The following is a 112769-nucleotide window of genomic DNA, read 5'->3' on the forward strand; positions in this document are numbered from 1 at the left end:
CGCCACTGCGGCGGGGTCCGTCCGGCTGTTCACGGCACGGAATCCGGTGACGACGTGATCGGTCCCTCCGGGGCCGGCCTCGTGCACGGTGTACGAGTCGACCGCGTTGATCGCGTCGACCAGCGCGTCGGCGACGTCCGAGAAGACGACCTCGTACCCGCCCTCGCGCAGCAGCAGACCGACGAATCCGCGCCCGATGTTGCCCGCCCCGAAGTGGACCGCCTTCATCCCTCGTTCACCTCCGAGAGGAGGGCGTAGAGCTCCTCCGGGGTCTGCGCAGCGGAGAGCCGGGCCACGTCGTCCTCCTCGGAGAACAGGATCGCGATCCGGGAGAGGATCTCCAGATGCTCGTCACCCACGCCGGCGATGCCGATCACGAACGTGGCCGGGTCACCGGACCAGTCGACACCGCCGTCGTAGCGGACCACCGACAGGGCCGATGCGAGGATCGTGTCCTTCGCGTCGTTGGTGCCATGCGGAATCGCCAGCCCGTTCCCCATGAAGGTCGAGACGGTCTCCTCGCGCTGCCGCATCGCGTCGACGTAGGCCGGGGTGACGGCTCCGGCCGCGACCAGGATGTCGGTCGCCTCCTGGAGGGCCTCGTCGCGCGACGCCCCTCCGGGGTGGATGCGGACCTGTTCGGGGCTGAGAACACTCATTCGTTTTCCTTTCGCTGTTCACGCACCATCTCGACGACCTCTTCGTACTTGGGCGAGTTCATGAAGTTGTCGACCGACACATGGACCGAGTTCGGCGACTTCGCCTCTGCGCGCTCGGTGAGCTGCTGCTGCGTGATCACCACGTCGGCTGTTCCGTCGAGGTTCGCGATCGCCTGGTTGGTGACCGTGATGTCCTCGATGCCGGCCTTTTTGAGCTTGTTGCGCAGCACGCTGGCGCCCATGGCGGACGAGCCCATGCCGGCGTCGCAGGCGAACACGATGCGCTCGATCGGCGCGGCGGCGATCACTGTCGTGCTCGCGGCGGCAGCCGCCTCGGGGGACGAGGTCGCGGTCGACGTGCGCAGCGCGTCCATCGCGGCCGACGACTTGCCCTTGTTCGCCTCGGTCTGGGCGATCGCGTCACCGAAGGCGTCACCCTCGGCCTCCAGATCGCGCTTGCGGGAGGCCCGCAGGATCACGCCGGTGATGAGGAAGGTGACGGTGGCGGCGATGATCACCGACAGGTACACGACCAGCAGGTTGCCGACGCCCGGTCCGATGGCAGCCGCGGTCACGGCGATGATGCTTCCCGGTGCGGCCGGGAATGCCAGGCCGCCGCCGAGGACCATGTTCGTGGTGACGCCGGCCGCGCCACCCGCGATGAGGGCCAGGATCGTGGTCGGCTTGCTCAGCGCGTACGGGAAGTAGATCTCGTGGATGCCGCCGAAGAACTGGATGATCGCCGCACCCGGTGCGGAGGCCTTCGCCGCGCCGACGCCGAAGAACGTGAAGGCGAGCAGCAGGCCGAGGCCGGGGCCAGGGTTGGCCTCGATGAGGAAGAGGATCGACTTGCCGGTCTCCGCCGCCTGCTCGATCCCGAGCGGGGTGAAGACGCCGTGGTTGATGGCGTTGTTCAGGAACAGCACCTTCGCCGGCTCGACGATGATCGACACCAGCGGCAGCAGGTTCAGCGAGACGAGCCAGTCGACAGCGCCGCCGAGGACGGTGCTGATGCCGAGCATGACGGGACCGAACGCGAAGAAGCCGACGATCGCGAGGAGCATGCCGAGGATGCCGGCGGAGAAGTTGTTCACCAGCATCTCGAAACCGGGACGGATCTTGCCCTCCCACAGCCGGTCCATCTGCTTGGTGATCCACGCGGCGACCGGGCCCATGATCATGGCGCCCAGGAACATCGGGATGTTGGTGCCGACGATCACGCCGACGGTGGCGATGGTGGCCACCACGCCGCCGCGCTCGCCGTAGACCATGCGGCCGGCCGTGTTCGCGATGAGCAGTGGAAGCAGGTACGTGACCATCGGTCCGACGAGGCCGACGTAGGCGAGGATGTTCCCGTTGTCACCCTCGGCGACCGCGGTCATGGCACCCTGCCACCCGATGATGGCGGAGTCGCCGCCCCCGCCGATGATCTCGGACACGCCGACCCAGTGCCAGCCGAACGGGCTGTCCGCGCCGAAGAACCCGGCCGGGATGAAGAGCATCGTGATGAAGCCCCAGGCGATGAAGGCCGCGATGTTGGGCATGATCATGCCCGAGAGGAATGTGCCGAAGCGTTGCACTCCTACGCGGAGGCCGCCGGGTTTCGTGGCGGCAGGTGACGTCGTCGTCATGATGTCGTCTCTTTCTTGTGGAGGGGGAGTTCCGCGGCGAGCGTCGCCACGGCGGTTCGGGCGGAGGAGGCATCGTCGGCAGCCAGGGCGGCCTGGGCGAGGCTCCGCGCCTCGGACGGGGTGCGCTCGGACAGCGCGTGTCGTACGTCGGCGAGGGCCGACGGTGCCATCGAGAGGCTGGTCGCGCCGAGCCCGACCAGCACCACGGCGAGGAGAGGGTCGGCCGCGGCCTCGCCGCAGATCCCGACGGGCTTGCCGAGACGTGCGCCCGCATCGCCGACCTCGCGCACCAGGCGCAGGACGGCGGGGTGCCAGGGGTCCTGGAAGCCGGCGACCGAGCCGAGCATGCGGTCGGCAGCCATCGTGTACTGCGTGAGGTCGTTGGTACCGATCGACGCGAAGTCCGCATGGGCGAGCACGCGGTCGGCGAGCAGGGCGCTCGCCGGGATCTCGACCATGACGCCGGCGGTCTTCAGCCCGTATTCCCGAGCGAGGCCGGTGAAGTAGATCGTCTCCTCGACCGTCGCCACCATGGGGGCCATCACCCAGAGGTCCGCCTCCGTCTGGGCATCGGCTTCCGCAAGCGCGGTGAGCTGCTCGCGCAGGATGTCCTCGCTCGCGCGCAGCGCTCGCAGGCCCCGAAGACCGAGAGCCGGGTTCTCCTCGTGCGCGTCGTTGAGGAACGCCAGCGGCTTGTCGGCGCCCGCGTCCAGCATCCGGACCACGACCTTCTTGCCGGGGAACGCCGCCAGCAGTTCGCGATACGACTCGCGCTGCTGCGCGATGGTGGGTGCCTGCGCCGAGGACAGGAACAGGAACTCGGTGCGGAACAGCCCGACGCCCTCGGCCCCCCGAACGACCGCATCGGCCGCGTCTGCAGGCTTCCCCAGATTCGCGAGCAGCGCGACAGGCGTGCCGTCGGCGAGGGCGCCGGGAGTGGGTGGGGCCGCGTCAGCCGACTGGCGAGCGGCTGCGCGCTCCGTGGCTCGGGCCTTCTCGTCATCCGTCGGTTCGCGTGTGACGACGCCGCTGGCCGCGTCGACGATCACGGTCTCGCCGGTGGTGAGCATCTCGCCGTCGGCGACTCCGACGATCGCGACGATGCCCTTCTCCCGAGCGAGGATCGCGGTGTGGGAGGTCGGGCCGCCATCGGTGGTGATCAGCGCGAGCACCTGGTCCAGATCGAGGAGCGCCGTGTCGGCGGGGGCGAGGTCGCGTGCGACCAGGACGAACGGGTGTCCCGGGTTCGGAACGCCGGGGGCGTCGACGCCGCGGAGGCGTGCGAGCACGCGCTGCGCGATGTCGTCGAGGTCGGCTGCGCGCTCGCCGAGGTAGCCGCCGACGGCTTCGAGCGTGGCGCGGAATCCGGCGAAAGCATCGTGCACAGCCCATTCGGCCGTCGCGCCCGCGTCGATCCGGCTGTCGACCTCGTCCTGGAGGGTCGGGTCCTCGGCGATCATGGCCTGGGCCTCGAGCACCTCCTGCGCGGATCCGCCGGCGGCCTCGCCCCGTTCGTTCAGCTCGTTCGCAACGGTGGAGACGGCGTCGCGGACTCGGGCGCGTTCCGCATCAGCACCCGCGGTGCTGGGTGTGTTCTCCGGAGCGGGCATCGCCTCGGCCATGCGGACGATCGGCCCCTGGGCGACCCCGAGACCGATCCCCACTCCCCGGAGCTCGCTCATGCGGAGTCCTGATCGTGGTCGGTGGTGAGGAGTTCGGTGAGCGTGTCGAGTACGTTCTCGGCGCCCTCGCCGTCGGCCGTGAGCGTCACGTAGTCGCCGTGCTCGACGGCCAGGGCGATGACCCCGAGGATGCTCGCCGCGTTGACCGGCTTGCCCGAGTCCTTGGCGATCGTCACGGCGATGCCGGAATCCTTCGCGGCCTGCGCGAAGAGCTTCGCGGGGCGGGCGTGCAATCCGTGCGAGGAGCCGATCCGAACGGTGCGGGTGGCGGTCATGATGTTCCTTTCGGGGTTTCGCCGGCGGCGGCGAGGATCGATCGGGCGAGGTCGAGCGTGCGCGAGCCGTCGAGATCGGCGAAGACGTCGTCCGGAAGCACCGCGACGGGCGCGCTCGCACCTTCGCGGATGGCGTCGAGGCGGTCGCTCAGATGAGGGCCGACGAGGACGAGGTCATGGTCGGATCCGGCGACGGAGCTCTCCATGCCGGCCGCCGCGTCCCAATCGAGACCGGCCGCGGCTGCCGCACGGCGGAGCCGCTGCGCGACGAACGTGCTCGATGCTCCCGCACCGCACACCACGAGAATCCTCATCGATGCCCACCCTTCCTGAGAACAGTCTGGGAACGGTGGAGGGGTGCGCGCCAACACGTTCCTTTCCGCCCCTGCGGAACAGGCCCTTCCGCCCGAGGGCGCCGGGCACCTGACATCATGGAGAACACGTCGAGACAGTGCGGTCAGCACGCGGAAGGGGAGGATCATGTCGCGCCAGCGCCAGGACCAGCTCCTCGCGGCGTTGCTGCGCCAGGAGGGGTGGGCGACGGCGGCGAGCCTCGCCGACCTGATGGGCGTCACCCCGCGCAGCATCCGCTCCTATGTCGCGGCGCTGAACGCCCGCACGCCCGGGGCCGCGGTGATCGAGTCGGGTCCTGCGGGCTACCGTGCCGGATCCGGCGCCCGTGGCGCGCTGCGGATGCGCCAGACGGGGGATTCCGCACCCCGCGACCGTCTGCACACGCTTGTGCGGCTCCTGCTCGACGAGCACGGAGGCATCGACGTGTTCGACACCGCCGAGGATCTGCACGTCAGTGAAGCGACGCTCGAAGCGGACCTGGTGCGCGTGCGGGGTCTGCTCGACGGCACGGATCTGGTGCTCGAGCGCGAGCGCGAGACCGTGCGACTGCGCGGCAACGAGACGGCGCAGCGCCGCCTGCTCAGCAGACTCGCCCACGACGAGATGGACGACGCCTCGTTCCATCCGGAGACGTTCCGTCGGGCGCTCTCCGGATCGGCGGTGGCCGCCAGCGCGGTCGGGCCGTTCAAGTCCGCGCTCGTGCGCGAACTCGGCGAACTCGGCTACTACGTGAACGAACTCGCGATCTCCGATGTGCTGCTGCACATCGCGATCGCCGCCGAGCGGGTCGCCGCTGGACACACCCTCGAATCGACCCCGGCGGGCACCCGAGAGGAGATCCCGCGCGTCGGGACCGTCATCGCCCGCCTCGCCTTCGAGCATTTCTCCGTGGTCCTCGGCGAGGGGGACAGCGGTCATCTCGCATCCCTCGTGCTCACCCGCATCGTCGCGCCGGGCGAGGACGCGACGCGTGAGGTCGCACGCAGCGGCGTGGATCCGAAAGTCGAGGCCGCGGTACGCGCGGAGATCGCCCGAGCGGCGGAGGACTTCCAGGTCGACCTCGTCGACGAGACCTTCGTGCTGCGTCTCGCCCTGCACGTGCAGAATCTGCTGCGCCGCGCCGAAGAGAGCGCCCTCACCCGCAATCCGCTCACCCGGTCGCTGAAGACGACGTACCCGATGATCTTCGAGGTGGCCGTCTCGATCGCCAGCGGCCTGCACGACCGGGTCGGCACACCCATCCACGACGACGAGATCGCCTACATCGCCATGCACGTGGGTGGGCGTCTCGAACGCAGCCGCAAGGCCGAGTCGATCCTCACCGCCACCATCGTCTGCCCGGGCTATCACGAGTTGCATGAGCTGCTCCGCTCCAGCGTCGACCGCTCCCTGGGGTCGGCGATCGAGGTCACGACCGTCGTGACCAATGTCGATCCCGACTGGGCGTCCTTCGACACCGACCTCGTGCTCAGCACGATCGAACCGGGGTCGTCCGGCGACCGATTCGTGCGCATCCAGCCGTTCCTGACCGACGCCGACGTCGACCGGATCCAGCAGGCGGCCGCCCGGGTGCGCCGAGGGCGACGTCTCACGCGGCTCCGTGGCGAACTCGCCCGCTACTTCCTCGCCGACGCGTACGTGTTCCCGCTTCCCGATGAGGGGGAGGAGACGATCATCCGTCGTCTCGGCGGTCTCCTGGTGCAGGCCGGCCTGATCGGCGAGGACTACGTCGAGAACACCATCGTGCGGGAGCGGATGTCGTCGACGGCGTTCACCGATGCACTCGCCGTCCCCCACGCACTCCAGATGACCGCCACCCGCACCGCGATCGCCATCGGCGTCGCGGACGGCTCAGCGGCCTGGGGCGGCGGACGCGTGCAGGTCGTCGCGCTCGCCGCGTTCAGCGAGAGCGATCGTGCGGCGTTCCAGACCGTGTTCGAACAGCTCGTCGAAGTGTTCAGCGAACGCGAGAGCGTGCAGCGGATCGTCCGGAAGGGAACGACGTTCGAGGCGTTCCTCGATGAGCTCGTCGCTGTGATCGACGGCTGACGGCGCAGCGGTCACCCGCGGGGAGCGAGTACCTCCGCGAGCTGGTCGAGAACGGCCTCCGCCGTCGCGGAGGGCGCCGTCTCGATCACCACGGAGTCCCCGGAGGCGATCCCCAGGTCCATGACCGCCAGCACGCTCGTCAGATCGACGGTCGTGCCGTCGGCCGTGCGCAGGGTGACCGGAGCCTCGTGCGACTGCGCGAGTCGCACGAGCTCGGCCACCGGACGCGCGTGAACCCCGTTGTGCGCGCTGACGATGAGGCGTCGGACCGGCATGCTCAGGAGCGTTCGTCGAGGAGGGCGCGGACGCCCGCTTCGAGCTCCGCGACGGCGTCACGTGCGCTCTCGGCCGACTCCGCCCTCGCATCGATGTAGACCTTCAGCTTGGGCTCGGTCCCGCTGGGGCGCACGATCACACGGGAGCCGTCGCCGAGACGGTACCGCAGCACGTCTCCGGAGGGCTGACCCGGTGCGGCCTGCAGCAGGTCCTCGGCCGAGGCGATCGATCGGCCGCCGATGTGCGTCGGCGGGAGTGTGCGCAGCGCGAGCATCACGGAGCCGATGACGGCGAGGTCCTCGACCCGCACCGACACCTGACCGCTCGCGAAATGCCCGTACGTCTCACCCAGCTCGTCGAGCAGATCGACGAGCGTGGCTCCGCGATCGCGGGCCTCGGCGGCGAGGCCGAGGATGGCGACGGCCGCCGACACCCCGTCCTTGTCGCGCACGGTCTCCGGATTCACGAGGTAGCCGAGAGCCTCTTCGAAGCCGAAGACGATACCCGGTGCCCGGGAGATCCATTTGAAGCCGGTGAGGGTCTCGTGGAAGTCCAACCCGTGATGCGCGGCGACGGCGCCGAGGCCGGGGGAAGAGACGAGAGAGCACGCGAGCGAGGCGCCCGGTGTGCCGGCCGCCGCGCGTGCGGCTCTCGCGCCGAGCAGGAGACCGACCTCGTTGCCGGTGAGACGACGCCAGCCGTCGGGGGCGGAGTCGTCGGGGACCGCGACGGCCAGTCGATCCGCATCGGGGTCGTTCGCCAGGATGAAGTCGGCCTTCACTCGTCGGGCGCGCGCGAACGCGAGATCCATCGCCCCCGGTTCTTCCGGATTCGGGAACGACACGGTGCGGAACGTGGCGTCGGGGGTGAGCTGCTCGTCGACGACGAACGGCTGCGGGTATCCCGCTTCCTTGACGATGCGGGACAGCGTCTCCCAGCCGACCCCGTGCATCGCGGTGTACACCCACCGCATCCCGGTCGTCCCGGCGGGTGCTGGCGCCACGGCCACGGTTGCCGCGATGTAGGCTTCGACGACCTCTTCGCCGGCCGTCTCATACTCGGTGGAGCGCGGCAACGCGGTGATGGAGCCCTCGTCGGCGATGCGCTGGATGTGCGCGGCGATCTCGGCGTCCGCCGGGGCGACGATCTGGGATCCCTGGTCGGCGCCACCGAGGTACACCTTGTAACCGTTGTCGTTCGGCGGGTTGTGGCTCGCCGTCACCATCACGCCGGCATCGGCGCCGAAGTGGCGCACGGCGAAGGCGAGGACGGGCGTCGGGAGCAGGCGGGGAAGCAGGATGGCCCGCAGACCGGCTCCGGCGAACAGCTCGGCGGAGTCCGTCGCGAACACGCGGGAGTTCCGGCGCCCGTCGTAGCCGATCACGACCGTCGGGGTCGCGCCGTGCGACTTCTCGCGCAGGTAGGCGGCGAAGCCGGCTGCGGCCTGGCCGACGAGAACCCGGTTCATCCGGTTGCTGCCGGCGCCGAGTTCGCCGCGGAGACCCGCGGTTCCGAAGGCGAGGCGAGTGCGGAAGCGGTCGTCGAGGTCGGCGACGGCCTCTCGGTCGCCGGCGGCCGCACGTGTGATCACGCCGGCCAGCTCGTCGCGCGTCTGCGGATCCGGGTCCTGTCGCAACCAGGCGCGGGCCTGGGCGAGCCGCTCGTCGCTCACAGGGCCTCGACCACCCTGGCCAGAAGCGCGGAGATCACAGGTTCGGCCTCGCGCCCGGCCTCGATCACCTCGGCATGGCTGAGCGGTGTCTGCTGGATGCCGGCGGCGAGGTTGGTGATGAGCGAGAACCCGAGGATCTCCATGCCGGCCTCGCGGGCGGCGATCGCCTCGAGCGCGGTCGACATGCCCACGATGTGGCCACCGATGTGCTTCGCCATCTGCACCTCCGCCGGGGTCTCGTAGTGGGGGCCGCGGAACTGCGTGTAGACGCCCTCGTCGAGCATCGGGTCGATCGTCCGGGCGATCTCGCGCAGACGCTTCGAGTAGAGGTCGGTGAGGTCGACGAACGTGGCGCCCTCGAGCGGAGAGTCGGCGGTGAGGTTGATGTGGTCGCTGATGAGCACGGGCTGACCGGGCGTCCACGTCTCGCGGATGCCGCCAGCGCCGTTCGTGAGCACCATGATCTTGGCGCCTGTCGCGGCGGCGGTGCGCACGCTGTGCACGACACGGCGCACACCGTGGGCTTCGTAGTAGTGGGTGCGCGCGCCGATGACGAGGACGTTCTTGCCGTCGGGGGTGCGGATGCTGCGCAGCGTACCGACGTGTCCTTCGAGCGCGGGCTTGGAGAAGCCGGTGACCTCGGTCGCGGGGATCGTCGCCACGGTCTCGCCGATGATGTCCGCGGCCTTGCCCCAGCCGCTGCCGAGGGTGAGGGCGATGTCGTGCTTCTCGACGCCGGTCAGACGGGCGATGTCGGCGGCGGCCTGTGCGGCGACCTCGAAGGGGTTCGCGGTCGGGTCGTCGAGGGGGTTGCTGTGCGTTTCGGGCATGGATCCACTCTAGGAAGGTGCAGGCTCGGGTGCCAGGATTGCGCGAGAATGGATTCCATGTCTTCCACCACTTTCGAGCGCACTCAGCGCGTCGCCGTCCTCGGCGGCGGTCCCGGCGGCTACGAGGCGGCCCTCGCGGCAGCCCAGTTGGGGGCCGAGGTCACCCTGGTCGAGCGCGTGGGAGTCGGCGGATCCGCCGTCCTCACCGACGTCGTGCCCTCGAAGAGCCTGATCGCCACCGCCGATGCGGCCGTCGCCATCTCCGAGGCGAGCGACCTCGGGGTCAACTTCTACGCCAAGGGCGACCACTCGCGACCCCTCAAGCCCGAGATCGCGATCAACCTCGCCGCCGTGAACAAGCGGCTCCTCGCGCTGGCGGGTCAGCAGTCCGAGGACATGCGTGCGACGCTCCTCGAAGCGGGCGTACGCATCCTCTCCGGTCACGGTCGCCTCGAAGGGCCCACCGCGATCATCGTGTCGACGGGCCAGGGCGGGACCGACTTCGACCGGGTCGAGGCCGACACGATCATCGTGGCGGTCGGTGCCTCTCCGCGCGAGCTGGACTCGGCCAAGCCCGACGGCAAGCGCATCCTGACGTGGACGCAGCTGTACGACATGAAGGCGCTCCCCGAGCACCTCATCGTGGTCGGTTCCGGTGTCACCGGTGCGGAGTTCGCCTCCGCCTACATGAACCTCGGTGCCAAGGTGACCTTGATCTCCAGCCGCGAGCAGGTGCTCCCTGGCGAGGACAAGGATGCGGCGAGCGTTCTGGAGAAGGTCTTCAAGCGCGGGGGCATGCAGGTGCTCTCCAAGTCCCGTGCCGACCGCGTCGAGGTCACGGATGACGGGGTCACGGTCACCCTGTCGGACGGGCGCACGGTCGATGGCAGCCACTGCCTGATGGCGGTCGGTTCCATCCCGAACACCGCGGGCATCGGTCTGGAGGAGGCGGGTGTCGAGCTCGATGAGTCGGGACACGTGCGGGTGAACCGGGTCGCGCGCACCTCCGTCCCCAACGTGTACGCGGTCGGCGACTGCACGAACTTCTTCCCGCTGGCCTCGGTCGCCTCGATGCAGGGGCGCACGGCCGTCTTCCACGCCCTCGGCGACATCGTCATCCCGCTCGAACAGATCAAGATCACCTCGAACATCTTCACCGCGCCCGAGATCGCCACGGTCGGCTACGGCGAGAAGGACGTCGAGGACGGTGTGGCCGACGGCCTGGTCTACAAGCTCCCGCTCGCGGCGAACCCGCGCGCGAAGATGATGGGCATCAAGGACGGCTTCGTCAAGCTCATCGCCCGCAAGGGATCGGGCACCGTGATCGGCGGCGTGATCGTGGCGCCGAAGGCATCGGAGCTGATCTACCCGATCGCGGTCGCCGTCGAACGCCGTCTCACGGTCGACCAGGTCTCGCGGGTCTTCGCGGCATACCCCTCGCTCTCCAGCAGCATCACCGATGCGAGCAGGGCGATGCATCTCGTGAACATCTCCTGATCCCGGGAGAGATGCGGAAAGGGCGCCCCACCTCGGTGGGGCGCCCTTTCCGCTGATGCCGGGTGTCAGCTGATCGTGAGCAGCTGGTGTCCTGCGGAGACCGTGGCGCCGGTATCCGCGTTGATGTTGCCGACCACGCCGTCCTTGTGCGCCTGCAGCGGCTGCTCCATCTTCATGGCTTCGAGCACGACCACCAGGTCGCCCTTGACGACCTGCTGTCCGTCGGCGACGGCGATCTTGACGACGGTCGCCTGCATGGGCGACTTCACCGCGTCGCCGGAGGCCCCGGCGTTGGCGGTGGTGGCGTGGCTGCGGCGCGACGGCGGAACCGCTGCCGGGCGTCCGGCGGTACCGGCGGCGACGGCCACGCGGTCGGGGAGGCTCACCTCGAGGCGCTTGCCGGAGACCTCGACGACCACGGTGTGACGTGCTTCGGCGGAGGTCGGTGCTTCGAGCTCCCCGTCCCACGCGGGGATGTCGTTGACGAACTCGGTCTCGATCCAGCGGGTGAAGATCCCGAACTCGCCGTCCTCCGCCGTGAACGCGGGATCGCGCACGACCTTGCGGTGGAACGGGATGACGGTGGGGAGACCGGCGACCTCGAACTCATCGAGTGCGCGGCGCGAGCGCTCCAGCGCTTCCGCCCTGTCCTTGCCCGTCACGATGATCTTCGCGAGCAGGGAGTCGAAGGCGCCGGACACCGAGTCGCCGGCGGTGACGCCGGAGTCGAGACGGATGCCGGGGCCTCCGAAGGTCTTGAAGACGTGGATCGGGCCGGGCTGGGGCAGGAATCCGCGACCGGGGTCCTCGCCGTTGATGCGGAACTCGATCGAGTGCCCCTGGGGCTTCGGGTCGTCGTAGTCGATGGTGCCGCCGGCCGCGATGCGGAACTGCTCGCGCACCAGATCGATACCGGTGACCTCTTCGGAGACGGGGTGCTCGACCTGCAGGCGCGTGTTCACCTCGAGGAATGAGACCGTGCCGTCGGCGCCGATGAGGAACTCGCAGGTGCCGGCACCGACGTATCCGACCTCCTTCAGGATGGCCTTCGATGCCGAGTAGAGCAGCTCGTTCTGCTCCTCCGTGAGGAACGGGGCCGGTGCCTCTTCGACGAGCTTCTGGTGGCGGCGCTGCAGCGAGCAGTCGCGCGTCGAGATGACGACGACGTTTCCTGCGGCATCGGCCAGACACTGGGTCTCGACGTGACGCGGCTTGTCGAGGTACTTCTCGACGAAGCACTCGCCGCGTCCGAAGGCGGCGACGGCCTCGCGGGTGGCGGATTCGAAGAGCTCGGCGACCTCGTCGAGCTCGCGGGCGACCTTGAGGCCGCGTCCGCCGCCGCCGTACGCGGCCTTGATGGCGATCGGGAGGCCGAACTCCTTCGCGAAGGCGATGACCTCATCGGCGCCTTCGACGGGGCCGGGGGTGCCGGGAGCGAGAGGCGCGCCGACCTTCTCAGCGACGTGACGCGCGGTCACCTTGTCGCCGAGAGCCTCGATGGCCTCCGGAGACGGGCCGATCCAGGTCATCCCCGCCTCGATGATGGCGCGTGCGAACTCGGCGTTCTCGGCGAGGAACCCGTAGCCGGGGTGCACGGCGTCGGCACCGGCGCGGCGGGCGATGGAGAGGATCTTCTCGATCTGGAGGTAGGTCTCCGCGCTGGTCGAGCCGCCGAGAGCGTAGGCCTCGTCGGCGAGGCGGGTGTGCAGGGCATCCCGGTCCTGGTCGGCGTAGACGGCGACCGAGGCGATCCCGGAGTCGCGGGCGGCGCGGATGATGCGGACGGCGATCTCGCTGCGGTTGGCGATGAGCACCTTGGCGATAGCAGGCATGCTTGCCAGCCTAGCGAGAACGACCCCGATCCCTTTGACGACTCCCCACAAGAAAGTCGGGAAAACGTGGAGGGGAGTCTACGACCAGAGGTCGGTCCAACGGACACCGAGCTCGGTGGCGAGACGGCGGACGGTCGACAGGGACATGCCGACGACCGTCGAAGGATCGCCGTCCACCCGGGTGATGAACGCCCCGCCCAGGCTGTCGACGGTGAAGGCTCCCGCCACGAGGAGCGGCTCTCCGGAGGCGACGTACGCGGCGATCTCGGCGTCGCTCACGTCGTCGGCGAACGTCACGGCGGCCGCGGCGACCGCGGTGGCCTCTTTGGGCTCGGCGTCGGGGGAGACCCGGAACACCGAGTGCCCGGAATGCAGGATGCCGGTCTCGCCGCGCATCTCCTGCCAGCGCCTGGTCGCCTCCTCGGCGGTGTACGGCTTGCCGTAGACCCGCCCGCCGAGCGCGAACATCGAATCCCCGCCGATCACCAGGCCGTCGAAGGTCCCGTCCGCAGCGAGGCTCCGTGCGACGGCGGCCGCCTTCGCGCGGGCGAGCAGAAGCACCAGTTCCTCCGGCGCGAGGGGGGCGCCCCTCTTCTCCTCCTCGGCGGCGGCGACCGCATCCTCATCGACGTCGGGCGACAGCGTGAGCGGTTCGATTCCCGCCTGCCGGAGCAGCATGAGGCGGGCGGGCGAGGTGGAGGCGAGGCAGACGCGCATGTCCACCACCGTATCCTCGAAGAATGACTTCCTCCCCAGCCGACGTGCTCGAACTCGACATCACCGGCATCGCGCACGGGGGCACGTTCATCGCCCGCCACGAGGGACGCGTGGTCTTCGTCTCCGACGCGATCCCCGGAGAGCGGGTCCGGGCCCGGGTGATCGCCCCGCAGGAGGGGGCGGACGCCTCGACCCGCAGCTTCTGGCGGGCCGAGACCATCGAGGTGCTGGAGGCGTCGGAGCACCGCCGCCCGCACGTGTGGGCGGAAGCCGACGTGTCGCGGGACCCGGCCGACCGCCCCGGTGGCGCCGACCTCGGCCACATCGACATCGACCACCAGCGTGAGCTCAAGCAGCGTGTGCTGACCGAGGCGCTGGAGCGTTTCGCAGGCAGCGGTCTGGTCGCCCCCGAGATCGAGTCGGTGGAATCGGGCGACGGTCTCGGATGGCGCACACGCGTCACCCTGCACGTCGACGACACGGGAGTCGCCGGTCCGTTCGCCGCGCGCAGCCACCGCGTCGTCCCCGTGACCTCGCATCCGCTGGCCCGGCCCGCGATCGCCGAAGCGGCGCTCGCGCTGCGGGGCGAGGCCCCCGGCCGCATCGAACTCGTCGAGCCCGCCGACGGCACGGTGCGCGTCATCCGACGTGAGGAGACCGAGCGCGCCCCCGCGTGCAGCGTGGGTTCCGCAAGCGTCCCACTCCCGAGGTGATCCACGAGATGGTCAACGACCGTCGATTCGAGGTCGACGCCACGGGCTTCTGGCAGGTGCACCCGCGCGCGGCCTCCGTGCTCGACGCCGCGGTCTACGGAATCCTCGACGGACATGTCGACGACCAGAAGACGCACTACGACCTGTATGGAGGGGTCGGCCTGTTCGCCGCGACGCTCGCCGATCTCGGCGGGACCGACATCGTGACGGTCGAGTCCAGTGCACGCGCCACTGCGCACGCCGCCGTGAATCTCGCGCCGCTCGACGTGAACGCCGTGACGGCGCGCGTCGATCGCTTCCTGGCGACGCAGAAGAGCGGGCGCACCGGCGCCGTCGTGCTCGACCCGCCCCGCGCCGGTGCCGGTCGGCAGGTCGTCGAAGCGCTGCACGCGCTCGCGCCGGAGGCCATCGCGTACGTCGCGTGCGACCCCGTGGCACTCGCCCGGGATCTCGGCACCTTCCGCACCCTCGGTTGGAACGTCGACCGACTTCGGGGCTTCGATCTGTTCCCGCACTCGCACCACTTCGAAGTCGTCGCGCTGCTCACACGATGAGCGATCCGCGGCTTCTCGGGGGACTCAGTAGGCTGAGGGGATGAGCACGGTCGCACTCATCGACGATCACGAGTCCGTTCGCCTCGGCCTCGAGGCCGCGTGCGCGCGTGATTCGCAGACCGTGGTCTTCTCCGGGAGCACGGTGGTCTCCTACCTCGAATGGCGCAAAGCCACCGCGGCCGCACCTGCCGAGGTGGTCGTCCTCGACCTCACCCTCGGCGACGGCACGACCGTGACCGAGAACGTGACCTCACTGGTCAACGACGGCGCGAGCGTCGTGATCCACAGCGTCGCCGATCGGCCGGCAGCCGTGCGCGAGGCGCTCGCCGCCGGGGCCGCCGGCGTGGTGAGCAAGTCCTCCGCCCTCGACGACGTGCTCGACGCGATCCGCACGGTGGCGCAGGGCGAGGCTCTCAACAATGTCGAATGGGCGAGCGCGGTCGAGGGAGACCGGGCGTTCGCCGATGCGCAGCTCGCCACGCGCGAACGCGAGGTGCTCCGTCTGTATGCGACGGGGCTGCCGTTGAAGGCCGTCGCCGAGAAGCTGGGTGTCGCCTACTCCACGGCCAAGGAGAACATCACCCGCATCCGCGTGAAGTACGTCGAGGTCGGGCGTCCGGCGCCGACGAAGGTCGATCTGCTGCGCCGGGCGATGGAAGACGGGATCGTCACGGCTGACGAGGCACCCGGTGGCCGCTGAGCCGCTCAGCATCCGCGACGCGTGGAGCAAGATCCCCTCTCCGGGGAGCACGGAGACGGCGTACGAGCGCTTCACCGGCACCCGCATGGAGCGGATCCTCGCGATCGTCGTCGCGATCGGCTCGGCGGTTCTCGGCGCGCAGGCGCTGATCTCTGCGATGGCGTCGCTCTCGCACGCGGATCCTGCGCACGTCGTCACCCTGATCGTGGTGTTCGTGCCGTTGGCTGCGATGCTGGTCGCTTGTCTGGTGGGCCGGGGGGTGCGCACCTTCTCCGGTATCTTCGCCGTGGTCTACGTCCTCGCGCTCGCCGCCTGGCCGACGATCGTCGACCCGTCGGACAAGGGCGCCGGCGAGCAGCCCTGGATCTTCTTCCTGGTCAATGTCGGCGTGGTCGCGGCGATGCTCGCGTTCCCGTTGCCGCTCCAGTTCGCCTGGGCGGCGGGGATGCCGTTCGTCTACGGCTACGTGCGGCTCGTCCAGGGGGAGTTCTCGCGCGAGTTCTGGGTGACGACGGCGTTCGACGTGTCGTTCACCCTCATCCTCGGGGTCGTCATCATCTCCCTGGGCTGGATGTTCCGTTCCGTCGCCGCCGGCGTGGACGAGGCCAGGGGACAGGCGGTGGCGTCGTACTCGACAGCGGCTGCGGCGGCCGCCGCGGAGGAGGAGCGGGCGACGATGTCCGCACTGATGCATGACAGCGTCCTCGCCGCGCTGATCGCCGCGGAGCGGGCTGAGGGGGAGCGTGCCGAAGAGCTCGCCGTCGCCATGGCCCGGGAGGCACTCACTCGCCTCGCCAATACCGAAGCGGCCGTCGCGCAGGAGGGCAGTGACGAGCCGGTCGGCACGGCGCAGATCGTCGTGGAGCTGCGTAGAGCCCTGTCCGAGCTCGGCGCTGATGCGATCGTCGAGGAGCGCGGCGGCATCGGCCTCATACCCGGGCGGGCCGCTCGCGCACTCGTGCTCGCCGCGCGGCAGGCGATCGGCAACGCCGTGTCCCACGCCAACGGTCGTGGACTCCACATCATCGTCGAGGGGCACGGCGACGAGGGGATCGGCGTGACGGTTTCGGACACCGGCGGCGGCTTCGACGTGGCGTCGATCGGTGCCGACCGTCTCGGGATCCGGGCGTCGATCTTCGCACGTATGGCGGGCGTCGCCGGCACGGCCGACATCGTCTCCGACGCGCACGGCACGACCGTGACGCTGGGATGGGAGCGCGCGTGAACCGCACCGTGCGCAGCGTCGCCACCTCTCTCGCCGTCGGCTTCGCCCTGTACTTCGTCGCACGGGGGATCTGGTGGATCGAGCAGCCGACCGCTCCGCTGCTCATGGTCCTCGCCATCGGCCTGTATCTCGTGGTCGTGAACATCGCCATCCTCGGCGACGGCTCCTCGGTGCGGATGCCGACGTGGTCGGCGGTCCTCGCGCTGCTCGCGAGCATGGCGATTCCCGTGCTCGTGACCTTCTCGCTCGAGCCGGCGGATCGTACCGCCCCGTTCGCGACCTGGTACATCGGGGCGCTCGGACTGCTCGCGGTCGTGTGTGTGGTGCGTCGGCGGTCTCTGATCGGCTGGCTCGTGTTGGCGGTGCTCGTCCTGGCCGCGTCGGTGGCTCTGGGGTTCGTCGTGGCCCTCAACCTGGGGCTGGTCGGCTCGATCATGTGGGTGGCCGTCGCTCGACTCCTCGTGATGTTCTGGGATCGTGCGGTGCGCGACACCGAGCGCCTCGCCGAGATCCAGCAGGCGGTGTCCGCGTGGCATGCCACGCAGCGGGTGCGTCAGCGCGAGAGGCGTCTGCGCACGCAGTTCGCTCTGGCTGTCGCCGGTCCGGTGCTCAGCAGAGTGGTCGCGGCGCGAGGTGTGTTGAACGATCAGGAACGTCTGGACGCGCGGCTCGCCGAGGGCAGGCTGCGCGACGAACTGCGCGGCGCCGACCTCCTCAACGACGCGGTACGCAACGCGATCGAAGCTGCCCGACGGCGTGGAGTGGTCGTGACCGTCTTCGATGAGGGCGGGTTCGACGGCATAGACGAGTCCCGTCGCAAGGCGATCAGGGACGAACTGGCGGTCGTGCTGAGTCATGCACAGACATCTCGGCTCATCATCCGCTCGGGGCGGGACCCGCGTGTCGCCGTGACGGTGGTGGGCCGCGCGGGCACCCGCTCCTCGGGTGATGACGACGCGGTCGACCTCTGGCACGAGATTCCGCGCTGACGGAAGAACTTTCGGCAGGACCGGTGAGCGACCTCGGCTCCGTCCTCGGCCCCGGCCTGGGGAGGTGACCGGAGTCGAGGATGTGAGAGTGGGAGAGGGGCGGCGAATCCGCCTGCCCCTCTCCGTGCGGACAGTTACCCGAAAACCATCCGCTGGTGGCCGATCAGCGTCTGTCTACCCTGGGACAGAGAGACCAGCCGAACGCGAAGCGTCCTCTTCAGTCTGAGGGGTTCCGCAAACATTGTCTGTAGGTATTTTGGGGGACAAGATTCGGCATTTCGGGGGACACGATTTTCCCGTCGATGGGGGATCATTGGACGATGGCAACGCGTCGTGGCACCAATCTTCCGCGTATGGGCGACTTCAACCAGTCCGTGATCCTGGAGGCGATCCGCCAATCAGGCGAGGGGTTGAGCAGGATCGAGCTGTCGACCGCGACCCGGCTGTCGGCGCAGACCGTCACCAACATCACTCGGCGACTGCTCGATGACGGCTTCATCCGAGAGGCCGGCCGCACGATCAATGGACCGGGCAAGCCGCGCGTGACCCTGCGGCTCGTCGCCGACAGCCGCTTCGCGGTCGGCGTGCACCTCGATCCCGCCCTGATGACGTTCGTGCTGCTCGACCTGTCCGGCGCCATCGTCAGACGCCGGAGTGTGCGCACGCCGGCCGATGATCCGCTCCGGATCGTGGAGGCCATGGCGGAGACGATCGATGCCCTGATCGCGGAGTCCGGTGTGGATCGTTCGCGGATCGCAGGGGTGGGAGTCGCGGCTCCCGGTCCGCTCGACGCCGAGAAGGGCACGGTCATCGACCCGCCGAAGCTCGCCGGGTGGCATCGTGTGCCGCTGCGCGCGGTGCTGGCGGAGATGACGGGGATGCCGGTGGTGCTGGAGAAGGACACGACGTCGGCCGCGGTCGGAGAGCTGTGGACACGACGCGAGTCGGCCGACGACTCCTTCGTGTTCGTCTACCTGGGGATCGGCATCGGCGCCGCCCTGGCGAGAGACGGCGAGGCGGTCCGCGGGAGCACACGCAACATCGGCGAGGTCGGGCACATCATCGTCGACCCCGACGGGCCCTCATGCTGGTGCGGGTCCCGAGGGTGCGTGGAGGTCGTCTGCACCCCGCAGGCGATCGTCGAACGGGCTGAGCGCGCGGGAGTGTTCGACGACGCCCACCAGGCGTCCGATGCTGCGGCAGTCGATGCGAGATTCAGCCGACTGTGCGAGTACGCAGCGGACGGGAATGCCGCGGCGGTCGAGGTTCTGCGACAGGCAGCGGCACACATCGCGGTGCTGACGGCGGCTCTGACGAACATGCTCGATGTGGATCGGGTCGTGTTCGGAGGCCCTTTCTGGTCACGGCTCGCCGATGTGTACCTCCGAGAGGTTCCCGGCAGGCTCGATCACGCGAGTGCGACCCGCGCGGTGCGCACTCTCCCCGTCGATGGCACCGTCGTCGGGGACGACGTCGGTGCCGTGGGGGCCGCGTGCGTCGTGCTCGATTCCGTTCTCAGCCCTCGCGCCTCCGACCTGTTGCTCGAGAGCTGATCTCCGGACCCTACGCCGTCCGGCAGCGGTCGAGGTCGCGGGTTTGCGACTATAAGTCTATTCGATGTAGTATTTGGCGTTCCCCCAACGATCAGACCAGGGGAATCCACCGTCTCCCCGTGCGCTCGGCACCGTCGCACGTCGAGAAAGCGATTCCGGTCTGAGCCGGGGTGGACGCCCGACCCTTCACGGGAAGGGCGAGGCGGCAACGGGGAACGTCGCCGAGCGGGGCTCTGGGGGTCCTGCGACGATCGTCTGCGTGATTCGTGAAGCGGAGGGTTCGCGGATCACGCAGACGCACTCCTGCGCCACCGGAGCCGGCGCATGCTCCGCAGTGGCTGTCAGCCCGCGAAACGTCCCCACGGGATGTCACGCCGCAGCGGACGGCGGAGCGGACGCTGTGTCCGCGTCCACGCCGAGACAGACGGCTCCTCGGCGACGGCGTCCGCCGCCTCCGTCGCGTAGGCCTCGCTGATCACGGCGATGAGGGCGGCGAGTTCTTCTTCCGTAGCCGTCCCGCGCGTGATGTCGAGCATCGGCGTCTCCGAACCCGAAGCGCCGTGGTCCTGCGTGTCATTCCCGGTCACAGCGGGATGTTCCCGTGCTTCTTCGGGGGCAGCTCGGCACGCTTGCCACGCAGTGCGCGCAGCGCCTTCGCGATCGAGACGCGGGTGTTGGCCGGCTCGATGATCCCGTCGAGCTCGCCCCGCTCTGCCGCGAGGAACGGGGAGGCCACGTTGTACGTGTACTCGTTCGCGAGTCGGGTGCGGACGGCCGCGACGTCCTCACCGGCCTCCTCCGCCTTCTTGATCTCGCCCCGATACAGGATGTTGACCGCGCCCTGGCCGCCCATCACCGCGATCTCGGCCGTCGGCCATGCGAGGTTCACGTCGGCACCGAGCTGCTTCGAGCCCATCACGATGTAGGCGCCGCCGTAAGCCTTGCGCAGGATGACGGTGACCAGCGGCACGGTCGCCTCGGCGTAGGCGTAGAGCAGCTTCGCGCCGCGGCGGATGACGCCGGTCCACTCCTGATCGGTGCCGGGGAGGTAGCCGGGGACATCGACGAGCGTGACGATCGGGATCGAGAAGGCGTCGCAGAAGCGTACGAAGCGGCTCGCCTTCTCGCCGGCTTCGATGTTCAGCGTGCCGGCCATCTGCGAAGGCTGGTTGGCGATGATGCCGACCGACCGGCCCTCGATGCGTCCGAAGCCGATCACGATGTTGGGCGCGAAGAGCGGCTGGACCTCGAGGAAGTCGCCTTCGTCGACCACGTGCTCGATGACGGTGTGGATGTCGTACGGCTGGTTGGTCGAGTCGGGGACGAGCGTGTTCAGCGCGCGGTCGGCGTCGGTCGTCTCGAACTCGAAGGTGCTCTCGTATGTGGGAAGCTCCGCCATGTTGTTGTCCGGCAGGAAGCTGAGGAGCGTGCGGGCGTAGTCGATCGCGTCGTCCTCGTCTTCGGCGAGGTAGTGCGCCACGCCCGATCGGGTGTTGTGCGTGTAGGCGCCGCCGAGCTCTTCCATTCCGACGTCCTCGCCGGTGACCGTCTTGATCACGTCGGGGCCGGTCACGAACATCTGGCTGGTCTTGTCGACCATGATCACGAAGTCGGTGAGGGCGGGGGAGTACACCGCGCCGCCCGCAGCCGGCCCCATGATGATGGAGATCTGCGGGATCACACCGGACGCGCGGGTGTTCAGGCGGAAGATCTCACCGTACTTGCCGAGGGCGACGACGCCCTCCTGGATGCGCGCGCCCCCCGAGTCGAGGATCCCGATGCAGGGCATCCCGCCGGCGAGGGCGAACTCCATGATCTTGATGATCTTCTCGCCGGCGACTTCGCCGAGCGAACCGCCGAAGGTGGAGAAATCCTGCGAGTACACTGCGACCGTGCGGCCGTTGATCGTGCCCACGCCGGTGACGACCGAGTCGCCGTACGGTCGCGAACGATCCATGCCGAAGGCCGTGGTGCGGTGGCGCACATACTCGTCGAACTCGACGAAGCTCCCGGGGTCGACGAGCAGCTCGATGCGCTCGCGGGCGGTCATCTTGCCCTTCGCGTGCTGCTTCTCCTTCGCCTTCGCTTCCGCGTCGACGACGGCTTCTGTATAGCGAGCGCGCAGATCCGCGATCTTGCCGGCGGTGGTAAAGAGGTCGGGCTTGTCCGTCACGGATTCCACCCTATCGTCGGCTCGCCTCCGGCTGTTGGATGCTCGCCACAACGGGGCGGCCGATCCTTTGGCGAAGTGCGCTCAGCCCTCGGGTTCACCGGACTCGAGTTCCGGGTCGGTCTTGGGGCGGCGGCCGATCGAGCGGGCCTTGCGTCCCGCCCACTCCACCCCGCGGACGGTCGTGCCGGCCGCTCCCGCGACCGCGTTGCCCGCGTAGCGGGCACCTCGCAGCATCCGCAGCTCCAGCTTCTCGGCGCCGGGCACGGGTTCCAACTCGAGGGGAAGGTCCATCGGGGCGGCACCGAAGGCCTTGTGGGACGTCGTCAGCACGCGACGGCCGAGGATGTTGTTCCCCGCGCCTCCGATCGCAGCGCCGATGCCGAACGGGAGTGCCTTGCCGATGACCGAAGCGCTGCCCTTCGCCGCGAACTGCTTCACGAACATGCTCTTGAGCTGATCGACGAGGGGGCCGACCGCGGCGCGGGGGAGCGACTTCGTGACGAGCTCGCCCCAGTACGACGATCTGCTTCCTCCACGCCCGGCCACCTGACCGGCGAGCTGTCCGACGAGGTCGACGCCCTCTTTGCCGAGCATCAGCGTCATCACCAGCGCTCTGGCGCGATCCGGGTTCGCGACCGCGATCCCGTGCACCTCGGCGACCGACTGCGCGAACAGAGCGGTGGACTCCACGAAGCCGACCGTCTCCACGCCGGAGAGCGCAAGCGTGATGCCGGTGCCGATCCCGGGGACGACCGCCGTCGCGCCGACCGCCGCTCCGCCCGTCGTCACGGCTGCGAGGTAGCGACGCTCCAGGATGCGGATGATCTCCGCAGGCGATGCCTGCGGATTGCGCAGGCGGATGCTCCGGATGTGCGCCAGGACGAGCGGGCGCTGGATCGACAGCACGCGGTCGAGGCCCCGCACCATCATCGGGTGCTCCGCCGATCCGGCAGGGGGCACGCCCTTGTCCCAGGGAGCGTCGTCCGGGAGCGAATGGATCTTGTGCACCTTGGGGGCCATGGTGCGATCCTATGGAGCCAGCCCGCGAATACGCCGAAAGCCCGGCCCCTATGCGAGGCCGGGCTTTCGAGTCGAGCGATCAGACGAAGAGGTTCGCACGCTCCAGGTCTTCCGCGAAATCGACCTCGACCGCGTACAGGTCGGACACGTCCATCGGCTCGAGCAGCAGGCCGTCCTCGGCGATCGCGAGTTCGAGCCCGCGCTCGAAGTAGTCCTGGTCCTCGACGCGCTGCAGCTGACGCATGAACGCCTTCTTGTGCGCGGAGGAGATGTAGTTGATTCCCACGGCCTCGCCGAGTCCGCCCTTGACGGTCTTGGACAGCTCGTTGATGAAGCCCTCAGCCGTGACCGTGTACTTCACCTCTTCGTCGCTGACCTTGGAGGTGTTCACCGTGACGAACGACTGGTCGCGCTCGATGTACTCGAGTGCGCGGCCGAGGATCATCGGGTCGAAGACGACATCGCCGTTCATCCAGAGAACTCCGCCGCGACCGGTCGCGCCCAGGGCGCGCAGGAGGCTCTTCGAGGTGTTGGTCTCGTCATAACGCTCGTTGTGGACGTAGTTGACCTGCGGGAACGCGTCGATGATGGTCTCGGCGCGGTAGCCGACGACGGTGGTGATGCGGGCGTCCGAACCGAATGCGGCGCGGATGTTGTCGTGCTGCTGGCCCATGATCGTGCGGCCGTCGCTCAGTTCGGTGAGCGGCTTCGGCAGCGCGCGGCCGAGGCGCGAGCCCATTCCGGCGGCGAGGATGACGGTCTGAAGAGTCACGAGTGCTCCTAAAGGAAGTTGTGTTCACGGTCGATTAACCGACCAGACACTTCGTCGTGCCGCGTTCATGGTATCGATTCCGCCTGGGAAGCTCAGGGCCGGGAGGCCCCTGTTGTCATTTCGTGACCGACTACACACCGGATGCACAGGGTTCCGTCTCCCGTGCGATCGCGGCGGAAATGCGCGATCCGAGGGCAGTTTATTGCGCGGCGGCCTTGGCGTACAGGCACCCGTTGATACCGTAGGACGGTGACTGCCTCCCCTGACGACCGCACCGCCCAGGTGGACCAAACCGAGACCGCGCAAGAGAAGACGTCGGCGAAGCGCGCGCCGGCGAAGAAGCAGAGTCCGGAAGCGGCATCCGCCGCCGAGAAGTCGGCGCGACCGCCCGCGGTGAAGAAGCCCGCCGCGAAGACGCCCGCCGCGAAGAAACCCGCGGTGAAGAAGCCTGCGAGCGCGAGCACCTCCGCGGGTTCGAAGGCCGGCAGTGCCGCGGTGTCGAAGTCGTCGGCTGGGAAGTCGTCGGCTGGGAAGTCGTCGGCAGCGACGTCCGGGACGCAGGCTGCTGCCGAGAAAGCGGCTCCCAGTGCGGATGTCGTGGTCGAGCCGCTCGTCAAGGCCGTCAACGGCTCGACGGCGAACCTCTCGTCGACCGCGAGCTCCGCCCGGAGCACCGCCGCGGCGCGCAATGCCGACGCGAAGGCCACGGCTGCGAAGACCACCGCGGCCAAGACGACGGCTGCGAGGACGACGGCGGCGAGGACGACGGCGGCGAAGACGACGGCGGCGAAGACGACGGCTGCGAAGACGACGGCTGCGAAGACAGCGGCTGCGAAGACGACGGCTGCGAAGACAGCGGCTGCGAAGACGACGGCAGCCAAGACGACGGCGGCGAAGGCCGCTGCATCCAAAGCGGCTGCGGCGAAGACCACGGCGCGCTCGGCTGCCGCGAAGACCACGGCCGCGAAGGCCACGGCCGCCAAGATGGCGGCCGCGAAGAAGGCGGCGGCGAAGAAGGCCGCAGAGGAGGCGAAGGCGGCCACGGAGACGGCGGTGACCGCACCCGAAGCTCCGTCCGTCGCGGCCGCTCCTCTTGCGGCCTCTCCCGTGCTCGAGACCGAACCGGTCGTCGAGACCGTTCCTCCGGCCGCCTCCGCTGCGGCGCCGACCGGGTCTGTCGCGGAGCCTGCGCCCGCTGCCGAGCCTGCGCCCGTGCCCGCCTCGGAGTCGCCTCTCGCCGCGGAGCCTGTCGAGGAATCTGTCAGTGCGGAACTTCTCGAGACCGAAACGGCCGTCGGCGATCCGTCCGAGGCGGAGTCGATCGAGGTCATCCAGGCGATCGGGGACTCCGACGACGCAGCCTCCGACGCCGTGAAGCCCGATGAGGTCCTCTCCGCCGGCGAGGCGATCAGCATCCGCGGGCTCGTGAAGCAGTTCGGCGACAACCGTGCAGTCGACGGCATCGACCTGACCGTGCCCGCGGGGTCGTTCTACGGAATCGTCGGGCCCAACGGTGCCGGCAAGACCACGACGCTCTCGATCGTCGCCGGGCTTCTCCGCGCCGACGCGGGCAGCGTCGTCATCTGCGGTGTCGACCAGGCCAAGAAGCCGCTCGCGGCGAAGAGGCTGATGGGTGTGCTCCCCGATCGGTTGCGCACGTTCGACCGCCTCACCGGTCGGCAACTGCTCTACTACTACGGGTTGCTGCGCGGCCTGGCCGCGGATGTGATCGAGAAGCGCGCGGCCGACCTCGCTCGTGCCTTCGATCTGGGCGATGCCCTCGGCCGCGTGGTCTCGGACTACTCGGCCGGCATGACGAAGAAGATCATGCTCGCAGGGGCCATGATCCATTCGCCGCGCGTGCTGGTCCTCGATGAGCCGTTCGAGTCGGTGGACCCCGTCTCGTCGGCGGTCATCCTGGACATCCTCCGCGCCTATGTGTCGCACGGCGGCACGGTGATCCTCTCCAGCCACGGCATGGATCTCGTCGAACGCGTGTGTTCGCGCGTCGCGATCATCGTCGGCGGAGAAGTGCTGGCCGAGGGGACGATCGACGAGGTGCGCGCGGGTCAGACGCTCGAAGCGCGCTTCGTGGAACTCGCCGGCACCAGCGGAGAGGTGGAGGGGCTCGAGTGGCTGCACACGTTCTCCGACTGAGACTCGCGCTTCTTCTCGGTTCCCTGCGCGGCGACCGTCGGGTTCGATCGATCGTCTCGTTCGTCGCGGTGGTCGCGGTCACCGCCGCGGTGTGCGTCGCCGTGTTCAGCCTTGCCGCAGCCTCTGTGCCGGTGGCCCGCGCGGTCACGGTGCTCGGTGGCGCGGCCCTTCTCATCGGATTCCTCGTCGGCCCGATCCTCGTCGGGGCCGTCGATCAGCTCGACCCGAGACGCTTCGCGGTCTTCGGCGTCGATGATCGCCAGATGCCCTGGGTGCTGGCACTGGCCGCCTTCGTCAGCGTGCCGAGCATGGCGCTTCTCGCCGTCTACATCAGTGTCTGCATCGTCGCGATCGGAGCAGGCACGCCCTGGCCTCTGGCTGTGCTGGTGACGATCGCCGGTGTCCTGACCACGATGCTGGTCTCGCGGATCGGTATGGCCCTCAACGCACTGCTCCTTCCCGAGCGCCGCTCCCGCGAGCTCACGGCGCTGTTCGCACTCGCGCTGATCGTGGTCGCCTTCCCTGTCGCGGTCTTCTTCGGATCGCTTCGTTGGGACGGTCTCGTGCCCCCGTCTCTGGCGACCCTGTCGAGCGTGTTCGGCTACAGCCCGTTCGCTGCCGCCCCCGCCTTCCTCTTCGATTCCGCGGCCGGTGCGACCGCTTCCGCGTGGATCAGCGGTGTCATCGTGGTGCTCACCGTCGCTCTCCTCTGGATGGTGTGGACGTGGCTCGTCCGGCGTCTGCTGACCACGACCGAGCGTCCGGTCGCCTTGCGCGAGCGCACCGGACTCGGGTGGTTCGGGCTGCTGCCGTCGAACGCCTTCGGTGCGATCGCGGCGCGAAGCCTCGTGTATTGGCTTCGTGACCGTCGCTACATCATGAACATCATCGTCGTCCCCGTGGCCGGCGTGCTCTCGATGCTCCCGCTCGTCGTGGCCGGAGTCCCGTTGGAGATCGCCGCGCTCGTGCCCGTGCCGGTGATGGCGCTGTTCTTCGGGTGGCTGCCGCACAACGACGTCGCCTACGACTCGACGGCATTGTGGACCCACGTCGCGAGTGGCGTCCGGGGTCTTCCTGATCGCCTCGGGCGTCTCGTTCCTGTGCTGCTCGTCGCCATCCCCGTTCTCGCCATCGCGGTTCCGCTCTCACTCGCGCTGATCGGGGACTGGAGTCTGCTGCTGCCGTTGGGCGGCTTGGCGGCCAGTCTGCTGTTCTGCGCGCTCGGCGTCTCGAGCATCGTCTCGGTCGTGGCTCCGTATGCGGTCTCGCGGCCTGGTGACAGTCCGTTCCAGCAGCCGCAGCGACCGACCTCTCGCGGGGCGTACGGTCCTGCAGCGGCGTTGCTCGGCGCCATCGTGCTGAGCGTGCCGACCATCTGGTTGTTCGCAGCGACGATTCTCGACGGTTCGGCGTACGCTCCGGCGACCTTCTGGGTCGGGCTTCTCGTCGGTCTCGTGACCGCGGCAGCCGGAGCCGTCGTCGGCGGTCGCATCTTCGAGCGCAGTGGAGAGCGCCTGATGGAGTTCGTCGAGACCGCGTGAGGACCGCCCGCTGGGCGTTCGACGCCGCTAGACTCACGGGATGAGTACTCCGCTGGACAGCCCCGATCAGGGCGGCGTGGCAACGCTTGATCGCGAACTGGAAGAGCTCCTCCGCGAGGAGAATCTCGAACCGGGTGACCATGAGCGCTTCTCGCATTACGTGAAGAAGGACAAGATCCTCGAGTCCGCGATCACCGGCAAGCCGGTGCGCGCGCTGTGCGGCAAGAAGTGGACCCCGGGCCGTGACCCGGAGAAGTTCCCGATCTGCCCCACATGCAAGGAGATCTACGAGTCGATGATCGGCTGACCTCAGTCGGCTTCGAGATACACGGTGGGAATCGCCGGGTCGGACTTGCTGAGCGCGAGCGCACGTACCGGGAGCTCTTCGCGCACACGCAGATGATGAGCGCGTGCCGCTGCCGTGCCGTCGACTCCCTCGTACGAGGAGTCGATCTCGCCTGCCTCGACGAACGTCACCTGCAGCGGGCGGCCCTCGGGGTGCTCGGCCGCAGTGTCGAGATCTTCGAAGCCGTCCGACACGACGACCGTCTCTGCGGTGGCGACGCCGTCGACCAGTGTGCGGAACGCTGCTTTGCGTCCGCCATGCGATGCCTTGTCGGCGGACGCCTTCGCGACGCCGATCCAGGACCCCTCGGCATCCTGGCGCGCCACCAGCTTGTAGACCATGCTGGCGGTCGGATACCCGGACCCGGTGACGACCGACGTTCCGACCCCGTAGGCGTCGACGGGCGAGGCGGCGAGGGCGGCGATCGCGTACTCGTCGAGGTCGCTAGTCACGGTGATGCGTGTCGACGTCGCACCGAGTTCGTCGAGCTGCGCGCGGACATCGCCCGCGACGATCGGGAGGTCACCGGAATCGATCCGGACGCCGCCGAGCTCCGTGCCGGCGACGCGGATCGCCGTCTCGACACCCGTGCGGATGTCGTACGTGTCGACGAGCAGCGTCGTTCCGGTGCCCATGCTCGCGACCTGGGAGCGGAAGGCTTCCTCCTCTGTGTCGTGCAGCAGCGTCCAGGAGTGCGCGGCGGTGCCCATCGTGGGGATTCCCCAGCGTCGTCCGGCCTCGAGATTGCTCGTCGCCCCGAAACCGGCGATGTATGCGGCCCGGGCTGCGGCGACGGCCGAGCGCTCGGCGGCCCGGCGGGAGCCCATCTCGGCCAGCGGACGTTCGCCGGCGGCGATGCTCATGCGCGATGCGGCGGTGGCGACGGCGGAGTCGTGGTTGAGCACGCTCAGCGCGAGAGTCTCGAGCACCACGGCATCGGCGAACGTGCCCTCGACCGTGAGGATCGGAGAGCCCGGGAAGTACAGCTCGCCTTCGCGGTAGCCGCGGATGGATCCGGTGAACCGATAGTTCTCGAGGTGAGCGATGGACGCGGCATCCACGACGTTCTCGTCCCTGAGGAACCGCAGTTCGTCCTCGCCGAAGCGGAAGTCGCGCAAGAGGCCCAGGAGGCGGCCGGTGCCCGCGACGACGCCGAAACGGCGGCCGCCGGACAACCGTCGGGAGAACAACTCGAAGACGCTGGGGCGGAACGCCGTCCCATCACGCAGGGAAGCGGCGAGCATGGTCAGCTCATAGCGGTCGGTGAGCAGCGCCGTCGACGTGGTCATGCGCTCAGTTTAGTGAGAGCACCGATGCGCGCGGCGGGTTCCGCGCGGGTAGGCTGGGGAGTCATGAACGACGCGCCGATCGGGATCTTCGACTCCGGTGTCGGCGGGCTCACGGTGGCGCGAGCCATCCGCGCCCAGCTGCCCCGGGAGTCGTTCGTCTACATCGGCGACACCGCGCACTCGCCGTATGGTCCGAAGCCCATCGCGGACGTGCGCCGCTACTCCCTCGAAGTGCTCGACACCTTGGTCGAGCAGGGCGTCAAGATGCTGGTGATCGCGTGCAACACCGCTTCCGCCGCCATGCTCCGCGACGCTCGCGAGCGCTACGACGTTCCGGTGGTCGAGGTGATCGGCCCCGCGGTGCGCCGCGCGGTCTCCACCACGCGCAACGGACGAGTCGGTGTGATCGGCACTGTCGGCACCATCGGTTCGCGCGCCTACCAGGACATGCTCGAGGTCAACGAGAGGCTGCAGGTGTTCACCGCCGCCTGCCCGCGCTTCGTCGAATTCGTCGAGGCCGGGATCACGGGTACCCCGGAGGTGCTCACGGTCGCCGAGGAGTATCTCGCGCCCCTTCGAGACGCCGAGGTCGACACGCTCGTGCTCGGCTGCACGCACTATCCGTTCCTTCGGGGCGCGATCAGCTACGTCATGGGAGAGGGCGTCACCCTCGTCTCCAGCGACGATGAGACGGCAGGCGACGTCTACCGCCAGCTCGTCCGGGGTGATCTGCTCGCGTCGCCGGATGCCACCGCCAGCTACGTGTACGAGGCCACCGGCGCCTCGACCGACGACTTCACCGCGCTGGCCAACCGCCTGATGGGCCGCGAGGTCCGGGACGTGCAACTGGTCCAGACCGGCGTGATCACCCTCCCCGAGATCGCTTTCGAGTAACCCGGATCGAGTCGCTCCGATTCGTTCCGCCATCCCGACCTGAAAGAAGCACATGTCCGAAATCGTCCGCGTCGACGGCCGCTCCACCGATCAGCTTCGTGAGATCACGATCGAGCGCGGTTGGAGCGCGCACGCCGAGGGATCGGCATTGATCAGCTTCGGCGGCACCAAGGTGCTGTGCACCGCCTCCTTCACCAACGGCGTCCCGCGCTGGCTGACCGGCAAGGGCAAGGGCTGGGTCACGGCCGAGTACTCCATGCTCCCGCGCGCCACGAACAGCCGGAACGACCGAGAGAGTGTCAAGGGCCGCATCGGCGGTCGCACCCACGAGATCTCGCGACTGATCGGGCGCGCGCTGCGGGCCGTCGTCGACACGAAGGCGCTCGGCGAGAACACGATCGTCATCGACTGCGACGTGCTGCAGGCCGATGGCGGCACGCGCACGGCGGCCATCACCGGCGCGTACGTGGCGCTCGCCGACGCGATCGAATGGGGCCGGGAGAAGAAGTTCATCGGCAAGAACTCCACGCCGCTGCTCGACTCGGTCGCGGCGGTGTCGGTCGGGATCATCGACGGCGAGCCCATGCTCGACCTGGCATATGTCGAGGACGTGCGCGCCGAGACCGACATGAACGTCGTGGTCACCGGCCGTGGGCTCTTCGTCGAGGTGCAGGGGACAGCCGAGGGCGCACCGTTCGACAAGCGGGAGCTGGATGCGCTGCTCGAGCTCGGTCTGGCCGGATGCGCCGACCTGAAGGGCACGCAGCTCGCCGCGTTGAAGGGGGAATGACGATGCGAGTCGTTCTCGCGACGCACAATCCGCACAAGGTCGCGGAGTTCCAACAGATCGTGGAGCAGACACGCCCCGACCTCGAGATCGTCGGCTACGACGGTCCGGAGCCGGTGGAAGACGGCGTGACGTTCGCCGAGAATGCGCTCATCAAGGCGCGAGCCGCCGCCGCTCACACGGGACTCGCTGCGCTCGCCGACGACTCCGGCATCTGCGTCGACGTGCTCGGTGGGTCACCGGGGGTGTTCTCCGCCTACTGGGCGGGGCAGAAGAAGGACGCGGCGGCGAACCTCGAGCTGCTGCTCGACCAGCTGCACGACATCGCCGATCCGCACCGCTCCGCGCACTTCACCTCGACGATCGCCCTCGTACTGCCGGACGGCCGGGAGCAGGTCGTGGAGGGACGCTGGCCGGGCCGCCTGGCGCATACGGCGTCGGGCGCCGGCGGCTTCGGGTACGATCCGATCTTCATCCCTGACGGCCAGCCGGCAGGGGAGGAGCGGTCGGTGGGTGAGTTCTCCTCCGACGAGAAGCAGGCGCAGTCGCACCGAGCGCGCGCCTTCGCGGAACTGGTTCCGCTGCTTGCCGCGCTCTGAGCACGGCGGGCGCGAGAAACCGCTGCTGAAGCTGAGAATCGTTACCCTTCCCGACTAGCCGGAACTCGCCTTCCGGCCCTCCATCCCGGTCTAGCCTGGGGGCATGCACGATCACGCACCCGCCCCCGGTGGCATCCGTTCCGCGAGCAGCAGACGCCTGCTCGCGATCTCGCTGTCCCTCACTGCGACGGTGATGCTCGTGCAGGTCGTCGGCGCACTGCTCTCGGGCTCTCTGGCGCTGCTCGCCGATGCCGCGCATATGTTCACAGATGCGTCCGGTCTCGTGATCGCCCTCATCGCCGCCACCGTCGCCGCACGTCCGGCCGACGACCGGCGCACTTTCGGGTACCAGCGCGCCGAGGTGTTCGGCGCGCTGATCAACGCGGTGATCCTGATCGCCCTCGCGACCTGGGTCGCGATCGAGGGGATCGGGCGACTCATTAATCCGGGAGAGGTCGAGGTCGCCGGCGGGCTGATGCTGGTCGTCGCCGTGGTCGGGCTCCTCGCGAACGCGGTGTCGATGTGGCTGCTGAGTCGTGCGCAGCGCACCAGCATCAACGTGCGCGGTGCGTACCTCGAGGTGATGGGGGATCTGATCGGTTCGGTGGCGGTCATCGTGGCAGCCGCGGTCATCCTCATCACCGGATGGATGCCGGCCGACGCCATCGCCTCGCTGTTCATCGCGGCGATGATCATCCCCCGGGCCATCGCGCTGCTGCGGGAGGTGTTCTCGGTTCTCGCCGAGTCTGCGCCGAAGGGCACGGCGGTGAGCGAGATCCGTACCCACCTGCTCGGTTACGACGGTGTCGTCGGGGTGCACGACGTCCATGTCTGGCAGCTGACCCGCGGGGCCCCGGTGTTCACCGCCCACGTCAGCATCGAGCCGGAGCTGTTCGCCGACGGACGCTCGTCGCAGCTGTTGACCGAGATGCAGGCATGCCTCGCCGACCATTTCGACGTGGCGCACTCGACCTTCCAGATCGAGCCTGCGGAACAGGCGGACTGCGAACCGCGACACGCCTGAGCGATCCGGTCCTGACCTCAGCTTTCGACGGCGATCTCGTGCGGGCTCTTGTCCGGGCGGAGCCCGCGCCAACGAGCATGGCGGAGCACTCCGTCGGGTGTCCAGTTCGCGAACTCGACCTCGCCCACGACTTCCGGACGCACCCACAGGGCGTCGGAGGCATCGGGCGCGGGGACGCCGTCGAGCGGGGCAGCATCCACGCGCAACGGATCGAGTCGTGCAAACAGGTCGTGCAGGATGCGGTCGGTGAATCCGGTCCCCACACGTCCGACGTAGCGTAGACCGCCCGTTCCTCGGTCTGGGTCGGGGACGGCGAGCAGCAGAGATCCGAGCGTGCTCTCCCTGTCGCCCTTCCCAGGCCGGATACCGACGATGACCGCCTCCTGCATCCGCGTGTGCTTCAGCTTCAGCCACGAGGGGGAGCGCTGCCCTGGCCGGTATCGCGACTGAGGATCCTTGACGACGACCCCCTCGAGTCCGAACTCCCTGCTCGCGGCGAGTGCCGCGTCCACGTCGTCGAACACCGGAGGGATCTGCACGGGGGCGTCGAGATCGTCGATCAGCTCCTCGAGCAGGGTCCTGCGTTCGCGCAGAGTCATACCGGTGAGGTCGTGTCCGTCGAGACGCAGCAGGTCGAACAGCATGTAGACGACGGGGGTGCGGATCACTTCGCGTTCGATCTCGCGTGGCCGGGTGAGGTGCATCCGGTTCTGGAGGAGGGAGAAGCTCGGCCGGCCGTGGGAGTCGAACGCGACGATCTCGCCGTCGACGACGGCATCCGTCACGGGGAGGAAGGGGGCGCCGTCAGCGGTGAGTTCGGGATACCGGGCCGTGATGTCCGTGCCGCGGCGCGCGTGCAGCAGCATGCGCCCGTCTACCCAGGTGCCCATCGCACGGATGCCGTCCCACTTCACCTCGACCCACGAGGGGTCGCTCAGTGCACGTGCCACGCCGGGGGTGCCGTTCTCGGCGAGCATCGGCGCCATCGACGCCGTGGCCGGAGGGCCGACAGGGGCGGGAGAGCTTCGGGGATATCGATGGGGGTGATGGGCCTTCGCGGGTTGTGGCAGCGGAGCCGTCGCCGGCGGGCGGAGCATCGCGAGTGGATCGATTCCCGCGGCGGCTCGCGCGAGCACCTCGTCGAGATCGAGCTGCGCGAGATCCGGCGCATCGAGTTCCTCCCACGTGCGAGGGGCCGCCACCCACGGCTGTGCACGTCCGCGGAGGGAGTAGGGCGAGATGGTGGTCTTCTTGCCGTTGTTCTGGCTCCAGTCGAGGAACACCTTTCCCCCTCGGACCGCCTTCGCCATGACGCTGGTGGCGAGATCCGGGTGATCGCTCTCGATCATCCGTGCGAGCTCCTTGACGACGGCGGAGACCTCGTCGCTCGTCTGCTCGCCGGGCAATGACGCGTAGAGGTGGATGCCCTTGCTTCCGCTGGTCACCGGCAGAGGGTCGAGCCCCATGCCGGACAGGATGACGCGCGCGATGCGGGCGACCTCGGCACACTGCGCCAGCCCCACCCCGGGGCCGGGATCGAGATCGAGGACGAGTCGATCGGGGTTGCCGGGAAGGCCCGCGGAGGAGAAGCGCCACTGCGGCACATGCAGCTCGATGGCGGCGACCTGGGCGAGCCACACGAGAGTCGGGATGTCCTGGACGAGGGGGTATTCCTTCGGACCGTCGGAGTGCTGGATCGCCTGTCGCGGAATCCACGAGGGTGCGCCCGGTTCGAGCTGTTTCGTGAAGAACGCATCGGCCGGGGCATCCGCGGTCCCGACGCCCTCGACCCAGCGTTTGCGCGTGACGGGGCGCCCGGCGAGGAGGGGGAGCAGGAGTGGAGCAATGGCCGTGTAGTAGGCGATGACCTCGCCTTTGGTGGTGCCGCTGGAGGGGTAGACGACCTTGTCGAGGTTCGTCACACGCAGACGGCGACCGTCGACCTGCACGATCTGCGCGTCTGCGACCATGGGGCCAGCGTAGTCAAGGCGCAGCGTCGCCAGGCGTAGCGCCGTCAAGGGGCTGGTCGTGACGGCTGTGACTGGTGTCTACTGGTGTGATGAGGACGATCTGGAAGGGCGCACTGACGTTCGGGCTCGTGAACGTACCGGTCAAGGTGTACTCCGCGACCGAGGACCACGACGTGCCGTTGCATCAGGTGCACGAGAAGGACGGCGGACGCATCCGTTACCAGCGCACCTGCGAAGTCTGCGGGGAGACCGTGGCGTACGCCGACATCGATCGCGCCTACGTCGACGAAGGCCAGACCGTCGTGCTGACGAAGGACGACCTCGCCGCCCTCCCCGCGGAGAAGAGCCGGGAGATCGACGTCGTCGAGTTCGTGCCCTCCGAACAGGTCGACCTGCTCACGCTCGACAAGCCGTACTACCTCGAACCCGATTCGAAGTCGCCCAAGGCGTATGTGCTGCTGCGGAAGACGCTCGAACAGACCGACCGTACGGCGATCGTGCGCTTCACCCTGCGGCAGAAGACGCGCCTCGCCGCGCTCCGGGTGCGCGGGAAAGTGCTGGTGCTCCAGACCCTTCTCTGGGCCGATGAGGTGCGGGAAGCCGCGTTCCCTGCGCTGGATGAAGACGTGCGGATCTCGAAGAAGGAGCTGGAGCTCTCGGCTTCGCTCGTCGACAGCTATTCGGCGGACTTCGACCCCGAAGCGTTCGTCGACGAGTACCAGAAGGAGCTCCGTACCCTCATCGACGCGAAGATCGAGGCGGGCGACACGTTCGACGTCGCCGAGACCTTCGGGGAAGCCGAGAAGGCAGCCGAGGGCGGCGAGGTCATCGACCTCATGGAGGCGCTGCGTGCGAGCGTGGCGCGCTCGAAGGAAGAGCGCGCGAAGAACGCGGGGTGATCATCGGGTGCCGAGGAATCGGCACCCGATGATCGATCAGTGCTTGCCGTCGCCGTCCAGGTCGGGGGCGCGGTCGAACACGTCGGCGTCGAGCACGAGCTCCTGCGCTTCCTCGGCATCGGTGACCACGTCTTCGCCGGCCGCCTCGGCCTTCTTCGCCTTGTGGCGCTCGGACAGGTAGTGCCACAGCGTGACGAGTGCGGTGCCGCCGACGGCCGCGAGCAGGATGAGGTCGATGTAGCTCTCCACGAACTCGGCGACCGGCGGGATGAACCCGATGAGGTAGCCGAACATCGTGAGCCCGAAGCCCCAGAGGACCGCACCGATCAGGTTGTAGAGCGTGTACTTGCGCCACGGCATGTGGCCGACGCCGGCGGCGACCGGGGCGAAGGTCCGCACGATCGGCACGAAGCGCGCGAGGATCACGGTGATGCCGCCGAAGCGCTCGAAGAACGCGTTCGTGCGTTCGACGTTCTTCTTGCTGAAGAGGCCCGATTCCTTGCGCTCGAAGACCGCCGGTCCGCCCTTGTGGCCGATGACGTATCCGACTTCACCGCCCACGAACGCCGCGAGGCCGATCAGGAGGGCGACCCACCAGACGCTGATGCCGAAGACGCCGTGCTCGGAGCCCGCGATCGGGTGCGAGAGCAGGCCGGCGATCACCAGGAGGGTGTCACCGGGAAGCAGGAATCCGACGAGCAGACCGGTCTCGGCGAAGATGATGAAGCACACCACGAGCAGTGCCCACGGCCCGGCGGTCCCGATGATCGTCGCAGGATCGAGCCAGGGGATGAGAGCGGTCGGTGCGTGCAGCATGGTTTCGAGCACTGGGGGAGTCCCGTCGGTCGTGAATGGTCGGCGGTAGAACAGAGCGATGTCGTGACGACCGGAGAAAGGTCGTCGTCGTCTCTCGTGCGGAAGGTGGGACTTGAACCCACACGCCCTGGGGCACAGGAACCTAAATCCTGCGTGTCTGCCAATTCCACCACTCCCGCGCGGTGGAATCAGTCTACTGATCACCGAATCCGCGTGTCTGGGGATCAGCCCGTAGTCCGCGCCGGCCGACGGTCGGGCGCGGGGAAGGCCTGTGGATAACTTCCGAGGCAGGCCTCGGATTGTTGCGAGGATGCCGGGGTGAGTCATCCGTCCGCCCTTGTCGCCGAGCGCGTGCGGTCGCGTCTGCGTGCCGAGGGCATCGATCCGTCCGTCGATCCGGACGCGGCATGGCGGATCACCCATGCCGAGGTCCGGCGTCACGACGATCTCGCCCTCGCTCGCGGCGAGTCCCTGATCGACGATGAAGCGGCGTGTGTGAGAGAGGTCATGGCGTCGCTCAGCGGATTCGGTGCGCTGCAACCGCTGCTCGACGATCCGGAGATCGAGGAGATCTGGCTCAACGGAACGGGACACGTGCACGTCGCGCGAGAGGGAACGGCCGAGCGGACGTCCCTTCGTCTCGACGAAGGGACCGTGCGCGACGTCGTCGAGCGCATGCTGCAGTCGACCGGTCGGCGGGTCGACATCAGCCAGCCGTTCGTGGATGCTTCGCTGCCGGACGGGTCCCGTCTGCATGTGGCGATCGCTGATGTGGTGAGGGGCTCGTGGGCGGTCAACATCCGCAAGTTCCTGCCGAAGTACCGATCTCTCGGAGCGCTCGCCGCGCAGGGGATGATGCCCGCCGATGTCGCCGAGCTGCTGCGGGTGGCTATGAACGACGGCAAGAGCGTGATCGTCTCCGGCGCCACGCACGCGGGAAAGACCACGATGCTCGGCGCGCTGCTGGCCTCGTGCGCCGACGTTCAACGCATCGTCACGGTGGAGGAGACGTTCGAACTGGCCGTGGAGGGGCTCGATCTCGTCGCGCTGCAGGGGCGACAGGCGAGCCTCGAGGGGACCGGGGAGATCACGTTGCGCAGGCTGGTGAAGGAGGCGTTGCGTATGCGACCGGACCGTCTCGTGATCGGCGAGGTCCGCGACGCGGAAGCTCTCGATCTGGTCCTCGCGCTCAACACCGGGGTGCCGGGCGCATGCACCGTGCATGCGAATTCTGCGGCCGAGGCCATCGAGAAGCTCACGATCCTTCCACTCTTGGCCGGGCGGAACATCGATCGTGAGTTCATCGCCCCTGCACTCGCCGCGTCTGTCGACCTGGTCGTGCACTGCGCAAGGGACCGCGCGGGGCAGCGACACGTGCAGGAGATCATCGCCCCGACCGGCGACCTCGCCGAAGGACGGCTCCAGACCAGGAACGTCTACCGGGCAGGAGCGCCAACGAGCGACGGCATCGGCACCGGCCGCAGCGAGCCACGCCTGATCGGGATCGTGTCGTGACAGTTTTCGTCGGCGCCCTCCTCGCGGCCGGGGTGCTTCTGTGCCTGTCGCCCTGGATGTGGCCGCGATCGGACGCGGCCGAGGCGGCCACCCGGCGAGGGCGACTCGTCCGCCTGATCGAGGAGGCCGGCTTCGACCGGCTCTCCCGGCGCGCGCTCCTCGTCATCGTCACCGCGGCCGGACTGATAGCCGCATCGGTCGCCTGGCTCCTGACCGGGATCGCCGTACTCGCGCTGCTGGCGGGCGTCGCGGGAGCCGTCGCACCCATCGTGTTGTTGCGGGGGCGCCGAGCGCGGTTGCGACGGTTGCGGCGACAGCTCTGGCCGGACGTGTGCGATCTCCTGATCGCGGCGATTCGCGTGGGCCTATCGCTCCCCGACGCAGTGGCGAGCCTGGCGGAGTCCGCGCCGAAGACGCTGAGACCGGCATTCGTCGTGTTCGCGAGGGATCTGCGTGCGAGCGGCAGATTCGAGACCAGCCTCGACCGACTCAAATCCACGCTGGCCGACCCCATCGGCGATCGCATCGCCGAGACATTGCGGATGGCGCGTCAGGTCGGTGGCACGGAACTGATCAGTGTGCTGCGCGCGCTGTCGAGTTCGGTGCGGGCGGATGCCGCCCTGCGGGGCGAAGTCGAGGCTCGCCAGTCATGGATCCGGGGCGCGGCCGTCCTCGGCGCGATCGCCCCCTGGGTGATCATGGGGCTGCTCGTTCTCCGGCCTGAGGGAGCAGCAGCGTACGGCACTCCCGAAGGGATGCTCGTGATCTGCCTGGGAGCAGCGGTGTCGGTGGTCGCGTTTCACATCATGGTCCGCATCGGCAGGCTTCCTGAGCCGCGGCGGTGGTTCGGGTGAACGGGGTCTCGGCGCTCGCGATCGCGGTTCTGATCGGGTGCGGCTTCGCTGCGGGGATGCTGAGCATCCTCTCCGTGCTTCCGCGCTGGAGAGCGGCATCTCTCGTCGTGCGGATCGGGCCGTATGTGCGCGATGTCGTCGCTGACGACTACCTGCCCCGAGGTGTCCTCCCCGCGGTGGGATCACTTCCCACGAGCGGGCGGACGCTGTGGGAGCGTGCGCGGGGCGCTTTCGAGAGGCTGGTCGGCGGGGGCGAGGCTCTCCGCCAGCGCCTCGCGCAGGCGGGTGTGCGCACGAGCCCCGCATCGTTCCGTGGTCGGCAACTGGGCTGGGGCCTCGCCGGGATCGGTGTGGGCGCAGTCGTGCTGACCGTGCTCGCGCTGGCCGGACGGCTGACGGTGCCGACGAGTGTGATGCCGCTGCTCTGCGGGGCGGCTGCCGCCGCTGCGTACGACCTTCAGCTCTCTGTGAGGGCCAAGGCTCGCCGGGTGCGACTCACCGACGAGCTCCCGACGACTCTCGAGTTCCTGGCTCTGTGCCTCTCCGCAGGTGAGGGGTTCCTCGATTCTCTGCGTCGGGTGGCCGACGTGGGCTCCGGCGAACTCACTGCTGAACTGCGCCAGGTGGTGCTCGCGGTCGGCACGGGCTCGCCGCTGGCCGACGCACTGCACGAGATGGCGCGACGCCTCCAGCTTCCCGAACTGTCGCGCGTCGTCGACCAGGTGATCGCGGCGCTCGAGCATGGTGCGCCCCTCGCCGCGGTACTGCACGCTCAGGCGGGTGATGCGCGCGAAGACGCGAAACGTGTGCTGATCGAGCAGGCGGGACGCAAAGAGATCCTGATGCTTCTCCCGCTCGTCTTCCTGATCCTTCCGCTCTCGGTGCTCTTCGCCGTGTATCCAGGGCTGTTCATCCTCCGGCTCGGCATCGGCTGACCGCACGACGAAAGGACCACCATGACCGCACGAACGCAGGAGCGGCGGCGACGCCCCTGGCATGACGCCGCACCCCGGTTCCGCGCCTTCATCTACGACGAAACGGGTGACGTTCCCGGATGGGTGCTCGTCACGTTGATGACCGCGGGATTGGTGGTGCTCATCTGGGCCGTCGCCGGTCCTGCTCTGACCTCGCTGTTCGAGCAGGCGATCCAGAGGGTCTCGGGGCTCTGACATGGAGGACCGGAGTGGTTGCGCGGATGATCGCGGCTCCAGCCCGGTGGAGTTCGTGCTGGTCGGAACGCTCCTCACCGCCCTCACACTCGCTGTGCTTCAGCTCGCCTTCGCGGTGTACGTGCGCAACGTGGTGCACGACGCTGCCGTCGAAGGCGCCTACCACGCGGCTCTCGCCGATACGACCCCGGAGGAGGGCATCGCACGCACCAGAGACGTGATCTCGCGAGCGGTGGGGGCGGACTACGCCGAGGACATCCGCATCGGCGTCTCCGGCGCCCCGCCGTACGAGACGGTCGACGTCCGGGTCCGCACGACGTTTCCGCTGCTCGGACTGATCGGCCTCCCCCTCGCGATGGAGGTGGAGGCTCGTGCACCTGCCGAGACTTTCGGAGAAGAATGACGAGGGATCGGCCGCGCTCGAGTTCATCGCGGTGGGGGTGATCCTTCTCGTGCCGCTCATCTATCTCGTGATCGCGCTCGGTGCGATCCAGGAACAGACGCTCGGAGCCGAGGCAGCAGCACGGCACGTCGCCCGTGTCGTCGCGCGCGCACCCGATGCGACGACGGCGGCGGAGAGGAGCGATGCGGTGCTGGCGGGGATCGTGGACGAGTACGGTCTGGATGAGGAAGCGGTGAATCTGACGATCGCCTGCACCCCACGCGCGGTCGAGTGCCCGTCAGCCGGGGCGACCATCGTCGTCACCGTCACCACGTCGGTGCGACTTCCATTGGTGCCGGAGATGCTCGGACTCGATCGCTCGACCGCTGTCCCCGTGCAAGCCGAAGCGGTGCAGAAGGTGTCGCGACTGTGGGGCGCAGAATGAGAGACCTGTCCCGGACAGGGACGGGCGCCGTCGGCGACCACGAAGAGGGGAGTGTGCTGCTCCTCACCCTCGGCTACGTGCTTCTGGCTCTGGCCGTGATCTTCGTGTGCGTCTGCGCGACCGATCTCTACATCGCCCAGAAGCGGTTGGATGCGCTCGCCGATTCCGCCGCGCTCGCCGGAGCGGACGGCTTCACCCTGGCGGTGCGCGACGGCAGCGTGCGTGCCGAACTCACGGATGACGGCGTCGAGCAGCAAGCCGAGGCGATGGTGTCCGCGTTGCCGGGGGAGGCGTCGATCACCGCCGCAGGCACGCCTGACGGCGTCACCGCACGAGTCACCGTCACGGCGGAGTGGCGTCCGCCCTTGGTGTCCGTGTTCGTGCCCGACGGCGTCCCGCTGGAGTCGACCGCCACGAGTCGCACCGCCCTGCGGTGACCGGCCCCTGTGGTGACCGGCCCCTGCGGTGACCGGCCCCTGCGGTGACAGGACCCTGGGGATCAGCGTGGGGCGCGCAGCTGCGCGAGCAGTCCGTCGAGTCGAGGAACGAGCTGCGGCGGCACCTCGGCCGGCAGCGCGTCGACCGGCCACCAGCGCAGGTCTTCCGATTCCTCGCTCACCGTGAGCGCAGCGTCGCGGTCGACGACCACGGCGATCCCGACGTCGAGGTGCGAGGCGCAGGAGCCGAAGCGGGACGAAAGTCCGTGATGGTCGAGATCGTAGGCGAGAGGTGCGGCCGCCGGGTCCACCGCGATACCCGTCTCCTCGCGCAGTTCGCGCAATGCACCGCTCAGGACCGAATCGTCTCCGTCCTCGACGTGACCTCCCGGCTGCACCCAGAACTGCCCCTTGCGATGGAAGACGAGCAGCGTGTGCTCGAGCGACACATCGAACACGACACATGACGCGGTGAGGTGATCCGGGCCCGACTCACGATGCACCGGGCCTCCGTCGGCCCCGAAGAACGAGGCGAAGTCGGCCTGCGCGGCGCGGTCGCGCTCCGATCGGGGCGCGAAGGCCGAGATCAGGCGGTGGGCGTCCGCTTCCAGAGTCGAGATCATTCCTGTTCTCCTTCGGAGGAGTCGTCGTCGGCTTCCGGTCGTTCGCGAGGGACGAACTGCGGGATCCAGCGCAGGAAGCCGAGGGCGCCGACCAGACCGACCACACCCATCGCGGCCGCCGCGAACGGCAGGGCGGCGACAGCGGTGATGGCCGAGACCAGTAGCGGAGCGATCGCCCCGCCCGCGTCGGTGAGCGTGCGCCAGGAACCGAGGAAGGCCGCGGGTTCGCGCTTCGGCGCGACGTCGGCGCCCAGGGTCAACAGGATCCCGCTCGACAGGCCGTTGCCGACACCGAGGACCGCGGCGAACATGCCGAACCACAGCACCGCCGCATCGACGTCGTGCGTGAAGGACAGCGCGAGGAAGCCGGCTCCCATCAGCACCATCGCGGGCATCGCCGCCCACAGTCGACCGAAGCGATCCATCACCTGCCCGCTCGCGTAGAACAGGGCGAAGTCGATGGCCCCGGAGACACCGACGACGAGGGCGATGGTCGAGGCGTCCAATCCCAGCGACAGTCCCCAGAGCGGCAGCACGACCTGACGAGCCGAGCGCACGGCGGAGAGCGACGCGGCGGCGAGTCCGAGGCGTCCGAGCACCGCCCGCTGGCGCCACATCGTCTGGAAGATGCCCAGGCGTTCGACTGTCGGGATCGACCCGCTCACCGCCTCGCCGGAGTCTTCCAGATAGCGCTCGTGGGCGCTCGCCGGAACGGGAGGGATCATCTTCTCCGGGTCGGGCCCGAAGAGCACCAGCACCACCATGACCACGAGACAGGCGAGGAAGAACCAGATCGCCGCGCTCTCACTCCCGAACAGCTGCAGGAGTCCTGCGGCCACGAACGGTCCGATGAAGATGCCGAGGCGGAAGCTGCCGCCGAGAAGGGAGAGGGAGCGCGCGCGGAAGGCGACCGGCACCCGAGTCGTCATGAAGGCGTGCCGGGCGAGACCGAAGGCCGCCGCGCAGATCCCGAGGAGGAACACGGATGCCGCCAGCACGCCCAGCGACGGCGCGAACACCATCCCGATCCCGGCGACGATCGCGATCACGCCGGCGATCACCATCGTGTATCTCTCGCCGACCTTGCCCACTGCCCATCCGGCGGGGAGATTCCCGCACAGCTGCCCGATGACGAGCGCGGAGGCCACGAGTGCCGCGAACGCCACGTCTGCGCCCATGGACGCGGCGAGCACCGGGATCAGCGGGATCACGGCTCCCTCGCCGAGTGCGAAGAGGATCGTCGGCAGGTACACCATGGGTCCGAATTGCCGAACGACCGTCGATGCACTGCTCACAGCTTCACGCTACTCCGCTCGACCAGGGATCTCGGACGACGGGGTCCCCGCGCGGGCAGGCGGCACGTTAGGCTGAGGTGTCATGCTCGAACTAGATCTCTCCGCCGAAATCCAGGCGCTCAGGCACACCTTCGGCGACATCAGCGAGGTCGTCGATGTCTCCCGTCTCCGCGACGACATCGCGCGTCTCAGCGAGGAGGCCGGCGCCCCCGACCTCTGGGACGACACCGAGAACGCGCAGAAGGTGACCAGCGCACTCAGCCACCGTCAGTCCGAGCTCGCCCGCATCACCGGCATCGCTCAGCGTCTCGACGACCTCGAGGTGCTCGTCGGGCTCGCGAACGAGATGGGCGATGAGGACTCCGCACAGGAGGCTCGTGCCGAACTCGCCGCCCTCACCGACCTGATCAACCAGCTCGAGGTGCAGACGCTGCTCGACGGCGAATACGACGAGCGATCCGCGATCATCACGATCCGCTCCGGCGCGGGCGGCGACGACGCCACCGATTTCGCCGAGATGCTGATGCGCATGTACCTGCGCTGGGCGGAACGGCACAAGTACCCGGTCAAGGTCATGGACACGTCCTACGCAGAGGGCGCGGGCATCAAGTCGGCGACCTTCGAGATCGACGCGCCCTACGCCTTCGGCACCATCTCGGTCGAGGCCGGAACGCATCGCCTCGCGCGCATCAGCCCGTTCGGCTCGGCCGACAAGCGCCAGACGTCGTTCGCCGCCGTCGAGGTCATCCCGCTGATGGAGGAGGCCACCGAGGTCGACATCCCGGAGAGCGATATCCGCGTCGACGTCTTCCGCTCCTCCGGTCCCGGTGGGCAGTCGGTCAACACGACCGACTCGGCCGTGCGCCTCACCCACCTCCCGACCGGCATCGTCGTCTCCATGCAGAACGAGAAGTCGCAGATCCAGAACCGCGCCGCAGCGATGCGCGTGCTGCAGACCCGATTGCTGCTGTTGCAGAAGGAGCAGGAGGCGGCGAAGAAGAAGGAGCTCGCGGGCAACATCACCGCGAGCTGGGGCGACCAGATGCGCTCCTACTTCCTCTACGGCCAGCAGCTGGTGAAAGATCTCCGCACGGGTCAGGAGTCCGGCAACCCTGCGGCCGTCTTCGACGGCGATCTCGACGACTTCATCTCCGCGGGCATCCGTTGGCGTAAGCGCAAGATCGAGGACTGAGTCCACGAAGAAGGCCCCGGAGCGATCCGGGGCCTTCTTGCTGCGCGCGCGCGTTCAGCGCCCGGAGTCGCGGAGGGTCCCGGTCACATCCTCGTAGCTGAAGAGGATGCACTGCACGGTGCGGTCGTTCTCCCGGATCCAGGTCGCCTTCGTCGGCTGGTAGTTGTAGAAGTCGAGTTCGGAAGCCTCGTAGGATCTGCCGACATACGCCTCGAACGCCTCATAACAGCCGTTCCACGCACTTTCGTTCAGCACGTCGTCGCCGGGGAATTCGCCGTCCTCGACGTCGTAGATGAAGAAGACCTCGTCGGTATGCGGTTGCTCACAGGGAACCACGGGCAGCTCGAACACCAATTCGTCTTCGCCGTACTCGACCAATGGCAGGCAGTCGCCCACTTCGAGGTCGGCGAAGGGCACCATCTCGGCACCCTCGATCGACGAGGGGTCCTGGCTCTCGGTGGCGGTGCCGCCATCCGTCGGCCGTTCGCTGGGAGTGCCGAACGACGTGCCGTCGGTATCCGGCGACGAGGTCGTCGCGGCCACCAGGAAGGACACAGCGGCAGCGAGGATCGCACCGACCACGGCGATGACGAGACCGGTGATCCCCGGCCACTTCCTTCCGCGGAGGAACAGGGAGATGAGCGACATCACGAACCCGACCGCGAGAAGGGCCCATCCGGCGATCGCGATCGCGGGAATGCAGGCACTGACGACGCCGACGATGACGGCGACCAGGCCGAAGATGCCCACCACCGGCACTCCGGCCGCAGGCTGCGGAGAAGGAGTCACCGGCCACGTGGCCGCCGGATACCCTCCATAGGGCGCGGAGGTCGTGCTGGTCTGGGGCGCTGCGGCAGCCGATGGAGAGAACGTCTGGCCGGCGAGCGTGTATGGCGGGACGAAGGGCGCCTGCTCGGCGTCGGCTGAGGGAACGACAGGTGCGGCCGGTTCCGGAGTCGACCCGGCGGGGGTCGACGCGGCTGCGGTCGTCTCGGCTGCGGTCGTCTCGGCTGCGGTCGTCTCGGTGGCGGGTGCGTGTTGCCCGGTGACGACGTGCTCCGTCCACTGCAGTCCGTCCCACCACCGTCGGTTTCCGGAGCCGTCGTCGTACCAGCCGGCAGGTGTTGTCATCAGGCGTTCCGTGCGTCTTTCTCGGTCGGCGGATGCGCGGTGAGGTCGTCTCGCCACGCTGGCCTCTCCACAGGGGCTCGGCCGTCAGTGACGACGGTAGCGGCGCTGCGGGGTCTGTGTCGAATGAGAAGACGATCACGTGAAGAAGGCCTCGGGAGCACGGTGCTCCCGAGGCCTTCTTGGCCCATTGGGGACGGGTCAGGGCACCAAGCACCCGGTGATCGCATCGGTGTCGCCGAGCACCTCGGCGACACCGTACAGGGCATCGGTGTCGGTGAGGGTGCCGTCGCTGTCGGCGATCGTGCGCAGCGTCGCATTGTCGAGGTCGGAGGCGACGAAGAGGTCGGCGAGGCAGGTGATCTGAGCCTCGGTGTACCCCTCTGCACCTGACGAGGCGAGAATGGCCGTCAGACCTTGCGCGACCTCAGGAGCGGTCGGACGAACTCCGACATCCGTTCCTTCGGAGCCGTCGGTATCGCTCGGCGCGGTGGCCTCGATCGACGGAGAAGAGGTGGGCAGCTTGTCGATCTCCTCGCTCACTCCCTGCGCGAAGGCGAAGAGGTAGACGAACGACATCACGATGCCGATGATCGTCCCGACGACCGCCAGGATGAGTCCGGCGATGCCCGGCCACTTCTTCCCCTTGAGGAACAGCGAGATGAGCGACACGATGAATCCCGCGCCGAGCAGGATGAAGCCGAAGAATCCGATCACCGGGATGAAGACCAGGATGGTGCCGAGCACCCCGAGCCCGAGCCCGACGAGTCCGAGAATCGAGAGCTTCTTCGGTTCCTCGACGGCAGGCTGCCCGTACGGGGCTGCAGCCGGATACCCCGTCGTGCTGCCGGAGTACGCCGGGGCGGTGCCGGGGTAGACGTCGGCCGACGGCGTCGGAACCTCCGCCGGGGCGGCTGGAGCGGCCGGAGCGGCTGGTGCGGAGTAGGCGCCGAGGTCGTCGCTCAGGGGAGTCGTCGGTGCGGTCGCGTCCGGCGACGGGGGTGTGGTCGCGGTGTCGTCGGATGCACGGATCACGGTGTCGTCGATCGACGATGCCGAGGACCCGGCCTGTTCCGAAGACCCGGCGTGCGCGTCGGGATCGACCGCGGCGTCCGCGGCCTCCGGGGCGAAGTGCTCGGTCCACTGCTGGCCGTCCCACCAGCGCTGTCGACCCGATCCGTCGTCGTACCATCCTGCGGGCGTTGTCATGGCTCCCCCTTGAAAGAACTCGGCAGCTGCTTCCTGCAGCCGACATCTTCATGTATAGCAGTGGGAGGCGACGCGCCACCGGGTCGCGGATGGGGAGCTCTCCCCATCCGGCCCTGAGGGCGGAAGCGCCGTGCGGGGTGTCGCTCGCGGCCAGGCGACAGCACGCACTTAGGCTCGTAGCGCCATGATTCGGTTCGAGAACGTCACGAAACGCTACCGCGGGACGTCGAAGCCCGCCCTTTCCGGAGTCGACTTCGAGGTCCAACGCGGGGAGTTCGTCTTCCTCGTCGGAGCCTCGGGTTCCGGCAAGTCCTCCTGTCTGCGCCTTATTCTGCGCGAAGACGTCCCGACGTCGGGGCGGGTCGCGGTGCTCGGCAGAGACCTGCGCGCGCTCGCGAACCGGAAGGTGCCGTACTTCCGCCGCCACATCGGGTCGGTCTTCCAGGACTTCCGGTTGCTGCCTTCGAAGACCGTCTACCAGAACGTCGCGTTCACGCTTCAGGTGACCGGTTCGTCGCGCGGCTTCATCCAGCAGGCGGTTCCGGAGGCTCTCGCCCTCGTGGGGCTCGACGGCAAACAGAAGCGGATGCCCCACGAGCTCTCGGGTGGAGAGCAGCAGCGGGTCGCCATCGCGCGAGCCCTCGTCAACCGTCCCCAGGTTCTGCTCGCCGACGAGCCGACCGGAAACCTCGACCCCGCGACGTCGGTCGACATCATGCAGCTGCTCGCTCGCATCAACGCCGGCGGCACCACTGTGTTGATGGCCACGCACGAAGCCGGATTCGTCGACCAGATGCAGCGCCGAGTGATCGAGCTGCGTGACGGGGAGATGGTGCGCGACGAGGTGCACGGCGGATACGGCGACACCTCCAACATCCCGCGCCTCGTCCCGGAGGAGGTGCGCGGAGCGGCGGCGGCGGCTGCTCTCACCGCGGTCCAGGAGGTGCAGCGTCAGACAGCCGATCTCTCGGTGGTGCGTGCCGCGCTGGCCGAGGAGCTCAGCACTCAGCGCAAGGCGGCCGCGTCCTCCGTCGACCGCGAGGGAGAGACCGTGGTTCCCCCGGCCCCGCGCACGGTCGAACCTCCGGAGCCGGTGCATTCCCCGGAGACCGGCGCCGCGGCCGGAGTCGTGGAGCCTCCTGCTGTCGCGGAGACCCCTGCTGTCGCGGAGCCTCGTGCTGTCGTGGAACCTCCGACGGTGATCCGGCCGCGTACCCATCCGATCGCTCTGCCGACGGTGGACGTCGCCGAGCTCGGCGTCGCCGATCGCCTCGGACTCTCCGATGAAGACGACGAGGAAGTGGGCCCGACCTCATGAGAATCGGACTCATCCTGACCGAAGCCCTGGGCGGCCTGCGGCGGAACATCTCGATGGTGATCTCCGTCGTGCTCGTCACCTTCGTCTCCTTGACGTTCGTGGGCGCCGCGATCCTCATGCAGGGGCAGATCGGGGTCATGCGCGGGTACTGGGCCGAACGTGCCCAGGTGGCGGTGTACATGTGTTCGGCGGTCTCGGAATCCGAGACGTGCCTCGACGGCGCGGCGAGCGAGGAGCAGGTCGCCTCCGTCCGGGCTCAGCTCGAGGGTGACGCGCTCAAGCCGCTCATCAGCTCCATGACCTTCGATACGAAGGAAGAGACGTACGCCAAGCTCGTCGACCAGCTCGGCGCGGACCAGGCGAGCGTGCTCTCGCCCGACCAGGCGTTCGAGGTGTTCTTCGTCACGATGAAGGATCCTGGTCAGTCGCAGGTGCTCGCCGAGGCCTTCAGCGGACAGGCCGGGGTCGAGCAGGTCAAGGACCAGCTGCAGTATCTCGAGCCGTTGTTCTCCGCGTTGACGGTCGCGACCTACATCGCGGTGGGAATCGCCGTGCTCATGCTCATCGCGGCGACCCTACTGATCGGCACGACCATCCGATTGTCCGCGTATGCGAGGCGCAAGGAGATCGGCATCATGCGCTTGGTCGGAGCTTCGAACCGCTTCATCCAGACGCCGTTCGTCCTCGAGGGCGTGTTCGCCGCCTTCCTCGGCTCGGCTCTGGCCAGCGCCGCCGTCGTCGCCGGTATGCACTTCGGGGTCAACGGCTACCTGCGGGGGAGGGTGCCGTTCATCACCACATGGGTCACGATGCAGGACGCGGCTCTCGTGGTTCCCGTGCTGATCGGGATCGGCGTGATCCTCGCCGCGCTCTCCGCCGGCTTCGCGATCCGACGCTGGCTGCGTACCTGATAGCCTGAAAGGCTGCCCGGTCGGAACGATCGATCGAGCTCATCACGGCAACAGGAGAGCATCATGCCCAGGGAACGCGGAGAGAAGGTCGTCGCGACCAATCGTCGCGCACGTCACGACTACACGATCGAGAAGTCGTACGAAGCGGGGATGGTGCTCACCGGCACCGAGGTCAAGTCGCTGCGTCAGGGTCGCGCCAACCTCAGTGACGGCTATGCGTTCGTGAAGGGGAACGAGGTCTTCCTCGATTCCGTGCACATCCCCGAGTACTCGCAGGGGCACTGGACGAACCACTCGGCCAAACGCATCCGCAAGCTGCTCCTCCATCGCGAGGAGATCGCCAAGATCGCGCACGCCGTCTCGGCCGGGGGATACACCCTCATCCCGCTGAAGCTGTACTTCTCCGACGGTCGTGCCAAGGTCGAGATCGCCCTGGCGAAGGGCAAGCGCGAATACGACAAGCGGCAGACCCTGCGCGAGCGTCAGGACACCCGTGAGGCCGACCGTGCCATGCGTCTGCGCAATCGCGTGGGAGAGTAGCCCCGGGCTCTCAGGCCCCGACCCTCACGGCACTGCCGTGACGAGTCGACAGCCCGTCACGGGCGCGGGTGGAAGCCGAAGACGCGGCCGAGGAACGCCAGCTCGCGGTCGAGGGAGTCGACGATGGTCTCCGCGCTCCGGAAACCATGTCCCTCGGTGGGATAGAGGACGTACTCGTGCTCGATGCCGCGCTCTGCCAGAGCATCGCGGATCGCCTCGGACTGGGATGGAGGGACGACGCGGTCCTCGCCGCCCTGCAGAAGCAGGACGGGGACAGTGATGCGATCTGTGTGCGTGAGCGGTGAACGCTCGACGTACAGATGCTCGTACTCGGGCAGCGGGCCCACCAGACCGTCGATGTACGATGCCTCGAAGTCATGAGTCTCCGCGGCCAGCATGCGCAGGTCGGCGACGCCGTAGCGGCTGATCCCCGCGGCGAAGGCTCCGCCTCGTACCAGTGCCGACAGCACGGTCCAGCCGCCTGCCGATCCGCCGCGGATGGCCAGGCGGTCGGGGTCGGCGAGCCCGGAGGCAGCCAGGCCCCGCGCCGCCGCGATCACGTCGTCGACGTCGACGACACCCCACTGGCCGTCCAAGCGTTCGCGATAGGCACGACCATAGCCGGTGGAGCCCCCGTAGTTCACGTCGAGCACGCCGATCCCGCGGCTCGTGTAGAAGGCGATCGCTGCCGAGGCTGCCCCGGTCACATGCGCCGTCGGTCCGCCGTGGACCAGCACGACGTAGGGCGGGAGCTCGTCGTCGGGGGCCTCCTCGTCGGGGTTCGCCGGCGGATAGGCGAATGCGTGCACGGCGCCGTGCGGACCGTCGATCTCGATCGACATCGACGCCGGCATCCAGCGCGGATCGACGGGCTCCCCGCCGCGCACGGCGACGACCTCCCCCGACTCGATATCGACGCACCAGAGCCCCGCCGCCACCCGGGAACCGTTGCCGGAGAGCAGCACCCGGGTGCCGTGGACCGCATCGACGCTCACATGACCGTCGCCGGGGAACTCGATGATGCTCTCGCCCCCTCCGGTGTCGATCACGACGACGTCGTCGCGCCCGTTCGTGCGGACGGCGACGATGCGGCCGTCCTCCAACGGCTGATACCAGCGGTTGCCGAGCACCCAGAGCCCGTAGCCCGTGTCGGCATCGGACGGGGCCAGCGGCCGCGGGGATCCGGAAGGCGTCACCCCGTCGATGGCGATGCGGTGGAGTGTCCAGCGGTCATCGGCGACGTCGGCGAAGACCAGTTCCGTGTCGCTGAGCCACTCGGGCTGCAGCGCCGCTCGCGAGGGGATCGTCCGCGGGAGGCCTCCGTCGACCTCGGCGATCTGCACGCGCGCGCTCTCCCACGGCATCTTCCCCCGTTCCCAGGCGATCCACGCGGCGCGGGTCCCGTCAGGGGAGAATGCGGGGTGGGCGAAGAACCCCTCGCCCTGCACGATCACGCTGACCGCGGACTCGTCTTCTGCGGCGGAGCCGTCGAGCGGGATCTCGACGATCGCGCGGAGGTGCGGGGTGGTCGAGAGGTCTTCGCGCACGGCGAGCAGACGTCCGTCCTGCACGCGCAGACCTCCGTGCGCGGGACCGGCAGCGGTGAGCGTGACGAGATCCCCGTCGGGGGTCAGGCGGCGCACCCGCTGGTCTGAGGCGTCGACGAAGTAGAGCGTCCCCCGATCGTCCGCCGTCCAGGCGCCACCACCGTATTCGTGCACGCGGGAGCGGGCGTTCCAGGGCGCGGGGAGGACCTCGGCGCCCGTGGAACTCCGTACCGTCACCCGTCCCTTCTCGGACGGCACCGACTCACCCCACCAGATCTCCGTGCCGACGAAGCGGGCGCCGTCGATGCGAGGAGAGGACGCCGCGACTGATGCCGCGGAGAAAGGCGAAGGCCAGGAACCGTAGGGGGACGACGTCATGCTTCGAGCCTATGGGGCGCTGGCACGAGCGTCACGCGGGGCGCACACGAAGGCCCTCCAGGGAACCGGGAGGGCCTTCGTCGTGCTCTCGTCTCAGACCGCGCGGAGCACCGCCACGATCTTGCCGAGGATCACGGCTTCATCGCCCAGGATGGGCTCGAACGCCGAGTTGCGCGGGAGCAGCCACGTGTGGCCGTCGCGACGGCGCAGCACCTTGACGGTGGCCTCGCCGTCGAGCATCGCCGCGACGATCTCGCCGTTCTCGGCGCTGTTCTGCGAACGGACGACGACCCAGTCGCCGTCGCAGATGGCGGCGTCGATCATCGACTCGCCGGAGACCTTGAGCATGAACAGGTCGCCCTTGCCCACCAGCTGGCGGGGGAGCGGGAAGATCTCCTCGACCTGCTGGTCGGCGGTGATCGGCACACCCGCGGCGATTCGTCCGACGAGGGGGACGAGTGCCGCATCGCCGACCGGGGTCGCCACGTCGGCGGGGTTCTCGGTGCTGGCCCCCGGCAGGTCGATGAGCACTTCCATGGCGCGGGTCTTCCCGGGGTCGCGACGCAGATAGCCGCTGAGCTCCAACTGCCCGAGCTGGTGGGTGACGCTGGAGAGGGACTTGAGACCGACGGCGTCGCCGATCTCGCGCATGCTCGGCGGGTAGCCGTGGTGCGCGATCGAGTTCTGGATGACCTCTAGGATCGCCATCTGCTTCGGGCTGAGGCTCTTCCGGCGGCGCGTGCGCGGTGCCTCCGACTCGGGGGCAGAGTTCTCGCTCATGGTGCTCCTTCAGTGCGTGATCCGACGTCCCTCTTCGAATGTCGGAGGCCCGTGGTGGGGTGTCCTTATCGAAACCGTATCCGAGAAACGGGCCGATCTGGAAGATCTGTTCGAGCGTGTCGGCTCATTTCCGGATTCGGTTTCGAAGAATACTTGACAGATGTTCGAACTCGAAGATATCTTCGGTACGTAGCTTCGCATTCACGGCTCCCGGCCGAGACGAGAATGCGAACGCTACGCCAACTTCCCCGGCGGCCTCACCGCTCCGGGACAGGCTAAGGAGCACCACATGAGCAGCATCAGCTTCAGCACCGCAGCAGTCATTCCGGCGTCGACCCGTCCCACGACGCGACTCCGACTGACGACGCGTGGCCGCGCCGTGCTGCTGGCCTTCGCCTCGGTCCCGCTCGCGATCGGTATCGCCTTCGCGGCGCTCAGCGGTGGCAGCGCGATCGCTTCGGGAGCAGATTCGGCCGCCGTCAGCGTCGAGACCGTGACCGTCATGCCGGGAGACACCCTCTGGTCGATCGCCACCAGCGTCGCTCCCGATGCCGACCCGCGCGACGTCATCGGTGAGATCAGCCGGATGAACCTGCTGCGCGGTGGAGAACTCCAGATCGGCCAGACGCTCGCCATCCCGGCCCAGTACGTGAACTGATCCGGCGGCGGCAGCACAGCAGCAACTTTGCGTCATCGAGGCAAGGCGCCGCTTAACATGGGAAGGGTGACCCTCTCCCTCAACGATCTCCCGCTACGTGACGATCTTCGCGGATTGACGCCATACGGCGCTCCGCAAGCGCCGCTCCCGATCGCGCTCAACGTGAACGAGAACACGCATCCGATCCCCGACGCGGTGGCGAGCGACATCCTCGACGACATCGCCGTCGCGATCCGCGACGTCAACCGCTATCCGGACCGGGAGTTCACGACGCTCCGCGAGTCGTTCGCGGAGTACCTGGGGCACGGGCTCACGCCGGAGCAGATCTGGGCCGGCAACGGCTCGAACGAGGTTCTCCAGCACATCCTCCAGGCTTTCGGAGGTCCCGGGCGCACGGCGTTCGGTTTCGCGCCGACGTATTCGATGTACCCGCTCATCGCCCAGGGGACGGGAGCACGCTGGATCGCCGGCACGCGTCAGCCCGACTACACGATCACCCCGGACGAGGCTGCCGAGCAGGTGCGGGCCGCCGATCCCGATGTGGTCATCCTCTGTTCTCCCAACAACCCCACCGGCACGCCGCTCGGGCTGGACGTGATCGAAGCCGTGTACGACGCGGCCCGTGGCATCGTGATCGTGGATGAGGCGTACCAGGAGTTCGCGCCGCGCGATGCGATCTCCGCCCTGACCCTGCTCGACGGGCGCCCGCGTCTCGCCGTCTCGCGCACCATGAGCAAGGCCTTCGCCTTCGCCGGGGCCCGGGTCGGGTACCTCGCTGCCGACCCCGCCTTCATCGACGCGTTGCGCCTGGTGCGTCTGCCTTATCACCTGAGCGCTCTCACCCAGGCGGCGGCGATAGCGGCCCTGCGCAACGCCGACGTGATGCTCGCGATGGTGGAGGAGATCGTCGAGCAGCGCGATCGGATCACGGCGACCCTCGAAGCGCTCGGATACCAGCCGCACGAATCGTGGTCGAACTTCGTCCTGTTCGGCGGCGTCGCCGACCCGCGGGCCACCTGGCAGCAGCTGTACGACCGCGGCGTGCTCGTGCGCGATGTCGGCATCCCCGGACACCTCAGGGTCAGCGCGGGCACGGAGGCCGAGACCACCGCGTTCCTCGAGGCGCTGGCCTCGATAGGATCGGCTTCATGAGCACCCCCGCACTGAACCCGCGCACCGCGAACCGTGTGCGCAGCACGTCGGAGTCCACCGTCGAGCTCGAGCTGAACCTCGACGGCACCGGGGCGAGCCGTATCGACACGTCTGTGCCGTTCTTCGACCACATGCTCACCGCCTTCGCGAAGCATTCGCTGACCGACCTCACGGTGCGAGCTTCCGGCGACACGCACATCGACGCGCACCACACGGTGGAAGACGTCTCGATCGTGCTCGGCCAAGCCATTCTCGAAGCTCTCGGGGACAAGTCCGGGATCTCCCGTTACGGCGACGCGCTCGTTCCCCTCGACGAGGCACTGGCGCAGGCGGTCGTCGACATCTCCGGTCGTCCGTATCTCGTGCACACGGGAGAGCCTGAAGGCTTCGAACACCACCTCATCGGCGGGCACTTCACCGGTTCGCTGGTGCGTCACTCATTCGAGGCCATCAGTTTCAATGCCGGTCTGACCGTGCACGTGCGTGTGCTCGGCGGGCGTGATCCGCACCACATCGCCGAGGCGGAGTACAAGGCGTTCGCCCGCGCGTTCCGCGAGGCCAAGGCTCTGGATCCGCTCGTCGACGGGATCCCGTCCACGAAGGGTGCGCTGTGAGCGCAGCGCCCCGGGTCGCGGTGTTCGACTACGAGTCGGGCAACGTCCACTCGGCGGTGAAGGCGCTCGTCGCCGCCGGCGCGGATGCCGTGCTGACGCGCGACCGCGCCACCGCTCTCGAGGCGGATGGACTCGTCGTTCCCGGTGTCGGGGCGTTCCAGGCCGTCCGCGATGCCCTGCGCGCCCACGGAGGGGACGAGATCATCGATCGCCGTCTCGCCGGCGGCCGTCCGGTCCTCGGGATCTGCGTCGGGATGCAGGTCCTCTTCGAGCACGGCGTCGAGCGCGGTCACGACACCGAAGGGCTCGGCGAGTGGCCCGGCGCGGTCACCGAGCTCAATGCCCCGGTGCTGCCGCACATGGGCTGGAACACGGTCGAGCCCGGTGCCGACAGCGTGCTCTTCCGAGGCATCGAGCAGGAGCGCTTCTACTTCGTGCACTCCTACGCCGCGCAGTCCTGGGAACTCGACGTCATCCCGCCGTTCCCCGAGCCCGTTTTGACCTGGACGACGTACGGCGACCCGTTCCTCGCCGCCGTCGAGAACGGGCCGCTCTCGGCGACGCAGTTCCACCCGGAGAAGTCCGGGGAAGCCGGCATCCAGCTGCTGCGCAACTGGGTCGGAAGCCTCTGACGTCTTCGGCAGGCGTCACCCGTTTTGTTCCCCGCCGTCCGGCGGACTACCCTCGGTTCTCGTGCCCGCACCGGGCCGTAGAGCTTCCCGATCCAAGGACCCCATGAACGACTTCGCGCAGTCCCCCTCGCTCACGCTCCTTCCCGCGGTCGATGTCGCCGGGGGCAAGGCCGTCCGTCTGACCCAGGGTGAGGCCGGAACCGAGACCAGCTACGGCGACCCGTTGGATGCCGCAGGGGAGTGGGTGGCGCAGGGAGCGAAGTGGATCCACCTCGTCGACCTCGACGCCGCATTCGGCCGTGGCAGCAACGCGCCGATCCTGCGCAAGGTCATCAAGCAGTTCAAGGGTGTGAGCATCGAGCTCTCCGGAGGCATCCGCGACGATGCGACGTTGGAGGCGGCTCTGGAGAGCGGCGCCACCCGGATCAACCTGGGCACGGCCGCGCTGGAGAACCCGGAGTGGGCGGCCGATGTGATCGGCCGTTACGGCGAGGCGATCGCGGTCGGCCTCGACGTCCGGGGGACGACGCTCGCCGCCCGCGGATGGACCAAGGAGGGCGGTGACCTCTGGGAGGTTCTCGACCGCCTCGAAGACGCCGGCTGCAGCCGTTATGTCGTCACCGACGTCACGAAGGACGGCACTCTTCGCGGCCCCAACATCGAACTGCTCCGCGAGGTCACCTCACGTACCCCGAAACCGGTCGTCGCATCCGGCGGGATCTCGAGCCTCGACGACATCGCCGCGCTCCGCGATCTCGTGCCGCTGGGCGTCGAAGGTGCGATCGTCGGCAAGGCACTCTACGCCGGCGCGTTCACGCTGGCTGAGGCTCTGGATGTCGCAGGAGACTGACGCGCACGCCTGTGGGCCGGAATCGCACAACCACGGCGATTCGGCGGGCGTCCCCTGGGAGGGGCGCAGCTTCGAGTCGAATCCGCACGCGGCGGACGACGGTTCCGCCGATCCCGCCCTGCTGGCCGCGCTGCTGCGGTTCCGTGCGGGTGAAGGCAGTCAGGTCGACGTGGTCGACGCCTTCCGTACCGCGCGCGTGCTGATTCCGCTTATCGCCGAGAAGGGTGAGGAGGGGGTCGCGCCGAGCGGTCTCACCGTCGACAAGACGCAGGAACTGTCCATCGTGACGGTCGCGGCGCCTGACGGCCGGCGCGTGCAGCCGGTCTTCTCGTCCGTGCAGGCGATGCAGGCATGGGATCCGACCGCGCGACCGATCCCCGTCGAGGCCGTTCGAGCCGCGTTGGCGGCGTCGGCGGAGGACACCGATCTCATCGTTCTCGACCCGACGTCAGAGACGGAGTTCGTGATCCGGCGTCCCGCGGTCTGGGCGATCGCTCAGGAGCAGCGCTGGGAGCCCAGCTTCCTGTCGACAGAGGTGTTCACGGCTCTCCAGGAGAGCGTGGCGCACGAACTGGCAGTGATCGACGTGGCGGTGGCTGCGGGCGATCCCGACGCGCGGCTCCGGGGCCCCGAGCTGATCGTGGTCCTCGAGCTCGTCGACGGTCTGGAGCGTGAGGTGCTCGATGCCGTGCTCTCGCGTCTCGCTCAGCGCTGGGCGTCCGATGATCGCATCGCTGTGCTCGCCGACTCGCTGACCGTGAAGCTCCGCCGCAGCGTCTGAGAGCGTTCGCTACGATCGGGGCATGTCCCGCGGTCTGATGCGAGTCCTCGTCGTGGTCGCGCTCCTGGGTGGTGCCGCGACCGGCACCACGGGTTGCTATACCGCGTGCCCGGCGATCGGCTACGTCAACGGGGTGGTCGTCGACGTGAGCGTATTCCCGGAGACAGCGGCCATCCAGTTCTGCGTGGACGCGGAGTGCTCACCGGCGCCGGGGGAGGACGAGACCGTCTCGACCAACCTGTTCGCGGCGTCCCGTGAGGACGACGGGACCTGGCGGCTCATGTTCGACATGTCGACACCCGAGGACGTCGACATCCGCCTGTTCGACGCGCAGGGCACCGTCATCCACGAATCCGAGGAACCGATCGCCTGGACCCACGCTGATGGCCCGTGCGGCGGCCCCTCCACTGCGGACCCCCTGATCCTGGAGCCCTGATCCTTCATCGCCGGAGATGACGCTCTCCACGTCGGACCGCGGGCGGGAACGGGAACGCGTCTCCGCAGGGAGGTGCGCGGTCCGATCGCTGCTGCCGGTGCTGATAGCGTCGGAGATCCGTGCAGGAAGCGAGGAGGTGGTATCCGTGAACGAAGTGACGTCGGTGCTCCTCCGGGGAGTCACGGTCGGGCGATAGGTCGTCCGGGAGCGCCGCATATCAGCAGCACTCCCGAAAGGCATGACCATGCACTTCACGTCTGAACAGAACCTCGACGGCGGCCTCACCGAGCGCGAATTCACCATCGGTGACATCTCCGGCATCATGTGGACGCCGCCAGCCGCTTCCTCCTCCGCGCCGGTTCCCCTCATCCTGATGGGCCAACCCGGCGGAATCGGCATGCGAAGAATGTACTCCCGCCTGGCGGCGCGAGCGCGCAGCGCGGCGGCGCAAGGCTTCGCTGCGATCTCGATCGAGGCGCCCGGAGCGGGCGACCGAACGCCGCTGCCTGGCGCGGCGGCGGCGCGGGCCGACCTCGTTCGTGCGATCTCTGTCGGCGAAGAGCCGGGCGAGGAGGTCATCGACCAGCTGATACTTCCTCTCGTCGATCAGGCGGTGCCGGAATGGCAGACCACGCTCGACGAGGCTCTTGCCCTTCCCGAGATCGGCGAGCGGACGGCATTCTCCGGTGGGGTGATCGCAATCGGAGTACGTCTCGCCGCGATCGACTCGCGCATCGTCGCGGCAGGCCTCTTCGCCGGAAGCTATGTGCCCCGTACGACGTTGGAGGAGGCGCGTCGGGTCACCATCCCGCTGCATGTCCTCCTGCAATGGGATGACGAGGGCAACGACCGCCGGATGGCGCTCGACCTGTTCGACGCCTTCGGATCGACCGAGAAGACGCTCTACGCCAACATGGGCGGCCACACGGGCGTCCCGCAGTTCGCCGGCGAGGATGCCGCGCGCTTCTTCGCCCGCCATCTCGGCTCTGTCGGCGGCGGAGAATGCGCGGCTTCGTGAGCCCGTCGGTTGCGCAGGTCTCACACCTGCGCCGAAGCTAGTTGACCGGTCCGGTCCACTTCTCGCCCGGGCCCTTGCCGATCGGGTCGGGGATCGTGGAGGCCTCGCGGAAGGCGAGCTGCAGTGAACGAAGGCCGTCGCGCAGGGAGCGCGCGTGCATATCGCTGATCTCCGGAGCGCCGGCGGTGATGAGTCCGGCGAGGGCGTTGATGAGCTTGCGCGCTTCGTCGAGGTCGATCTGCGCCGCGGCGTCCGGATCGTCGGCGAGCCCGAGCTTGACGGCTGCCGCGCTCATGAGGTGCACGGCGGCGGTGGTGATCACCTCGACGGCGGGTACATCGGCGATGTCTCGTGTGGCCGACGATGCGGCCTCCTCCTGACGTGCCCAGCGCTCTTCGCGCTCGCGTGCAGCCTCGTCCGGTGCCTGGTTCGTCACTTCGCCTTGCTTTCTGTTAGACTTTGGCGGGCTCCGGAGCGTCATGCTCCGGATCGAAAGAGGATTCACTTCCCACCCGCGCTTGCCGTTCAAGGCTACCGGGTCTTGCACTCCACCGGCTCCGTTCGCAAGACGGACCCGGCAGGTAGGGTGCGGAGCCGGCGTCTGAATGCCGGTGGGCGGGGACGATTCCGATTTCGCCCGTGATGCAGACAGCATCGCGGTGGCCGAATCACATCGTCTAAGGAGTTCCGCATCAGCGATCCCCGTACCAATGAGCGCATCCGCGTCCCCGAGGTCCGCCTCGTCGGCCCCGCGGGTGAGCAGATCGGCGTCGTCCGCATCGAGGCAGCGCTGCGCCTCGCGCAGGAAGCCGATCTCGACCTCGTCGAGGTCGCCCCCAACTCGAAGCCGCCCGTCGTCAAGATCATGGACTACGGCAAGTTCAAGTACGAGGCCGCCCAGAAGGAAAAGGAAGCTCGCCGCAACCAGGCGAACACGATCCTCAAGGAAGTCCGTTTCCGTCTGAAGATCGAGGCCCACGACTACACGACCAAGCTCAAGCGCGCCGAGGGGTTCCTCAAGGCCGGCGACAAGGTCAAGGCCATGATCCTTTTCCGTGGTCGTGAGCAGTCGCGTCCCGAGCAGGGTGTTCGTCTGCTGCGCAAGTTCGCCGAAGACGTGGCCGAGCTCGGCACGGTCGAGTCGAACCCGACCATCGACGGTCGCAACATGGTCATGATCGTGGCGCCGCTCAAGAGCAAGTCCGAGGCCAAGCAGGAGCAGAATGCGGTTCGTGACGCGCAGCGCGCGGCGAACAAGCAGGCTTCGCGCGACGCGAAGAACGAGTCGGACGCACCGGCCGCAGCTCCGGCGGAGTGACTCCCGCCCCCAGAACTCCCGCACCGCGGGTTGACACCGTCGCCTGAGAAGGCGCCATACGAAGGAAGAGAAGATGCCGAAGCAGAAGACCCACTCGGGTGCTAAGAAGCGCTTCAAGATCACCGGAAGCGGAAAGCTGAAGAAGCAGCAGGCCGGGATGCGCCACAACCTCGAGCACAAGTCGAGCCGTCGCACCCGTCGTCTGAACCAGGACCAGGTGCTGTCGAAGGCTGACACCAAGGTCGCGAAGAAGCTTCTCGGTCGCTGACGCGCGCCGAACGCACGAATAGGAACACAGGAAAATGGCAAGAGTCAAGCGGGCAGTAAACGCCCACAAGAAGCGCCGGGTCATCCTCGAGCGCGCCTCCGGTTACCGCGGACAGCGTTCGCGCCTGTACCGGAAGGCCAAAGAGCAGGTCATCCACTCGCTGGTCTACTCGTACCGTGACCGTCGCAAGCGCAAGGGTGACTTCCGTCGCCTGTGGATCCAGCGCATCAACGCTGCGGCTCGCCAGAACGGCATGACCTACAACCGCTTCATCCAGGGCCTCGGCATCGCCGGTGTCACGGTGGACCGTCGCATGCTCGCCGACCTCGCGGTCAACGACGCGGCGACGTTCACGACGCTGGTCGAGACGGCGAAGAAGGCTCTGCCCTCCGACGTCAACGCACCGAAGTCGGCTGCGTAAGCACCTCTTCACACAGGGCGCTCTCCTTCGGGAGGGCGCCCTGTGGCGTTTCTGGATGCACTGCGGCCCACGGCCCGCGTGACTCCCATGTCGATCAGGGAGGTCGCGGCGACCGCGATCGCGTACACGGCGAGGTCCCGCAGGTCGAAGCCCGAGCCGAGGACGAGTCGGATCGGCGGGAACATCGCTCCCCATTCGCGCGGAAGGCCGGTGAGCTGGAGCAGCTCGACGCCGGCGCAGACCACGAAGGACAGGAACGCCACAGCGGGACGAGGCCATCGCGGGGCGACGAGGGCCACGAGCAGGTAGATGAGCACGGCGTACAGCGCGTCGCCCGCGATGTCGCCGACCGCACCGCTCATGCCGCGATGGACGACCAGACCGATCCCGACCGTCGCGACAGCGAGAACGGCGAGGGCGACCCGCCGACGAGAGGTGTTCGCAGCAGCGCTGTGGGTCATCCCGGCACCTTATCCCGATGGTGCGGGAACCAGCCCGGCGTTCCCTAGACTGTGATCGTGCTGGAGAACCCCCGTTCGCCCCGAGTCCGAGCCGTCGCGAAGCTGACCAAACGAAGCGCGAGGACCGAGACGGGCCTGTTCCTTCTGGAAGGCCCGCAGTCCGTGCGCGAAGCGCTCACCTATCGTCCCGAGGCGATCGTCGAGCTGTTCGCGACGCCCAACGGGTGGGAGCGGCACCCCGACATCCGCGCGAAGGCCGCCGATGCCGACATCGACGTCGAGTACGTCACCGAGTACGTCCTCAACGCGATGGCCGACACCGTCACTCCGCAGGGACTCGTGGCGGTGGTGCAGCAGACACCGACCTCCGTGCGCGACATCTTCGACGCCGCGCCGCGACTGGTGGCGATCTGCGAAGAGGTGCGCGATCCCGGCAATCTCGGCACGATCATCCGGGCGGCGGATGCGGCGGGCGCCGATGCCGTCGTGCTCACGGGACGAACCGTCGATCCGTACAACCCGAAGGTGGTGCGTGCCACGACGGGTTCGCTGTTCCACCTCCCGGTGTCGGTCGGGGGAGACCTCGCCGATGTCGTCAAGCGCGCACACGATGCAGGTCTCCGCATCCTCGCAGCCGATGTGAAGGGTGACGATCTCCTGGAGGCGCGCGCCGAGGGCGTGCTCGCCGAGCCCACCGGATGGCTCTTCGGGAACGAGGCGCGGGGGCTCGAAGACGATGCGCTGGCCCTCGCCGACCAGGTGCTCAAGCTGCCCATCTTCGGTCGTGCCGAATCCCTCAACCTGGCGACGGCCGCCAGCGTGTGCCTCTACGAGAGTGCATTTGCACAGCGTGCGTCCGCTGGCGACTGAGTTCTCGGGCGCCGAGGGAAGCAGGAAGCGGAGTCGATGAGGATTCTGATCGTCGAGGACGACGACCGGGTCGCCGGGGCGCTCGAGGCCTTCCTCGGACGGTCGGGATACGCGACTGTGCGCGCGGCGGACGGCGCTGCCGCGCTGGGCATGCTGGGAGCCGACACCGAGGTGGTCCTCCTCGACCTCGGTCTCCCCGACATCGACGGCGTCGACCTGTGCCGTCGCATCCGGGGGCGCTCGGAGGTTCCGATCGTGATCGTGACCGCCCGCAACCAGGTCGCCGAACGCATCAAGGGACTGCGCGCGGGCGCGGATGACTTCGTCGTGAAGCCCTATGACGTGCACGAGCTCCTCGCCAGGATCGAGGCGGTCACCCGGAGGTCGAGGCCGATGAGACCGGAGGCCGACGCCCGGGTGCTGCTGCACGACGGCCATGTCGACATCGACCTCGTCGCCCGTCAGGTGCTCGTCGACGGCACGGCGATCGACCTCACACGCAAGGAGTTCGACATCGTCGCCGTCCTCGCCCGATACCCGGGGGTGGCGGTGCCGAAGGAGCGCCTGATCCGTGAGGTATGGAACACCGACTGGCGCGGGTTCGGGCACTCGCTCGAGGTGCACGTCGGAGCGATCAGGAAGAAGACCGGAGTCCGTGGGGTCATCGAGACCGTGCGCGGAGTCGGCTACCGTCTTGCGGGGTCCTGAGCCATGCGGCGCCGTCTGATCATCGTCTTCCTCGTGCCGCTCGTCGCGATCCTGGCCGCGCTCGGCGGCGCAGCCGGATGGAGTGCGGCGCACAGCGTCCAGCAGGCGTTCTACACGCAGCAGCTCGGCGACCTCGGGTATTTCGTCACGAGTGCGCGTCAGGCCCTGCGGTCCGGCAGCGCCGCCGTGATCGACGCCGAGGTGGCGCGCTTCCGCGAGGTGTACGGAATCGAGGTCACGGTCTTCGATCTCGGCGGCAATGTCTGGGCGGCGGGGGAGCAGGACCCGGCCGCGCTCCCGGACGAGGACGCCGAGCGGGTCAGACTCGCGCTTTCCGGGCGGCGTGCCGAGCAGCCGACGGTCCTGTTCCCGTGGACCGTCGCGGACGCCGCCCTGGCCGAGCCGGTGTTCGACGACGGGGACGTGATCGGTGCCGTGCTGGTGGCCGGAGATGTGGAGGCGCCGCGCGCGGCGATCCTCCAGCAGATCCTGCTCATCTCGGCGATCGCGCTGGTGCTGGTCGCCCTCGGGGTGCTGCTCGTGTTCCGGCTCGCCCGGTGGGTGCTGTCGCCGGTGCGACGGCTCGACGAGGCGATGGTGGCGATCGAGCGGGGCGAGATGGACGCGCGTGTCGCCGCCGACGACGGTCCGCCGGAGCTGCGCCGCATGGCGCAGGTCTTCAACGGCATGGCCGACGAGATCGAGCGTGTGATGACGCGGCAGCAGGAGTTCGCGCTGAATGCCTCCCACGAGCTGCGCAACCCCCTCAACGCCCTGCTCCTGCGCGTCGAGCATCTGGCGACGGGACTGGGGAAGGAGTGGCAGGGTGATGTCGAGGAGACGCGGGAAGAGGGGCGACGGATGACCCGCATCCTCGAAACGCTCCTCGGGCTGGCTCGTGGGGGACGAGGCGACTCGACCATCTCGGCGGTCGACCTCGCGACGCTCGCCGCTCGCCGACGGGACGCGTGGCGCGACGTCGCCGCCCAGCGCGGGGTCGTCTTGCGTGCCACGGGGGTTTCGCCGGTGATGAGCGTGACCGACCGGACGATCGTGGAGAGTGCGCTGGATGCGGTGATCGACAATGCCGTGAAGTTCTCTCCCGAGGGCGCGCCGATCGAGATCGGTGCGGAACGCGAGGGCCAGGTCTGCCGGATCACCGTCCGCGATCACGGTCCGGGGCTGACGGAGGAGCAGGCCGCGGCGGCGACCGACCGGTTCTGGCGCAGTGCCGACAGCGGGGACACCCCGGGGTCCGGACTCGGCCTCGCCATCGCTAGTGACCTGCTCGCCACGGTCGGCGGCGAATTGGCCGTCGCTGCGGCGGAGGGCGGCGGTCTCGCTGTCACACTCGTGCTCCACGACGGGACGACCCCGTGACGGCCGGCGTGCGACGGTTCCTCGCCGGCGCGAGCGCTCTCCTGTTGGCGGTCGGCGTGACCGCGTGCAGTCCGCGTGCGAGCGAGTGGACGGACGAGGAGTACGCCATCGCCAGCGGCGGGTCCACCGGCGTCTACTACGACTACGGCAGCCACCTGGCCGAAGACCTGTCGGACTCGTTGGATATCCGGATGGTCGCGCAGGAGACGGCGGGTTCCGTCGACAACCTGCTGCGGGTGAGTTCGGGGGAGGCGCTGATCGGGTTCGCGCAGGGAGACGCCGCGGCAGACGCGGTGGCGGGCTCCGGCGCCTTCGACCATCCGCTGGAGGTGCAGGCCCTCGCCCGCCTGTACGACGAGTACGTGCAGGTCGTCGTACGCGGGGACTCTGAGATCTCGGGTATCGGGGATCTGGCCGGCCGCACCATCTCCCTCGGTGCGGAGAACTCCGGGGTGAACGTGATCGCCGCTCGGGTGCTGGATGCGGCAGGTGTCGATCTCGGCTCCGTGCGCAATCCCCAGCTCGACCTCAGCGAGTCGATCGAGGCGATGGAGCGTGGCGACATCGACGGCTTCTTCTGGGTCGGCGGGCTGCCCACCCCGGGGGTGGCCGAGCTCTCGGAGAGGTCATCGGTCCGCCTGCTCCCGATCGAGCAGGAGTGGGTCAACGAGGTGAACGAACGGTACTCGCACGCGTATCGACCGGCCGACGTCCCGGCCGGCACGTACGGCCTGCAGGATTCCGCGCCCACGATGGCCGTTCCCAACTATCTCGTCACCGCAGCCTCCACCCCGGACACCGTCGCTCGTGACGTGCTCGCCGGATTGTTCGATGCACGTCTGCGCATCGCGGGGGAGGTGCCGACCGCCGCGCTGCTGGACCGGCGTTCGGCGATCTTCACCGGCCCCGTCCCGCTGCACCCCGGGGCAGCCGACTACTACCGGGATCAGCGCGGCTGACTGCTCAAGAAATCCTCAAGAAGTCTGACACCGTGGGTGGCGCTCTGCCATTGTGAGGTCGATCGCGCACGATCGTCGCCTGTTGCTCAACTGTCGTTGGGGAGCTGCAGCAGGACGATTCCGCGGCCCGTGGGGGCGGGCCGCGGGGTACCCATGCACAGCAGCATTGGTGCCGCGATCAGGTGATTACGAACGTGTAAATCTCACCGAGGTGCCTGGAGACCCGCGTCCGACGTGGCTAGTTTGGAGAAATGATGACCTCTGATACCCCGCTTGTCGTGGTCGAGAACGTCCAGAAGCACTACGGCGACTTCCAGGCGCTCACCGACATCGACCTGACCGTCAACTCGGGAGAGGTCGTCGTCGTGATCGGCCCGTCCGGCTCCGGCAAGTCGACCCTGTGCCGCACGATCAACCGCCTCGAGACGATCACGAGCGGCACCATCCGCATCGACGGCAAGGAGCTGCCGGCAGAGGGGAAGGGACTCGCCCACCTGCGTGCGGACGTCGGCATGGTCTTCCAGTCCTTCAATCTCTTCGCACACCTCACGATCCTCGAGAACGTGACCCTCGGCCCGATCAAGGTCCGCGGCCTCAAGAAGGCGGATGCCGAGAAGGAGGCGATGGTGCTGCTCGAACGCGTGGGCGTGGCGCAGCAGGCATCGAAGCTCCCGGCCCAGCTGTCCGGCGGGCAGCAGCAGCGCGTGGCGATCGCCCGCGCCCTCGCGATGCAGCCCAAGGTGATGCTGTTCGACGAGCCGACCAGCGCCCTCGACCCCGAGATGATCAACGAGGTCCTCGACGTCATGGTCGAGTTGGCCCAGGACGGCATGACGATGATCGTCGTCACCCATGAGATGGGCTTCGCCCGCAAGGCCGCCGACCGCGTCGTCTTCATGGCCGACGGACGGATCGTGGAGGAGGCGACTCCCGAGGAGTTCTTCACGCACCCGAAGAGCGACCGCGCCAAGGACTTCCTCTCGAAGCTCCTCACGCACTGACGCCCCCGCACCGACCACACAGACCCTGCACACACAGCACACGAAGGAGACGCACATGCGACGCACACGGACACTGGCAGGTATCGGAATCGCAGCGGCCGCGCTGCTGGCGCTCACGGCCTGCAACAGCGGCACGCCGTCCAGCACAGGAGCCCCGGAGGGCGGCGACGAGGGCGACACCTCCAGCAGCACGCCGTGGACCGTGCTGACCGACGTCAGCATCGAGGGAAGCCCGACGTTCGACCGGATCGAGTCGGCAGGCACGGTCAAGGTCGGCGTCAAGGAGGACCAGCCGGGTCTGGGGTACCTCGACCCGGTGACCGGCGACCGCACCGGATTCGACGTCGACATCGCCCGCTGGATGGCCGCATCGCTCGGCGTCGACCCGGAGAAGATCGAGTTCCAGGCGATCGCCTCCGCGAACCGCGAGCAGGCCATCGTGAACGGCGACATCGACTACTACGTCGGCACGTACTCGATCACCGACAAGCGCAAGGAGCAGATCTCGTTCGCCGGGCCGTACTTCGTCACGGGTCAGGGCCTCCTCGTCGGTGCCGACAGCGACATCAAGAGCGTCGATGACCTGAGCGCGGAGACGACCGTCTGCTCGGCGACCGGCTCGACGCCGATCCAGAACATCAAGACGAACTACCCCGACGTGCCCACCAAGGAGTACGACACGTACTCGAAGTGCGTCGAGGACCTCAAGAACGGTCAGGTCGACGCCGTCACGACCGACGAGGCGATCCTCATCGGCTACGCGGCCCAGGACCCGGACAAGCTGAAGGTCGTCGGAGAGCCCTTCAGCGAGGAGCGCTACGGCATCGGACTCGCCAAGGGCGACGACGCTCTGGCCGAGTACTTCAACACGCAGCTGACCGACGGCGGCAAGATCTGGCAGCAGATCTTCGACAACAACCTCGGCGCGTCCGGCGTCAAGGCGACCCAGCCCGAGGTCGACCCGATCGGTTGATCCCGGCGGGGCGGTCGACCCGGTCGACCGCCCCGCTCATCGGCACGAACCACCCGAGAACCCGAATCGACAGGAGCAGCAGTGGGAGTCATCACCGACCACCTCGACCTCTGGGGAGAGGCACTGTGGGGAACCATCGTGCTGTTCCTGGGTGGCGGCATCATCGCGCTGGTCCTCGGGCTGATCGTCGGAGCCGCGCGTGTGTCTCCGGTTCCGATCGCCCGCGCCGTCGGCGGCGTGTACGTCAACTGGATCCGCAACACCCCGCTGACGCTCGTCATGTTCTTCTTCGCGTTCTGCCTCCCGATCCTGCTGGGGGAGCGGGTGAACCCCCTGCCTCTGGCAGTGGCCGCTCTCGGCATCTACACCGCGACGTACGTCGCCGAGGCGCTGCGAGCCGGCATCAACACCGTGCCCGTCGGCCAGGCCGAGGCGGCGCGAGCGATCGGCCTGAACTTCGGACAGGTCATGCGCTACGTCGTGCTGCCGCAGGCGACGCGCTCCGTCGTCCCGCCCATGATGAGCGTCCTCATCGCCCTCATGAAGAACACCACTGTGGCTGCGGGCTTCTCCGTCGCCAACCTGGGGACCATCCGGGCGGCATTGAGCGAACAGGGGGAGAACGCTCTGGCCGTGCTGCTCTGGGTCATGGTCGTCTTCGTGGTCCTGGTGCTGCTGCTCGCCTGGGTGCAGCGCGTTCTCGAGAACAAGTGGAGGATCGCGCGATGAGTTCCGTTCTTTTCGACGTCCCCGGCCCCCGTGCCATCGCCCGCAACCGGCTCATCGGAGCCGCCACGGTCCTCGTCGTCCTCGCCGTGCTCGGCTGGGTCGTGTGGAGGCTGTTCGCCACCGGACAGTTCTCCGCCGAGAAGTGGAACATCTTCACGTTCTCCGCCGTCTGGGTCCGCTTCGGCGAAGGGCTGCTGGCCACGCTGGCCGCCTTCGCGGTCGCCGGCGTCGGGTCCATCGCCCTCGGCTTCCTGCTCGGCATCGGCCGCCTGTCGGAGCACGCCTGGGTGCGTGAGCCCGTCCGGTGGATCATCGAGGTGCTGCGAGCGGTGCCCGTGCTCATCCTGATGATGCTGCTGTACTACGGCCTTCCCGTGATCGGCGTGAAGATGCCGCCGTATTGGGCCGTCGTGATCGCTCTGATCGTGTACAACGGGTCCGTGCTCGCCGAGGTGCTGCGTGCCGGCATCGAATCGCTGCCGCGCGGGCAGAAGGAAGCCGGCTATGCGATCGGACTCCGGAAGACCGGGGTGATGTACTTCATCCTGATCCCGCAAGCCGTGCGGGCCATGATGCCGGTGATCATCGCGCAGCTCGTCGTGGCGCTCAAGGACACCGCGCTCGGGTTCATCATCACGTACCAGGAGCTCCTCTACGTCATCAACCAGATCGGCAACCAGGCGCCTTACGGGTCCCCGCTGATCCCCGCGGCGATCGTCGGCGGATCGATGTACGTGGCCGTGTGTCTCCTGCTCTCCTACATCGCCTACCGCCTCCAGCGCCGTGCCAAGCGCTCGCCGAAGGCCGGGCCGGCGGTACCGGATCCCCGTCAGCACGGGGGCGAGACGAACACCTCGCTCATCGTCCTGCAGGGCGACGGGTCCGAGGCGTCGCGCTGATCCGCGAAAGCGACCCACGCGCCCCCGGTAGACTCGATTCTCGTGTCAGAGTCTCCTGAAATCACCCCGGAAGCGGTCGAAGCCGCTGTCGCCGACGCCCTCGCGGCGATCGCCGCAGCCACCGACACCGCCGAGCTGAAAGCGGCTCGTGCCGCACACGTCGCCGACGGATCGCCGCTCGCGGTCCTGAATGCCTCGATGCGACAGGTCGCCCCCGAGAACAAGGCCGCTTTCGGCAAGCTCGTGGGTCAGGGACGCGGGCGGGTGACGCAGGCGCTGGCGGCGAAGGAAGCCGAGCTGGCGGAGGCCGAGGTCGCTGCGCGGCTCGAGGCCGAGCGGGTCGACATCACCGCCGTGCCGTCGCGCACCCGCGTCGGTGCCCGGCACCCGCTCACCCTGCTCCAGGACCAGGTCTGCGACATCTTCGTCGGCATGGGATGGGAGATCGCGGAGGGGCCGGAGCTCGAGCACGAGTGGTTCAACTTCGACGCCCTGAACTTCGATGTCGACCACCCCGCCCGTCAGGAGCAGGATACGTTCTACGTCGACCCCACCTCCCGCCACCTCGTGATGCGCACGCACACGAGCCCGGTGCAGGTGCGTTCGATGCTCGACCGCGAGGTGCCGATCTACGTGCTGTGCCCGGGCCGCGTGTACCGCACCGACGAGTTCGACGCCACGCACCTGCCGGTGTTCACCCAGTTCGAGGGCCTCGTGATCGACAAGGGCATCACGATGGCGCACCTCAAGGGCACACTCGATCACTTCGCGAAGCAGCTCTTCGGGCCCGAGGCCAAGACGCGCTTCCGCACCAACTACTTCCCCTTCACCGAGCCCTCCGCCGAACTCGACCTGTGGCACCCGACCTTCAAGGGCGGCGCGCGCTGGATCGAATGGGGCGGCTGCGGCATGGTCAACCCGAACGTGCTGCGCGCCGCCGGGATCGACCCCGAGGTGTACAGCGGCTTCGCGTTCGGCATGGGCATCGAGCGGGGACTGATGTTCCGCAGCGACGTCCAGGACATGCGCGACATGGCCGAGGGCGATGTCCGATTCAGCGAGCAGTACGGGATGGTGGTGTGATGCGCGTCCCGCTTTCGTGGTTGCGTGAGTACGTCGATCTGGCAGCGGATGCCACGCCCGAGGACGTCCTCGCGGCACTGGTGACCGTCGGATTCGAAGAAGAGGATGTGCACCGCTTCGACATCACCGGTCCCGTGGTCGTCGGACAGGTCGTCTCGCTCGAGGCCGAGCCGCAGTCGAACGGCAAGACCATCAACTGGTGCCAGGTCGACGTCGGCGAGACGAACGGCGGCATCCGCGGGATCGTCTGCGGCGCGCACAACTTCGTCGCCGGTGACAAGGTCGTCGTGACGCTACCCGGTGCCGTGCTTCCCGGTCCGTTCCCGATCGCCGCCCGCAAGACCTACGGCCACGTGTCGGACGGCATGATCGCGTCGGCGCGCGAGCTCGGCCTGGGCGATGAGCACAACGGCATCGTGGTGCTGTCCGATCTCGGCATCGACGCGCCCGTCGGCACCGACGCGATCGCTCTGCTCGGCCTCGATGACGTCGCGGTGGAGATCAACGTCACTCCCGACCGTGGATATGCCTTCTCGCTCCGCGGCGTGGCCCGTGAGTACGCGCATGCCACCGGTGCGACCTTCCGCGACCCGGCCGAGCGCGACTTCGCCGAGCTCCAGCCCGGGTCCGGGCACACGACCGTGGTCGATGACGTCGCACCCGTGCGCGGGAACGTGGGTGCGAGCGAGTTCGTGACCCGCGTCGTCCGCGGTGTCGACCCCTCACGTCCGACGCCGCCGTGGATGGTCGCCCGGCTGAGTCTTGCGGGCATGCGCTCGCTGGGCGTGCTGATCGACATCACCAACTACGTGATGCTCGAGCTCGGCCAGCCGCTGCACGGCTACGACCTCGACAAGCTCACGGGCGGCATCACGGTGCGCCGTGCCGCTCCCGGCGAGAAGATGACCACGCTCGACGGCGTCGAGCGCGCTCTGCACGCGGAAGACCTCCTCATCACCGACGAGTCCGGCCCGATCGGCCTCGCCGGCGTCATGGGCGGTGGCACGACCGAGATGAGCGACACCACGCGGAACGTGCTGATCGAGGCGGCGAACTTCGACCCCACGACCATCGCCCGCTCGGCACGTCGACACAAGCTGCCCAGTGAGGCGTCCAAGCGCTTCGAACGCGGTGTCGACCCGCTGATCCCGTTCGTGGCCGCCCGCCGCGCTGCCGACCTCATGGTCGAGCTCGCCGGCGGCACGCTCACGGAGGAGGGTGGCGCGCTGTTCGCCGAGGTCTTCGTCGGCGAGATCGAGCTCCCCGCCGGATTCGTGCAGGGGCTCATCGGCGTCGACTACTCCGACGACGAGATCACCGGTGCGCTGACCACCATCGGTGCCGATGTCACGGCGTCGGATGCGGGTTCCGGCTGGACCGTGATCCCGCCGACCTGGCGGCCCGACCTCACCGACAAGTGGACGCTCGCGGAGGAGGTCGCCCGCATCCACGGGCTCGACCGCATCCCCTCGGTGCTGCCGACGCCCCCGTCCGGTCGCGGCCTCACCGCCGACCAGCAGGGTCGTCGACGCGTAGCCGATGCCCTGGCTGCTGCCGGTCTCGTCGAGACGCCGTCGTTCCCGTTCACCACCGAGGCGCAGAACGACCTCCACGGCTCCGCATCGGGTGAACACCTCCCGAGCATCCGCCTGGCGAATCCACTCGACGGGCAGGCGCCGTATCTGCGTCGTTCGCTCATTCCCGGTCTGCTGCAGACCGCGCACCGCAACATCTCGCGCGGACTCACCGACCTGGCGATCTTCGAGACCGGCGTGGTCTTCCTGCCCGAGCCGGGCGTGGAGTACGGCACGGACGAGGTGCCGCCGCTGGGCGAGCGCCCGTCCGATGAGACGCTCGCCGCCCTGAACGCGTCGATCCCGCCGCAGCACCGGTTCATCTCCGCGCTGCTCACCGGCCTTGTCTCCCCGCGTCAGCCCGGTCGTCCCGCCGAAGCCGCAGGTCTCGTCGAGGCACTGGACGCGGTCCGCGTCATCGCGGCGGCGGCGGGCGTCGACATCGACGTGGTCCAGGCCGAGCGTGCGGCCCTGCACCCCGGACGCACCGGATCGCTCCGGGTCGCCGGGGAAGAGGTCGGCTACGTCGGTGAGCTGCATCCCGCTGTGGCGGAGGGCGCCGACCTTCCGGGGCGCGCGACCGTGTTCGAGCTCGACCTCGACCGCATCCTGTCGCTCGCCGGTGGTCGGGTCGTCGCGGCCTCGCTGTCGACGTTCCCTGCTGCGACGCAGGACGTCTCGCTCACGCTGCCGGCAGACGTTCCGGCCGCGGATGTGCAGGCGGCTCTCGCCGAGGGTGCCGGTGCGCTGCTGGAATCGGTGCGTCTCGTCGACGAATATCGCGGGGAGGGCGTGCCGGACGGCTCGAAGAGCCTGACGTTCGCCCTGCGCTTCCGTGCCGACGATCGCACGCTCACGGCGGCCGAGGCCACCGAGGCCAAGCTCGCCGGTGTCGAGGTCGCCGCACAGCGCTTCGGAGCCGCACTGCGCGACTGAGCACGGGAGCGCGACGCACCGCGTCGTGGGACGTACCGTGTCGTCGGTCAGACGATTCCGGTCGGCGCCGGAGTACCGTGGCGGGATGAGAATCCTCCCCCAGGGCACTCCGGCCGCCGTCCTGGATGACGCGCGGCCGCTCGGAGAAGGACCGTTCCTCGAGTCGGGCATGCAGATCGACTGGCACTATCGGAAGCCGGGATGGCAGCCGGGGGAGCCCTCCAGGATCGCTCCGATGCGGGTGGTGCGCGACGACGAACGGGGGCTCGTCGCATGGCTCGCGCCCGGAACGCTGCAGGAGGCTCCGGGAGCTCTCGGCGGACAGCGAGTGCGTGAAGTACCGCTCGCGCGACGCTGGCTCGAGCCGCGGACGCGCATCGTCGAGCCCTGGCGCGGGAACGGCGTGCTGTGCATCGCCCCCGCCGGGCTGCCATGGTCGGTCTGGTTGTTCTGGAGCGACACCACAGGCCCGGACTGGTCCTTCGCCGGCTGGTACGTGAACCTCGAGAACGCCCATCTGCGCACCGATCACGACACCTACTCGTCCGACCACATCCTCGACGTCGAGATCGATCCGGAGGGCGGCATCCACCTCAAAGACGAGGACGAGCTCGTCGCCGCGATCCAGCAGGGGCGTCTCAGCCCCGAGCAGGCGGCGCAGATCGAGCGGTACGCGGACGCGGCCATCGCCTCGTTCGAGTCCGGTGGCTGGCCGTTCGACGCCGCGTGGACACGTTGGCAGCCCGATCCCGCGTGGAGCGTCCCGGTGCTCGCGGGCCTGGATCGTCTGCGCACGCCCACCGATCTGCTCTGAACCGATCTGCTGTGGGCGGAAGAGGTTCCGCAGAGATCCGCCACCTGATGACATGGAATCATGACGGATGTTCTGATCCTCGGCGGTACGGGCTGGCTCTCCGGGCGCATCGCCCGGAGGTGGGTCGACGAAGGCGCCGCGGTCACGTGTCTCGGCCGCGGTTCTCGTCCGGCCCCCGAGGGTGCCGTGCTCGTGCGCGGCGATCGTGAGGATGCCGACGTCTATGCCGATCTCTCGCGGCGGGACTGGGATCACGTCGTGGACGTCTCGTCCCAGGCGGTGCAGGTCGAGACCGCGGTCGATGCGCTCGGCGATCGGGCGGGGCGCTGGACCTACGTATCGTCCGTCTCGGTGTACTCCGATGACGAGACGGTCGGAGCAGATGAGTCGACGCCGCGACATCCGGCTGCGAGCCCGGGTGATGAGTACGACTACGGTGCGCAGAAGGCAGCAGCCGAAGATGCTGTCCTGCGCCTGGGGGAGCGCGGCTTCATCGTGCGCCCTGGGCTCATCGTGGGCGACGGCGACCCCAGCGACCGGTTCGGGTACTGGGCCGCGGCGTTCGCGCGAGCAGGCTCGGAAGCCGTGCTGCTGCCGCCTCTCGAGGGAGGGAGCACGCAGGTCATCGATGTCGACGATCTCGCGGCGTACATCGTCACGGCGACACGCAGCGGCGCGGTCAACGGCGTAGGCGATGAGCACCCCCTCGCCGATGTGCTGGGTGCGGTGCGCCTCGCGGTCGGTCACACCGGCTCCGTGTTCGTCGCGGACGAGGGATGGCTCCGTGCGCACGACGTCGAGTACTGGGCGGGGCCGCGGTCCCTGCCGCTGTGGCTGCCGACCGACATGAGTGGCTTCATGACCCGCTCGAATCGCGCATTCCACGCGAGCGGCGGGCGGCTTCGTCCGCTCACGGACACGATCGAGCGCGTCGTCGCCGACGAACGGTCACGAGGCGTCGACCGGGAGCGCCATGCCGGCCTCACACGGGCAGAGGAGAGGGCTCTGCTGAGCGATCGCTAGACTGCGAGCAGTGACACGGGGTGCCGCGATCCGCGGCTGAGAACAGACCCGTCGAACCTGATCTAGTTCGTACTAGCGAAGGGATGTCGCGATGAGCGATCTTCTGCGTCCTGAATCCACCCACGACCTCGCCGGTTCCGCCGCGACCCTCCTGGAGGTGCTGCGCGAGGCTCCGCCGTTGACGCACTGCATCACCAATGCGGTCGTGACGGGATTCACCGCCAACGTGCTGCTGGCACTGGGGGCCGCCCCCGCAATGGTCGACATCGTCGACGAGGCGGGGATGTTCGCCGGGGTCGCTTCCGGGGTGCTGATCAACCTGGGGACTCCCGCGCCCGAGCAGCGGGCGGCGAGTCTGGAGGCGGTCGCCGGAGCCGCGGCGAACGGTACGCCTTGGGTTCTCGACCCGGTAGCGATCGGTGCGCTTCCGGTGCGCACCGCCCTCGCCCACCGGCTCGCGCAGCACCGACCGACCGCTATCCGCGGCAACGCCTCCGAGATCCTCGCCCTCGCCGGGCTCAGCACGGGCGGACGTGGGGTGGATGCCACCGACACCACGGACTCCGCAGCCGATGCCGCCGCAACGCTCGCGCGGACCACGGGCGCGGTGGTCGCAGTGTCGGGGCCGATCGATCTCATCACCGACGGGGTGCGGATGCTGCGCCTCGCCAACGGCCACGAGCTGCTGACCCGCGTGACGGGAGGAGGATGCGCGCTCGGCGCGGTGATGGCGGCCTTCCTCGGTGCGGCCGAGGCGACGGATCACGATGCGCTGACCGCTGTGGCTTCCGCGAGCCTCGTCTACACGATCGCCGCCGAGCGGGCAGCGGCGACATCCGCGGGGCCGGGCAGCTTCGCCGTCGCCCTGCTGGATGCGCTCGCCGCGGTGGGCCCCGACGACATCAGAGCCGATGCACGCGTCGAAGGCGGCGTCCGGTGAACGCCGATCTCTCGCTCTACCTCGTCACGGACGCGGCGCTCTGCGGGGACAGGGGCGTCGTCGAGACGGTGCGCCGAGCGGTCGACGGTGGGGTGCGAATCGTCCAATTGCGCGATAAGGACGCGACCGACGCCGAGACGGTCGATCAGCTGATCGCGTTGTCGCGGGTGATCGACGGGCGGGCGCTGCTCGTCGTGAACGACCGGCTGGACGCCGTGGTCGCTGCCCGGGAACGGGGCGCTCGGGTCGACGGCGTGCATCTGGGACAGGGCGATGCCTCGGTGCTGCGTGCGCGTGAGGCGCTCGGACCCGACGCGCTGGTCGGCCTCACCGCGAACACTCGTGCGCATCTCGACGCGGTCGATGCTCTGCCCGCCGGCACCGTCGACTATCTGGGTGTCGGTGTGATCCGCCCGACCGCCACCAAACCCGATCACCCCGCTCCTCTCGGCGTCGACGGCTTCCGTGATCTCGTGGCGGCCAGCTCGCTGCCGTGCGTGGCGATCGGCGGCGTCGGCATCGATGACACGGAATCCCTCCGCGACGCCGGTGCGGCCGGGCTCGCCGTCGTCTCGGTGCTGTGCGCCGCCGACGATCCCGAGGCCACGGCAGCGGAGTTCCGCCGGCGCTGGCTCGCCGGCGCCGTGCCGCGGGTGCTCAGCATCGCCGGCAGCGATCCGTCCGGGGGCGCGGGCATCCAGGCCGACCTCAAGTCCATCGCCGCGAACGGCGGATACGGGATGGCGGTCCTCACTGCGCTGACGGCGCAGAACACGCAGGGAGTGCGTGCCGTGCACGTGCCGCCCGCGTACTTCCTCCGCGCGCAGCTGGATGCGGTGTCGGACGACATTGTGATCGACGCCGTGAAGATCGGGATGCTCGCCGACGCCGACGTCATCCGCGTGGTGGGTGCGTGGCTCGACCGCGTTCGTCCGCCGGTCGTCGTGCTCGACCCCGTGATGGTGGCGACCTCCGGCGATCGGCTGCTGGATCCGGATGCCGAGCGAGCGCTGCACGATCTCCTCGCGCGGGCGACTCTGGTGACCCCGAACCTCGCCGAGCTCGCGGTGCTGTCCGGCCGCGACGTCGTCGACTGGGAGGACGCGCTCTCCGCGGCGGAGCAGCTGTCGGCCGCGGTCGGGGTGGCTGTCCTGGTCAAAGGCGGACACCTCGACGGCGATTCGGCTCCGGATGCGCTGGTCGATGCGCATCGCGGGACGCGCCAGGAGTTCGCCGGCACCCGGATCCCGACCAGGAACACGCACGGCACCGGCTGTTCGCTGTCGTCCGCGCTCGCGACGCTCCTCGCGCGCGGGGAGCGGCCGGCCGATGCGGTCAGCGCCGCGCGCGCCTGGCTCCGCGAATCCCTGCGCGCGGGGGACGCGCTGAGCGTGGGGCGGGGTCACGGGCCGATCGACCACTTCGCCGGGCTCCGGGAGCGTGCGGCGGCGCAGACTCGACCGGCGGCTGACGACATCGCCGAGGACTGGTGGCAGGACATCGCGGAGATCCGCGCGGGGATCGACGAACTCCCGTTCATCCGGGCGCTCGCCGAGGGGACGCTGGAGCGCGGTCCCTTCCTGACCTATCTCGCGCAGGACGCGCTGTATCTGCGCGAGTACGCCCGTGTCCTCGCCGAGGCCGCCCGGCTCGCGCCGACGTCGGAGGAACAGGCCTTCTGGGCCGATTCCGCGCACGGCTCGATCGTGGGCGAACTCGAGCTGCACGCGTCGTACCTGACCCCGGCTCAGGGAGTGAGCGCGGCGACGTTCGCCGCCGAGCCGGGGCCGGCGACCACCGCGTACCTCGACCACCTGCGCTCCGTCGCGTTCGGCGGCGACTACGGCGAGATCGTCGCGGCCGTCCTTCCCTGCTTCTGGCTCTACACCAACCTCGGCCGACGCCTGCATGCCGGAGAGTTCGGGGAGTACGCGCGGGATCCGCAGCATCCCTTCGCGTCCTGGCTCACGACGTACGCGGATCCGGCATTCGAGGCGGCGACGGAGAAGGCGATCGCCTACGCTTCCGAGGCTGCGGCGCAGGCCGATGCCCCGACCCGTGCGCGCATGCGCCGGGTGTTCGCGGTATCGAGCGCACACGAGCTCGCCTTCTTCGCCGCGCCGATGGGGCTGCAGCCGCTCAGATGACGGGGTGGATTTGCGGTGGCCGCCGGGGCCGCGCTACTGTCGCGACATGCCTTCGGCCGCCACCGCTTCTCCGACGCTCGCTCCGAGCGTCATCGCTGTGCGCCGACGCCGCGGCCGCCGACTGTAGGCGACCCCGCCCTCCTGCCTGCGCACGCGCAGCGGTCGAGAGCCGGTGTCGCCGCCTCCGGCCCCGTCCCCGGTCCTCCCTTCGAGGAAGGACCCGACCGTTAAGGTAGAAGCATGACGTATTCCGTCGCCGTCTCCGGCGCATCCGGCTACGCAGGCGGCGAGATCCTCCGTCTCCTGGCCGATCATCCCGACATGGAGATCCGCACCGTCACGGCGCACTCGAACGCCGGGCAGCCTCTCGTCGACCACCAGCCGCATCTGCGTTCTCTGGCACACCTCACCCTGCAGGACACGACGCCGGAGATCCTCTCCGGCCACGACATCGTGTTCCTCGCACTCCCGCACGGGCAGTCGGGGCAGTACACCGATGCGCTCGGTGCGGCTCCCCTCGTGATCGATGCCGGAGCCGACCATCGGCTCACGTCGGCATCCGCGTGGGAGGCGTTCTACGGCGGTGCGTTCCACGAGCCCTGGACATACGGCGTCCCCGAGCTCCTGATCGACGGGGTCAAGCAACGCGAGCACCTCCGCGCCGCGACGCGCATCGCGGCTCCCGGCTGCAACGCCTCGACGGTGAGTCTCAGCCTCGCGCCGGGCGTCGCCGCCGGCGTGATCGACCCCTCGGACATCGTCTCGGTGCTGGCGGTCGGTCCGTCCGGTGCGGGGAAGAGCCTCAAGACGAACCTTCTCGGCAGCGAGATCCTCGGCACCGCGAACCCGTATGCGGTCGGGGGAACCCACCGGCACATACCGGAGATCCGTCAGGCGCTCGCCGCGGCATCGGGTATCGACGCCGACGGCATCCGTATCTCCTTCACTCCGGTGCTGGTGCCCATGTCGCGCGGAATCCTCGCCACGTCGACCGCACGGATCGCCGACGGCGTGACCGATGCGCAGATCCGCGACGCCTGGCAGAGCGCCTACGGCGACGAGACCTTCGTGCAGCTGCTGCCGGAGGGACGCTTCCCGCGCACGGCCGACGTGCTCGGCGCCAACACCGCGCTGATCGGGCTCGCGATCGATCGCGCCGCGAACCGGGTGACCGTGGTCACCGCGGTCGACAACCTCGTCAAGGGCACCGCCGGCGCTGCCATCCAATCCATGAACATCGCGCTGGGGCTTCCCGAGGCCCGCGCCCTCTCAGTGAACGGAGTCGCGCCGTGAGCGTCACCGCCCCCGCAGGTTTCGAGGCGGCCGGCGTGGCCGCAGGACTCAAGTCCACCGGCAAGCCCGATGTCGCCGTCGTCGTCAACCGCGGACCGCGCAAGGTCGGCGCCGCCGTCTTCACGAGCAACCGCGCCAAGGCCAACCCGATCATCTGGTCGCAGCAGGCCGTCGCCGACCGGGTGGTCGAGGCCGTCGTGCTCAACTCCGGCGGGGCGAACTGCTTCACCGGCGCTTTCGGATTCCAGACGACGCATCAGACGGCTGAGAAGGCGGCCGAGCTCCTCGGCGTCAGCGCCGGCGACGTGCTGATCTGCTCCACCGGTCTCATCGGCACAGGAGACGAGACGTTCCGTGCGCGTGTGCTCGCCGGCACGGAGCAGGCGATCGCCGAGCTCAGCGCTGATGGCGGAGAGAGCGCGGCGCACGCCATCATGACCACCGACACCGTCGCGAAGACCGCCGTGGTCAGCCGCGACGGCTGGACGATCGGCGGCATGGCGAAGGGAGCAGGAATGCTCGCGCCGGGCCTCGCCACGATGCTGGTCGTGATCACGACCGACGCCGTCCTCGAGCCGCTCCAGGCCGATGACGTGCTGCGCCGTGCGACCGGGCGGACCTTCGACCGGCTCGACTCCGACGGCTGCATGTCGACGAACGATCAGGTCACCCTCCTCGCCAACGGCGCCTCCGAGGTCGTGCCTGACCTCGACAACTTCGCCGCCGCGCTGATCGAGCTGTGCCAAGAGCTCGCGGTCAAGCTGCAGGGCGATGCCGAGGGCGCGAGTCACGACATCACGATCGAGGTGCAGCACGCGGTCTCCGAGCAGGACGCCGTCGAGGTCGGCCGGTCGGTCGCCCGCAACAACCTCTTCAAGGCCGCCATCTTCGGCAACGACCCGAACTGGGGTCGTGTGCTCGCCGCGATCGGCACCACGAACGCGCAGTTCGATCCCTACGACGTCGACGTCTGGATGAACGGCGTCCGCGTCTGCACGGCGGGCGGCCCCGACCGTCCCCGTGAAGAGGTCGACCTCACGCCGCGCGCCACGCACCTCGTGATCGACCTCAAGGTCGGCGAGTCGACGGCGACCGTGCTCACGAACGACCTCACCCACGACTACGTGCACGAGAACAGCGCCTACGCCTCATGACCGACATCCAGGACACCCCGGCCGAAGTCGCCGCACAGAAGGCCACGACCCTCATCGAGTCGCTGCCGTGGCTGAAGAAGTTCCGCGACCAGATCGTCGTCATCAAGTACGGCGGGAACGCGATGGTGTCGGAGGAGCTGCAGGACGCCTTCGCGCAGGACATCGCCTACCTCCGTTACGTCGGCGTGCTGCCGGTCGTCGTGCACGGCGGCGGCCCGCAGATCTCGAACATGCTGCAGCGGCTCGAGATCCCCAGCGAGTTCAAGGGCGGCTACCGGGTCACCAACACCGAGGCGATCAGCGTCGTGCGCATGGTGCTCACCGGTCAGGTCAATCCGCAGCTGGTGTCCAAGATCAACTCGCACGGCCCGATCGCGACCGGCCTCAGCGGGGAGGACGCCGGACTCTTCGGCGGGCGCCGTCGCGGTGTCATGATCGACGGCGAAGAGGTCGACCTCGGTCGCGTCGGCGATGTCGTCGAAGTCGATCCGACTCCCGTGCTCGACCATCTCGCCGCCGGGCGCATCCCGGTGGTGTCGAGCATCGCGCCTGATCTCGATCATCCCGGCCAGTCGCTCAACGTCAACGCCGATGCCGCCGCCGCGGCTCTCGCGGTGTCCTTGCATGCGCGCAAACTCGTGATCCTCACGGATGTGCCGGGGCTCTACGCCGACTGGCCGAACCGCGACTCCCTCGTCTCGCACCTGACCTCGGAGGCCCTCATCGAGATGCTGCCGAAGCTCGAGTCGGGGATGATCCCCAAGATGCGCGCCTGCCTCGACGCGGTCGAAGGCGGCGTGGACGCGGCCGCGATCATCGACGGACGGGTGCCGCATTCGGTGCTCGTCGAACTGTTCACCAGCAAGGGAATCGGGACCGAAGTGGTCCTGGGAAAGTCGGAGGTGACGGGATGACCGTCTGGCAGGACGACGCGGCACGCGATCTCGTGCTCAATGCGGGGGAGCGGCTCGCGCTGCTGGTCCGCGGTGAGGGCTCGTACCTGTGGGATGCCGACGGTCGACGCCACCTCGACTTCCTCGCCGGCATCGCGGTGACCTCCCTCGGGCACGCGCACCCGGCCTTCGTCGAGGCCGTCTCGACGCAGGCGGCCACACTCGCGCACGTGTCGAACTACTTCGCCACCCCGCCCCAGCTCGCACTCGCCGCACGCATCAAGCGTCTCGCGGGTGCCGGTATCGACGGGCGGGTGTTCTTCTCGAACTCGGGTGCCGAGGCCAACGAGGCCGCTTTCAAGCTCGCCCGGCTGCACGGGGGCACCGAGCGTCCGCGCATCCTCGCGCTCGAGAACGGCTTCCACGGACGCACCATGGGCTCGCTCGCTCTCACCGCGAAGGCATCGATGCGCGCGCCGTTCGAGCCGATGCCCGCGGGCGTCGAGCACATCCCCGCCACGATCGAGGCGTTGGAAGCGGCGATGGACGACCGCGTCGCCGCGATCATCGTCGAGCCGATCCAGGGCGAGGCCGGAGTGGTCGAGCTGCCGGAGGGCTACCTCGCCGCCGCCCGCTCGCTGACCCTCGCGCACGGCGCGCTCCTGATCGTCGACGAGATCCAGACCGGAGCAGGCCGCACCGGTGAGTGGTTCGGGTTCAGCCACGAGGGCATCATTCCCGATGCGATCACGCTCGCGAAGGGGATCGGCGGCGGTTTCCCGATCGGCGCGCTGGTCACCTACGGCAGCGCCAGCGCGCTGTTCACCCCGGGGTCGCACGGCTCGACGTTCGGGGGCAACCCCCTGGCGACCGCTGTCGCCGACGCCGTGCTCGCCGAGATCGAGAGCGCCGGCCTGGTGGAGAACGCGGCCCGTCGCGGCGCGGAGCTGCGCGAGATCCTCCTCGGGATCGACTCCCCACTGGTCGAGGGCGTGCGCGGACGTGGTCTGCTCGTGGGCGTCGCGCTCACCGCTCCGGTGGCCGGTGCCGTCGTCGCGGCCGCACAGGAGCGCGGTCTCATCGTCAACGCCGCCAACCCCGAGACGGTGCGCATCGCGCCCGCTCTCACCATCGGCGACGCCGAACTCGCCGAGTTCCGCGAGCTGTTCACGGCCGCTCTCGCCGACGTCCAGGCCTCTGTAGCCGGAAAGGTATCCGCATGACCCGCCACCTGCTGCGTGACGATGACCTGACCCCCGCCGAGCAGGCGGAGATCCTCGACCTCGCCATCGAACTGAAGAAGGACCGCTGGGCCGACAAGAGCCTGGCCGGTCCTCAGACGGTCGCGGTCATCTTCGACAAGTCCTCCACGCGCACCCGTGTCTCGTTCGCGGTGGGCATCGCCGACCTCGGCGGCTCGCCGCTGATCATCTCGACCGCGAGCAGCCAGCTCGGGGGCAAAGAGACGCCGTCCGACACCGCGCGCGTCCTCGAGCGCCAGGTCGCGGCCATCGTGTGGCGCACCTATGCGCAGTCGGGGCTCGAAGAGATGGCCGAAGGCACGAGGGTGCCCGTCATCAACGCGCTCTCCGACGACTTCCACCCGTGCCAGCTGCTCGCCGATCTGCTGACGATCCGCGAGCACAAGGGAGATCTGAAGGGGCTCACGCTCACGTTCCTCGGCGACGGACAGAGCAACATGGCGCACTCGTACGCCCTCGCCGGTGTGACGGCGGGCATGCACGTGCGCATCGCGTCGCCGGAGGACTACGCGCCCCGCGCGGATGTCATCGAGGCCGCGGATCGCCGCGCCGCCGAGACCGGTGGCTCGATCACGCTCTACACCGACCCGGTCGAGGCTGCCGCCGGTGCCGACGTCGTGGTGACCGATACATGGGTCTCGATGGGCAAGGAGGAGGAGAAGCTCGCACGCATCCGCGATCTCGGCGGCTACAAGGTCACCCCCGAGACGATGACGCTCGCCGACCCCGAGGCGATCTTCATCCACTGCCTCCCTGCCGATCGCGGCTATGAGGTCGACTCCAGCGTGATCGACGGGCCGCAGAGCGTGGTCTGGGATGAGGCGGAGAACCGTCTGCACGCGCAGAAGGCCCTCCTGGTCTGGCTCCTCGGCAAGAAGGACGCGTGATGAGCGAACCGACACACGAAGGCACCAACGAGGGCGCGCTCTGGGGTGCCCGCTTCGCCACGGGCCCGTCGCCGGAACTGGTCGAGCTGAGCCGTTCCACGCACTTCGACTGGATCCTCGCGCCGTACGACATCGCCGGCTCGCATGCACATGCCACGGCGCTCGAAGCTGCCGGATACCTCGAACCCGACGAGGCACGACGGATGCACGAGGGGCTGGATGCCGTGGCGCGCAAGGTCGCCGACGGCACGCTGCGACCGGTGCCGACCGACGAGGACGTGCACGGTGCGCTCGAGCAGGCGTTGATCGCCGAGCTCGGGCCGGAGCTGGGCGGGCGCCTGCGCGCCGGTCGCAGCCGCAACGACCAGATCGCCACCCTCGTGCGCATGTACCTGATCGATCATGCGCGGGTGATCGCCCGTGACATCCTGCGGGTGGTCGACGCGCTGGTGGCCCAGGCCGAAGCACATCCCGCCGCGATCCTGCCCGGACGCACGCACCTGCAGCATGCGCAGCCGGTGCTGCTCGCCCATCACCTGCAGGCCCACGGTTGGCCGCTGGTGCGCGAACTCGAACGCCTCGTGGACTGGCGGCGTCGTGCCGGCGTCTCACCGTACGGCGGGGGAGCGCTGGCCGGTTCCACGCTCGGTCTCGATCCGACGCTCGTGGCGACGGAGCTGGGTCTGGACCGCCCGGCCGAGAACTCCCTCGACGGCACCGCGGCCCGCGACGTCGTGGCGGAGTTCGCGTTCATCACGGCGATGACCGGGGTCGACATCTCGCGTCTCTCCGAGGAGATCATCCTCTGGAACACCCGCGAGTTCGGTTTCGTCACGCTCGACGATGGCTACTCCACGGGTTCGAGCATCATGCCGCAGAAGAAGAATCCCGACATCGCCGAGCTCGCTCGCGGCAAGTCGGGTCGCCTCATCGGCAACCTCTCCGGTCTGCTGGCCACGCTCAAGGGCCTTCCGCTCGCGTACAACCGCGATCTGCAGGAGGACAAGGAGCCCGTGTTCGACTCGGTTCAGACCCTCGAGGTGGTGCTCCCCGCCTTCGCGGGCATGATCGCGACGCTGCGTTTCGATACCGAACGGATGGCAGCTCTGGCTCCGCAGGGCTTCTCTCTCGCGACGGATGTCGCGGAATGGCTCGTGAAGCGCCGGGTGCCCTTCCGTGATGCCCATGAGATCTCGGGTGCGCTCGTGCGTGCGTGCGAGGAGCAGGGGATCGGGCTGGAGGATGCCTCCGACGAGCTGCTGCTGTCGGTGTCGCCGCATCTCGTGCCCGAGGTGCGCGAAGTCCTGACGATCGAGGGTTCGGTCGCATCGCGCACCGGCGCCGGGGGGACCGCCCCTGTGCGGGTCGCGGAGCAGCGTGCCGAGCTGGTCTCGCGCGCGCAGGCCGCCGCCCACGCCCTCGGCCTCTAGCCGAAGGCGTCGGCGGCCGGTCCGCGGCGGTTCAGTGCAGCTCGGCGTCGGCCGCCGACCGCTCCCAGCGGGTGAAGCGGACGGTGAGTCCGGCCCGGGTGGGCGCCGCGAGGAAGGGGCCGGCTGCAGCTGCGGACTGCCCGTCGAACGGCGCGACCCGCACCAGTCGCCATGGTCCGTCGTCGGCGCGGGCACGCACGATCACGGAGTCCGCCCAGCGGCTGACACGCACCGTGATCTCGCTCTCGAACCATTCGTCGACGTGGCCGACCGACCAGTCGGAGCCTCCCGCGGTGACCACGGCGCCGAGCCCGAGGTGATCATCGGCGTATTCCAGGCCGGTCTTGACCCAGTGCTCGTCGTCGATGCGCACGAACACGCCCGCCTGGTCGAACTGCCCGTCCCACGGGGCCCGGAAAGCGACCTCCATGGCCTCGCCCACCGCGAGCGGGGCGAGGAGAGCGTGCTCGTTATCGTGCACGAAGCCGTAGGCGGTGTGCCGCCAGGCATCGCTGCCTTCCACGGCGGTGATGTCGAGCGGAGCCGAACCGTCGGGGAGGGTGGACGGGGAGGCGGGGGCGTTGGTCCAGGTTCCCTGAGACCAGGGGATCATGTGCGATTCAGGCATGTTCTCAAGATATAACCGATAAGCGCATAAGTCGAGGGCTATTCGTGTTATGGTTATGCCATGGTCATCGCGGTACTCGCTGACATCGTGGGGTCTCGCCGACTCGACGATCGCACCGCCGCGCAACGCGTCCTCGACGACACCATAGCCGCGGTGGAGGTCGACCTCCCGCTGGCGACGCAGCCGCTCACGCCCACCGTAGGAGACGAGCAGCAGGGTGTCTACCGCGATCTGAGCGACGCGATGGTGTCGCTGCTGATGATCCAGCTGCGATTGCCCGACGGCATCGCCTTCCGCTTCGGCATCGGTGTGGGGGAGGTGCGTCCTGTCGAGTCGGTCCATCGCGAGCTCGCCGACGGACCGGGGTGGTATGCGGCCCGCGCGGCGATCGAGACCGTGCACGCCCGTGAGGGTCGCGCCGTGCCGCGCACGAGATCCTGGATTGTCGGAGCCCCGGGGCAGGATGAGGTCATGGAGAGCACGATCGCCGCATCGAACGCCTATCTCCTCGTCCGCGACGAGGTGGTCGGCGCGATGAGCGAGCGGGAACGACGGCTCACCTACGGTCGTCTGCTCGGTCGATCGCAGCAGGAGCTCGCGACCGAAGAGGGGATCACACAGCCCAGCGTCTCGAAGTCACTGCGCACAGCGGGTACGGCCGCACTCATCGAGGGCGTCGCCGCGCTCCGAGGCGAGCGCGCATGATCGTCGCCGGATTCATCCTGCTGGCGCTCGGCGCCGCCGACCTGGTGCGTCAGTTCGCACCGCGCCGTTGGATCGGGTATCTCTCCGTCGCTGTCATCCTGCTCCTGCTCGGCAGCGTCAGCGACGCGCTCCTTCCCATGGTGCTCGCGATCGTTGCCGGTGCCCTCTGGGTGTGGTGCATGCCCACCGGACGCCCCGCCCCGCTGGGGTTCTGGCCCGCCGTGCTGCTCGCGGTCGTGAGCGTCGGCGCCGTCGTCGGGCTCGGTGCCCGTGCTGACGCCGGTCTGATCGGCGCGATCTGGCACCTCCGATCGCCGTTCGGTGAGGTCCCCTTCGACCTCGCGCTGCTGGCGCTGGGGGCCGGGGTCTTCCTCCTCGAGTCTTCGAATCTCGTGGTGCGTGCGGCGCTCGACGGGGAGCACACCTGGCTCCCGGCGGACCCGGCAGACCCGGCAGCGAGCGCGTCGAGGGGGACTGTCGCGGCCGCCGAGACCCCGGTGGCCTCCGAGACGGTCGATGGTGTCTCCGACGACGCCACGGAGGATGCTGTCGCGATGTCGGCGACGCTCCCGGTGGCAGCGCCCCGAGATCCGCGCAGCGGATTCAAGGGCGGACGACTGATCGGACCGCTGGAGCGCATCCTCGTCCTGATCCTCACTCTCGCTGCGGCCTATCCGATCCTGGCCGCGATGCTCGCGGCGAAGGGCATCGTCCGGTTCCCGGAGATCTCGCGCGACGGCGAGACCGGGGCCCGCGCGGAGTACTTCCTCGTCGGCAGCCTGGTGAGCTGGGTGATCGCCCTCGGCGCCGCGTTCCTCGTGTGGTGGGCCGCGCACAGCTGACGGCAGGCAGTTCAGCCTCTCGACCGGTACCAGTCCAGCTTCTCCGCCAGACGCCGCTGCTGCGCGAGAACGTCGGCGAGTTGCTTCTCGACCGTCGCGGCGTGCTCCTCGAGGAGCGCTATCCGCTCGGGGACGGTGTCCTCGCGTTGGCAGAGCCGGCCGTAGCGACGCAGGCGTTCCACGGGCATGCCGGTCTCGCGAAGGCACTTGAGGAACTCCAGAAGTCCGAGCTCGGTGTCGGTGTACGCCCGATGTCCGCCCGCAGTGCGGGACACGGCGGGCAGGATGCCCTCGCGCTCGTAGTACCGGAGCGTGTCGATGCTGAATCCGGAGCGTGCCGCAGCCTCCGCCGGGGTGTACGTGGTCATGACCCGAGCATAGGACTTGACCTGGAGCGCACTCCAGGTTGCACAGTGAGGTCATGACCAACCGGAACGCCTCTGCATCCCCGCTCGTCCTCGGAGCGATGTCCTTCGGCACGCTCGTCGACGAGGAGACCTCATTCGCACTGCTCGACCGCTTCGTCGAGCGCGGCGGCATCTGGATCGACACCGCCGACTGCTACAGCTTCTGGGTGAGCGACACGGGGCAGGGAGGAGCCTCCGAGGAGGTACTCGGACGCTGGCTCGCGGCGCGACCGCAGGCGCGAGCACAGGTACGCATCTCGACGAAGGTCGGTGCCGAACCCCTGTGGCCCGGGTCCTGGCCCGAACATCGGACAGGGCTCTCCCCGCGAGCCATCCGCGCTGCTGTCGACGGGAGCCTCGCGCGTCTGGGCGTCGACAGGATCGACCTGCTGTGGCTGCACCAGGAGGACCGGGCGGTCGCGATCGAGGAGACAGTGGACGCTCTCGCGGCGCTCACCGCAGACGGCACTGTGAGCCGCGTCGGTGCCTCGAACCACCCGGCCTGGCGCATCGAGCGCGCCCGTGCGCACGCCAGCTCCATCGGCAGCGTTCCCATCGACGCGTTCCAGTTGAACAGCACGTACCTGCGCACACGACCGGGAACGCTTCCCCCCGGGGTCGCCCATCCTTTCGGTGTGTTGAGCGATGAGCAGCGCGACTTCGCCCTGGCGAACGGGCTCGAGATCTGGGCGTACACGCCCCTGCTCTCGGGGGCCTATGACAATCCCGCGAAGCCCGTGCCCCCGGTGTACGACCATCCCGGAACCGCAGGTCGGCTCGCGGTGCTGGGTGAGGTCGCGGCGGCGCGAGGGGTCGGACGGGGGCAGATCGTGCTGGCCTGGCAGCTGGCCCGCGGCATCCGCCCGATCCTCGGCGGCAGCATGGTCGATCAGCTCGACGTCGCGATGGATGCCGCGTCGATCTCTCTGTCTGCGGACGAGATCACTCTTCTCGACGGGCCGGTGTGAGTCGTTTCGCCGGTGCGCTGCGCTGATAGCCTGGAGCGCGTGTCAACTCCCGCTCTGACGACCGCACCCCAGGCGATCGATCCCACGTTCGAGAACGTGTGGGACGAACTCGTGTGGCGTGGTCTGGTCCATGTGTCCACCGACCAGGAGGCGCTGCGCGCCCTGCTCGCGGGAGACCCCATCACGTATTACTGCGGGTTCGATCCGACGGCTCCCAGCCTGCACCTGGGCAACCTCGTGCAGCTGTTGACGCTGCGCCGCATCCAGCTCGCCGGCCACAAGCCCCTCGGCCTCGTCGGCGGCTCGACCGGACTCATCGGAGATCCGCGCCCCACGGCCGAGCGCACGCTGAACACGCGGGAGACGGTCGAGGACTGGGTCGGTCGCCTGCGCACGCAGGTCGAGCGCTACCTCAGCTTCGAGGGCGACAACGCCGCCCGCATCGTGAACAACCTCGACTGGACGGCCCCGCTGAGCGCGATCGACTTCCTGCGCGAGATCGGCAAGTACTTCCGTGTCGGCACGATGCTCAAGAAGGATGCGGTCGCCGCGCGCCTGAACTCCGACGAGGGCATCAGCTACACCGAGTTCAGCTACCAGATCCTGCAGGGCATGGACTTCCTCGAGCTGTACCGGCAGTACGACTGCGTGCTGCAGACCGGCGGCTCGGATCAGTGGGGCAATCTCACCAGTGGTACTGACCTCATCCGTCGTGCCGAGGGAGCGTCGGTGCATGCCATCGGCACGCCGCTCATCACGAACAGCGACGGCACCAAGTTCGGCAAGAGCGAGGGCAATGCCATCTGGCTCGATGCCGACATGTGCAGCCCGTACCGGATGTACCAGTTCTGGCTGAGCACGACCGACGCCGACGTGATCGATCGCCTGAAGGTGTTCACCTTCCTCGGCAGAGCCGAGATCGAGGAATATGCCGAACTCGTGGCGACCGAGCCGTTCCGTCGGGCTGCGCAGAAGCGGCTCGCCCTCGAGGTCGTCGCGACGGTGCATGGTGTCGAGGCGACTGCGGCCGTGATCGCCGCGTCCGAGGCACTGTTCGGGCAGGGTGATCTGACCGCGCTCGATGCCGACACGCTGCGCACCGCTCTGGAGGAGCTTCCGAACGCGACGGTCGCTCTCGGTGCACCGGTGGTCGAGGTCTTGGTGTCGACCGGTCTGGTGGCGAGCCTGTCCGAAGCCAGGCGTGCGATCACGCAGGGTGGCGTCACTCTCGACGGCGAACGGGTCGAAGACGAGACAGCCGCGGTCCAGGGCACCCTTCCCGGAGGAGTCTCCGTGCTCCGCCGCGGCAAGAAGACCCTCGCCGGCGTCTTCCTCGGCTGAGTCCCCGGCTGTCGGCAGCAGAGGTCTTCGGGTAGCAGGGTCGGATGCCGTTCACCGCCAGTCACGCTTTGGTCGCGCTGCCGTTCGTCCGCACGCCGCTGGTGCCGGCGGCGATCGCGATCGGCGCGATGGCGCCTGACCTGCCACTGTTCGTGCGGGGTGTCGGACTGAACTACTCGTTCACGCATACGTTCGGCAACGTCGTGTGGACCGCGCTGCTCGCGTTCGCACTGTTCCTGATCTGGCGGGTCGTCTTGCGTCCGGCGGTTCCCGAACTCGGTCCGCTGTGGGTGGCGCGGCGGCTGCCCGAGGACTGGACCGATCGCGGGGCCACGGCAGCACGAGCGGCGGTCGGCATCGGTCAGAAGCGCGCGTATCCGGTCCTGCTCGCCGCGTCGCTCGTGATCGGGGTGCTCTCGCACATCGTGTGGGACCTCTTCACGCACGAGGGACGATGGGGCGTCGGTCTGATTCCCGGGCTCGATGAGATGTGGGGTCCGCTCCCCGGTTTCAAGTGGCTTCAGCACGGGTCGAGCCTGGTGGGCCTCGCCATCATCGGTGTCTGGGCGCTCCTGTGGCTGCGTCGGCAGGCTCCGCGTCGCGCAATCACGCAGTCGGTACCCACCTGGCTGCGTGTGTCATGGTGGGTGTCGCTTCCCGTGATCCTGCTCTCCGCCTGGGTCGGTGGACTCGTCGTCTTCGGTCCGCTCGACGCGGAGTTCACCGTCCAGCACCTCGCCTACCGGGTTCTTCCTCCGGCATGTGCGCTGTGGGGCGCGATCACGTTCGTCCTCTGCGTCGCGCTGTCGGTGCGCGGCCGTCACCAGACGGGCTGATCCGATCCCCAGGGATGCGGGGCCCGGAACTCGAAACCCGGCAGAGCGGGTCGCGCCGTCACGAGGGCGCTCCCGTCGACATCGAATCGCGCGAGGTGCGGCCGAACGTCGAACTCGACCTCGGCTGCGGGGTCTCCACGGCGCGGCATCCCGAGCAGCTCCGCGGCGATGCGACGCAGTGACGTGCGCACGATCCGTGACCCTCCCTCCCGTGACCGCCGCCTGAGCAGCGTGGTCACCGCGGCGGCGAGAAGATACCCGGCGCTGTGATCGAGGGCCTGCGCCGGGAGCGCTCCTGGACGCCCGCCTTCCGCGGACTCGATGCGCGAGATGCCGGATTCGGCCTGCACGAGGCTGTCGAAGCCGGCGCGGTTCGGACTCTCCGTACCCCAGGCGCTGAGTTGCGCGACGATGAGCCCAGGGTGTCGGCGCGCGAGCAGCTCCGGATGCAGCCCGAGTCTGTCGAGAGCGGCCGGTCGGTAGCCGAGGACCACGGCATCGGCTTCGCCCAGCAACTCCTGGAGTCGGGCACTGCGTGCGTCGAGTATGGCGGATCGTTTGCCGTGGCCGGTATCGAGATGCTGCCACGCCGGTTCCGGCAGATGCGGGGGATCGATGCGCAAGACGTCGGCGCCGAGAAGAGCGAGGGTCCGCGTGCAGACCGGCCCCGCGATGACGCGCGTCAGATCGAGCACGCGCATGCCGCTCAGGGGGAGGGAACCGGGTGACGTCGCCGTGAGCTCCGATCGACGGGGGTGCGAGGCGGATTCCTCATCCACCCGGCTGACCTCGAGGAGTGGTCGTTCGCGCAGTGCCCGATCGACGGCGGGCCTCTCGACGGCGACAGGAACAGCCAGACCGCCGGCGGATGTGATGTCGGAGACGGCCGTCGCTGTCCTCCGCTCCGCGAGTGCAACACGAACGGCAGCCGGATCGGCGTCTTCTCGCAGGTGGAGTCCCGCACGCAGCGCGGCAGCGTGATGCGGGTAGTTCCCGTGCGTGCGGACCCATCCGTCGGTGGTCTCCCAGAACCCGGAGTACGGGGACCAGACCGGGGGAGCGTCGCCATCGATCGTGAGCACGCGGTCGCTCCGGTAGGCGATGGCGACGCGGGCCGGATCCAGCGAGACTGGGGAACAGCCAGCCGCGAGAACCGCCGCGCTGACGCTCGCCCACGCCAGCGTGCCGGTGGCCAGTCGGGAGGGAAGCGGGACAGTCGGGGGAGGCGGGAGCACCGTCGAGCCACGGTCGATCCCGAGTTCACGCCGCACGCGATCGAGCAGCGCGGCGCCCGCGTCACCATTCCCCGAGGCTTCATCGTGCGGGGGAACGACCGGGCGGAAATCCGCAGATGCAGGCATGGCGCGATCGTACTCCCGACCCCCACAGAGGGCGGAAACTACTCCTGATCCGGCGGAAACATGGGAGAGAGCACCAGCGACACGCCCGGGTGGTGTGGCCCGATTTGCCAGAACCCCGAGATCCACGTAACTTATTACTTGTTCGCCCCACAGGGACGCGGAGGAGCCAAGAGCTTCACCCCCCTCAAGCGGAGAACCACTCCCGATCCACTCTCACTTGAGAGATCAGGCGCTTGCGTCTAGGATAGGGACTCCACCTCTTCTGCGGCTGTCATCAGCTGCGCTGCGGATCTTCGATCCGCGCGGCGCGCCGATTTGACAAGCAAGAGAGAGTGGGTAAGATAGAGAAGTTGCCCTTCGGGCCTGGCTGTGATGGCTGGGTCGTGGGAGCATCCGATCCTTGAGAACTCAACAGCGTGCACTTGTCAAATGCCAAATTATCCTCGTCTAGCTTCGGCTAGTTGAGAATTCCTTTGGATCAAAGACCAACCTCCTTGTGGGGTTGGCAATGGATGAAGTCAGCAATGAATTTGTCTCTTTGGTCAGCATCAAACTCGCTGCGTCACCGTTTTCCCGGTGGGGTATGCATTTCTTTTTTACGGAGAGTTTGATCCTGGCTCAGGATGAACGCTGGCGGCGTGCTTAACACATGCAAGTCGAACGGTGAACACGGAGCTTGCTCTGTGGGATCAGTGGCGAACGGGTGAGTAACACGTGAGCAACCTGCCCCTGACTCTGGGATAAGCGCTGGAAACGGCGTCTAATACTGGATATGTGACGTGACCGCATGGTCTGCGTCTGGAAAGAATTTCGGTTGGGGATGGGCTCGCGGCCTATCAGCTTGTTGGTGAGGTAATGGCTCACCAAGGCGTCGACGGGTAGCCGGCCTGAGAGGGTGACCGGCCACACTGGGACTGAGACACGGCCCAGACTCCTACGGGAGGCAGCAGTGGGGAATATTGCACAATGGGCGCAAGCCTGATGCAGCAACGCCGCGTGAGGGACGACGGCCTTCGGGTTGTAAACCTCTTTTAGCAGGGAAGAAGCGAAAGTGACGGTACCTGCAGAAAAAGCGCCGGCTAACTACGTGCCAGCAGCCGCGGTAATACGTAGGGCGCAAGCGTTATCCGGAATTATTGGGCGTAAAGAGCTCGTAGGCGGTTTGTCGCGTCTGCTGTGAAATCCGGAGGCTCAACCTCCGGCCTGCAGTGGGTACGGGCAGACTAGAGTGCGGTAGGGGAGATTGGAATTCCTGGTGTAGCGGTGGAATGCGCAGATATCAGGAGGAACACCGATGGCGAAGGCAGATCTCTGGGCCGTAACTGACGCTGAGGAGCGAAAGGGTGGGGAGCAAACAGGCTTAGATACCCTGGTAGTCCACCCCGTAAACGTTGGGAACTAGTTGTGGGGTCCATTCCACGGATTCCGTGACGCAGCTAACGCATTAAGTTCCCCGCCTGGGGAGTACGGCCGCAAGGCTAAAACTCAAAGGAATTGACGGGGACCCGCACAAGCGGCGGAGCATGCGGATTAATTCGATGCAACGCGAAGAACCTTACCAAGGCTTGACATATACGAGAACGGGCCAGAAATGGTCAACTCTTTGGACACTCGTAAACAGGTGGTGCATGGTTGTCGTCAGCTCGTGTCGTGAGATGTTGGGTTAAGTCCCGCAACGAGCGCAACCCTCGTTCTATGTTGCCAGCACGTAATGGTGGGAACTCATGGGATACTGCCGGGGTCAACTCGGAGGAAGGTGGGGATGACGTCAAATCATCATGCCCCTTATGTCTTGGGCTTCACGCATGCTACAATGGCCGGTACAAAGGGCTGCAATACCGCGAGGTGGAGCGAATCCCAAAAAGCCGGTCCCAGTTCGGATTGAGGTCTGCAACTCGACCTCATGAAGTCGGAGTCGCTAGTAATCGCAGATCAGCAACGCTGCGGTGAATACGTTCCCGGGTCTTGTACACACCGCCCGTCAAGTCATGAAAGTCGGTAACACCTGAAGCCGGTGGCCTAACCCTTGTGGAGGGAGCCGTCGAAGGTGGGATCGGTAATTAGGACTAAGTCGTAACAAGGTAGCCGTACCGGAAGGTGCGGCTGGATCACCTCCTTTCTAAGGAGCATCTGACACTTTCGGGTGTCCAGAACCCAGATCGAGAACGTTCGTTTCTCGCTGGGAGCTCATGGGTGGAACATTTGACATGGTGCGAAGGATGTTGTTCTTCTCTAGTACGCCACTTCGGTGGTTGGAACGGGGAGGGTGGCGGATGTCGCACCTGCACGCTGTTGGGTCCTGAGGGACCGGATGCGGATCTTTCGGGATCTGGTCTGAACCTCTGGGCCTCTTTCTGTTTCCCCCGTGTGGGGTTGTGGATAGGGGCACCGCCCGTACTTTGAGAACTACACAGTGGACGCGAGCATCTTGCAGCTGGCTTCGGTCAGTTGCACAAGATGATCTTAAAGATCATTAGTCAATTTCAGATTCCATCTTCGGATGGGGTCGAGTTTTTGATTCAAACTCATGTGATTTCAAGTCTTTAAGAGCAAACGGTGGATGCCTTGGCATCTGGAGCCGAAGAAGGACGTAGCAATCTGCGATAAGCCTCGGGGAACTGATAAGCAAGTTTTGATCCGAGGGTGTCCGAATGGGGAAACCCCGCTGGGCGGCGTGCCGACCTAGTGACTCCCGCCTGAATATATAGGGCGGGTAGAGGGAACGTGGGGAAGTGAAACATCTCAGTACCCACAGGAAGAGAAAGCAACCGCGATTCCGTTAGTAGTGGCGAGCGAAACCGGAACAGGCTAAACCTAGCGTGTGTGATAGCCGGCAGGCGTTGCACGTTGGGGGTTGTGGGACTTTTCAGTCATCTCTGCCGAGGTGGCGGCGTTACAAGAAGGTATAGACGAACGGTCTTGAAAGGCCGGTCATAGAGGGTGCCAACCCCGTAGTCGAAATGCCTCTCTTGGCGCGAAGAGTATCCCAAGTAGCACGGGGCCCGTGAAATCCCGTGTGAATCTGTCAGGACCACCTGATAAGCCTAAATACTCCCAGATGACCGATAGCGGACAAGTACCGTGAGGGAAAGGTGAAAAGTACCCCGGGAGGGGAGTGAAATAGTACCTGAAACCGTTTGCTTACAAACCGTTGGAGCCTCCTTAGTAGGGGTGACAGCGTGCCTTTTGAAGAATGAGCCTGCGAGTTAGCGATATGTGGCGAGGTTAACCCGTGTGGGGTAGCCGTAGCGAAAGCGAGTCTGAATAGGGCGATTCAGTCGCATGTCCTAGACCCGAAGCGAAGTGATCTATCCATGGCCAGGTTGAAGCGACGGTAAGACGTCGTGGAGGACCGAACCCACTTAGGTTGAAAACTGAGGGGATGAGCTGTGGATAGGGGTGAAAGGCCAATCAAACTTCGTGATAGCTGGTTCTCTCCGAAATGCATTTAGGTGCAGCGTTGCGTGTTTCTTGCCGGAGGTAGAGCTACTGGATGGCCGATGGGCCCTACAAGGTTACTGACGTCAGCCAAACTCCGAATGCCGGTAAGTGAGAGCGCAGCAGTGAGACTGTGGGGGATAAGCTTCATAGTCGAGAGGGAAACAACCCAGACCACCAACTAAGGTCCCAAAGCGCGTGCTAAGTGGGAAAGGATGTGGAGTTGCCTTGACAACCAGGAGGTTGGCTTAGAAGCAGCCACCCTTGAAAGAGTGCGTAATAGCTCACTGGTCAAGTGATTCCGCGCCGACAATGTAACGGGGCTCAAGCACGCCACCGAAGTTGTGGCATTGACATTATTGGTAGGCCTTCGTGGTCCAGCCGTGTTGATGGGTAGGAGAGCGTCGTGTGGCCAGCGAAGCGGCGGTGTAAACCAGCCGTGGAGGCTACACGAGTGAGAATGCAGGCATGAGTAGCGAATGACGTGTGAGAAACACGTCCTCCGAAAGACCAAGGGTTCCAGGGTCAAGCTAATCTTCCCTGGGTAAGTCGGGACCTAAGGCGAGGCCGACAGGCGTAGTCGATGGACAACGGGTTGATATTCCCGTACCGGCGAAGAACCGCCCAAGCTAATCCAGTAGTGCTAAGTGTCTGAATCCCAGTGACTGATCCCTTCGGGGTGACGCTCTGGGCCTAGCGCACGACCCCATTCTGGTGCGGTTAGCGTATTAACAGGTGTGACGCAGGAAGGTAGCCCAAGCCAGGCGATGGTTGTCCTGGTGCAAGTGCGTAGGCCGAGTCGTAGGCAAATCCGCGATTCACATAGGCTGAGACACGATGCGGATAAAAAGTGGGTGATCCTATGCTGCCAAGAAAAGCATCGACGCGAGGTTCTAGCCGCCCGTACCCCAAACCGACTCAGGTGGTCAGGTAGAGAATACCAAGGAGATCGAGAGAATCGTGGTTAAGGAACTCGGCAAAATGCCCCCGTAACTTCGGGAGAAGGGGGGCCTTCGGCGTATAGGGATTTACTCCCGAAAGCGTTTGGAGGCCGCAGAGACTAGTGGGTAGCGACTGTTTACTAAAAACACAGGTCCGTGCCAAGTCGCAAGACGATGTATACGGACTGACGCCTGCCCGGTGCTGGAAGGTTAAGAGGACCGGTTAGCCGCAAGGCGAAGCTGAGAATTTAAGCCCCAGTAAACGGCGGTGGTAACTATAACCATCCTAAGGTAGCGAAATTCCTTGTCGGGTAAGTTCCGACCTGCACGAATGGCGTAACGACTTCCCAACTGTCTCAACCGCGAACTCGGCGAAATTGCATTACGAGTAAAGATGCTCGTTACGCGCAGCAGGACGGAAAGACCCCGTGACCTTTACTACAGCTTGGTATTGGTGTTCGGTGTGGCTTGTGTAGGATAGGTGGGAGACTTTGAAGCATGGACGCTAGTTCGTGTGGAGTCATTGTTGAAATACCACTCTGGTCACTCTGGATATCTAACTTCGAACCGTAATCCGGTTCAGGGACAGTGCCTGGTGGGTAGTTTAACTGGGGCGGTTGCCTCCCAAAAAGTAACGGAGGCGCCCAAAGGTTCCCTCAACCTGGTTGGCAATCAGGTGTCGAGTGTAAGTGCACAAGGGAGCTTGACTGTGAGACTGACAGGTCGAGCAGGGACGAAAGTCGGGACTAGTGATCCGGCAGTGGCTTGTGGAAGCGCTGTCGCTCAACGGATAAAAGGTACCTCGGGGATAACAGGCTGATCTTGCCCAAGAGTCCATATCGACGGCATGGTTTGGCACCTCGATGTCGGCTCGTCGCATCCTGGGGCTGGAGTAGGTCCCAAGGGTTGGGCTGTTCGCCCATTAAAGCGGTACGCGAGCTGGGTTTAGAACGTCGTGAGACAGTTCGGTCCCTATCCGCTGCGCGCGTAGGAAATTTGAGAGGATCTGACCCTAGTACGAGAGGACCGGGTTGGACGAACCTCTGGTGTGTCAGTTGTTCCGCCAGGAGCACCGCTGATTAGCTACGTTCGGGATGGATAACCGCTGAAAGCATCTAAGCGGGAAGCCGGCCTCAAGATGAGATTTCCATACCTTCGGGTGAGAGGCTCCCAGCCAGACTACTGGGTTGATAGGCCAGATGTGGAAGTGCAGTAATGCATGCAGCTGACTGGTACTAATAAGCCGATGACTTGATAACACACCGTTTGTTGGTGCTACGCGTCCACTGAGTGGTTCTCGATGTACGGTCGAGAACCGCATAACAACAATGACTTTGTTATGTGTTTGATTGAAACATCAATAGTGTTTCGGCGGCCATAGCGTGAGGGAAACGCCCGGTTACATTCCGAACCCGGAAGCTAAGCCTCACAGCGCCGATGGTACTGCAGGGGGGACCCTGTGGGAGAGTAGGACACCGCCGGACTCCTTTTAGACAAAATGGCCACCCAATGCTGGGTGGCCATTTTGCGTTTACACGAAAAGAACAGGGAGCATCATGCCAGAAGAGGAAGAGCGCCGTCCGCGTCGCAACGACGACGGTGGATCGCGCGGGCACCGCGCTTCTGGCGGACGCCCCAGCAATAGCCGTGACGGTGCGCCGCGTCGTGACGGCGCAGCTCCCCGTCGTGAGGGCGGGTACAACCGTGATGGTGGTGCTCCGCGTCGTGAGGGCGGTTACAACCGTGATGGTGGTGCCCCGCGTCGTGAGGGCGGCTACAACCGTGATGGTGGTGCCCCGCGTCGTGAGGGCGGTTACAACCGTGATGGTGGTGCTCCGCGTCGTGACGGCGCAGCTCCCCGTCGTGAAGGTGGCGGCTACAACCGTGATGGTGGTGCTCCGCGTCGTGAGGGCGGGTACAACCGCGACGGCGCCGCTCCGCGTCGTGAGGGCGGGTACAACCGCGATGGCGCATCTCCCCGTCGCGAGGGCGGGTATAGCCGTGATGGTGCAGCTCCCCGTCGTGAAGGTGGCGGCTACAACCGTGACGGTGGCGCCCCGCGCCGTGACGGTGGCGCCCCGCGCCGTGACGGTGGCGCCCCGCGCCGTGACGGTGCTGCTCCCCGTCGTGAAGGTGGCGGCTACAACCGTGACGGTGGCGCCCCGCGTCGCGACGGTGCTGCTCCCCGTCGCGAGGGCGGCTACAACCGTGACGGTGGCGCCCCGCGCCGCGACGGTGCAGCTCCCCGTCGCGAGGGCGGCTACAACCGTGACGGTGGCGCCCCGCGTCGCGAAGGCGGCGACCGCGATCGTTCACGTTCATTCCCGCAGCGCGGGGGAGCGGGGCGAGAGCGTCCGGCTCAGGCGACGAACGAGCGTCCGCGGTTCGATGAGCCGCAGATCCCCGACGACGTCACGGCTCGCGACCTCAACGGCGCAGCGCGTAATGAGCTCAAGACGCTGAGCAAGGAGAACGCCGAACACGTCGCCCGTCACCTGGCGATGGCCTCTCGTCTCATCGACGAGGACCCGGCGCTCGCCCACGAGCACGCGCTGGCCGCATCGCGCCGCGCTGGCCGCATCGCGATCGTCCGTGAGACCCTCGGCATCACCGCCTACGCCACGGAAGACTTCGCCCTGGCGCTCCGCGAACTGCGGACCTACCGTCGTATCTCCGGCAAGGACGATCAGATCGCTCTGATGGTTGACAGCGAGCGCGGAATCGGTCGCTCCGATCGTGCGCTCGAGACCGGACGCGCCGTCGATCGTTCTGCGCTCGAGACTCCGGTCCGGGTCGCGCTTGCGATCGCGATGTCCGGTGCCCGTCTCGACCAGGGCGATCTCGAACTCGCACTCGGCGAGCTGGAGATCCCGGAGCTCGATCCCGATCGGGCCTTCGAATGGAGCCCGGCGCTGTTCGCCGCCCGCGCTGCCGTGCTCGAAGACCTCGGGCGCACCGAGGAGGCGGAGTTCTGGGCGCACCGCGCCGAAGTCGCCGCTGAGGTGCTAGGGGTCGATGAGGCCGGCGACGAGGAGATCTTCATCGAAGACAGCCTCATCGAGGGAGAGTTCCCCGACGAGGATGACGATGATTCCGCGGCGGATACGCGCCTGGAGGCAGATGACGCGGATCGGGAAGAGCCAGCGTCCGATGCGTCTGCCGACGTCGACGAAGCCGCAATCGTCGCTGAGGAACCGACCGTCGAAGACGAGGTGCGCGAGCTCCTCGGCGAGGACGACGAGTCGGAACCGGAGGCGTAGTGGCGCTGTTCTCTCGGAAGCGATCGCCTCGCACTCCGCTTGACGGAGTCGATACCGTACTCGCCGACCTCGACGGTGTGGTGTACGCCGGTCCCGGGGCCCTGCCGTACGCGGTGGACAGCCTCAACGAGGCGGTGAAGTCGGCTCGACTCGGCTACATCACGAACAACGCGGCACGCACGGATGCCTCGGTCGCAGCGCACCTGAGCAGTCTCGGGCTGCGCGTCCAGGCATCCGACGTGGTCACGAGCCCGCAGGCGGCGATGAGGCTGATGGCTCAGATCGTGCCCGCCCCGGCAACGATCCTGGTCATCGGCGGTGACGGCCTCGTCGACGAGGTGCAGAAAGCCGGGTACACAGTCACGCGGAGCGCGGAGGATGCGCCGAGCGCCGTCGTGCAGGGGTTCGCTCCGGAGGTCGCGTGGACGGATCTCGCTGAGGCGGCCTTCGCTCTCAAGCTTCCCGAGGACGAAGGCGGCATCCCGTGGATCGCCACCAACACCGACTGGACGATCCCCCGTGAGCGGGGAGTGGCGCCCGGCAACGGGACGCTCGTCTCCGCCGTGCACACGGCGATCGGCAGGCTCGCCACCGTCGCGGGGAAGCCGGAGGAGCCGATCTTCCAGGAGGCCCTTGCACGCTTCGGCGCTAAGAAGGCCCTCTTCATCGGGGACCGTCTCGACACCGACATCATGGGGGCGAGCAGGGTCGGCATCGAATCGGTCCTGGTGCTCACCGGCATTGACCGCCCGAAGCATGTGCTGGCCGCCCCGGAGGGCTCGCGTCCCACCTACATCCTCGGCGACCTGCGCGAACTGCATGCCCCGTATCCCGAGGTGACCGAGCAGGACGGCGTCTTCCGCGTGAACGGTGCGGCGGTGCGGGTTTCGGGCGCCGACGTCGAGATCGTGGCGGATTCCGGTGAGCAGATCGACCTGCTGCGCGCGGGAGCCGCCGCCATCTGGGCATCCGGCACCCCCGTGTTCGTGCTGAGGGTTCCGGAGCGCCTCTACGACGACCCGTTCCACCGTCCCTGACGGTGCTCGCGTGGCGCCCTTCCGCGTCGGACGGGCCGCGTACAGTAGAACTGTGAGCGATGAGACGACGAGCGCGCCGACCGATGGCCTGTGGAGTCGACTGCGCCTGATCGAGGGGCAGCCGCTGCCGGCGAGGGCCGACGCGTATTCGGCCCTCCACGACGAGCTCTCCCGTCGCCTCGAGAGCGGCGCGAAGCTCGAGCAGCGGGAGACCTCGGGATCCCGATGACGCGACTCGACGCTGCCCTCGGCGCCCGAGGACTCGCCCGTTCGCGCACTCACGCGGCCACTCTCATCTCGGAGGGCCTCGTCAGCGTCGACGGGCGACCTGTCGTGAAGGCCTCCACTGCGGTCGACGATGCGGCGGAGATCACCATCGCCGGTGCAGACCACTACGTCGGACGTGCCGCGCACAAGCTCATCGCGGGCCTCGACGGCTTCGCGATTCCGGTCGAGGGGCGGCTGGCACTCGACATGGGCGCATCCACCGGCGGCTTCACCCAGGTGCTCCGTGAGCGGGGAGCACGTGAGGTGCTCGCGGTCGACGTCGGGCATGGACAACTCGCCGCGTCGATCGCCGCTGATCCCGGAGTCGTGTCCGTCGAGGGCTACAACGTCCGATACATGACACGGGAGAACCTCGCCGAGGCGACGGGCGAGGTCGCAGCCCCCGATCTGGTCGTGGGTGACCTCTCGTTCATCTCTCTCGAACTCGTGTTGCCGGCCGTCGCCGCGGTGGTCCCATCGGAGTCCGACGTCCTGCTTCTCGTGAAGCCGCAGTTCGAGGTCGGACGCACCGCCGTCCGTGGGGGACTGGTCGCCGACCCCGCAACACGCGCCGATGCCGTGGCTCGCATCGTGTGGAGCGCCTGGGACGTGGGGTTGGGGATGCTCGGCATCCTTCCCTCCCCGATCCTCGGAACCCACGGCAACGCCGAGTATCTCGTGCACCTCGCACCGGGTCGAGGCAGCAATCCGACAGAATGGCTGGACAGCATCAACCGACTGGCAGGAGGACGATGAACGAGCGCAGCATCCTGGTCGTCGCTCACGCGGGCCGTGTGGACACCGTCGACGCCGCCCGGCGGGTGATCGACGCCCTTCGGGAGGCCGGAGCGCGACCGGTCCTGGCCGCTGACGATCACGAGGCACTCGTGTCCGTGGATCCGTTCTTCGCCGACACCGACGTACTCGGCGTCTCCGTCGACCCGGCCGACCTCGAACTGGCGATCGTGCTGGGTGGGGATGGGACGATTCTGCGCGCAGCGGAACTCGTACGCGACAGCGGGGCTCCGGTGCTCGGCATCAACATGGGGCATGTCGGCTTCCTCGCGGAGATCGACCGAGATGACATGGACAAAGCCGTACGTCGTGTGATCGACCGCGACTACGAGGTCGAGGAACGGCTCGCCCTGTCCGTGCGTGTGAAGGATGTCGACGGCACGGTCGTCTATGAGACGTGGGCCCTCAACGAGGCCACGGTCGAGAAGGCCAGTCGTGAGCGGATGATCGAGATCGTTCTCGAGATCGACGGCCGGCCGTTGTCGAGTTTCGGATGCGACGGCATGGTGATCTCCACCCCGACCGGCTCGACGGCCTACAACTTCTCCGCCGGGGGACCGGTGATCTGGCCGAGTGTCGAGGCGATCGCGGTGGTGCCGCTGTCGGCGCATGCCCTGTTCGCCAAGCCGCTCGTGGTGAGCCCCGATGCCTCGGTGGCGATCGAGATGCTCGAACGCACGGACGGCTCGGGCATCCTCTGGTGCGATGGCCGCCGCTCGCACGACCTGCCGCCGGGCGCACGCGTGGTGGTGCGCCGCTCTTCGCGTCCCGTGCGGCTGGCTCGCCTGCACCCCACAGCATTCACCGACCGACTCGTGCGCAAGTTCCAGCTTCCCGTCGAAGGGTGGCGCGGACAGGAGCCGGGGGCGACGTCATGATCGAGGAGATGCGGATGCAGGGGCTCGGCGTCATCGCCGATGCCGTGCTGCCGCTGGGTCCCGGATTCACCGCCATCACCGGCGAGACCGGCGCCGGAAAGACCATGGTCGTCACCGGGCTCGGACTGCTGCTGGGCCAGCGCGCCGACTCCGGAGCCGTGCGTGCGGGCGCGGCGCAGGCATCGGTCGCGGGCGTCTGGATCGTCCCCGAGAGCGGAACCGTCGCCGAGATCGTCGCCGAGGCCGGTGGCGAGCTGGAGCCTGTCGGTGCTGGCAGCGCGGAACTCTACGTGTCTCGCACGCTCAGTTCGGAAGGACGCAGCCGTGCCAGTGTCGGTGGGCGCGCGGCCCCCGCGGGTGTGCTCTCCTCGCTCGCGGACGAGCTCGTGGTCGTGCACGGCCAGTCCGAGCAGCTGCGACTGCGTTCGGCCGTCGCGCAGCGTGATGCGCTCGATCGTTTCGGTGGGGCCCCGATCGCTGAGGCCGTGGACGAATACGCCCGGGCCTTCGCACGCTGGCGGACACTCGACGCCGAGATATCCGAGATCACCGAGAACCGTGAACGTCGCGCTGAAGAGGCGTCGCGGCTGCGAGAAGCCCTCGCGCTGATCGAGGCGACGGCTCCGGAGCCGGGGGAGGACCAGGAGCTCACCGCGCGTGCCGAGCGTCTCGCGAACGCCGAGGAGCTGCGTCTCGCGGCCTCGCTCGCGCACGGCGCGCTCTCGAGCGAAGAGGGCGAACCTGATGCCTCGGCTCTCGTCGCGGAGGCGCGTCGAGTACTCGAACGCGCTGCCGACGTGAAGTTGACCGAGATCAGCGAGAGCCTCGCCGACATCGGCTATCGGATCGCCGACACCGCAGGCCTTCTCTCCGCCTATCTCGCCGATCTCGACGAGACGGGTCCGCACGAGCTCGCCGCTGTCGAGGAACGCCGCGCTGCGCTGGGCACCCTGATCCGTGCACACGGCTCGCTCGACGAGGCGCTGACCGTCTGGCAGACCGGATCCGCTCGGTTGGCCGAACTCGATGACGACGGCGATCGGATCGAACGACTGATCGCCGAGCGCGATGCGGCACGGGTCGAACTCGACGCCCACGCCGAGGCGCTGACGGCGGCGCGCGCTGAGGCGGCTTCTCGTCTCGGTGCTGCCGTGACGGAAGAACTGCGTGCGCTCGCGATGCCGGACGCGCGCCTCGAGGTCTCGGTCTCCGAGGGCGCCGAGAGCGCCCACGGCCGGGACGACGTCGCGATCCTCCTCGCCCCCCATCCGGGAGCCGAGCCGCGCTCGGTCTCGAAGGGAGCCTCCGGCGGAGAGCTGTCGCGAGTGATGCTGGCGATCGAAGTGGTGATCGCCGCGACCGATCCGGTTCCGACGTTCGTCTTCGACGAGGTCGACGCCGGCATCGGCGGAGCCGCGGCGATCGAGGTCGGCCGGCGACTCGCCCGACTCGCCGAGAAGTCGCAGGTGATCGCGGTGACGCACCTCGCGCAGGTCGCGGCCTTCGCGAACAACCATCTATCGGTCGTGAAGGCCAATGATGGTGCGGTCACGGCCTCCAGCGTGCGCCGTCTGGAAGGGGAGGAACGGGAAGCCGAGATGGCTCGTCTGCTGTCCGGACTCGCCGATTCCGACGCCGCCCTGACCCACGCCCGCGAACTTCTCAGCCTCCGCGTCCCCACCTCCTGATAGGATCGAAGCCCGTGATGAACTCTTCTTCTGCGGGACCCAAGAACGACACGACCAAGCACATCTTCGTGACTGGTGGTGTCGTTTCGTCTTTGGGCAAGGGGCTGACGGCAGCCAGCCTCGGAAACCTCCTCACGGCCCGCGGTCTGCGCGTCGTGATGCAGAAGCTCGACCCGTACCTGAACGTCGATCCGGGAACGATGAACCCGTTCCAGCACGGTGAGGTGTTCGTGACGGACGACGGCGCCGAGACCGATCTCGACATCGGACACTACGAGCGCTTCCTCGACATCAACCTGTCCGAGGCGGCCAACGTCACCACGGGTCAGATCTACTCGCAGGTGATCGCGCGCGAGCGCCGCGGCGAGTACCTCGGAGACACGGTCCAGGTGATCCCGCACATCACCGACGAGATCAAGCGCCGCATGCGCCTGCAGGCCTCGGAAGACCCGCGCCCCGACGTGATCATCACCGAGGTGGGCGGCACGGTCGGCGACATCGAGTCGCAGCCGTTCCTCGAGTCCGCGCGCCAGCTTCGTCACGAGCTCGGACGTGACAGCGTGTTCTTCGTGCACGTATCGCTCGTCCCGTTCATGGGCGCGTCGGGGGAGCAGAAGACCAAGCCGACGCAGCACTCCGTCGCGGCGCTCCGCCAGGTCGGCATCCAGCCCGATGCCCTGGTGCTCCGCAGCGACCGTCCGGTCAGCGTGAGCAACCGCAACAAGATCGCTCTCATGTGCGACGTCGACGTCGAAGGCGTCATCAACACCGTCGACCTGCCGAGCATCTACGACATCCCCTCGACGCTGAACGAGCAGGGGCTCGACTCGTACATCGTGCGACGGCTGGGCCTGGACCAGAAGGCGGCCGACGTCGACTGGACCCGCTGGAACAAGGTGCTGCACGCGGTGCACAACCCCAAGCACGAGGTGACGATCGGTCTGGTCGGCAAGTACATCGACCTGCCCGACGCGTACCTCTCGGTGACCGAGGCGCTCAAAGCCGGCGGTTTCGCGCAGGAGACCAAGGTCAACATCCGCTGGATCCCCTCCGATCTCTGCGAGACGCCGGAAGGCGCGCAGGAGCAGCTGGCACAGCTCGACGGTATCTGCGTGCCCGGCGGCTTCGGCATCCGTGGCATCGAGGGCAAGCTCGGCGCGCTGAAGTTCGCGCGCGAGCAGGGCATCCCGACGCTCGGCCTGTGCCTCGGTCTGCAGTGCATGGTCATCGAGTACGCACGTGACGTCGCCGGCATCGTCGGGGCCTCGTCCAGCGAGTTCGACCCGGAGACCGCAGAACCGGTCATCGCGACGATGGCCGAGCAGGTCGACATCCTCGACGGTGGCGACCTCGGCGGCACCATGCGCCTCGGTCTGTACCAGGCAGCCCTGGCGGAAGGCTCGCTCGCCCGCGAGCTCTACGGCGCCCCCGAGGCCTCCGAGCGTCACCGCCACCGCTACGAGGTGAACAACGCCTACCGTGACCGTCTTTCCGAGGCGGGGCTGGTGTTCTCCGGACTCAACCCGGAGCTCGACCTCGTCGAGTACGTCGAGCTGCCCCGCGACGTGCACCCGTACTACATCGCCACCCAGGCGCACCCGGAACTGCGTTCGCGTCCGACCGCCCCGCACCCGCTGTTCCGCGGGCTGGTGGGCGCGGCGATCGATCGGCACCGCGCGAGCGAGCTGTTCGACGTCAGCGCGGACGACTGAATCGAGCAATCGAGCGATGATGACGGAGTCGACGGAGAGCCTCCGGGACGAGACCCTCGAGCCGGAGGTTCTCGAGAGCGACCTCGTCTACCGCGGCAGGGTCTGGGACGTGCGCTCTGACCGCGTGCGCTATGGCGACGGTGAGATCGTGCGGCAGTACGTCGCCCACACCGGCGCGGTGGCGATCGTCGCCCTCGACGAACAGGGGCGGGTGCTGCTGATCCAGCAGTACCGCCACCCGATCCGCCATCGTGATTGGGAGCTCCCGGCCGGACTGCTCGATGTGAAAGGCGAAGAGCCTCTCGATGCCGCCCGGCGTGAGCTCGCCGAGGAGGCCGACCTGGTCGCCGTCCACTGGGAGCCACTGGTCTCCTCGTGGACGACGCCCGGTGGGAACGACGAGATCATCCACGTGTTCCTCGCGACCGGCGTCCGACCGTCCGGTGCGGCGCACGATCGCGAGGACGAGGAAGCGGATATCCGGGTGGAGTGGGTGTCGCTGGCCGATGCGGTCTCTGCGGTCATGGAGGGTCGGATGCGCAATGGGATCCTCGCGATCGGCGTGCTGGCGGCCTCGCAGAGGTTGCGCGACCGGGGCTGAGGATGCAGCTCGAGCGCGCCCTCGACGCCTACCTGCGTCATGTCACGATCGAGCGTGGTCTGAGCGCGCACACGATCGCGGCCTACCGGCGCGACCTCGAGGGATACCGGGAGTGGTTGGTCGCCGAGGGGATCGACGACACCGGCGAGGTGACGCCGGCGACGATCGACCGATTCATCGCGGAACGGGCCTCCGCGGAGCCGCCACCCGCGTCGACGAGCCTCGCACGCTTGCAGTCGTCGGTGCGGGGATGGCACCGCTTCCTCGCACGAGAGGGCATAGAGGCCGACGACCCGAGTGGTCGGCTTCGCCCGCCGAAGGCGCCGCGACGGCTGCCCAAAGCCCTCACGATCGAACAGGTCGAGCGTCTGCTCGCCGCGCCGTCTCCCGAGGCGCCGCTCGGCATCCGTGATCGCGCTCTGCTCGAGCTTCTCTATGCGACCGGTGCGCGCGTGTCCGAGGCGATCGACCTCGATGTGGACGACCTGGCGCACGGCGATGTGCTGCGGCTGCGGGGGAAGGGATCCAAGGAACGCATCGTGCCGCTGGGTTCCTACGCGCGCGCCGCCGTGGACACGTATCTGACCCGTGTGCGCCCCGCCCTCGCCGCCAAGGGTCGCGCCTCGGCCCGGCTCTTCCTCGGGGCGCGAGGCGCCCCGCTCTCCCGCCAGAGCGCGTGGCTCGTCATCCGCGCGGCAGCCGAGAGCGCCCAGATCACCGTGGACGTATCGCCGCACACGCTGCGGCACTCGTTCGCGACGCATCTCCTGCAAGGGGGTGCCGACGTGCGTGTCGTGCAGGAACTGCTCGGACACTCCTCGGTCGCGACGACGCAGATCTACACGCACGTCTCGGTCGACGCCCTTCGCGACATCTACGCGACGTCGCACCCGCGCGCCCGGTGACCTCGCAGCGCCGGCCTGGCGTCTGCCGCGTGCCGAGGCAGCTGAGCGGGGGCCCGGCCGGTACAATCGACCAAGCACGACGGAGCAGGAGAACGGGTGGCTGAGAAAGTGGCGAAGTCCAGGGCGAAGGCGCAGAAGGCCGACGAGACCCCCATGGGACCCACCGGCCGCCCCTATCACGGGTTCCCGATCCCGGAGCCGCTGAAGTCGCACGGCCCGGCACGCATCATCGCGCTGTGCAACCAGAAGGGCGGCGTCGGCAAGACGACGACCTCGATCAACCTCGCCGCTTCCCTCGCGGAGTACGGCCGGAAGGTCCTCGCCGTCGACTTCGACCCGCAGGGTGCCCTGTCGGCCGGCCTCGGCATCCCGACGCACGATGTGCCGACGATCTACGACCTGCTGCTGGACACCAAGCGCGACGCGCACGATGCGATCGTGCACTCGAGCGTCGAGGGTCTCGACGTCATGCCGGCCAACATCGACCTCTCTGCCGCAGAGGTCCACCTCGTCAACGAGGTCGCGCGCGAGACGATCCTCGCACGGGTCCTGCGCCAGGTGGCGGGGGAGTACGACGTCATCCTCATCGACTGCCAGCCGTCGCTCGGCATCCTCACCGTGAACGCGCTGACCGCGGCGCACGGCGTGATCATCCCTCTCGAGTGCGAGTTCTTCGCCCTGCGCGGTGTGGCGTTGCTGATCGAGACGATCGACAAGGTCCGCGACCGGCTGAACCCGTCGATCACGATGGACGGCCTGTTGGCGACGATGTACGACCCGCGCACGCTGCACTCCCGCGAAGTTCTGGAGCGGGTCGTCGAGGCATTCGGCGACGATGTGCTGGAGACCGTGATCGGCCGCACCGTGAAGTTCCCCGACGCGTCGGTCTCGGGCGTGCCCATCACCGAGTTCGCCCCCGAGCACGCCGCCGCTCAGGCGTACTTGCGGCTGGCGCGCGAGCTGGTCGCCCGTGGCGCCGTCGCCTAGCGAGGGGCCTGTCGACGCAACGCTCGAGGAGAGCGCGGGCGATGCCGCGGCCGCAGACACGGCAGGCTTCCGGGTGTCCCTGTCGAACTTCGACGGCCCCTTCGACCTGCTGCTGAATCTCATCTCGAAACATGAGATGGACATCACCGAGGTGTCGTTGAGCGCGGTCACGAACGAATTCATCGCGTATCTGGGGGAACTCGACGACGATGAGGACCTCGACCAGGCCTCCGAGTTCCTGGTCGTGGCCGCGACCCTGCTCGACATGAAGGTGGCGGGACTCCTGCCGCAGGGCGAGCTGGTGGATGCCGAGGCGGTGGCCCTTCTCGAGGCGCGTGACCTCCTGTTCGCCCGACTGCTGCAGTACCGGGCCTTCAAGGAGGTCTCGACGTGGTTCGCTCGCTGCCTGCAGCGCGAGGATCGTCGACACGTCCGTGCCGTTCCCCTCGAGGAGAAGCACCGGCGGCAGACTCCGGAGCTCGTCTGGTCGCTGAGCGCCGACGACTTCGCCGCGCTCGCGCTGCTGGCGTTCGCACCCAAGGAGATCCCGCACGTCGGGCTCGACCATCTGCACGCACCGCTGGTCAGCATCCGTGAGCAGGCGGCGATCGTCGTGACACTGTTGCGTGGGACCGAGTCGGTGAGCTTCCGTGAGCTCGTCGCGGGCGTCACGGAGCCGGGCATCGTCGTCGCGCGCTTCATCTCGGTGCTGGAGCTCTATCGGCACGCGGCGCTGTCCTTCGAACAACTGGAACCGCTCGGCGAGCTGACGCTCCGCTGGGCCGCCGACTCCTGGTCGGACGAGACGCTGGCGACCCTGGGAGCCGATTATGACCGATGACGTGACGGAGACCGACGCTGTGACGGGGACCGACGCTGTGACGGAGACCGACGCTGTGGCGGGGACCGACCTCACGGTGTCGGAGGATCAGACCTCGGACCCTGCCGGGACGGCACCCGAGATTCCCCTCGCCGAGCGGGTCGAAGCGATCCTCTTCATCCTGGATGAGCCGATCGGCCTCGTCGCGTTGGCTGCCGCCGTCGGGTCGCCGGTGCCAGCGGTACGTCAGACGCTCGAGATGCTCGTCGAGGACTACGACGGGCGGGGCGCGGGACCACGGCGCGGCTTCGAGCTGCGCGAGGTGGGCGGCGGGTGGCGACTGTACGTCCGCGAAGATCTCGATGCCATGGTGGCCGAGTTCGTCGGAGGGCAGGCCCCGGCGCGACTGTCGCAGGCCGCGCTCGAGACATTGGCGGTCATCGCCTACAAGCAGCCGGTGACGCGCAGCCAGGTCGCCTCCATCCGCGCGGTGAACGTCGATTCCGTCGTGCGCACGCTGCTCGCCCGCGGGCTGATCACGGAGCTGTTCGCGGATTCCGAGACCGGCGCGATCAACTACGGCACGTCCGACGCGCTTCTGCAGCACCTGGGCATCAACTCGCTCGACGAGCTGCCCCCGATCTCCCCGCTGCTCGATGACGGTGCAGACGGCTTCGACGAAGGGACCATCCGATGACAGGCTTCGACGCCTCGACAGACTCCGAGGCCGCGCCCGAGGGCGTGCGCTTGCAGAAGGTGCTCGCCGCGGCAGGCGTGGCCTCCCGCCGCGTGGTGGAGCAGTACATCGCCGAGGGCCGCATCCGCGTCAACGGCATCGTCGTGTCCGAGCAGGGGCGACGGATCGACCCCGAGCGCGACCTCGTCGACGTGGACGGTACCGCGATCCAGCTCGACGTCTCCAAGCGCTACGTCATGCTCAACAAGCCGACCGGCGTGGTGAGCAGCATGAAGGACGAGAGCGGCCGCCCCGACCTGCGTCGCTTCACCGAGAAGTACGAGGAGCGCCTCTACAACGTCGGCCGCCTCGATGCCGAGACGAGCGGTCTGCTGATCCTCACGAACGACGGCGCGCTCGCCCACGTGCTGGCCCACCCGTCTTTCGGCGTGACGAAGGTGTACATCGCGAAGGTCGAGGGCACAGTGCTGCCGCAGACGATCTCGAAGCTGACGAAGGGCATCGAGCTGGAGGACGGACCGATCGCCGCTGACAAGGCACGGCTGTTGGACACCTCCCGCGAGGAGAGCCTGGTGGAGCTGACGCTGCACTCCGGTCGCAACCGCATCGTGCGACGCATGCTCGCGGCGGTGGGCCACCCCGTCACCGAACTGGTCCGCCGGCAGTTCGGTCCGCTCCACCTGGGAACCCTCCCGGCCGGGAAGACGCGGGAACTGAGTAAAATCGAACTCGGCGCGCTTTTGACCCTGTCGCGCCGTGATTCCGGTGTCGCCGAGGCGCCAGGCGAGCAGGAGAACGAATGACCGATACGACGAGTGCGCCCACGGGGCGGAGAGCGGGCGTCGTCGCGCCGCGCCTCTCCGGTACCGTCCGCATCGTCGGCGCCGGACTCCTCGGCGCGAGCATCGGCCACGCCCTCCGCGCGAAGGGGGTAGATGTCGTCCTGACCGATGCCTCGCCCGCCCAACTGCGTCTCGCCGTCGACTACGGCGCTGGAAGGATCTCGAACGAGGACGATCAGCCGTCCCTGGTCGTTGTCGCGGTGCCGCCGGATGTCACTGCCGACGTGATCCAGGCCGAACTCGAACGGTTCCCAGAGGCCGTCGTCACCGACGTCGCGAGCGTGAAGCTCGAGCCTTTCCGTGCACTCCAGGCGCGCGGAGTCGACCTCACCCGCTACATCGGCTCTCACCCGCTCGCCGGTCGTGAGCGCGGGGGCGCGATCTCAGCGCGTGCCGACCTCTTCATCGGGCGCCCCTGGGTGGTGTGCCGTGATGAGGAGACGAGAGCCTCCGACCTCGCCCTCGTCGAGGCCCTCGCGCTCGACGTCGGAGCGACGCCCCTCGAGATGACTCCGGAGGAGCACGATCGTTCGGTCGCGCTGACCTCGCACGTGCCCCAGGTGGTCGCGAGCCTGCTCGCCGGTCGCCTCGCCGAAGCGGAAGAGGGGGCGCTCCGCCTTGCAGGCCAGGGCGTCCGCGACACCACACGCATCGCAGCATCCGCCCCCGAGCTCTGGGTGCAGATCCTCGGGGCGAACGCGGCACCCGTGGTCGAGATCCTCGATGCGCTGGCCTCCGACCTCGGCGAGATCTCCGATGCCCTGCGTGAGCCGAGCGCTCCGGGCGCCCGCCGCATCGTCGCCGAGACCATCCGGCAGGGAAACGACGGCGTCGAACGGCTCCCCGGCAAGCACGGACAGAATCAGCGTTTCGAAACCCTCGTCGTGATGGTCGACGACACCGCGGGTCAGCTCGGCCGCCTGTTCGGAGAGCTCGGCGAGCTCGGTGTGAACGTCGAGGACCTCCGCCTCGAGCATTCGCCCGGCGCGCAGTTCGGCCTCGCCGAGATCAGCGTCGATCCCGCGGCGCTGCATGGCGCGATCACCGGGCTGCAGGAACGTGGATGGCGCATCGCTGGGAGCACGAATGACTGATATCTCGACCTCTGCTGCGGACGCTTCGGTGACCGACGCGCACAAGTTCATCGCGATCGACGGGCCGGCCGGATCGGGCAAGTCCAGCGTTTCGAAGGCCGTCGCCCGCGCACTCGGTTTCGGCTACCTCGACACCGGCTCCGCCTACCGCGCACTCGCCTGGCATGTGCTCGATCGGGGCGCCGACACCGAAGACCCTGAGGCCGTGCGCGCTGCGGCGGCAGACTTCCCTCTGACGCTGGGGCTCGACCCCGACGAGCGGACGGTGCTCGTCGGCGACGTCGAGGTCACCGAGGCCATCCGAGACCCGAGGGTCTCCGGCGCGGTGAGCGGCGTGGCGCGCGTGCCCGAGGTTCGCGCGCAGGTCAACGAGCTGTTCCGCCGTCTGGTGTCGGAGTCGTCGTACCCCGCCGTCGTGGTGGAGGGCCGTGACATCACGACCGTGGTCGCCCCCGACGCTCCGGTGCGGATCCTTCTCACCGCAGCTCCCGAGGTACGGGCTGCACGACGTGCCGGTGAACTCGCCGGCGAGAACGCGGCTGCTGTCGCCGCGGCGCTGCACAAGCGTGACGCCTCAGACAGCGCCGTCGTCGACTTCCTGAACGCCGCAGAAGGCGTCGAGGTCGTCGATTCGACGGAACTCGATTTCCCCCAGACCATCGACGCCGTCCTCACGGTGATCGAACGAATCCAAGGAGCACACCGTGGCTGACGACGAATACGAAGGCGGCCCCGACCAGCTCGCCGAGAAGATGGACCAGCTCGACGAGCATCTCGCCGAGCAGCGCGCGGAGACGCTGCGCGCCGGCCTCTCCGACTACGAGCTGGACGATGAGGACGCGGAACTCCTCGCGGGCATCACGCTCGGCGAAGACGGCATCCACTACAGCCCGGCTCTTCCCGTGGTGGCGATCGTCGGACGACCGAACGTGGGCAAGTCCGCGTTGGTCAACCGCATCCTCGGCCGCCGCGAAGCCGTGGTCGAGGACACCCCCGGTGTCACCCGTGACCGCGTGACGTACAAGTCGGAGTGGGCCGACCGTCGCTTCTCGCTCGTCGACACCGGCGGGTGGGAGCCCGACGCACGCGGCATCGACCGTTCGGTCGCGATGCAGGCCGAGGTCGCGATCGACCTCGCCGACATGGTGCTGTTCGTCGTCGACGCGATGGTGGGAGCGACGTCGACCGACGAGCACGTCGTGAAGCTGCTGCGCAAGAGCGGCAAGCCGGTGTTCCTCGTCGCCAACAAGATCGATGACGCCCGCCAGGAGCCGGAGACCGCAGCGCTGTGGAGCCTGGGCCTCGGCGAGCCCTGGCCCGTGTCGGCGATCCACGGACGCGGCGTCGCCGACCTGCTGGATGCTGTGCTCAAGAAGCTTCCCGAGGTCTCGGCCGTCGCGAAGCAGGAGATCGGCGGACCGCGCCGCGTGGCCATCCTCGGTCGTCCGAACGTGGGCAAGTCGTCACTGCTGAACAAGGCGGCAGGCGAGGAGCGCGTGGTCGTCAACGATCTGGCCGGCACCACCCGTGACCCGGTGGACGAGGTCGTGGAACTCGGCGGGAAGATGTGGCGTCTGGTCGACACCGCCGGTATCCGTCGTCGCGTGCACATGGCGCAGGGGGCCGACTTCTACGCCTCGCTGCGCACTTCGGCCGCGCTGGAGAAGGCCGAGGTCGCCGTCGTCGTGCTCGACGTCTCGGAGTCGATCAGTGAGCAGGACGTACGCATCATCGATCTCGTGCTGGAGTCGGGCCGCGCGCTCGTGCTCGCCTTCAACAAGTGGGACCGTCTGAACGACGACGATCTCGAGAACGCCGACCGCCGTCGCTACCTCGAGCGTGAGATCGAGCAGGATCTGGCGCACGTCGCCTGGGCCCCGCGGGTGAACATCTCGGCGAAGACCGGGCGTCACCTCGACAAGCTCGTGCCCGCGCTGGAGACGGCCCTGGAGAACTGGGACCGTCGTATTCCGACGGGCAAGTTCAACGCGTTCCTCGCAGAACTCGTGGCGGAGCACCCGCACCCGCTGCGCGGTGGCAAGCAGCCGCGCATCCTGTTCGGCACCCAGGCGTCGACGCGCCCGCCGACGTTCGTGCTGTTCACGACCGGTTTCCTCGACCCCGGGTACCGCCGATTCATCCAGCGGCGTCTGCGCGAGCTCTACTCGTTCGAGGGCACGCCGATCGTGATCAACATGCGCGTGCGCGAGAAGCGTCAGCGCTGATCTGTTCCGGCGCATGTCGCGCCGTGGTGCTGTGACCCCGATGCTGTGAAAGGCTGAAGGGGTGACTGTCGTACCTCCTGCTTTCGGTGAACCGCGTCGCCCCGAGGGGCCGCGGAACCCCGGCGATGCCTGGGTGATCGCGGAGTCGGGGGAGAAGTACTGGGGGCGCTTCGGTGCTGCCGGGCTTCTCGCCTATGACCCCGCACGTGGCATCCTGCTGCAGCATCGTGTCGCGTGGAGTCACTTCGGTGGAACCTGGGGCTTGCCGGGCGGCGCACTCCACGAGGGGGAGAGCGCGATCGCGGGAGCGATCCGTGAGGCCCAGGAAGAGGCGGGCGTGCCGGACGGTGCCGTGCGCGCCCGGTTCACGAGCGTTCTCGATCTGGGCATCTGGTCGTACACGACCGTCGTCGCCGATGTCGGGGAGCCTTTCGAGCCGGTGATCAGCGACCCTGAGAGCGTCGCGCTCGAGTGGGTGCCGGTCGATCAGGTGTCGTCACGACCGTTGCACCCCGGTTTCGGTTCGTCGTGGCCGGCATTGCTCGAACTGCTCGACGTGCGACCGGCGATCGTGGTGGATGCCGCGAATGTCGTCGGCTCGGTCCCTGATGGGTGGTGGAAAGACCGTGCGGGCGCCGCAGCTCGTCTTCGTGCGCGTCTGGAGGGACTGGCGGTCCCCGCGCACGCGCTGGAACTCGCAGGCGATGAGTGG

At 68.1% G+C, this 112769-nt stretch carries 107 protein-coding genes, 1 tRNA gene, 3 rRNA genes, 1 pseudogene and 1 riboswitch (2 of these 113 running past the window's edge); of the genes and pseudogenes, 82 read left to right on the plus strand and 30 right to left on the minus strand.

Annotated features, from left to right (window positions below):
- The 6 genes in view from MST3598_RS05865 to MST3598_RS05890 are tightly spaced (each overlapping or abutting the next) and all read right to left on the minus strand, a layout consistent with a single transcriptional unit that may run on beyond the window.
- A protein-coding gene (locus MST3598_RS05865; RefSeq protein WP_029260570.1) for a mannitol-1-phosphate 5-dehydrogenase crosses the window boundary here: on the minus strand, window positions 1–228 show its start. It extends 930 nt beyond the left edge of the window; the window shows 228 of its 1158 coding nt (coding positions 1–228); its start codon is at window positions 226–228; its stop codon lies off the left edge, out of view.
- Window positions 225–659 (minus strand): PTS sugar transporter subunit IIA, encoded by a 435-nt coding sequence (locus MST3598_RS05870; protein WP_021199697.1) that lies wholly within the window; start codon window positions 657–659, stop codon window positions 225–227. The genes MST3598_RS05865 and MST3598_RS05870 overlap by 4 nt, the downstream gene beginning before the upstream one ends.
- Window positions 656–2290: a PTS mannitol transporter subunit IICB gene (locus MST3598_RS05875; protein WP_029260571.1), complete on the minus strand. Its 1635-nt coding sequence runs from the start codon at window positions 2288–2290 to the stop codon at window positions 656–658. Before MST3598_RS05875 ends, MST3598_RS05870 begins: the two co-directional genes overlap by 4 nt.
- Complete coding sequence (ptsP, locus tag MST3598_RS05880) at window positions 2287–3972, minus strand: phosphoenolpyruvate--protein phosphotransferase (protein ID WP_029260572.1); 1686 nt, start codon at window positions 3970–3972, stop codon at window positions 2287–2289. The genes MST3598_RS05875 and ptsP overlap by 4 nt, the downstream gene beginning before the upstream one ends.
- Complete coding sequence (locus MST3598_RS05885; RefSeq protein ID WP_021199694.1) at window positions 3969–4247, minus strand: HPr family phosphocarrier protein; 279 nt, start codon at window positions 4245–4247, stop codon at window positions 3969–3971. The genes ptsP and MST3598_RS05885 overlap by 4 nt, the downstream gene beginning before the upstream one ends.
- Window positions 4244–4561 (minus strand): PTS sugar transporter subunit IIB, encoded by a 318-nt coding sequence (locus MST3598_RS05890; protein ID WP_029260573.1) that lies wholly within the window; start codon window positions 4559–4561, stop codon window positions 4244–4246. The genes MST3598_RS05885 and MST3598_RS05890 overlap by 4 nt, the downstream gene beginning before the upstream one ends.
- A 166-nt stretch (window positions 4562–4727) precedes the next feature.
- On the opposite strand from MST3598_RS05890, the gene MST3598_RS05895 reads away from it, so the two are divergent.
- Entirely contained in the window at window positions 4728–6650 is a 1923-nt protein-coding gene (locus tag MST3598_RS05895; protein ID WP_029260574.1) for a BglG family transcription antiterminator, read from the plus strand.
- A gap of 11 nt (window positions 6651–6661) precedes the next feature.
- On the opposite strand, the gene MST3598_RS05900 is transcribed toward MST3598_RS05895, so the two are convergent.
- Genes MST3598_RS05900 through MST3598_RS05910 form a run of 3 tightly spaced genes read right to left on the minus strand, consistent with a single transcriptional unit; the run spans window position 6662 to window position 9428 of the window.
- A complete protein-coding gene (locus tag MST3598_RS05900; RefSeq protein WP_029260575.1) occupies window positions 6662–6925 on the minus strand; it encodes an HPr family phosphocarrier protein in 264 nt (87 codons plus the stop codon).
- 2 nt (window positions 6926–6927) lie between these two features.
- On the minus strand, window positions 6928–8598 hold the full coding sequence (locus tag MST3598_RS05905) for a phospho-sugar mutase (protein WP_029260576.1): 1671 nt from the start codon (window positions 8596–8598) through the stop codon (window positions 6928–6930).
- The gene (locus tag MST3598_RS05910) at window positions 8595–9428 is read right to left on the minus strand and encodes a purine-nucleoside phosphorylase (RefSeq protein ID WP_021199689.1); all 834 of its coding nucleotides are present in this window, start codon (window positions 9426–9428) and stop codon (window positions 8595–8597) included. The genes MST3598_RS05905 and MST3598_RS05910 overlap by 4 nt, the downstream gene beginning before the upstream one ends.
- Before the next feature lie 48 nt (window positions 9429–9476).
- Between MST3598_RS05910 and MST3598_RS05915 the strand changes: the two genes are divergently transcribed.
- Entirely contained in the window at window positions 9477–10925 is a 1449-nt protein-coding gene (locus MST3598_RS05915) for an NAD(P)H-quinone dehydrogenase (protein ID WP_021199688.1), read from the plus strand.
- A gap of 65 nt (window positions 10926–10990) precedes the next feature.
- On the opposite strand, the gene MST3598_RS05920 is transcribed toward MST3598_RS05915, so the two are convergent.
- The gene (locus MST3598_RS05920; protein WP_029260577.1) at window positions 10991–12757 is read right to left on the minus strand and encodes an acetyl/propionyl/methylcrotonyl-CoA carboxylase subunit alpha; all 1767 of its coding nucleotides are present in this window, start codon (window positions 12755–12757) and stop codon (window positions 10991–10993) included.
- Window positions 12758–12835: 78 nt separating this feature from the next.
- Window positions 12836–13474 carry a Maf family protein gene (locus tag MST3598_RS05925; protein WP_029260578.1) on the minus strand — a complete coding sequence of 213 codons (639 nt, stop codon included), beginning with the start codon at window positions 13472–13474 and terminating at the stop codon, window positions 12836–12838.
- A gap of 23 nt (window positions 13475–13497) precedes the next feature.
- Here MST3598_RS05925 and MST3598_RS05930 point away from each other — a divergent pair.
- The 5 genes and pseudogenes from MST3598_RS05930 (at window position 13498) to MST3598_RS05950 (ending at window position 19208) form a co-directional block, all read left to right on the plus strand.
- Window positions 13498–14741, plus strand: a pseudogene (locus tag MST3598_RS05930) (class I SAM-dependent RNA methyltransferase).
- A 40-nt stretch (window positions 14742–14781) separates the two neighbouring features.
- A complete protein-coding gene (locus MST3598_RS05935; RefSeq protein WP_021199684.1) occupies window positions 14782–15441 on the plus strand; it encodes a response regulator transcription factor in 660 nt (219 codons plus the stop codon).
- Window positions 15431–16666, plus strand: a complete 1236-nt coding sequence (locus tag MST3598_RS05940; RefSeq protein ID WP_021199683.1) for an ATP-binding protein — start codon at window positions 15431–15433, stop codon at window positions 16664–16666. Before MST3598_RS05935 ends, MST3598_RS05940 begins: the two co-directional genes overlap by 11 nt.
- Window positions 16663–17655 (plus strand): hypothetical protein, encoded by a 993-nt coding sequence (locus tag MST3598_RS05945; RefSeq protein WP_231479847.1) that lies wholly within the window; start codon window positions 16663–16665, stop codon window positions 17653–17655. The genes MST3598_RS05940 and MST3598_RS05945 overlap by 4 nt, the downstream gene beginning before the upstream one ends.
- A 353-nt stretch (window positions 17656–18008) precedes the next feature.
- A complete protein-coding gene (locus MST3598_RS05950) occupies window positions 18009–19208 on the plus strand; it encodes an ROK family transcriptional regulator (RefSeq protein ID WP_029260580.1) in 1200 nt (399 codons plus the stop codon).
- 341 nt (window positions 19209–19549) lie between these two features.
- On the opposite strand, the gene MST3598_RS05955 is transcribed toward MST3598_RS05950, so the two are convergent.
- From MST3598_RS05955 to MST3598_RS05970, 4 genes are all read right to left on the minus strand, one after another.
- Window positions 19550–19744, minus strand: coding sequence for an acyl-CoA carboxylase subunit epsilon (locus tag MST3598_RS05955; RefSeq protein ID WP_036271958.1), 195 nt, complete (start codon window positions 19742–19744; stop codon window positions 19550–19552).
- 47 nt (window positions 19745–19791) lie between these two features.
- Window positions 19792–21381 (minus strand): acyl-CoA carboxylase subunit beta, encoded by a 1590-nt coding sequence (locus tag MST3598_RS05960; RefSeq protein WP_373695373.1) that lies wholly within the window; start codon window positions 21379–21381, stop codon window positions 19792–19794.
- Window positions 21382–21462: 81 nt separating this feature from the next.
- Window positions 21463–22401: a hypothetical protein gene (locus MST3598_RS05965; protein ID WP_029260583.1), complete on the minus strand. Its 939-nt coding sequence runs from the start codon at window positions 22399–22401 to the stop codon at window positions 21463–21465.
- A gap of 79 nt (window positions 22402–22480) precedes the next feature.
- Entirely contained in the window at window positions 22481–23173 is a 693-nt protein-coding gene (locus MST3598_RS05970; protein ID WP_017828502.1) for a phosphocholine cytidylyltransferase family protein, read from the minus strand.
- A gap of 249 nt (window positions 23174–23422) precedes the next feature.
- On the opposite strand from MST3598_RS05970, the gene MST3598_RS18850 reads away from it, so the two are divergent.
- From MST3598_RS18850 to MST3598_RS05985, 3 genes are read left to right on the plus strand one after another with little or no spacing between them, the layout of a single operon-like run.
- Window positions 23423–25330 carry an ATP-binding cassette domain-containing protein gene (locus tag MST3598_RS18850; protein WP_442922817.1) on the plus strand — a complete coding sequence of 636 codons (1908 nt, stop codon included), beginning with the start codon at window positions 23423–23425 and terminating at the stop codon, window positions 25328–25330.
- Complete coding sequence (locus MST3598_RS05980; RefSeq protein WP_021199675.1) at window positions 25306–26871, plus strand: hypothetical protein; 1566 nt, start codon at window positions 25306–25308, stop codon at window positions 26869–26871. The genes MST3598_RS18850 and MST3598_RS05980 overlap by 25 nt, the downstream gene beginning before the upstream one ends.
- Before the next feature lie 40 nt (window positions 26872–26911).
- Window positions 26912–27178, plus strand: a complete 267-nt coding sequence (locus tag MST3598_RS05985) for a DUF3039 domain-containing protein (RefSeq protein WP_026049764.1) — start codon at window positions 26912–26914, stop codon at window positions 27176–27178.
- A 2-nt stretch (window positions 27179–27180) separates the two neighbouring features.
- Here the strand turns inward: MST3598_RS05985 and MST3598_RS05990 are convergent, their stop codons facing one another.
- Entirely contained in the window at window positions 27181–28506 is a 1326-nt protein-coding gene (locus tag MST3598_RS05990) for a nicotinate phosphoribosyltransferase (RefSeq protein WP_029260585.1), read from the minus strand.
- Between the two features lie 63 nt (window positions 28507–28569).
- On the opposite strand from MST3598_RS05990, the gene murI reads away from it, so the two are divergent.
- The 4 genes from murI to MST3598_RS06010 all read left to right on the plus strand — a co-directional run bounded on the left by murI (window position 28570) and on the right by MST3598_RS06010 (window position 31810).
- The gene (murI, locus tag MST3598_RS05995) at window positions 28570–29400 is read left to right on the plus strand and encodes a glutamate racemase (protein WP_029260586.1); all 831 of its coding nucleotides are present in this window, start codon (window positions 28570–28572) and stop codon (window positions 29398–29400) included.
- A gap of 52 nt (window positions 29401–29452) precedes the next feature.
- Window positions 29453–30190: a ribonuclease PH gene (gene rph, locus MST3598_RS06000; RefSeq protein WP_029260587.1), complete on the plus strand. Its 738-nt coding sequence runs from the start codon at window positions 29453–29455 to the stop codon at window positions 30188–30190.
- Window positions 30187–30786, plus strand: coding sequence for an RdgB/HAM1 family non-canonical purine NTP pyrophosphatase (gene rdgB, locus MST3598_RS06005; RefSeq protein WP_029260588.1), 600 nt, complete (start codon window positions 30187–30189; stop codon window positions 30784–30786). Before rph ends, rdgB begins: the two co-directional genes overlap by 4 nt.
- A gap of 103 nt (window positions 30787–30889) precedes the next feature.
- Window positions 30890–31810 carry a cation diffusion facilitator family transporter gene (locus MST3598_RS06010; RefSeq protein WP_029260589.1) on the plus strand — a complete coding sequence of 307 codons (921 nt, stop codon included), beginning with the start codon at window positions 30890–30892 and terminating at the stop codon, window positions 31808–31810.
- Between the two features lie 17 nt (window positions 31811–31827).
- Here the strand turns inward: MST3598_RS06010 and ligD are convergent, their stop codons facing one another.
- Window positions 31828–33780: a non-homologous end-joining DNA ligase gene (gene ligD / locus MST3598_RS06015; protein WP_029260590.1), complete on the minus strand. Its 1953-nt coding sequence runs from the start codon at window positions 33778–33780 to the stop codon at window positions 31828–31830.
- Between the two features lie 89 nt (window positions 33781–33869).
- Here ligD and ku point away from each other — a divergent pair, with 89 nt between their 5' ends.
- Entirely contained in the window at window positions 33870–34679 is an 810-nt protein-coding gene (gene ku, locus MST3598_RS06020; protein WP_021199668.1) for a non-homologous end joining protein Ku, read from the plus strand.
- Between the two features lie 36 nt (window positions 34680–34715).
- Here the strand turns inward: ku and MST3598_RS06025 are convergent, their stop codons facing one another.
- Both MST3598_RS06025 and MST3598_RS06030 read right to left on the minus strand, forming a co-directional pair.
- On the minus strand, window positions 34716–35495 hold the full coding sequence (locus MST3598_RS06025) for a DedA family protein (RefSeq protein WP_021199667.1): 780 nt from the start codon (window positions 35493–35495) through the stop codon (window positions 34716–34718).
- A 97-nt stretch (window positions 35496–35592) separates the two neighbouring features.
- Window positions 35593–35674 (minus strand) — tRNA-Leu (locus MST3598_RS06030).
- A 139-nt stretch (window positions 35675–35813) separates the two neighbouring features.
- On the opposite strand from MST3598_RS06030, the gene MST3598_RS06035 reads away from it, so the two are divergent.
- The 7 genes from MST3598_RS06035 to MST3598_RS06065 are packed head-to-tail and all read left to right on the plus strand — an operon-like array spanning window position 35814 to window position 40297.
- Window positions 35814–37010: a CpaF family protein gene (locus MST3598_RS06035; RefSeq protein WP_231494494.1), complete on the plus strand. Its 1197-nt coding sequence runs from the start codon at window positions 35814–35816 to the stop codon at window positions 37008–37010.
- Window positions 37007–37864: a type II secretion system F family protein gene (locus MST3598_RS06040; RefSeq protein WP_029260592.1), complete on the plus strand. Its 858-nt coding sequence runs from the start codon at window positions 37007–37009 to the stop codon at window positions 37862–37864. Before MST3598_RS06035 ends, MST3598_RS06040 begins: the two co-directional genes overlap by 4 nt.
- Window positions 37852–38799 carry a type II secretion system F family protein gene (locus tag MST3598_RS06045; RefSeq protein WP_231494495.1) on the plus strand — a complete coding sequence of 316 codons (948 nt, stop codon included), beginning with the start codon at window positions 37852–37854 and terminating at the stop codon, window positions 38797–38799. Before MST3598_RS06040 ends, MST3598_RS06045 begins: the two co-directional genes overlap by 13 nt.
- Window positions 38800–38820: 21 nt before the next feature.
- Window positions 38821–39033, plus strand: coding sequence for a hypothetical protein (locus MST3598_RS06050; protein ID WP_029260594.1), 213 nt, complete (start codon window positions 38821–38823; stop codon window positions 39031–39033).
- 1 nt (window position 39034) lies between these two features.
- The gene (locus MST3598_RS06055; RefSeq protein ID WP_029260595.1) at window positions 39035–39436 is read left to right on the plus strand and encodes a TadE/TadG family type IV pilus assembly protein; all 402 of its coding nucleotides are present in this window, start codon (window positions 39035–39037) and stop codon (window positions 39434–39436) included.
- Window positions 39405–39860 carry a hypothetical protein gene (locus tag MST3598_RS06060; RefSeq protein WP_021199793.1) on the plus strand — a complete coding sequence of 152 codons (456 nt, stop codon included), beginning with the start codon at window positions 39405–39407 and terminating at the stop codon, window positions 39858–39860. The genes MST3598_RS06055 and MST3598_RS06060 overlap by 32 nt, the downstream gene beginning before the upstream one ends.
- A complete protein-coding gene (locus tag MST3598_RS06065; protein WP_046398939.1) occupies window positions 39857–40297 on the plus strand; it encodes a pilus assembly protein TadG-related protein in 441 nt (146 codons plus the stop codon). Before MST3598_RS06060 ends, MST3598_RS06065 begins: the two co-directional genes overlap by 4 nt.
- 62 nt (window positions 40298–40359) lie before the next feature.
- Here the strand turns inward: MST3598_RS06065 and MST3598_RS06070 are convergent, their stop codons facing one another.
- Both MST3598_RS06070 and MST3598_RS06075 read right to left on the minus strand, forming a co-directional pair.
- A complete protein-coding gene (locus tag MST3598_RS06070) occupies window positions 40360–40920 on the minus strand; it encodes an NUDIX hydrolase (RefSeq protein WP_051671220.1) in 561 nt (186 codons plus the stop codon).
- On the minus strand, window positions 40917–42176 hold the full coding sequence (locus MST3598_RS06075) for an MFS transporter (RefSeq protein ID WP_029260597.1): 1260 nt from the start codon (window positions 42174–42176) through the stop codon (window positions 40917–40919). The genes MST3598_RS06070 and MST3598_RS06075 overlap by 4 nt, the downstream gene beginning before the upstream one ends.
- 121 nt (window positions 42177–42297) lie before the next feature.
- Between MST3598_RS06075 and prfB the strand changes: the two genes are divergently transcribed.
- Complete coding sequence (gene prfB, locus MST3598_RS06080) at window positions 42298–43407, plus strand: peptide chain release factor 2 (protein ID WP_029260598.1); 1110 nt, start codon at window positions 42298–42300, stop codon at window positions 43405–43407.
- A gap of 54 nt (window positions 43408–43461) precedes the next feature.
- Here prfB and MST3598_RS06085 read toward each other — a convergent pair whose 3' ends face one another.
- A complete protein-coding gene (locus MST3598_RS06085; RefSeq protein WP_051671221.1) occupies window positions 43462–44538 on the minus strand; it encodes a DUF2510 domain-containing protein in 1077 nt (358 codons plus the stop codon).
- A 198-nt stretch (window positions 44539–44736) separates the two neighbouring features.
- Window positions 44737–45744: a DUF2510 domain-containing protein gene (locus tag MST3598_RS06090; protein WP_029260600.1), complete on the minus strand. Its 1008-nt coding sequence runs from the start codon at window positions 45742–45744 to the stop codon at window positions 44737–44739.
- Between the two features lie 184 nt (window positions 45745–45928).
- On the opposite strand from MST3598_RS06090, the gene ftsE reads away from it, so the two are divergent.
- From ftsE to smpB, 3 genes are all read left to right on the plus strand, one after another.
- On the plus strand, window positions 45929–47062 hold the full coding sequence (ftsE, locus tag MST3598_RS06095; protein ID WP_021199786.1) for a cell division ATP-binding protein FtsE: 1134 nt from the start codon (window positions 45929–45931) through the stop codon (window positions 47060–47062).
- Window positions 47059–47973, plus strand: coding sequence for a permease-like cell division protein FtsX (ftsX, locus tag MST3598_RS06100; protein ID WP_029260601.1), 915 nt, complete (start codon window positions 47059–47061; stop codon window positions 47971–47973). Before ftsE ends, ftsX begins: the two co-directional genes overlap by 4 nt.
- A gap of 63 nt (window positions 47974–48036) precedes the next feature.
- Window positions 48037–48513 carry an SsrA-binding protein SmpB gene (gene smpB / locus MST3598_RS06105; RefSeq protein ID WP_021199784.1) on the plus strand — a complete coding sequence of 159 codons (477 nt, stop codon included), beginning with the start codon at window positions 48037–48039 and terminating at the stop codon, window positions 48511–48513.
- 56 nt (window positions 48514–48569) lie between these two features.
- On the opposite strand, the gene MST3598_RS06110 is transcribed toward smpB, so the two are convergent.
- Together MST3598_RS06110 and lexA are read right to left on the minus strand one after the other, a co-directional pair.
- Window positions 48570–50438, minus strand: a complete 1869-nt coding sequence (locus MST3598_RS06110; RefSeq protein ID WP_029260602.1) for a S9 family peptidase — start codon at window positions 50436–50438, stop codon at window positions 48570–48572.
- Between the two features lie 93 nt (window positions 50439–50531).
- Complete coding sequence (lexA, locus tag MST3598_RS06115; RefSeq protein WP_021199782.1) at window positions 50532–51218, minus strand: transcriptional repressor LexA; 687 nt, start codon at window positions 51216–51218, stop codon at window positions 50532–50534.
- Window positions 51219–51507: 289 nt separating this feature from the next.
- Here lexA and MST3598_RS06120 point away from each other — a divergent pair, with 289 nt between their 5' ends.
- The 8 genes from MST3598_RS06120 to MST3598_RS06155 all read left to right on the plus strand — a co-directional run bounded on the left by MST3598_RS06120 (window position 51508) and on the right by MST3598_RS06155 (window position 57359).
- Window positions 51508–51876 carry a LysM peptidoglycan-binding domain-containing protein gene (locus tag MST3598_RS06120; protein ID WP_021199781.1) on the plus strand — a complete coding sequence of 123 codons (369 nt, stop codon included), beginning with the start codon at window positions 51508–51510 and terminating at the stop codon, window positions 51874–51876.
- A gap of 57 nt (window positions 51877–51933) precedes the next feature.
- The gene (locus tag MST3598_RS06125) at window positions 51934–53028 is read left to right on the plus strand and encodes a histidinol-phosphate transaminase (protein WP_029260603.1); all 1095 of its coding nucleotides are present in this window, start codon (window positions 51934–51936) and stop codon (window positions 53026–53028) included.
- Window positions 53025–53642, plus strand: a complete 618-nt coding sequence (gene hisB, locus MST3598_RS06130) for an imidazoleglycerol-phosphate dehydratase HisB (protein WP_096359484.1) — start codon at window positions 53025–53027, stop codon at window positions 53640–53642. The genes MST3598_RS06125 and hisB overlap by 4 nt, the downstream gene beginning before the upstream one ends.
- Window positions 53639–54274, plus strand: coding sequence for an imidazole glycerol phosphate synthase subunit HisH (hisH, locus tag MST3598_RS06135; RefSeq protein ID WP_021199778.1), 636 nt, complete (start codon window positions 53639–53641; stop codon window positions 54272–54274). Before hisB ends, hisH begins: the two co-directional genes overlap by 4 nt.
- A gap of 103 nt (window positions 54275–54377) precedes the next feature.
- Window positions 54378–55124 carry a bifunctional 1-(5-phosphoribosyl)-5-((5-phosphoribosylamino)methylideneamino)imidazole-4-carboxamide isomerase/phosphoribosylanthranilate isomerase PriA gene (gene priA, locus MST3598_RS06140; RefSeq protein WP_029260604.1) on the plus strand — a complete coding sequence of 249 codons (747 nt, stop codon included), beginning with the start codon at window positions 54378–54380 and terminating at the stop codon, window positions 55122–55124.
- Window positions 55108–55905: an SseB family protein gene (locus MST3598_RS06145; protein WP_029260605.1), complete on the plus strand. Its 798-nt coding sequence runs from the start codon at window positions 55108–55110 to the stop codon at window positions 55903–55905. Before priA ends, MST3598_RS06145 begins: the two co-directional genes overlap by 17 nt.
- A 22-nt stretch (window positions 55906–55927) precedes the next feature.
- The gene (locus MST3598_RS06150) at window positions 55928–56341 is read left to right on the plus strand and encodes a hypothetical protein (RefSeq protein ID WP_029260606.1); all 414 of its coding nucleotides are present in this window, start codon (window positions 55928–55930) and stop codon (window positions 56339–56341) included.
- 244 nt (window positions 56342–56585) lie between these two features.
- Window positions 56586–57359, plus strand: coding sequence for a hypothetical protein (locus MST3598_RS06155; protein WP_029260607.1), 774 nt, complete (start codon window positions 56586–56588; stop codon window positions 57357–57359).
- Between the two features lie 37 nt (window positions 57360–57396).
- On the opposite strand, the gene MST3598_RS06160 is transcribed toward MST3598_RS06155, so the two are convergent.
- Entirely contained in the window at window positions 57397–57795 is a 399-nt protein-coding gene (locus tag MST3598_RS06160; RefSeq protein ID WP_017828562.1) for a DUF1844 domain-containing protein, read from the minus strand.
- A gap of 255 nt (window positions 57796–58050) precedes the next feature.
- Here MST3598_RS06160 and infC point away from each other — a divergent pair, with 255 nt between their 5' ends.
- The 3 genes from infC to rplT all read left to right on the plus strand — a co-directional run bounded on the left by infC (window position 58051) and on the right by rplT (window position 59366).
- Entirely contained in the window at window positions 58051–58677 is a 627-nt protein-coding gene (infC, locus tag MST3598_RS06165) for a translation initiation factor IF-3 (protein ID WP_096359486.1), read from the plus strand.
- Between the two features lie 73 nt (window positions 58678–58750).
- On the plus strand, window positions 58751–58945 hold the full coding sequence (gene rpmI / locus MST3598_RS06170; RefSeq protein WP_017828564.1) for a 50S ribosomal protein L35: 195 nt from the start codon (window positions 58751–58753) through the stop codon (window positions 58943–58945).
- Between the two features lie 34 nt (window positions 58946–58979).
- Window positions 58980–59366, plus strand: a complete 387-nt coding sequence (gene rplT / locus MST3598_RS06175) for a 50S ribosomal protein L20 (protein ID WP_021199772.1) — start codon at window positions 58980–58982, stop codon at window positions 59364–59366.
- An 8-nt stretch (window positions 59367–59374) separates the two neighbouring features.
- Here rplT and MST3598_RS06180 read toward each other — a convergent pair whose 3' ends face one another.
- Window positions 59375–59827, minus strand: coding sequence for a ribosomal maturation YjgA family protein (locus MST3598_RS06180; protein ID WP_081860203.1), 453 nt, complete (start codon window positions 59825–59827; stop codon window positions 59375–59377).
- Between the two features lie 57 nt (window positions 59828–59884).
- Between MST3598_RS06180 and MST3598_RS06185 the strand changes: the two genes are divergently transcribed.
- The 20 genes from MST3598_RS06185 to argH all read left to right on the plus strand — a co-directional run bounded on the left by MST3598_RS06185 (window position 59885) and on the right by argH (window position 82782).
- Window positions 59885–60697 carry a TrmH family RNA methyltransferase gene (locus MST3598_RS06185; protein ID WP_029260610.1) on the plus strand — a complete coding sequence of 271 codons (813 nt, stop codon included), beginning with the start codon at window positions 59885–59887 and terminating at the stop codon, window positions 60695–60697.
- A 36-nt stretch (window positions 60698–60733) separates the two neighbouring features.
- On the plus strand, window positions 60734–61405 hold the full coding sequence (locus MST3598_RS06190; RefSeq protein ID WP_021199769.1) for a response regulator transcription factor: 672 nt from the start codon (window positions 60734–60736) through the stop codon (window positions 61403–61405).
- 3 nt (window positions 61406–61408) lie between these two features.
- Complete coding sequence (locus MST3598_RS06195; protein WP_021199768.1) at window positions 61409–62785, plus strand: sensor histidine kinase; 1377 nt, start codon at window positions 61409–61411, stop codon at window positions 62783–62785.
- Window positions 62782–63744 carry a TAXI family TRAP transporter solute-binding subunit gene (locus MST3598_RS06200; RefSeq protein WP_029260611.1) on the plus strand — a complete coding sequence of 321 codons (963 nt, stop codon included), beginning with the start codon at window positions 62782–62784 and terminating at the stop codon, window positions 63742–63744. Before MST3598_RS06195 ends, MST3598_RS06200 begins: the two co-directional genes overlap by 4 nt.
- Before the next feature lie 254 nt (window positions 63745–63998).
- A complete protein-coding gene (locus MST3598_RS06205; RefSeq protein ID WP_029260612.1) occupies window positions 63999–64745 on the plus strand; it encodes an amino acid ABC transporter ATP-binding protein in 747 nt (248 codons plus the stop codon).
- A gap of 55 nt (window positions 64746–64800) precedes the next feature.
- The gene (locus MST3598_RS06210; RefSeq protein WP_021199765.1) at window positions 64801–65718 is read left to right on the plus strand and encodes a glutamate ABC transporter substrate-binding protein; all 918 of its coding nucleotides are present in this window, start codon (window positions 64801–64803) and stop codon (window positions 65716–65718) included.
- Between the two features lie 81 nt (window positions 65719–65799).
- A complete protein-coding gene (locus MST3598_RS06215) occupies window positions 65800–66447 on the plus strand; it encodes an amino acid ABC transporter permease (RefSeq protein ID WP_021199764.1) in 648 nt (215 codons plus the stop codon).
- Window positions 66444–67346, plus strand: a complete 903-nt coding sequence (locus tag MST3598_RS06220; RefSeq protein ID WP_021199763.1) for an amino acid ABC transporter permease — start codon at window positions 66444–66446, stop codon at window positions 67344–67346. Before MST3598_RS06215 ends, MST3598_RS06220 begins: the two co-directional genes overlap by 4 nt.
- A gap of 42 nt (window positions 67347–67388) precedes the next feature.
- Window positions 67389–68429, plus strand: a complete 1041-nt coding sequence (gene pheS, locus MST3598_RS06225) for a phenylalanine--tRNA ligase subunit alpha (RefSeq protein ID WP_021199762.1) — start codon at window positions 67389–67391, stop codon at window positions 68427–68429.
- Window positions 68429–70939, plus strand: coding sequence for a phenylalanine--tRNA ligase subunit beta (pheT, locus tag MST3598_RS06230; protein ID WP_029260613.1), 2511 nt, complete (start codon window positions 68429–68431; stop codon window positions 70937–70939). The genes pheS and pheT overlap by 1 nt, the downstream gene beginning before the upstream one ends.
- Window positions 70940–71024: 85 nt before the next feature.
- Window positions 71025–71753 (plus strand): DUF402 domain-containing protein, encoded by a 729-nt coding sequence (locus MST3598_RS06235; RefSeq protein WP_051671222.1) that lies wholly within the window; start codon window positions 71025–71027, stop codon window positions 71751–71753.
- 60 nt (window positions 71754–71813) lie between these two features.
- On the plus strand, window positions 71814–72776 hold the full coding sequence (locus MST3598_RS06240; RefSeq protein WP_029260615.1) for an NAD-dependent epimerase/dehydratase family protein: 963 nt from the start codon (window positions 71814–71816) through the stop codon (window positions 72774–72776).
- A gap of 6 nt (window positions 72777–72782) precedes the next feature.
- Window positions 72783–72877: riboswitch (TPP riboswitch) on the plus strand.
- Window positions 72868–73716 carry a hydroxyethylthiazole kinase gene (gene thiM, locus MST3598_RS06245; RefSeq protein ID WP_029260616.1) on the plus strand — a complete coding sequence of 283 codons (849 nt, stop codon included), beginning with the start codon at window positions 72868–72870 and terminating at the stop codon, window positions 73714–73716. It overlaps the preceding riboswitch by 10 nt.
- Window positions 73713–75863: a bifunctional hydroxymethylpyrimidine kinase/phosphomethylpyrimidine kinase gene (locus tag MST3598_RS06250; protein ID WP_029260617.1), complete on the plus strand. Its 2151-nt coding sequence runs from the start codon at window positions 73713–73715 to the stop codon at window positions 75861–75863. Before thiM ends, MST3598_RS06250 begins: the two co-directional genes overlap by 4 nt.
- Before the next feature lie 240 nt (window positions 75864–76103).
- On the plus strand, window positions 76104–77156 hold the full coding sequence (gene argC, locus MST3598_RS06255) for an N-acetyl-gamma-glutamyl-phosphate reductase (protein ID WP_029260618.1): 1053 nt from the start codon (window positions 76104–76106) through the stop codon (window positions 77154–77156).
- Window positions 77153–78310: a bifunctional glutamate N-acetyltransferase/amino-acid acetyltransferase ArgJ gene (gene argJ / locus MST3598_RS06260; RefSeq protein ID WP_096359488.1), complete on the plus strand. Its 1158-nt coding sequence runs from the start codon at window positions 77153–77155 to the stop codon at window positions 78308–78310. Before argC ends, argJ begins: the two co-directional genes overlap by 4 nt.
- Entirely contained in the window at window positions 78307–79224 is a 918-nt protein-coding gene (gene argB, locus MST3598_RS06265) for an acetylglutamate kinase (RefSeq protein WP_029260620.1), read from the plus strand. Before argJ ends, argB begins: the two co-directional genes overlap by 4 nt.
- Window positions 79221–80426, plus strand: coding sequence for an acetylornithine transaminase (locus MST3598_RS06270; protein WP_021199753.1), 1206 nt, complete (start codon window positions 79221–79223; stop codon window positions 80424–80426). Before argB ends, MST3598_RS06270 begins: the two co-directional genes overlap by 4 nt.
- Window positions 80423–81352 carry an ornithine carbamoyltransferase gene (gene argF / locus MST3598_RS06275; RefSeq protein WP_021199752.1) on the plus strand — a complete coding sequence of 310 codons (930 nt, stop codon included), beginning with the start codon at window positions 80423–80425 and terminating at the stop codon, window positions 81350–81352. The genes MST3598_RS06270 and argF overlap by 4 nt, the downstream gene beginning before the upstream one ends.
- A complete protein-coding gene (gene argH, locus MST3598_RS06280) occupies window positions 81352–82782 on the plus strand; it encodes an argininosuccinate lyase (protein ID WP_029260621.1) in 1431 nt (476 codons plus the stop codon). Before argF ends, argH begins: the two co-directional genes overlap by 1 nt.
- 31 nt (window positions 82783–82813) lie before the next feature.
- Here the strand turns inward: argH and MST3598_RS06285 are convergent, their stop codons facing one another.
- A complete protein-coding gene (locus MST3598_RS06285; RefSeq protein WP_029260622.1) occupies window positions 82814–83410 on the minus strand; it encodes a DUF1349 domain-containing protein in 597 nt (198 codons plus the stop codon).
- A 60-nt stretch (window positions 83411–83470) separates the two neighbouring features.
- On the opposite strand from MST3598_RS06285, the gene MST3598_RS06290 reads away from it, so the two are divergent.
- Complete coding sequence (locus tag MST3598_RS06290; RefSeq protein ID WP_029260623.1) at window positions 83471–84115, plus strand: SatD family protein; 645 nt, start codon at window positions 83471–83473, stop codon at window positions 84113–84115.
- The gene (locus MST3598_RS06295) at window positions 84112–84957 is read left to right on the plus strand and encodes a hypothetical protein (protein ID WP_029260624.1); all 846 of its coding nucleotides are present in this window, start codon (window positions 84112–84114) and stop codon (window positions 84955–84957) included. Before MST3598_RS06290 ends, MST3598_RS06295 begins: the two co-directional genes overlap by 4 nt.
- Window positions 84958–84968: 11 nt before the next feature.
- Here MST3598_RS06295 and MST3598_RS06300 read toward each other — a convergent pair whose 3' ends face one another.
- Entirely contained in the window at window positions 84969–85325 is a 357-nt protein-coding gene (locus MST3598_RS06300; protein ID WP_021199747.1) for a MerR family transcriptional regulator, read from the minus strand.
- 53 nt (window positions 85326–85378) lie between these two features.
- Here MST3598_RS06300 and MST3598_RS06305 point away from each other — a divergent pair, with 53 nt between their 5' ends.
- From MST3598_RS06305 to MST3598_RS06315, 3 genes are read left to right on the plus strand one after another with little or no spacing between them, the layout of a single operon-like run.
- A complete protein-coding gene (locus tag MST3598_RS06305; protein WP_029260625.1) occupies window positions 85379–86332 on the plus strand; it encodes an aldo/keto reductase in 954 nt (317 codons plus the stop codon).
- 39 nt (window positions 86333–86371) lie between these two features.
- Window positions 86372–87673 (plus strand): tyrosine--tRNA ligase, encoded by a 1302-nt coding sequence (tyrS, locus tag MST3598_RS06310; RefSeq protein ID WP_029260626.1) that lies wholly within the window; start codon window positions 86372–86374, stop codon window positions 87671–87673.
- Between the two features lie 44 nt (window positions 87674–87717).
- A complete protein-coding gene (locus MST3598_RS06315) occupies window positions 87718–88509 on the plus strand; it encodes a DUF4184 family protein (protein WP_029260627.1) in 792 nt (263 codons plus the stop codon).
- On the opposite strand, the gene MST3598_RS06320 is transcribed toward MST3598_RS06315, so the two are convergent.
- Window positions 88494–89870 carry a CoA transferase gene (locus MST3598_RS06320; RefSeq protein ID WP_081860204.1) on the minus strand — a complete coding sequence of 459 codons (1377 nt, stop codon included), beginning with the start codon at window positions 89868–89870 and terminating at the stop codon, window positions 88494–88496. The two genes, MST3598_RS06315 and MST3598_RS06320, sit on opposite strands and share 16 nt — an antisense overlap.
- Before the next feature lie 595 nt (window positions 89871–90465).
- Between MST3598_RS06320 and MST3598_RS06325 the strand changes: the two genes are divergently transcribed.
- The 20 genes from MST3598_RS06325 to MST3598_RS06420 all read left to right on the plus strand — a co-directional run.
- Window positions 90466–91989, plus strand: a 16S ribosomal RNA gene (locus tag MST3598_RS06325).
- Window positions 91990–92403: 414 nt separating this feature from the next.
- A 23S ribosomal RNA gene (locus tag MST3598_RS06330) occupies window positions 92404–95508 on the plus strand.
- 108 nt (window positions 95509–95616) lie between these two features.
- Window positions 95617–95733, plus strand: a 5S ribosomal RNA gene (gene rrf, locus MST3598_RS06335).
- Together the 16S, 23S and 5S rRNA genes form the textbook arrangement of a ribosomal RNA operon.
- Window positions 95734–95805: 72 nt before the next feature.
- Entirely contained in the window at window positions 95806–97509 is a 1704-nt protein-coding gene (locus MST3598_RS18640; RefSeq protein ID WP_231924912.1) for a primosomal protein, read from the plus strand.
- The gene (locus tag MST3598_RS06350; protein WP_029258978.1) at window positions 97509–98546 is read left to right on the plus strand and encodes an HAD-IIA family hydrolase; all 1038 of its coding nucleotides are present in this window, start codon (window positions 97509–97511) and stop codon (window positions 98544–98546) included. The genes MST3598_RS18640 and MST3598_RS06350 overlap by 1 nt, the downstream gene beginning before the upstream one ends.
- A 52-nt stretch (window positions 98547–98598) precedes the next feature.
- Window positions 98599–98775 carry a hypothetical protein gene (locus tag MST3598_RS18520; protein WP_168436332.1) on the plus strand — a complete coding sequence of 59 codons (177 nt, stop codon included), beginning with the start codon at window positions 98599–98601 and terminating at the stop codon, window positions 98773–98775.
- Window positions 98772–99569 carry a TlyA family RNA methyltransferase gene (locus MST3598_RS06355; RefSeq protein ID WP_096359492.1) on the plus strand — a complete coding sequence of 266 codons (798 nt, stop codon included), beginning with the start codon at window positions 98772–98774 and terminating at the stop codon, window positions 99567–99569. The genes MST3598_RS18520 and MST3598_RS06355 overlap by 4 nt, the downstream gene beginning before the upstream one ends.
- A complete protein-coding gene (locus MST3598_RS06360; RefSeq protein ID WP_029258975.1) occupies window positions 99566–100486 on the plus strand; it encodes an NAD kinase in 921 nt (306 codons plus the stop codon). Before MST3598_RS06355 ends, MST3598_RS06360 begins: the two co-directional genes overlap by 4 nt.
- Window positions 100483–102174 carry a DNA repair protein RecN gene (gene recN, locus MST3598_RS06365; RefSeq protein WP_021201741.1) on the plus strand — a complete coding sequence of 564 codons (1692 nt, stop codon included), beginning with the start codon at window positions 100483–100485 and terminating at the stop codon, window positions 102172–102174. Before MST3598_RS06360 ends, recN begins: the two co-directional genes overlap by 4 nt.
- Before the next feature lie 17 nt (window positions 102175–102191).
- Complete coding sequence (locus MST3598_RS06370; protein WP_029258974.1) at window positions 102192–103886, plus strand: CTP synthase; 1695 nt, start codon at window positions 102192–102194, stop codon at window positions 103884–103886.
- Window positions 103887–103905: 19 nt separating this feature from the next.
- A complete protein-coding gene (locus MST3598_RS06375; RefSeq protein ID WP_029258973.1) occupies window positions 103906–104487 on the plus strand; it encodes an NUDIX domain-containing protein in 582 nt (193 codons plus the stop codon).
- A gap of 2 nt (window positions 104488–104489) precedes the next feature.
- Entirely contained in the window at window positions 104490–105392 is a 903-nt protein-coding gene (gene xerD, locus MST3598_RS06380; RefSeq protein WP_021199273.1) for a site-specific tyrosine recombinase XerD, read from the plus strand.
- A gap of 153 nt (window positions 105393–105545) precedes the next feature.
- Complete coding sequence (locus MST3598_RS06385; RefSeq protein ID WP_168441067.1) at window positions 105546–106379, plus strand: ParA family protein; 834 nt, start codon at window positions 105546–105548, stop codon at window positions 106377–106379.
- Window positions 106363–107220, plus strand: a complete 858-nt coding sequence (locus MST3598_RS06390) for a segregation and condensation protein A (protein WP_029258972.1) — start codon at window positions 106363–106365, stop codon at window positions 107218–107220. The genes MST3598_RS06385 and MST3598_RS06390 overlap by 17 nt, the downstream gene beginning before the upstream one ends.
- Entirely contained in the window at window positions 107210–107896 is a 687-nt protein-coding gene (gene scpB / locus MST3598_RS06395) for an SMC-Scp complex subunit ScpB (protein WP_036271553.1), read from the plus strand. Before MST3598_RS06390 ends, scpB begins: the two co-directional genes overlap by 11 nt.
- On the plus strand, window positions 107893–108699 hold the full coding sequence (locus tag MST3598_RS06400) for a pseudouridine synthase (RefSeq protein ID WP_021199277.1): 807 nt from the start codon (window positions 107893–107895) through the stop codon (window positions 108697–108699). The genes scpB and MST3598_RS06400 overlap by 4 nt, the downstream gene beginning before the upstream one ends.
- Window positions 108696–109832: a prephenate dehydrogenase gene (locus MST3598_RS06405; RefSeq protein ID WP_021199278.1), complete on the plus strand. Its 1137-nt coding sequence runs from the start codon at window positions 108696–108698 to the stop codon at window positions 109830–109832. Before MST3598_RS06400 ends, MST3598_RS06405 begins: the two co-directional genes overlap by 4 nt.
- Window positions 109825–110544, plus strand: a complete 720-nt coding sequence (gene cmk / locus MST3598_RS06410; RefSeq protein WP_021199279.1) for a (d)CMP kinase — start codon at window positions 109825–109827, stop codon at window positions 110542–110544. Before MST3598_RS06405 ends, cmk begins: the two co-directional genes overlap by 8 nt.
- 40 nt (window positions 110545–110584) lie before the next feature.
- Complete coding sequence (der, locus tag MST3598_RS06415; protein WP_231494434.1) at window positions 110585–112057, plus strand: ribosome biogenesis GTPase Der; 1473 nt, start codon at window positions 110585–110587, stop codon at window positions 112055–112057.
- A 61-nt stretch (window positions 112058–112118) separates the two neighbouring features.
- Window positions 112119–112769, plus strand: partial view of an NUDIX hydrolase gene (locus MST3598_RS06420; RefSeq protein WP_029258968.1) — the 5' portion only. It continues 255 nt past the right edge of the window; only the first 651 of its 906 coding nucleotides appear in the window; it begins with the start codon at window positions 112119–112121; its stop codon lies off the right edge, out of view.

The organism is Microbacterium sp. TPU 3598, from assembly GCF_002356155.1.
GTDB classification, from domain to species: Bacteria; Actinomycetota; Actinomycetes; order Actinomycetales; family Microbacteriaceae; genus Microbacterium; species Microbacterium maritypicum_A.

Excerpts from the sequence above, each read along its gene's own strand:
- MST3598_RS05895 (WP_029260574.1), top strand. The coding sequence starts at position 4,728 with ATGTCGCGCCAGCGCCAGGACCAGCTCCTCGCGGCGTTGCTGCGCCAG.
- murI (WP_029260586.1), top strand. The coding sequence starts at position 28,570 with ATGAACGACGCGCCGATCGGGATCTTCGACTCCGGTGTCGGCGGGCTC.
- MST3598_RS06305 (WP_029260625.1), top strand. The coding sequence starts at position 85,379 with ATGACCAACCGGAACGCCTCTGCATCCCCGCTCGTCCTCGGAGCGATG.
- MST3598_RS06315 (WP_029260627.1), top strand. The coding sequence starts at position 87,718 with ATGCCGTTCACCGCCAGTCACGCTTTGGTCGCGCTGCCGTTCGTCCGC.
- argC (WP_029260618.1), top strand. The coding sequence starts at position 76,104 with ATGACGTATTCCGTCGCCGTCTCCGGCGCATCCGGCTACGCAGGCGGC.
- MST3598_RS06355 (WP_096359492.1), top strand. The coding sequence starts at position 98,772 with ATGACGCGACTCGACGCTGCCCTCGGCGCCCGAGGACTCGCCCGTTCG.
- argB (WP_029260620.1), top strand. The coding sequence starts at position 78,307 with ATGACCGACATCCAGGACACCCCGGCCGAAGTCGCCGCACAGAAGGCC.
- MST3598_RS06090 (WP_029260600.1), bottom strand. The coding sequence starts at position 45,744 with ATGACAACGCCCGCAGGATGGTACGACGACGGATCGGGTCGACAGCGC.
- MST3598_RS05990 (WP_029260585.1), bottom strand. The coding sequence starts at position 28,506 with ATGACCACGTCGACGGCGCTGCTCACCGACCGCTATGAGCTGACCATG.
- MST3598_RS06050 (WP_029260594.1), top strand. The coding sequence starts at position 38,821 with ATGACCGCACGAACGCAGGAGCGGCGGCGACGCCCCTGGCATGACGCC.
- MST3598_RS05935 (WP_021199684.1), top strand. The coding sequence starts at position 14,782 with ATGAGCACGGTCGCACTCATCGACGATCACGAGTCCGTTCGCCTCGGC.
- MST3598_RS06075 (WP_029260597.1), bottom strand. The coding sequence starts at position 42,176 with ATGGTGTACCTGCCGACGATCCTCTTCGCACTCGGCGAGGGAGCCGTG.
- MST3598_RS05885 (WP_021199694.1), bottom strand. The coding sequence starts at position 4,247 with ATGACCGCCACCCGCACCGTTCGGATCGGCTCCTCGCACGGATTGCAC.
- MST3598_RS06195 (WP_021199768.1), top strand. The coding sequence starts at position 61,409 with ATGCGGCGCCGTCTGATCATCGTCTTCCTCGTGCCGCTCGTCGCGATC.
- rdgB (WP_029260588.1), top strand. The coding sequence starts at position 30,187 with ATGACGATGCGAGTCGTTCTCGCGACGCACAATCCGCACAAGGTCGCG.
- MST3598_RS06155 (WP_029260607.1), top strand. The coding sequence starts at position 56,586 with ATGCACTTCACGTCTGAACAGAACCTCGACGGCGGCCTCACCGAGCGC.
- MST3598_RS06400 (WP_021199277.1), top strand. The coding sequence starts at position 107,893 with ATGACAGGCTTCGACGCCTCGACAGACTCCGAGGCCGCGCCCGAGGGC.
- der (WP_231494434.1), top strand. The coding sequence starts at position 110,585 with ATGGACCAGCTCGACGAGCATCTCGCCGAGCAGCGCGCGGAGACGCTG.
- lexA (WP_021199782.1), bottom strand. The coding sequence starts at position 51,218 with ATGAGCGAGAACTCTGCCCCCGAGTCGGAGGCACCGCGCACGCGCCGC.
- MST3598_RS05875 (WP_029260571.1), bottom strand. The coding sequence starts at position 2,290 with ATGACGACGACGTCACCTGCCGCCACGAAACCCGGCGGCCTCCGCGTA.
- MST3598_RS06070 (WP_051671220.1), bottom strand. The coding sequence starts at position 40,920 with ATGATCTCGACTCTGGAAGCGGACGCCCACCGCCTGATCTCGGCCTTC.
- MST3598_RS06065 (WP_046398939.1), top strand. The coding sequence starts at position 39,857 with ATGAGAGACCTGTCCCGGACAGGGACGGGCGCCGTCGGCGACCACGAA.
- rpmI (WP_017828564.1), top strand. The coding sequence starts at position 58,751 with ATGCCGAAGCAGAAGACCCACTCGGGTGCTAAGAAGCGCTTCAAGATC.
- MST3598_RS06125 (WP_029260603.1), top strand. The coding sequence starts at position 51,934 with ATGGGAAGGGTGACCCTCTCCCTCAACGATCTCCCGCTACGTGACGAT.
- MST3598_RS05925 (WP_029260578.1), bottom strand. The coding sequence starts at position 13,474 with ATGCGCGTCTGCCTCGCCTCCACCTCGCCCGCCCGCCTCATGCTGCTC.
- MST3598_RS05955 (WP_036271958.1), bottom strand. The coding sequence starts at position 19,744 with ATGCTCGACATCACGCGCGGGACGGCTACGGAAGAAGAACTCGCCGCC.
- MST3598_RS06145 (WP_029260605.1), top strand. The coding sequence starts at position 55,108 with ATGTCGCAGGAGACTGACGCGCACGCCTGTGGGCCGGAATCGCACAAC.
- MST3598_RS06235 (WP_051671222.1), top strand. The coding sequence starts at position 71,025 with ATGAGAATCCTCCCCCAGGGCACTCCGGCCGCCGTCCTGGATGACGCG.
- MST3598_RS05910 (WP_021199689.1), bottom strand. The coding sequence starts at position 9,428 with ATGCCCGAAACGCACAGCAACCCCCTCGACGACCCGACCGCGAACCCC.
- MST3598_RS06120 (WP_021199781.1), top strand. The coding sequence starts at position 51,508 with ATGAGCAGCATCAGCTTCAGCACCGCAGCAGTCATTCCGGCGTCGACC.
- cmk (WP_021199279.1), top strand. The coding sequence starts at position 109,825 with ATGACTGATATCTCGACCTCTGCTGCGGACGCTTCGGTGACCGACGCG.
- rplT (WP_021199772.1), top strand. The coding sequence starts at position 58,980 with ATGGCAAGAGTCAAGCGGGCAGTAAACGCCCACAAGAAGCGCCGGGTC.
- argF (WP_021199752.1), top strand. The coding sequence starts at position 80,423 with ATGACCCGCCACCTGCTGCGTGACGATGACCTGACCCCCGCCGAGCAG.
- MST3598_RS06025 (WP_021199667.1), bottom strand. The coding sequence starts at position 35,495 with ATGCTGCACGCACCGACCGCTCTCATCCCCTGGCTCGATCCTGCGACG.
- MST3598_RS06300 (WP_021199747.1), bottom strand. The coding sequence starts at position 85,325 with ATGACCACGTACACCCCGGCGGAGGCTGCGGCACGCTCCGGATTCAGC.
- ptsP (WP_029260572.1), bottom strand. The coding sequence starts at position 3,972 with ATGAGCGAGCTCCGGGGAGTGGGGATCGGTCTCGGGGTCGCCCAGGGG.
- MST3598_RS06240 (WP_029260615.1), top strand. The coding sequence starts at position 71,814 with ATGACGGATGTTCTGATCCTCGGCGGTACGGGCTGGCTCTCCGGGCGC.
- MST3598_RS05915 (WP_021199688.1), top strand. The coding sequence starts at position 9,477 with ATGGATTCCATGTCTTCCACCACTTTCGAGCGCACTCAGCGCGTCGCC.
- prfB (WP_029260598.1), top strand. The coding sequence starts at position 42,298 with ATGCTCGAACTAGATCTCTCCGCCGAAATCCAGGCGCTCAGGCACACC.
- rph (WP_029260587.1), top strand. The coding sequence starts at position 29,453 with ATGTCCGAAATCGTCCGCGTCGACGGCCGCTCCACCGATCAGCTTCGT.
- MST3598_RS05890 (WP_029260573.1), bottom strand. The coding sequence starts at position 4,561 with ATGAGGATTCTCGTGGTGTGCGGTGCGGGAGCATCGAGCACGTTCGTC.
- priA (WP_029260604.1), top strand. The coding sequence starts at position 54,378 with ATGAACGACTTCGCGCAGTCCCCCTCGCTCACGCTCCTTCCCGCGGTC.
- MST3598_RS05870 (WP_021199697.1), bottom strand. The coding sequence starts at position 659 with ATGAGTGTTCTCAGCCCCGAACAGGTCCGCATCCACCCCGGAGGGGCG.
- MST3598_RS06320 (WP_081860204.1), bottom strand. The coding sequence starts at position 89,870 with ATGCCTGCATCTGCGGATTTCCGCCCGGTCGTTCCCCCGCACGATGAA.
- MST3598_RS06190 (WP_021199769.1), top strand. The coding sequence starts at position 60,734 with ATGAGGATTCTGATCGTCGAGGACGACGACCGGGTCGCCGGGGCGCTC.
- argH (WP_029260621.1), top strand. The coding sequence starts at position 81,352 with ATGAGCGAACCGACACACGAAGGCACCAACGAGGGCGCGCTCTGGGGT.
- MST3598_RS06375 (WP_029258973.1), top strand. The coding sequence starts at position 103,906 with ATGACGGAGTCGACGGAGAGCCTCCGGGACGAGACCCTCGAGCCGGAG.
- recN (WP_021201741.1), top strand. The coding sequence starts at position 100,483 with ATGATCGAGGAGATGCGGATGCAGGGGCTCGGCGTCATCGCCGATGCC.
- ligD (WP_029260590.1), bottom strand. The coding sequence starts at position 33,780 with ATGGTCGCAGACGCGCAGATCGTGCAGGTCGACGGTCGCCGTCTGCGT.
- MST3598_RS06370 (WP_029258974.1), top strand. The coding sequence starts at position 102,192 with ATGAACTCTTCTTCTGCGGGACCCAAGAACGACACGACCAAGCACATC.
- ftsX (WP_029260601.1), top strand. The coding sequence starts at position 47,059 with ATGAGAATCGGACTCATCCTGACCGAAGCCCTGGGCGGCCTGCGGCGG.
- MST3598_RS06010 (WP_029260589.1), top strand. The coding sequence starts at position 30,890 with ATGCACGATCACGCACCCGCCCCCGGTGGCATCCGTTCCGCGAGCAGC.
- hisB (WP_096359484.1), top strand. The coding sequence starts at position 53,025 with ATGAGCACCCCCGCACTGAACCCGCGCACCGCGAACCGTGTGCGCAGC.
- MST3598_RS06085 (WP_051671221.1), bottom strand. The coding sequence starts at position 44,538 with ATGACAACACCTGCCGGCTGGTACGACGACGGCTCCGGAAACCGACGG.
- MST3598_RS06295 (WP_029260624.1), top strand. The coding sequence starts at position 84,112 with ATGATCGTCGCCGGATTCATCCTGCTGGCGCTCGGCGCCGCCGACCTG.
- thiM (WP_029260616.1), top strand. The coding sequence starts at position 72,868 with ATGAGCGATCTTCTGCGTCCTGAATCCACCCACGACCTCGCCGGTTCC.
- MST3598_RS06205 (WP_029260612.1), top strand. The coding sequence starts at position 63,999 with ATGACCTCTGATACCCCGCTTGTCGTGGTCGAGAACGTCCAGAAGCAC.
- MST3598_RS06360 (WP_029258975.1), top strand. The coding sequence starts at position 99,566 with ATGAACGAGCGCAGCATCCTGGTCGTCGCTCACGCGGGCCGTGTGGAC.
- MST3598_RS06150 (WP_029260606.1), top strand. The coding sequence starts at position 55,928 with ATGTCCCGCGGTCTGATGCGAGTCCTCGTCGTGGTCGCGCTCCTGGGT.
- pheT (WP_029260613.1), top strand. The coding sequence starts at position 68,429 with ATGCGCGTCCCGCTTTCGTGGTTGCGTGAGTACGTCGATCTGGCAGCG.
- MST3598_RS18640 (WP_231924912.1), top strand. The coding sequence starts at position 95,806 with ATGCCAGAAGAGGAAGAGCGCCGTCCGCGTCGCAACGACGACGGTGGA.
- MST3598_RS06290 (WP_029260623.1), top strand. The coding sequence starts at position 83,471 with ATGGTCATCGCGGTACTCGCTGACATCGTGGGGTCTCGCCGACTCGAC.
- smpB (WP_021199784.1), top strand. The coding sequence starts at position 48,037 with ATGCCCAGGGAACGCGGAGAGAAGGTCGTCGCGACCAATCGTCGCGCA.
- MST3598_RS05965 (WP_029260583.1), bottom strand. The coding sequence starts at position 22,401 with ATGGCCCCCAAGGTGCACAAGATCCATTCGCTCCCGGACGACGCTCCC.
- MST3598_RS06180 (WP_081860203.1), bottom strand. The coding sequence starts at position 59,827 with ATGACCCACAGCGCTGCTGCGAACACCTCTCGTCGGCGGGTCGCCCTC.
- MST3598_RS05950 (WP_029260580.1), top strand. The coding sequence starts at position 18,009 with ATGGGCGACTTCAACCAGTCCGTGATCCTGGAGGCGATCCGCCAATCA.
- scpB (WP_036271553.1), top strand. The coding sequence starts at position 107,210 with ATGACCGATGACGTGACGGAGACCGACGCTGTGACGGGGACCGACGCT.
- MST3598_RS06285 (WP_029260622.1), bottom strand. The coding sequence starts at position 83,410 with ATGCCTGAATCGCACATGATCCCCTGGTCTCAGGGAACCTGGACCAAC.
- MST3598_RS05900 (WP_029260575.1), bottom strand. The coding sequence starts at position 6,925 with ATGCCGGTCCGACGCCTCATCGTCAGCGCGCACAACGGGGTTCACGCG.
- MST3598_RS06405 (WP_021199278.1), top strand. The coding sequence starts at position 108,696 with ATGACCGATACGACGAGTGCGCCCACGGGGCGGAGAGCGGGCGTCGTC.
- xerD (WP_021199273.1), top strand. The coding sequence starts at position 104,490 with ATGCAGCTCGAGCGCGCCCTCGACGCCTACCTGCGTCATGTCACGATC.
- MST3598_RS06055 (WP_029260595.1), top strand. The coding sequence starts at position 39,035 with ATGGAGGACCGGAGTGGTTGCGCGGATGATCGCGGCTCCAGCCCGGTG.
- MST3598_RS06220 (WP_021199763.1), top strand. The coding sequence starts at position 66,444 with ATGAGTTCCGTTCTTTTCGACGTCCCCGGCCCCCGTGCCATCGCCCGC.
- ftsE (WP_021199786.1), top strand. The coding sequence starts at position 45,929 with ATGATTCGGTTCGAGAACGTCACGAAACGCTACCGCGGGACGTCGAAG.
- MST3598_RS06385 (WP_168441067.1), top strand. The coding sequence starts at position 105,546 with ATGGGACCCACCGGCCGCCCCTATCACGGGTTCCCGATCCCGGAGCCG.
- ku (WP_021199668.1), top strand. The coding sequence starts at position 33,870 with ATGAGGACGATCTGGAAGGGCGCACTGACGTTCGGGCTCGTGAACGTA.
- MST3598_RS06270 (WP_021199753.1), top strand. The coding sequence starts at position 79,221 with ATGACCGTCTGGCAGGACGACGCGGCACGCGATCTCGTGCTCAATGCG.
- MST3598_RS06210 (WP_021199765.1), top strand. The coding sequence starts at position 64,801 with ATGCGACGCACACGGACACTGGCAGGTATCGGAATCGCAGCGGCCGCG.
- MST3598_RS05920 (WP_029260577.1), bottom strand. The coding sequence starts at position 12,757 with ATGCCTGCTATCGCCAAGGTGCTCATCGCCAACCGCAGCGAGATCGCC.
- MST3598_RS06110 (WP_029260602.1), bottom strand. The coding sequence starts at position 50,438 with ATGACGTCGTCCCCCTACGGTTCCTGGCCTTCGCCTTTCTCCGCGGCA.
- MST3598_RS05985 (WP_026049764.1), top strand. The coding sequence starts at position 26,912 with ATGAGTACTCCGCTGGACAGCCCCGATCAGGGCGGCGTGGCAACGCTT.